This is a genomic window from Dyadobacter endophyticus (genome assembly GCF_014641595.1).
GTDB lineage: Bacteria > Bacteroidota > Bacteroidia > Cytophagales > Spirosomataceae > Dyadobacter > Dyadobacter endophyticus.
In genome coordinates, this window is sequence record NZ_BMIA01000003.1 from 749,730 (window position 1) to 865,072 (window position 115,343).

Annotated in this window: 103 protein-coding genes (1 of these 103 only partly in view); 55 read left to right on the plus strand and 48 right to left on the minus strand. The window is 49.4% G+C overall.

What is annotated here, in order from left to right; translation table 11 throughout:
• The 7 genes from IEY24_RS22870 to porN all read left to right on the plus strand — a co-directional run.
• Positions 1-945: the 3' portion of a DUF4271 domain-containing protein gene (locus IEY24_RS22870; protein WP_188936386.1), read on the plus strand. Its footprint begins 237 nt before the window's first position; 945 of the gene's 1,182 nt are visible here — the last part of the coding sequence; its start codon lies beyond the left edge, outside the window; its stop codon occupies positions 943-945.
• A gap of 41 nt (positions 946-986) precedes the next feature.
• The gene (locus IEY24_RS22875) at positions 987-1,769 is read left to right on the plus strand and encodes a uroporphyrinogen-III synthase (RefSeq protein WP_188936388.1); all 783 of its coding nucleotides are present in this window, start codon (positions 987-989) and stop codon (positions 1,767-1,769) included.
• 138 nt (positions 1,770-1,907) lie between these two features.
• Positions 1,908-2,885 (plus strand): PorP/SprF family type IX secretion system membrane protein, encoded by a 978-nt coding sequence (locus tag IEY24_RS22880; RefSeq protein ID WP_188936395.1) that lies wholly within the window; start codon positions 1,908-1,910, stop codon positions 2,883-2,885.
• A 355-nt stretch (positions 2,886-3,240) separates the two neighbouring features.
• Positions 3,241-4,314 (plus strand): T9SS ring complex lipoprotein PorK/GldK, encoded by a 1,074-nt coding sequence (gene porK / locus IEY24_RS22885; RefSeq protein WP_090374870.1) that lies wholly within the window; start codon positions 3,241-3,243, stop codon positions 4,312-4,314.
• Between the two features lie 119 nt (positions 4,315-4,433).
• Positions 4,434-5,249, plus strand: a complete 816-nt coding sequence (gene porL / locus IEY24_RS22890; protein WP_188936397.1) for a type IX secretion system motor protein PorL/GldL — start codon at positions 4,434-4,436, stop codon at positions 5,247-5,249.
• A gap of 95 nt (positions 5,250-5,344) precedes the next feature.
• A complete protein-coding gene (porM, locus tag IEY24_RS22895; protein WP_188936399.1) occupies positions 5,345-6,937 on the plus strand; it encodes a type IX secretion system motor protein PorM/GldM in 1,593 nt (530 codons plus the stop codon).
• Positions 6,938-6,975: 38 nt separating this feature from the next.
• A complete protein-coding gene (porN, locus tag IEY24_RS22900; RefSeq protein WP_188936401.1) occupies positions 6,976-8,043 on the plus strand; it encodes a type IX secretion system ring subunit PorN/GldN in 1,068 nt (355 codons plus the stop codon).
• Positions 8,044-8,252: 209 nt separating this feature from the next.
• Here the strand turns inward: porN and IEY24_RS22905 are convergent, their stop codons facing one another.
• Together IEY24_RS22905 and IEY24_RS22910 are read right to left on the minus strand one after the other, a co-directional pair.
• On the minus strand, positions 8,253-8,870 hold the full coding sequence (locus IEY24_RS22905) for a hypothetical protein (protein WP_188936404.1): 618 nt from the start codon (positions 8,868-8,870) through the stop codon (positions 8,253-8,255).
• 114 nt (positions 8,871-8,984) lie between these two features.
• Positions 8,985-9,653, minus strand: coding sequence for a DUF4230 domain-containing protein (locus IEY24_RS22910; protein ID WP_188936406.1), 669 nt, complete (start codon positions 9,651-9,653; stop codon positions 8,985-8,987).
• A gap of 44 nt (positions 9,654-9,697) precedes the next feature.
• Between IEY24_RS22910 and miaA the strand changes: the two genes are divergently transcribed.
• The gene (gene miaA / locus IEY24_RS22915) at positions 9,698-10,618 is read left to right on the plus strand and encodes a tRNA (adenosine(37)-N6)-dimethylallyltransferase MiaA (protein ID WP_188936408.1); all 921 of its coding nucleotides are present in this window, start codon (positions 9,698-9,700) and stop codon (positions 10,616-10,618) included.
• A gap of 43 nt (positions 10,619-10,661) precedes the next feature.
• Here miaA and IEY24_RS22920 read toward each other — a convergent pair whose 3' ends face one another.
• The 4 genes from IEY24_RS22920 to IEY24_RS22935 form a co-directional block, all read right to left on the minus strand.
• The gene (locus IEY24_RS22920; RefSeq protein ID WP_188936410.1) at positions 10,662-10,961 is read right to left on the minus strand and encodes a rhodanese-like domain-containing protein; all 300 of its coding nucleotides are present in this window, start codon (positions 10,959-10,961) and stop codon (positions 10,662-10,664) included.
• A gap of 26 nt (positions 10,962-10,987) precedes the next feature.
• The gene (locus tag IEY24_RS22925; RefSeq protein WP_188936412.1) at positions 10,988-12,850 is read right to left on the minus strand and encodes a T9SS type A sorting domain-containing protein; all 1,863 of its coding nucleotides are present in this window, start codon (positions 12,848-12,850) and stop codon (positions 10,988-10,990) included.
• A complete protein-coding gene (locus IEY24_RS22930) occupies positions 12,828-13,622 on the minus strand; it encodes a PASTA domain-containing protein (RefSeq protein WP_188936414.1) in 795 nt (264 codons plus the stop codon). The genes IEY24_RS22925 and IEY24_RS22930 overlap by 23 nt, the downstream gene beginning before the upstream one ends.
• Positions 13,623-13,693: 71 nt before the next feature.
• Complete coding sequence (locus IEY24_RS22935; protein WP_188936416.1) at positions 13,694-14,287, minus strand: riboflavin synthase; 594 nt, start codon at positions 14,285-14,287, stop codon at positions 13,694-13,696.
• Between the two features lie 177 nt (positions 14,288-14,464).
• On the opposite strand from IEY24_RS22935, the gene hisB reads away from it, so the two are divergent.
• The 4 genes from hisB (at position 14,465) to IEY24_RS22955 (ending at position 18,616) form a co-directional block, all read left to right on the plus strand.
• Positions 14,465-15,589, plus strand: a complete 1,125-nt coding sequence (hisB, locus tag IEY24_RS22940) for a bifunctional histidinol-phosphatase/imidazoleglycerol-phosphate dehydratase HisB (RefSeq protein WP_188936418.1) — start codon at positions 14,465-14,467, stop codon at positions 15,587-15,589.
• A 333-nt stretch (positions 15,590-15,922) separates the two neighbouring features.
• A complete protein-coding gene (locus tag IEY24_RS22945) occupies positions 15,923-16,222 on the plus strand; it encodes a hypothetical protein (RefSeq protein WP_188936420.1) in 300 nt (99 codons plus the stop codon).
• 113 nt (positions 16,223-16,335) lie between these two features.
• Positions 16,336-16,983 carry a carbonate dehydratase gene (gene can, locus IEY24_RS22950; RefSeq protein WP_188936422.1) on the plus strand — a complete coding sequence of 216 codons (648 nt, stop codon included), beginning with the start codon at positions 16,336-16,338 and terminating at the stop codon, positions 16,981-16,983.
• Positions 16,984-17,038: 55 nt separating this feature from the next.
• On the plus strand, positions 17,039-18,616 hold the full coding sequence (locus IEY24_RS22955; RefSeq protein WP_188936424.1) for a SulP family inorganic anion transporter: 1,578 nt from the start codon (positions 17,039-17,041) through the stop codon (positions 18,614-18,616).
• Between the two features lie 82 nt (positions 18,617-18,698).
• Here IEY24_RS22955 and IEY24_RS22960 read toward each other — a convergent pair whose 3' ends face one another.
• From IEY24_RS22960 to IEY24_RS22995, 8 genes are all read right to left on the minus strand, one after another.
• Complete coding sequence (locus IEY24_RS22960; protein ID WP_188936426.1) at positions 18,699-19,163, minus strand: Spy/CpxP family protein refolding chaperone; 465 nt, start codon at positions 19,161-19,163, stop codon at positions 18,699-18,701.
• Positions 19,164-19,181: 18 nt separating this feature from the next.
• The gene (locus IEY24_RS22965) at positions 19,182-19,622 is read right to left on the minus strand and encodes a hypothetical protein (RefSeq protein WP_188936428.1); all 441 of its coding nucleotides are present in this window, start codon (positions 19,620-19,622) and stop codon (positions 19,182-19,184) included.
• A gap of 54 nt (positions 19,623-19,676) precedes the next feature.
• Entirely contained in the window at positions 19,677-20,219 is a 543-nt protein-coding gene (locus IEY24_RS22970) for an RNA polymerase sigma factor (RefSeq protein WP_188936430.1), read from the minus strand.
• Between the two features lie 179 nt (positions 20,220-20,398).
• On the minus strand, positions 20,399-21,352 hold the full coding sequence (locus tag IEY24_RS22975) for a transketolase family protein (protein WP_188936432.1): 954 nt from the start codon (positions 21,350-21,352) through the stop codon (positions 20,399-20,401).
• Between the two features lie 54 nt (positions 21,353-21,406).
• A complete protein-coding gene (locus IEY24_RS22980) occupies positions 21,407-22,264 on the minus strand; it encodes a transketolase (protein WP_188936434.1) in 858 nt (285 codons plus the stop codon).
• Between the two features lie 104 nt (positions 22,265-22,368).
• On the minus strand, positions 22,369-22,827 hold the full coding sequence (gene bcp / locus IEY24_RS22985; RefSeq protein WP_188936436.1) for a thioredoxin-dependent thiol peroxidase: 459 nt from the start codon (positions 22,825-22,827) through the stop codon (positions 22,369-22,371).
• A 3-nt stretch (positions 22,828-22,830) separates the two neighbouring features.
• Positions 22,831-24,789 (minus strand): M23 family metallopeptidase, encoded by a 1,959-nt coding sequence (locus IEY24_RS22990; protein WP_229222910.1) that lies wholly within the window; start codon positions 24,787-24,789, stop codon positions 22,831-22,833.
• 54 nt (positions 24,790-24,843) lie between these two features.
• Complete coding sequence (locus IEY24_RS22995) at positions 24,844-25,455, minus strand: fumarylacetoacetate hydrolase family protein (RefSeq protein WP_188936440.1); 612 nt, start codon at positions 25,453-25,455, stop codon at positions 24,844-24,846.
• Positions 25,456-25,694: 239 nt separating this feature from the next.
• On the opposite strand from IEY24_RS22995, the gene IEY24_RS23000 reads away from it, so the two are divergent.
• The 3 genes from IEY24_RS23000 (at position 25,695) to IEY24_RS23010 (ending at position 29,331) form a co-directional block, all read left to right on the plus strand.
• The gene (locus IEY24_RS23000) at positions 25,695-26,342 is read left to right on the plus strand and encodes a C40 family peptidase (protein WP_188936442.1); all 648 of its coding nucleotides are present in this window, start codon (positions 25,695-25,697) and stop codon (positions 26,340-26,342) included.
• Positions 26,343-26,461: 119 nt separating this feature from the next.
• Complete coding sequence (locus IEY24_RS23005) at positions 26,462-27,682, plus strand: hypothetical protein (protein ID WP_188936444.1); 1,221 nt, start codon at positions 26,462-26,464, stop codon at positions 27,680-27,682.
• On the plus strand, positions 27,679-29,331 hold the full coding sequence (locus tag IEY24_RS23010; protein WP_188936446.1) for a DUF8832 domain-containing protein: 1,653 nt from the start codon (positions 27,679-27,681) through the stop codon (positions 29,329-29,331). The genes IEY24_RS23005 and IEY24_RS23010 overlap by 4 nt, the downstream gene beginning before the upstream one ends.
• A gap of 4 nt (positions 29,332-29,335) precedes the next feature.
• Here IEY24_RS23010 and IEY24_RS23015 read toward each other — a convergent pair whose 3' ends face one another.
• Positions 29,336-29,992, minus strand: coding sequence for an HAD family hydrolase (locus IEY24_RS23015; RefSeq protein ID WP_188936448.1), 657 nt, complete (start codon positions 29,990-29,992; stop codon positions 29,336-29,338).
• A 246-nt stretch (positions 29,993-30,238) separates the two neighbouring features.
• On the opposite strand from IEY24_RS23015, the gene IEY24_RS23020 reads away from it, so the two are divergent.
• Entirely contained in the window at positions 30,239-30,691 is a 453-nt protein-coding gene (locus tag IEY24_RS23020; RefSeq protein ID WP_188936450.1) for an RNA polymerase sigma factor, read from the plus strand.
• Between the two features lie 12 nt (positions 30,692-30,703).
• Positions 30,704-31,165, plus strand: coding sequence for a hypothetical protein (locus IEY24_RS23025; RefSeq protein WP_229222912.1), 462 nt, complete (start codon positions 30,704-30,706; stop codon positions 31,163-31,165).
• Between the two features lie 73 nt (positions 31,166-31,238).
• On the opposite strand, the gene IEY24_RS23030 is transcribed toward IEY24_RS23025, so the two are convergent.
• Complete coding sequence (locus tag IEY24_RS23030) at positions 31,239-31,709, minus strand: Dps family protein (protein WP_188936452.1); 471 nt, start codon at positions 31,707-31,709, stop codon at positions 31,239-31,241.
• A gap of 204 nt (positions 31,710-31,913) precedes the next feature.
• Here IEY24_RS23030 and IEY24_RS23035 point away from each other — a divergent pair, with 204 nt between their 5' ends.
• Genes IEY24_RS23035 through IEY24_RS23045 form a run of 3 tightly spaced genes read left to right on the plus strand, consistent with a single transcriptional unit; the run spans position 31,914 to position 34,036 of the window.
• Complete coding sequence (locus IEY24_RS23035; RefSeq protein WP_188936454.1) at positions 31,914-32,303, plus strand: hypothetical protein; 390 nt, start codon at positions 31,914-31,916, stop codon at positions 32,301-32,303.
• A gap of 60 nt (positions 32,304-32,363) precedes the next feature.
• Positions 32,364-32,861, plus strand: a complete 498-nt coding sequence (gene ispF / locus IEY24_RS23040; protein WP_188936455.1) for a 2-C-methyl-D-erythritol 2,4-cyclodiphosphate synthase — start codon at positions 32,364-32,366, stop codon at positions 32,859-32,861.
• Between the two features lie 35 nt (positions 32,862-32,896).
• Positions 32,897-34,036, plus strand: coding sequence for an amidohydrolase family protein (locus IEY24_RS23045; RefSeq protein WP_188936457.1), 1,140 nt, complete (start codon positions 32,897-32,899; stop codon positions 34,034-34,036).
• 6 nt (positions 34,037-34,042) lie between these two features.
• Here the strand turns inward: IEY24_RS23045 and IEY24_RS23050 are convergent, their stop codons facing one another.
• The gene (locus IEY24_RS23050) at positions 34,043-35,161 is read right to left on the minus strand and encodes a tetratricopeptide repeat protein (protein WP_188936459.1); all 1,119 of its coding nucleotides are present in this window, start codon (positions 35,159-35,161) and stop codon (positions 34,043-34,045) included.
• Positions 35,162-35,299: 138 nt separating this feature from the next.
• On the opposite strand from IEY24_RS23050, the gene IEY24_RS23055 reads away from it, so the two are divergent.
• The gene (locus IEY24_RS23055; RefSeq protein ID WP_188936462.1) at positions 35,300-36,541 is read left to right on the plus strand and encodes a M16 family metallopeptidase; all 1,242 of its coding nucleotides are present in this window, start codon (positions 35,300-35,302) and stop codon (positions 36,539-36,541) included.
• A gap of 68 nt (positions 36,542-36,609) precedes the next feature.
• On the opposite strand, the gene IEY24_RS23060 is transcribed toward IEY24_RS23055, so the two are convergent.
• Positions 36,610-37,902 carry a M16 family metallopeptidase gene (locus IEY24_RS23060; protein ID WP_188936464.1) on the minus strand — a complete coding sequence of 431 codons (1,293 nt, stop codon included), beginning with the start codon at positions 37,900-37,902 and terminating at the stop codon, positions 36,610-36,612.
• 90 nt (positions 37,903-37,992) lie between these two features.
• Here IEY24_RS23060 and IEY24_RS23065 point away from each other — a divergent pair, with 90 nt between their 5' ends.
• Positions 37,993-39,111: a glycosyltransferase family 4 protein gene (locus IEY24_RS23065; protein ID WP_188936466.1), complete on the plus strand. Its 1,119-nt coding sequence runs from the start codon at positions 37,993-37,995 to the stop codon at positions 39,109-39,111.
• Here IEY24_RS23065 and IEY24_RS23070 read toward each other — a convergent pair whose 3' ends face one another.
• Together IEY24_RS23070 and IEY24_RS23075 are read right to left on the minus strand one after the other, a co-directional pair.
• Positions 39,112-40,518: a tetratricopeptide repeat protein gene (locus IEY24_RS23070; protein ID WP_188936468.1), complete on the minus strand. Its 1,407-nt coding sequence runs from the start codon at positions 40,516-40,518 to the stop codon at positions 39,112-39,114.
• A gap of 76 nt (positions 40,519-40,594) precedes the next feature.
• On the minus strand, positions 40,595-41,593 hold the full coding sequence (locus tag IEY24_RS23075; RefSeq protein WP_188936470.1) for an NAD-dependent epimerase/dehydratase family protein: 999 nt from the start codon (positions 41,591-41,593) through the stop codon (positions 40,595-40,597).
• A gap of 146 nt (positions 41,594-41,739) precedes the next feature.
• Between IEY24_RS23075 and metG the strand changes: the two genes are divergently transcribed.
• Positions 41,740-43,815: a methionine--tRNA ligase gene (gene metG, locus IEY24_RS23080; protein ID WP_188936479.1), complete on the plus strand. Its 2,076-nt coding sequence runs from the start codon at positions 41,740-41,742 to the stop codon at positions 43,813-43,815.
• Positions 43,816-43,863: 48 nt separating this feature from the next.
• Here the strand turns inward: metG and IEY24_RS23085 are convergent, their stop codons facing one another.
• The 3 genes from IEY24_RS23085 to IEY24_RS23095 all read right to left on the minus strand — a co-directional run bounded on the left by IEY24_RS23085 (position 43,864) and on the right by IEY24_RS23095 (position 45,388).
• On the minus strand, positions 43,864-44,193 hold the full coding sequence (locus tag IEY24_RS23085) for a hypothetical protein (RefSeq protein ID WP_188936481.1): 330 nt from the start codon (positions 44,191-44,193) through the stop codon (positions 43,864-43,866).
• A gap of 252 nt (positions 44,194-44,445) precedes the next feature.
• Positions 44,446-44,868 (minus strand): Hsp20/alpha crystallin family protein, encoded by a 423-nt coding sequence (locus IEY24_RS23090; protein WP_188936483.1) that lies wholly within the window; start codon positions 44,866-44,868, stop codon positions 44,446-44,448.
• 244 nt (positions 44,869-45,112) lie between these two features.
• Positions 45,113-45,388, minus strand: coding sequence for an Rdx family protein (locus tag IEY24_RS23095; protein ID WP_188936490.1), 276 nt, complete (start codon positions 45,386-45,388; stop codon positions 45,113-45,115).
• 406 nt (positions 45,389-45,794) lie between these two features.
• On the opposite strand from IEY24_RS23095, the gene IEY24_RS23100 reads away from it, so the two are divergent.
• From IEY24_RS23100 to IEY24_RS23120, 5 genes are all read left to right on the plus strand, one after another.
• Positions 45,795-46,196 carry a hypothetical protein gene (locus IEY24_RS23100; RefSeq protein WP_188936492.1) on the plus strand — a complete coding sequence of 134 codons (402 nt, stop codon included), beginning with the start codon at positions 45,795-45,797 and terminating at the stop codon, positions 46,194-46,196.
• Between the two features lie 28 nt (positions 46,197-46,224).
• On the plus strand, positions 46,225-46,923 hold the full coding sequence (locus tag IEY24_RS23105; protein ID WP_188936495.1) for a hypothetical protein: 699 nt from the start codon (positions 46,225-46,227) through the stop codon (positions 46,921-46,923).
• Positions 46,910-47,773 carry a sensor histidine kinase gene (locus IEY24_RS23110; RefSeq protein ID WP_229222914.1) on the plus strand — a complete coding sequence of 288 codons (864 nt, stop codon included), beginning with the start codon at positions 46,910-46,912 and terminating at the stop codon, positions 47,771-47,773. The genes IEY24_RS23105 and IEY24_RS23110 overlap by 14 nt, the downstream gene beginning before the upstream one ends.
• Positions 47,774-47,777: 4 nt before the next feature.
• Positions 47,778-48,437: a response regulator transcription factor gene (locus tag IEY24_RS23115; protein ID WP_188936497.1), complete on the plus strand. Its 660-nt coding sequence runs from the start codon at positions 47,778-47,780 to the stop codon at positions 48,435-48,437.
• A gap of 71 nt (positions 48,438-48,508) precedes the next feature.
• Positions 48,509-49,189 (plus strand): type 1 glutamine amidotransferase domain-containing protein, encoded by a 681-nt coding sequence (locus IEY24_RS23120; RefSeq protein WP_188936499.1) that lies wholly within the window; start codon positions 48,509-48,511, stop codon positions 49,187-49,189.
• Between the two features lie 2 nt (positions 49,190-49,191).
• Here the strand turns inward: IEY24_RS23120 and rfbC are convergent, their stop codons facing one another.
• Positions 49,192-49,737, minus strand: a complete 546-nt coding sequence (rfbC, locus tag IEY24_RS23125) for a dTDP-4-dehydrorhamnose 3,5-epimerase (RefSeq protein WP_188936502.1) — start codon at positions 49,735-49,737, stop codon at positions 49,192-49,194.
• Positions 49,738-49,835: 98 nt separating this feature from the next.
• Here rfbC and pyrF point away from each other — a divergent pair, with 98 nt between their 5' ends.
• The 6 genes from pyrF (at position 49,836) to IEY24_RS23155 (ending at position 57,629) form a co-directional block, all read left to right on the plus strand.
• Positions 49,836-50,663 (plus strand): orotidine-5'-phosphate decarboxylase, encoded by an 828-nt coding sequence (gene pyrF / locus IEY24_RS23130; RefSeq protein ID WP_188936504.1) that lies wholly within the window; start codon positions 49,836-49,838, stop codon positions 50,661-50,663.
• Between the two features lie 36 nt (positions 50,664-50,699).
• Positions 50,700-51,929: a diaminopimelate decarboxylase gene (gene lysA, locus IEY24_RS23135; protein WP_188936506.1), complete on the plus strand. Its 1,230-nt coding sequence runs from the start codon at positions 50,700-50,702 to the stop codon at positions 51,927-51,929.
• Between the two features lie 123 nt (positions 51,930-52,052).
• On the plus strand, positions 52,053-52,517 hold the full coding sequence (locus IEY24_RS23140) for a YciI family protein (protein ID WP_188936508.1): 465 nt from the start codon (positions 52,053-52,055) through the stop codon (positions 52,515-52,517).
• 124 nt (positions 52,518-52,641) lie between these two features.
• Positions 52,642-55,245: an ATP-dependent chaperone ClpB gene (gene clpB, locus IEY24_RS23145; protein ID WP_188936515.1), complete on the plus strand. Its 2,604-nt coding sequence runs from the start codon at positions 52,642-52,644 to the stop codon at positions 55,243-55,245.
• Positions 55,246-55,458: 213 nt separating this feature from the next.
• Positions 55,459-56,010, plus strand: coding sequence for a type 1 glutamine amidotransferase domain-containing protein (locus IEY24_RS23150; RefSeq protein WP_188936518.1), 552 nt, complete (start codon positions 55,459-55,461; stop codon positions 56,008-56,010).
• A 113-nt stretch (positions 56,011-56,123) separates the two neighbouring features.
• Positions 56,124-57,629 carry an ATP-binding cassette domain-containing protein gene (locus IEY24_RS23155; protein ID WP_188936525.1) on the plus strand — a complete coding sequence of 502 codons (1,506 nt, stop codon included), beginning with the start codon at positions 56,124-56,126 and terminating at the stop codon, positions 57,627-57,629.
• Positions 57,630-57,732: 103 nt separating this feature from the next.
• Here the strand turns inward: IEY24_RS23155 and porQ are convergent, their stop codons facing one another.
• Positions 57,733-58,785: a type IX secretion system protein PorQ gene (porQ, locus tag IEY24_RS23160; protein ID WP_229222916.1), complete on the minus strand. Its 1,053-nt coding sequence runs from the start codon at positions 58,783-58,785 to the stop codon at positions 57,733-57,735.
• A gap of 85 nt (positions 58,786-58,870) precedes the next feature.
• On the opposite strand from porQ, the gene IEY24_RS23165 reads away from it, so the two are divergent.
• The 5 genes from IEY24_RS23165 to rbp all read left to right on the plus strand — a co-directional run bounded on the left by IEY24_RS23165 (position 58,871) and on the right by rbp (position 67,236).
• Positions 58,871-60,430 (plus strand): acyl-CoA carboxylase subunit beta, encoded by a 1,560-nt coding sequence (locus IEY24_RS23165; protein ID WP_188936531.1) that lies wholly within the window; start codon positions 58,871-58,873, stop codon positions 60,428-60,430.
• Between the two features lie 165 nt (positions 60,431-60,595).
• On the plus strand, positions 60,596-61,873 hold the full coding sequence (locus IEY24_RS23170; protein WP_188936535.1) for a Gfo/Idh/MocA family oxidoreductase: 1,278 nt from the start codon (positions 60,596-60,598) through the stop codon (positions 61,871-61,873).
• A gap of 50 nt (positions 61,874-61,923) precedes the next feature.
• The gene (locus IEY24_RS23175) at positions 61,924-65,361 is read left to right on the plus strand and encodes a 3-keto-alpha-glucoside-1,2-lyase-like domain-containing protein (protein ID WP_188936536.1); all 3,438 of its coding nucleotides are present in this window, start codon (positions 61,924-61,926) and stop codon (positions 65,359-65,361) included.
• 321 nt (positions 65,362-65,682) lie between these two features.
• Complete coding sequence (locus tag IEY24_RS23180) at positions 65,683-66,516, plus strand: SMP-30/gluconolactonase/LRE family protein (RefSeq protein ID WP_188936538.1); 834 nt, start codon at positions 65,683-65,685, stop codon at positions 66,514-66,516.
• 42 nt (positions 66,517-66,558) lie between these two features.
• Positions 66,559-67,236 (plus strand): RNA-binding regulator, encoded by a 678-nt coding sequence (rbp, locus tag IEY24_RS23185; RefSeq protein ID WP_188936540.1) that lies wholly within the window; start codon positions 66,559-66,561, stop codon positions 67,234-67,236.
• Between the two features lie 45 nt (positions 67,237-67,281).
• Here the strand turns inward: rbp and IEY24_RS23190 are convergent, their stop codons facing one another.
• The 7 genes from IEY24_RS23190 to IEY24_RS23220 form a co-directional block, all read right to left on the minus strand.
• Positions 67,282-67,650, minus strand: a complete 369-nt coding sequence (locus IEY24_RS23190) for a DMT family protein (RefSeq protein WP_188936542.1) — start codon at positions 67,648-67,650, stop codon at positions 67,282-67,284.
• Complete coding sequence (locus IEY24_RS23195) at positions 67,647-68,837, minus strand: MFS transporter (protein ID WP_188936545.1); 1,191 nt, start codon at positions 68,835-68,837, stop codon at positions 67,647-67,649. Before IEY24_RS23195 ends, IEY24_RS23190 begins: the two co-directional genes overlap by 4 nt.
• Positions 68,838-68,889: 52 nt before the next feature.
• The gene (gene mutS / locus IEY24_RS23200) at positions 68,890-71,484 is read right to left on the minus strand and encodes a DNA mismatch repair protein MutS (RefSeq protein ID WP_188936547.1); all 2,595 of its coding nucleotides are present in this window, start codon (positions 71,482-71,484) and stop codon (positions 68,890-68,892) included.
• 89 nt (positions 71,485-71,573) lie between these two features.
• The gene (locus IEY24_RS23205) at positions 71,574-72,179 is read right to left on the minus strand and encodes a pseudouridine synthase (RefSeq protein ID WP_188936550.1); all 606 of its coding nucleotides are present in this window, start codon (positions 72,177-72,179) and stop codon (positions 71,574-71,576) included.
• A gap of 213 nt (positions 72,180-72,392) precedes the next feature.
• Positions 72,393-73,157, minus strand: coding sequence for an exodeoxyribonuclease III (locus tag IEY24_RS23210; RefSeq protein ID WP_188936559.1), 765 nt, complete (start codon positions 73,155-73,157; stop codon positions 72,393-72,395).
• 23 nt (positions 73,158-73,180) lie between these two features.
• Positions 73,181-75,004 (minus strand): hypothetical protein, encoded by a 1,824-nt coding sequence (locus IEY24_RS23215; RefSeq protein ID WP_229222918.1) that lies wholly within the window; start codon positions 75,002-75,004, stop codon positions 73,181-73,183.
• A 39-nt stretch (positions 75,005-75,043) separates the two neighbouring features.
• Positions 75,044-75,676: a hypothetical protein gene (locus IEY24_RS23220; protein ID WP_188936562.1), complete on the minus strand. Its 633-nt coding sequence runs from the start codon at positions 75,674-75,676 to the stop codon at positions 75,044-75,046.
• A gap of 147 nt (positions 75,677-75,823) precedes the next feature.
• Between IEY24_RS23220 and IEY24_RS23225 the strand changes: the two genes are divergently transcribed.
• On the plus strand, positions 75,824-76,369 hold the full coding sequence (locus IEY24_RS23225) for a DUF4494 domain-containing protein (RefSeq protein ID WP_188936565.1): 546 nt from the start codon (positions 75,824-75,826) through the stop codon (positions 76,367-76,369).
• 65 nt (positions 76,370-76,434) lie between these two features.
• Here the strand turns inward: IEY24_RS23225 and IEY24_RS23230 are convergent, their stop codons facing one another.
• Positions 76,435-77,178 (minus strand): hypothetical protein, encoded by a 744-nt coding sequence (locus IEY24_RS23230; protein WP_188936567.1) that lies wholly within the window; start codon positions 77,176-77,178, stop codon positions 76,435-76,437.
• 61 nt (positions 77,179-77,239) lie between these two features.
• Positions 77,240-78,631: an OmpA family protein gene (locus IEY24_RS23235; RefSeq protein WP_188936569.1), complete on the minus strand. Its 1,392-nt coding sequence runs from the start codon at positions 78,629-78,631 to the stop codon at positions 77,240-77,242.
• Between the two features lie 146 nt (positions 78,632-78,777).
• Between IEY24_RS23235 and IEY24_RS23240 the strand changes: the two genes are divergently transcribed.
• Positions 78,778-79,590 (plus strand): UDP-2,3-diacylglucosamine diphosphatase, encoded by an 813-nt coding sequence (locus IEY24_RS23240; RefSeq protein ID WP_188936571.1) that lies wholly within the window; start codon positions 78,778-78,780, stop codon positions 79,588-79,590.
• On the opposite strand, the gene IEY24_RS23245 is transcribed toward IEY24_RS23240, so the two are convergent.
• From IEY24_RS23245 to IEY24_RS23260, 4 genes are all read right to left on the minus strand, one after another.
• Entirely contained in the window at positions 79,587-80,342 is a 756-nt protein-coding gene (locus tag IEY24_RS23245; protein ID WP_188936574.1) for a carboxypeptidase-like regulatory domain-containing protein, read from the minus strand. The genes IEY24_RS23240 and IEY24_RS23245 overlap by 4 nt on opposite strands.
• Positions 80,343-80,510: 168 nt before the next feature.
• A complete protein-coding gene (locus IEY24_RS23250; protein WP_188936576.1) occupies positions 80,511-81,344 on the minus strand; it encodes a phosphatidate cytidylyltransferase in 834 nt (277 codons plus the stop codon).
• Positions 81,316-81,537: a putative signal transducing protein gene (locus tag IEY24_RS23255; RefSeq protein WP_188936578.1), complete on the minus strand. Its 222-nt coding sequence runs from the start codon at positions 81,535-81,537 to the stop codon at positions 81,316-81,318. The genes IEY24_RS23250 and IEY24_RS23255 overlap by 29 nt, the downstream gene beginning before the upstream one ends.
• A gap of 24 nt (positions 81,538-81,561) precedes the next feature.
• Positions 81,562-82,527 (minus strand): CPBP family intramembrane glutamic endopeptidase, encoded by a 966-nt coding sequence (locus tag IEY24_RS23260; RefSeq protein WP_188936580.1) that lies wholly within the window; start codon positions 82,525-82,527, stop codon positions 81,562-81,564.
• A gap of 57 nt (positions 82,528-82,584) precedes the next feature.
• Between IEY24_RS23260 and dusB the strand changes: the two genes are divergently transcribed.
• The 4 genes from dusB to frr all read left to right on the plus strand — a co-directional run bounded on the left by dusB (position 82,585) and on the right by frr (position 85,464).
• A complete protein-coding gene (gene dusB, locus IEY24_RS23265; protein ID WP_188936582.1) occupies positions 82,585-83,574 on the plus strand; it encodes a tRNA dihydrouridine synthase DusB in 990 nt (329 codons plus the stop codon).
• Positions 83,568-84,095, plus strand: a complete 528-nt coding sequence (locus IEY24_RS23270; RefSeq protein ID WP_188936584.1) for an acyl-CoA carboxylase biotin carboxyl carrier protein subunit — start codon at positions 83,568-83,570, stop codon at positions 84,093-84,095. Before dusB ends, IEY24_RS23270 begins: the two co-directional genes overlap by 7 nt.
• 62 nt (positions 84,096-84,157) lie before the next feature.
• Positions 84,158-84,877, plus strand: coding sequence for a UMP kinase (pyrH, locus tag IEY24_RS23275; RefSeq protein ID WP_188936586.1), 720 nt, complete (start codon positions 84,158-84,160; stop codon positions 84,875-84,877).
• A gap of 26 nt (positions 84,878-84,903) precedes the next feature.
• On the plus strand, positions 84,904-85,464 hold the full coding sequence (gene frr / locus IEY24_RS23280; protein ID WP_188936588.1) for a ribosome recycling factor: 561 nt from the start codon (positions 84,904-84,906) through the stop codon (positions 85,462-85,464).
• A gap of 97 nt (positions 85,465-85,561) precedes the next feature.
• On the opposite strand, the gene IEY24_RS23285 is transcribed toward frr, so the two are convergent.
• Both IEY24_RS23285 and IEY24_RS23290 read right to left on the minus strand, forming a co-directional pair.
• A complete protein-coding gene (locus IEY24_RS23285) occupies positions 85,562-86,554 on the minus strand; it encodes a UDP-glucuronic acid decarboxylase family protein (protein ID WP_188936590.1) in 993 nt (330 codons plus the stop codon).
• Between the two features lie 36 nt (positions 86,555-86,590).
• Entirely contained in the window at positions 86,591-87,907 is a 1,317-nt protein-coding gene (locus tag IEY24_RS23290) for a UDP-glucose dehydrogenase family protein (protein ID WP_188936593.1), read from the minus strand.
• Positions 87,908-88,118: 211 nt separating this feature from the next.
• Between IEY24_RS23290 and IEY24_RS23295 the strand changes: the two genes are divergently transcribed.
• The 4 genes from IEY24_RS23295 to IEY24_RS23310 all read left to right on the plus strand — a co-directional run bounded on the left by IEY24_RS23295 (position 88,119) and on the right by IEY24_RS23310 (position 93,635).
• Positions 88,119-89,285, plus strand: a complete 1,167-nt coding sequence (locus IEY24_RS23295; protein WP_188936601.1) for an acyl-CoA dehydrogenase family protein — start codon at positions 88,119-88,121, stop codon at positions 89,283-89,285.
• A 160-nt stretch (positions 89,286-89,445) separates the two neighbouring features.
• Positions 89,446-92,160, plus strand: a complete 2,715-nt coding sequence (locus tag IEY24_RS23300) for a glycoside hydrolase family 9 protein (RefSeq protein WP_188936602.1) — start codon at positions 89,446-89,448, stop codon at positions 92,158-92,160.
• A gap of 121 nt (positions 92,161-92,281) precedes the next feature.
• Positions 92,282-93,196 carry an SPFH domain-containing protein gene (locus IEY24_RS23305; RefSeq protein ID WP_188936603.1) on the plus strand — a complete coding sequence of 305 codons (915 nt, stop codon included), beginning with the start codon at positions 92,282-92,284 and terminating at the stop codon, positions 93,194-93,196.
• A gap of 4 nt (positions 93,197-93,200) precedes the next feature.
• Positions 93,201-93,635, plus strand: coding sequence for an NfeD family protein (locus IEY24_RS23310; protein ID WP_188936604.1), 435 nt, complete (start codon positions 93,201-93,203; stop codon positions 93,633-93,635).
• Between the two features lie 73 nt (positions 93,636-93,708).
• On the opposite strand, the gene pafA (IEY24_RS23315) is transcribed toward IEY24_RS23310, so the two are convergent.
• The 3 genes from pafA (IEY24_RS23315) to IEY24_RS23325 form a co-directional block, all read right to left on the minus strand.
• Positions 93,709-95,349, minus strand: coding sequence for an alkaline phosphatase PafA (gene pafA, locus IEY24_RS23315; protein ID WP_188937351.1), 1,641 nt, complete (start codon positions 95,347-95,349; stop codon positions 93,709-93,711).
• Between the two features lie 105 nt (positions 95,350-95,454).
• The gene (gene pafA, locus IEY24_RS23320) at positions 95,455-97,128 is read right to left on the minus strand and encodes an alkaline phosphatase PafA (protein ID WP_188936606.1); all 1,674 of its coding nucleotides are present in this window, start codon (positions 97,126-97,128) and stop codon (positions 95,455-95,457) included.
• A 128-nt stretch (positions 97,129-97,256) separates the two neighbouring features.
• Positions 97,257-100,067, minus strand: coding sequence for a M16 family metallopeptidase (locus tag IEY24_RS23325; protein ID WP_188936608.1), 2,811 nt, complete (start codon positions 100,065-100,067; stop codon positions 97,257-97,259).
• Positions 100,068-100,245: 178 nt separating this feature from the next.
• Between IEY24_RS23325 and IEY24_RS23330 the strand changes: the two genes are divergently transcribed.
• Both IEY24_RS23330 and IEY24_RS23335 read left to right on the plus strand, forming a co-directional pair.
• On the plus strand, positions 100,246-100,641 hold the full coding sequence (locus tag IEY24_RS23330; RefSeq protein ID WP_188936611.1) for a hypothetical protein: 396 nt from the start codon (positions 100,246-100,248) through the stop codon (positions 100,639-100,641).
• Positions 100,642-100,668: 27 nt separating this feature from the next.
• On the plus strand, positions 100,669-101,196 hold the full coding sequence (locus IEY24_RS23335; protein WP_188936613.1) for an acyl-CoA thioesterase: 528 nt from the start codon (positions 100,669-100,671) through the stop codon (positions 101,194-101,196).
• Here IEY24_RS23335 and IEY24_RS23340 read toward each other — a convergent pair.
• Positions 101,186-105,784, minus strand: a complete 4,599-nt coding sequence (locus IEY24_RS23340) for a translocation/assembly module TamB domain-containing protein (protein WP_188936620.1) — start codon at positions 105,782-105,784, stop codon at positions 101,186-101,188. The two genes, IEY24_RS23335 and IEY24_RS23340, sit on opposite strands and share 11 nt — an antisense overlap.
• Before the next feature lie 69 nt (positions 105,785-105,853).
• Between IEY24_RS23340 and tsaD the strand changes: the two genes are divergently transcribed.
• Genes tsaD through IEY24_RS23360 form a run of 4 tightly spaced genes read left to right on the plus strand, consistent with a single transcriptional unit; the run spans position 105,854 to position 110,663 of the window.
• Complete coding sequence (gene tsaD, locus IEY24_RS23345) at positions 105,854-106,852, plus strand: tRNA (adenosine(37)-N6)-threonylcarbamoyltransferase complex transferase subunit TsaD (RefSeq protein WP_188936622.1); 999 nt, start codon at positions 105,854-105,856, stop codon at positions 106,850-106,852.
• 27 nt (positions 106,853-106,879) lie between these two features.
• The gene (locus tag IEY24_RS23350; protein ID WP_188936624.1) at positions 106,880-108,511 is read left to right on the plus strand and encodes a T9SS type A sorting domain-containing protein; all 1,632 of its coding nucleotides are present in this window, start codon (positions 106,880-106,882) and stop codon (positions 108,509-108,511) included.
• Positions 108,508-109,857 carry an IPT/TIG domain-containing protein gene (locus IEY24_RS23355; protein ID WP_188936626.1) on the plus strand — a complete coding sequence of 450 codons (1,350 nt, stop codon included), beginning with the start codon at positions 108,508-108,510 and terminating at the stop codon, positions 109,855-109,857. The genes IEY24_RS23350 and IEY24_RS23355 overlap by 4 nt, the downstream gene beginning before the upstream one ends.
• Before the next feature lie 8 nt (positions 109,858-109,865).
• Complete coding sequence (locus IEY24_RS23360) at positions 109,866-110,663, plus strand: MOSC domain-containing protein (RefSeq protein WP_229222920.1); 798 nt, start codon at positions 109,866-109,868, stop codon at positions 110,661-110,663.
• A gap of 49 nt (positions 110,664-110,712) precedes the next feature.
• Here IEY24_RS23360 and lpxA read toward each other — a convergent pair whose 3' ends face one another.
• The 4 genes from lpxA to IEY24_RS23380 all read right to left on the minus strand — a co-directional run bounded on the left by lpxA (position 110,713) and on the right by IEY24_RS23380 (position 115,320).
• On the minus strand, positions 110,713-111,525 hold the full coding sequence (lpxA, locus tag IEY24_RS23365) for an acyl-ACP--UDP-N-acetylglucosamine O-acyltransferase (RefSeq protein WP_188936631.1): 813 nt from the start codon (positions 111,523-111,525) through the stop codon (positions 110,713-110,715).
• Positions 111,522-112,913: a bifunctional UDP-3-O-[3-hydroxymyristoyl] N-acetylglucosamine deacetylase/3-hydroxyacyl-ACP dehydratase gene (locus tag IEY24_RS23370; RefSeq protein ID WP_090148197.1), complete on the minus strand. Its 1,392-nt coding sequence runs from the start codon at positions 112,911-112,913 to the stop codon at positions 111,522-111,524. The genes lpxA and IEY24_RS23370 overlap by 4 nt, the downstream gene beginning before the upstream one ends.
• Positions 112,914-112,961: 48 nt before the next feature.
• Positions 112,962-114,002, minus strand: coding sequence for a UDP-3-O-(3-hydroxymyristoyl)glucosamine N-acyltransferase (gene lpxD / locus IEY24_RS23375; protein WP_188936633.1), 1,041 nt, complete (start codon positions 114,000-114,002; stop codon positions 112,962-112,964).
• Between the two features lie 82 nt (positions 114,003-114,084).
• The gene (locus IEY24_RS23380; protein WP_229223015.1) at positions 114,085-115,320 is read right to left on the minus strand and encodes an HD domain-containing protein; all 1,236 of its coding nucleotides are present in this window, start codon (positions 115,318-115,320) and stop codon (positions 114,085-114,087) included.
• Positions 115,321-115,343 lie beyond the last annotated feature (23 nt).

Consider the following 115,343-nt stretch of genomic DNA (forward strand, 5'->3'; position numbering starts at 1 on the left):
AGGTATTCCCTGCTTGTCCATTCCGAAAGCGAGAGCTATCTTTTTCTCGAAGGCGCATTGCAAAACCGCATCGCGGCGGGCAAATGGCAAGAACTTAACCTCGATAGTCTGCACCGTCTGTACCGTAAAGACGAACTTCTTCTGACTATTTATGGCAGCCCCGGCATTGCCGACAAGACGGTATTTATCTGCAACAAGAAAAAGCTTACCGACTCCGAAACGATCTCACCGGCGCGGTCCGGGTTCATTAATATCAAGCCGGTTACCTTTACGCCTTTCGGAACATTTGCGGGTATCGCATTGATCATTATTCTGATCTTGAATGCATGGATTTTCAATCTGAATCCGCTTTCTTTTATCCGTTTGATAAATCCTATTGAATTTTTCAACAACGACCCGCGCGACCAGCTATCGAAGATCAATAAGCCTTACAGCAACACCGTAATCTTCTTTGTCGCGATCAGTTCGATGATGATGGGCTTTACGGTGATTTATCTGTCTGCAAACAGGCTTAACCTCTTCTCCGTCAGTACAATTTTATCCGAAAAGGCAAACACGCTACAAATCCTGGGAGACTTTTGCATCCTTTCCCTGATCTTCTTCCTGCTCGTATACGCCAAGTACATATTCATGGTTCTGGCGGGCAATATGCTCAATCTGGACAAGCAAGTCGACATTATTTTCCTCAAAATTGTACAGTCGTCGTACCTCTTTTACGCACTGGTGTTTCTCGTCATTTTCGGCTTGTACTCCAACCACATCAACTGGCTGGAAGCAAGCAGGCCGTACGTGCTTCTGCCGTTCCTTTTTTTCTACATCGCCCGGTTTGTGGGATTATATGTTGTAGCCAAGCCGACCGGCTCGTTGATTAATCTCTATTTATTTTCTTACCTTTGTGTCATCGAAATAATCCCGCTCATCGTGAGTATGAAATTTGCTTTATAGTCAGGAAACATGAATTGGGAATAAACTAATGAGGATTATACATGAGTGATACCATCAATTTTGATCAGGACCGGCTTAAAAAAGTAACCAGTCTTTTGGTAAGTCAATCCCGACCAGCAGACGAGAATTCACCTTACTACGAATTAGCCAGAAAGTACAATATCAAGGTTGATTTCCGGCCCTTCATACAGGTCGACGGAGTTTCCTACAAAGACTTTCGCAAGCAAAAAGTCAACATCCTGGACCATACGGCCGTTATTTTCACAAGCCGTAACGCGATTGACCATTTTTTCCGTATTTGTAACGAAGGTCGGGTCGAAGTACCCGCTACGATGAAATATTTCTGTATCTCGGAGCAAACGGCTAATTATCTTCAGAAATACATTGTGATCCGCAAGAGAAAGATCTTTACAGGCACCAAAACCGCTGCCGAGCTGATCGAACTCATGCGCAAGCACAAGAAAGAGAAATTCCTGTACCCATGCTCCGATGTCAGAAAGAACGACATTCCCGAGTTCGCGGATACCGAAGAATTCCATTTCACGGAAGCAACTATGTATCAGACAGGTTCTGCTGATTTGTCGGACCTGGAAGATGTGTACTACGATATCATCGCTTTTTTCAGTCCGTCGGGGATCAAATCGCTTTTTGACAACTTCCCGGACTTCAAACAGAACAACACCCGCATTGCCGCTTTTGGCCCCACGACTGCAAAAGCAGTAGAAGACGCCGGGCTCTTCCTGGACATTCAGGCTCCACTGCCGAATGCACCTTCGATGACAGGCGCACTCGACCTGTATATCAGCAAAGCGAACAACGTATAAACAGCATTACAAAGCCGCGAAAAGCCCCGGAAAAAATCCGGGGCTTTTTCATGTTTATATCAATTTTTTTAAGCAATATGCGTTATCAATCTAAATCCGAAAGCATATCAGCGTGATCCTTAAATCTATTCCTGCGGCATGATTTTGACTTTTACTACCCGAAGTACCAGATATATCCGGCCCTTTGCATTATTGCTTTTCTTACCGCTCTGCGCCATTGCCCAGAAAGACGCGCAATTCAGTTTGTTTTCGCTGAACCAGCTTTACCTGAACCCGGCAGCGGCAGGCTCCGATGGCCTGACTAAGTTTCAGCTCACGCACAGGACTCAATACGCAGGTTATCAAGGCACTAACATCGACGATGCAGGCGGAGCACTTTCAACGCAGCTTTTTTCATTCAGCATGCCGGTCAAGAATTTCGGCATCGGTTTCTACGCGCTGAACGACAAGAGCGGCCCCAGGACAGATCAGGACTTCAAACTTTCGGCTGCCTATCATATTCCGCTCGGCGGAGGGAAGCTCGGGGTGGGTGTCAGCGCAGGGTTGTTCCGTCAGGCGATCGATTATGGCAAACTAAGGGCCCGCGACCCGGACGATCCTTTGATACAGACTGGTACAATCTCTGAAATCAACCCGGATTTTTCAGTTGGAGCGCGTTATGAAAATGAGACATTCTATGCAGGTCTGTCACTTAACCACTTCCTGAAACCCAAATACCAGCTCGGCTCCGAAACCGGCACGAATCCGCTGCCGCGTACACTTTATTTTAATGCGGGCGTAAACCTCGAACTTGGCTACCTGCTGGATATTCAACCGATTGTGCTCGTCAAATCGGATATCAATACGGTGTCAGTAGAGGGCGGTGCCACACTCACTTATAACAAACGTTACTGGATTGGCGGTACCTACCGGCAACAGGATACCTACTTCATCATCATGGGCGGCATTTATCTGCTGGCAGATCAGTCTTTGCGGCTCTCGGGCGCGTATGACATGGTCGTAGGCGGCAATAAATCCAAGTCGCCTTCTTCCTTCGAGGTAATGCTTTCGTATGCCCTGCCTTCACCGAAATTTGGCAAAAAGGCCCCTATCCGCACGCCCCGGTTTCGCTTTTAGCAAATTCGCTTAAACGCTGTTGGATATAGTAATATTTTATCATCAAATTATTAAAAATCCAAGATTTGGATGTCAAATCGACATTTTTTGCAAACCTCTTGGTAAGTCGTGTGAATCAGTTTGCGAAACTTTGATTTATATTTGTAAAATGTTCGGCTTCCATACCAATTGCATTTTTCTTACGTTAAGTCGATAAACACCTGATTTAGTAATCGATCCGTGAAGATTTCAGTACTGAAATCAAGCAGCACTCAATCTGACAGGCGTTCACATTTTGTTTTATTTCAAGTATACTAGATATCATTCGTTGACGTTTTTAGGCTAGCATTTTATTATCAAAATTTACAAAACCACTATGAATGTGAAAGTGTTCTATCGGGATGGAGTCAAAAGCCTGCTTCTGGTAGCCGCATTGATGCTCTTGCAAAGCTGCGGTTTTCTTAAGAGCAAGTTTGGCAAGGGAGGAAAAGAAGAAAGCGGTATTCAAAACGGTGAAATCACTGCTACTGCCCGTAAAGGATTCAAGCAGACCACGCCCGCCGGGATGGTCGTGATCCCCTCAGGTTCTTTTGTAATGGGCCAGGCAGACGAAGACATCGCTTCCTCCATGAACAACATGAACCGTCGGGTGACTATCAGTTCATTTTTTATGGATGACACTGAGATCACCAACAACGAATATCGTCAGTTCGTGAACGCGCTGCTGGTTGACTCCGTATCTGTACTGGGCGAAGAAGAAATCATGGCCAAGTACTATCCTGATACAACCGTTTGGAAAAAAGACTTTGCTTACTCCAACGGAGATCCATTCGTAGAATATTATTACCAGCACCCAGGCTTCGACACCTATCCGGTGGTAGGAGTTAGCTGGATCGCCGCCACATACTTTTCCGCATGGCGCACCAACCTGCTCCATGACTTCCAGAACAAAGAAGGACAGTTCAACTCAACAGGCTTCCGCCTCCCGACCGAAGCTGAATGGGAGTGGGCTGCCAGAGGCGGACGAGCGGTTGCCAAATACCCCTGGGGTAACCCTTACACCATGAATGCGAAAGGTTGCTTCCTGGCAAACTTCAAACCGCAACGTGGTAACTACGACGCGGACGGTTATCCGTACACCGGCCCGGCCAATGCCTACAATCCGAACGATTTCGGGCTTTACAATATGGCAGGAAACGTGGCTGAATGGACGTCAGATGCTTACACCGACAATGCTACCGCGATTGTATGGGATATGAACCCGAAATACAGCGATCCTAACGAACCCCGCAAAGTGGTAAAAGGCGGTTCATGGAAAGACATTGCTTATTACCTGCAAACCGGTACACGTACCTACGAGTTTGAAACAGAAACCCGTGCATTCATCGGCTTCCGTTGCGTAATGGATAATGTAAACGACCGCGGAGGAGCTCGTGCCCGTCGTCGCTAGTCAAGACTTTCACATTCAGAGAAGCAGCGTTTTTACACTGCTTCTTTTTTACGATCTGACCGAATCAATCCAACACTTTACTTACTATAATTTTTTCACTGTAACCGATTTCAATTCACATGGCTAAGAGTAGCGGACCTAATTTTTTTTGGGATAAACTTGTACCAACAATATACAGTGCGGGTGCTGCCGTCGTAATTTTAGGAGCTTTGGCAAAAATTCAACACTGGGATTTTGGTGGCCCTCTTTTGACAGCAGGGTTGGGAACCGAGGTTCTGATATTTTTGCTTTACGCATTGCAAACTTTGACCCAGTCGACAGATAGAGATCCGGATTGGACCAGAGTTTACCCTGAACTTGCCGATGATTACAGCGGACCGGCCATCTCAAGAAGCTCAGCCCCTAGCAGCAATATCACTGCCAAACTGGATAACATGCTCGACAATGCTAAAATCTCTCCTGAGATTTTCGATAGTCTTGGCAAAGGTTTCAGAAATCTGTCTGAAACAGTAGGCAAAATCACCGACCTTACCGACGCGACCGTTGCTACAAACGACTACGCAAGAAATGTCAAGAGCGCTTCAACGGCGATCAATGACATGAATAAGTCTTACGGAATTGCCATCAACGCAATGTCTTCGATGGCTGATGCGACGAAAGATGCGCAATCCTACCGCGACCAGTTCCAGCAAATCACCAAAAACATGGGTGCATTGAACGCTGTGTACGAACTAGAATTGCAAGACACGACCAAACACCTGAAGGCTATGAACGCTTTCTACGGTAACCTGACGGCAGCTATGGAAAACATGGCTGATGCCACGAAGGAATCACAAGTATTTAAGAGCGAAATGGCGAGATTGACCAATAACATCTCATCATTGAACGGCATTTACGGAAACATGCTGACCGCGATGCGTGGTGGCAATGCGTAACAGCGCTCGGACGATGACTCTGTGATCCCGTTTAGGGTACAGAGTCATTGTTGTTAGTTAAATAATTCGATCACTGAAACTGATTACACAACAATATGGCAGGTGGAAAAGAAACACCCCGTCAAAAGATGATTGGAATGATGTATCTGGTACTTACGGCGATGCTCGCATTGCAGGTAAGTTCGGCTATCATCGAAAAATTCATCCTACTGAACAATTCCCTGGAATTATCCTCCGGAGCAGCTAACAAAATCAATCAGGAAACGGTACTTAAAATCAAGGCCGCGGTTGAAAAATCGGGTAACCGTTCAGCTGACGTCGCAGTGATCAAGCAAGCTGATGAAGTCCGTAAGCTTTCATCGGATATGACCAACCAACTGAATGCCCTGAAACAGGAGATCATTACAAGGGCTGGTGGAGGCTTTAACGAAGAAGGCGGCATCAAAAACCCGCAAGAAGAAGCCAAAGTGGCGGAACTGATGATTGGTGTAAGAAAAAATGGTAAAGCCTACCAATTGAAGCAAACCCTGAACTCTTACTCGACATCGCTTAACAACTATTCTCCCAACAAATTCCCGGGACTCGCATTGGACGGTCGCGAAGACCCTGTTGCAAAAGGGAATAAAGATCAGCGTAACAAAGACTTTGCAGAGCTGAATTTCGAATCTACACCTGTTGCAGCTGCATTGGCGGTACTGAGCCAGAAACAAACCGACATCCGTCGAATGGAAGGTGAAGTATTGAATTACCTTGCCAGCAAAGTTGGTGCTGCGGATATCAAATTCGACCGCGTATTGGCCATGGTAAGTGCCGATGCAAAAACGGTAGTAGCAGGTACTAAATTCAAAGGACAGATGTTCATTGCAGCTTCTGCTTCTGGTATCACGCCTCGCATGAGCCTGAACGGATCACCTGTTAAAGTTGAGAACGGTGTAGGTATCATCGAATTCACTGCACAAGGCGGTGGCTATAATGCGGAAGGTCTTGCTAAAAGAGAGCTTCGCGGACAGATCACCATCCCTACCCCATCCGGCAAAGACACCACTTATACCATGACCCAGGAATACTTTGTGGTGAAGCCTTCCTACCAGATCGAAACAGGAACATTGCCTCCATTGTATTTGGGATGCGCCAACAAACTGAGCATCCAGAGCCCCGCGCTCGGTCCGCTTTGGGCGCCTAGCTTTTCGACTGACGGTGGTGAGATCATTCAAAGTGGCCAAAAAGGAAAATTCACGATCGTACCTAGCAAAGCAAGCTTGAATATCACGGTAAGCAATGCAGGTAGTGTATTGGGTTCTGAACCTTTCCGCGTAAACCGTGTACCAAAACCCTCTCTGGAAGTACGTGTAAATGGTGCTGTATTTGACGAACGTCGTGGAGCCCCTGCTTCTGGTGCAAGAAGCATCCAGATAGTTGCAGTTCCCGATGAAAGTTTCAAGAACTTCTCTCCTGAGGACGCGAAGTTCCGTGTATCACAGGTTGAGATTTCCCTGGCCCGGGGCGCAAGAAGAATTAACGGTGTGACGCTAAACGGCGGAGGTGGTTCTATTTCCTCCCTCGCTTCGCAAGCGCAGCCTGGCGACCGCTATGTAATTTCAATTCTGAAAGTGGAACGTCAGAACTTTAAGGGCGCTGTAAGCGAGGTAGAAATGGGTAACCAAACTCGCAGTGTGACGCTATACTAATCCAGCACTTTTAGTCGTTGATTGGACAATACAACTTTATGTATGATATGAGAAGAATGAACGGAAAAACGATTGCATGGTCTTTGCTGTCGCTGTCTCTTGCAAGTACTGCCGCATTTGCGCAGGAGAAAGAGGATTCGACTGCGAATCAGTTCTCGTCACGCCCGATCGCTGACGGTGACGTGATGATGAAAAGAACGCTCTGGAGACGGGTCGATTTGAAAGAAAAGCAGAACATTTCCATGTTCTCTAAAAACAATGAGATCACACGTTACTTGTTGGATGCGGCGAAAGCAGGTTTGATCGATGCTTATACAAATGATTCCTGCGCGACCAAAATCGGTGGTGACGATCTTCACAAACGCATCCTGATACCTAACCAGACGGCGGGTCTTTCCGAAGAGGAAATTGCAGCAGGTTTCGGAGAACCTGCCAAAGCAGATGGTTGGGATTCAAAAAAAGCCAAAACAGATCCTAGCAAACAAGCGGCTACGCCTGACGACGGCTGGGGCAATGCCAAAAAGGATACTAAAAAAGAAGCTGAACCGGTAGACGACGGCTGGGGTCCTCCTAAGAAAAAATCTTCGAAAAAAGGCGCTAAAACCGAGGTTGCCAAAGAAGAACCAAAGGTTGAAGCACCAAAACCTGACAGCACTTCTTTCGAAACGCAGCAGGTGGCTGCATCAGAAGAAGAATATTTCCCTGATCAGTTGAGCATACTCGAAGTAAAAGAAGACTGGGTTTTCGATAAGAAACGTTCACGCCTGTATAACGATATCCAGACAATCACGATCGTCCTTCCTGCTGACCAGACTGCCACAGGACTCGAATTGCCCGTAGCTTCCTTCCGCTGGAAAGATGTTGAAAGACTCTTCAGAAGCGATCCTAAGAAATATATCTGGTATAACACCCACAATACCGCCCAAAACAAGAACCTCGCGGATGCATTCGATCTTCGCTTGTTCTACGGACGGATCACCAAGTTCTCCAATGCCAACGATAAGGCTTTCCTCGACATCTACAACGGCGAAAAAGAGGCTCTTATCAAATCCCTGAACTACGAACAGGAACTGATGGAACTGGAACACGGTCTTTGGGAATACTAAGACAAACTCCTATCAAAAATGCGAAAGAGCTTCCGGTTGGAAGCTCTTTTTGTTTACGGGTACATTACCTCGGGTCGGTGCAGTGCTATAAATGCATTCGAATCGCTCATTGTTGCTCCTCGTATCCGGCAAGAAAAAAGGTCATTAGAGTGGACGTTCCCAATCTAATGACCCTATTCATTCAATTTCTTGCTAACCTGCTGAATTTGCTATTTTCTTTTCAAGCTCAATTTCAATTTGCCCGCTGTTTTTACTTGTGTGTCTGTCAGGCCCAGGGCGGCAATTGTTTTGTTGTAGTCTTTGAGAATTTCAGCGCTCAGACGGCCACCGCTTACTATTTCACCAGGAACAATTATTATACGAATATCCTGGAAAGTTCTCTTAGGAGCAGTGGTCTGATTCTCGCTCCAATCTGTGGGTAAGAGCTCGACAAAGAATGTCTTGTCCTGAACAGCATGAACAAATGTGAATGAGCTCACTTTCCCACCGCCGAAGCTGATAACACCCGGCATAGGCCAATAAACGTTTGATGCTTTCAGGTAAACCAACACCACAGAAGAGCTGAAAGCACTGTCTTCTGCTGGGGTAAGGTTCTCCCTACCTGTAATAAAACCCCCGGTGCTGTCTGTATCGACCGCTCCGGTTGAAAGAATTATTGCCGAGCTGCTGGCTCCGTCTTCTCCTTTATCTCCTTTGGGGCCCGCCGCCCCGGCCGGTCCCTGAGCTCCGGCGGCACCAGCCGGACCAACGGCTCCGTCGTCGCCTTTGCAACTTACCATAGCAATCATCAACACCACAGAGGCAAATAGTAATAATTTTTTGAACATAACTCTTAAAGTTTAGAAAGTGATTAATTAGAAACTACACAGGTCAATACGCTGATAAATCCGGTTCTGATGAGGATAGAGGCGTTTAACGCATAAATTATACAAAAAAAACTACTATTCCTTTCGGGTGTCCAAAGAATCGATTTGTGCTTCCAGTGTACGGTAATGAGTCATCTCGCGAAGCATCGCCACATTACCATCCGGCAGCTTCATCTCTACCGACCAATTCATGGAGGCGGCCAGCTGGAAGATCATTAGTTGTACCTGGTTGCCCGCTATGCGCGGCAAATCGCTTTCCATGGCTTTGTCGTTCATCGTTTGCTTGGCCTCATTCAGAATAGCGGTATAATCGTCGCTCTGGAAACGGTTCAGCCAGCCTTGCTCGATGTCGTAAAACTTGTAGTCGGTGTCGATCGACAGGATTTCAGGAGCGGGAAAGAAATCAATAACGAGTTTACGTTCGCCATCGGGACGATGGAATTTCATTTTACCAAAATCATAGCCTACCAACACTTTGGCTTTGGCGATAATCAGGGCTTTTTTCTTATCATTGATCAGGTTCCAGATATTCTTGTCATTCTGGTAATTGTAGATTTCGGTAAAATAGCCTTCGGCCATTACCACTTTAAATACTTTTTCGATCCGCTCGATCAGGACGGTAGCCTCCTGCGTAGACACATATTTCTTCGACCTCCTGTTCTGCAACCAGGTATTCAACGCAGCGCCGGCCAGGCCCCCGGCAATAAGGGTAATGATCAAAAAAAATAGTGTAGTGGAATCCATATCTCTATTTTTGTACTGATTAAAATTCAAATAAAAACGGCACAATGCCAAATAGCCCAAAGAAATATCTGGTGACCGTGGCTGGTCCTACGGCGGTCGGAAAAACTGCATTGTCAATTAAACTTGCCCGGGACCTTGGTACCGAAATCATATCCGCTGATTCCCGCCAGTTCTTCCGTGAACTGAGCATCGGCACCGCCAAGCCAACACCGGACGAACTAGCGCAAGCGACGCATCATTTCATAGATTCCCATTCAATTTCGGAGGTATACAGCGCCGGCGACTTCGAACGCGACGCATTAACGCTGCTTGGGCAGCTTTTTCAGGAGCGTGATATTGTAGTCATGACGGGCGGTTCCGGCTTTTACGTCAAAGCCGTCCTCGATGGCCTCGACGACCTGCCCGCCCCTCTCCCCGGCTTGCGCGAGACGCTTATGCAGAAACTGAACGACAACGGACTTTCGCCGCTCCAAGAAGAAATACGCCTGGTCGACCCGGAATTCGCGGCTTCATTCGAGATAGCAAACCCTCAGCGCGTAGTTCGCGCGCTGGAAGTGTTTCACACCTCCGGTAAGCCCATCAGCCAGTTTAAAACAAATAACGCCCGCAGCAGGCCGTTTCAGCCCATTAATGTCGCCCTGGATCGCGATCGTGCGGAGCTCTATCAACGAATAGATCAGCGAATGGATATGATGCTGCAAGAAGGGTTGGTAGAAGAGGCAAAAAGCGTAATCGCGTACAGAGAGCACCACGCGCTTAAAACAGTAGGATACCGCGAAGTTTACAGCTATCTCGACGGTGAGTATAATGAGAAGGAAATGGTGCGGCTTTTAAAACAAAACTCGCGCCGGTATGCCAAGCGGCAGCTTACCTGGTTCAGGCATCAGGGGAATTTCGAATGGTTCCACCCCGACGAATATGACCGAATACTCCAATATGTGCGGTCGCAGGCAGGTTTATTTTAAAAGCATTTGACGGAGCGCAGACTCCGTCAAATGCCGAGGGGTATCAGTCTTCGAGCTCGCGGTAGGCCAGAATACCTCCCAGTACGTTGCGCACGTTCGAAAAGCCCTGAGATTCCAGGTAGCGGGCAGCTTTACCACTGCGGGCACCCGAGCGGCAATGAATGATGATCTCTTCATCCTTGATCGCTTCCAACTCATCCAGGTGATCAGGAAGTTCGCCCAGCGGGATCAAAATCGCGCCGAGGTTATCCTCTTCATATTCGTGTTCTTCGCGAACATCGTAAAAGTGCAGGTCTTCGCCCTTTTCAAGACGTTCTTTCAATTCTTCAACGGTAATATCCATATTTCAAAAATTTGTGACGACTCAGTCTATTTAGAGATTAACATTTTTTGTACAAAAGAACGTTTCCCGTCCGTTGCCTTAAAGATATAAATACCCTGATTTAAATGTTCAACCGTAGCGGATTGCTGATTGCGTACGGGTTCCAGGGCGTGCACCAGGTTGCCGCCGGTACTGTAAACTTCGATCTTTTTAAGCGATCTATTGTTCCAGCGGACTTCACCTCTGGCCGGGTTCGGGTAAAAAATAGCATTCACGGCATCCGCCGGCTCATTGCCTGTAATTATGCCCTGTGCTTTTTTGCCCAGGTAAGGACGGATCATGATCGAACCTTTTAATGAAGTCTCCTTCGCCCATTCGGTCCCGAGATTGTAATACACCGCGCTACTGCCCAAAAACGAATTGCGGTCGAAGCCTACGGTTACGGGCTGGTCGTTGATCTGTAACCAACCTACGTAGAAAGTATCGGCCACCGCTACGGGAACCGCGAATGCATAATCGATAAAACCGTCGCGTGCAGCCGGGTACCGCACCGCGACAGAGCGCTGGGCGATAACCTGGTCGGGCTTGCCGCCTTTGCTGTTATAAATCTGGATCGTAAAGCCTTGTCCGGAAATGTCTTTGTTGAAAGAAACCATCGACATCCGCAGCCCTCCGATGGTGTCGGCCTTGGCCAATACATACCGTACGGCTACGCGGCCGAGCTTCTGGTTCACTTGCACACCATATTCCGCACTGCCATCGTCGTAGGCAAAGTAGTCTGTCAATGCAACTCTCGCCGTAATGGTGTCGTTCGTTTTGAGGTTCGCCCCAGGGATGGTATCCGTCGTAGCCACGAAAAACTTGCTGATCAAATGCAGACTGTCGAGCTGAGCGGCTGCATTAACAGGCGCAATTTTAGCCCTCAAAGGCTGAGATTTCAATGCCTGGACAACAATAGAACGTTGCACAACGCGCGCGAACTCGGTCCCGCGTTGCGCGTCCGTGAGCGTGTAGGTGCTCGTAAGGACATTGAAGTTGTTGAAATGGTTAACGATATCGGTCTTCACGGAGTCGGCAGTGGCTGCTGCCGGGCTCACGCGGTATTGCCGCAAGGGCATTGCCGTGTATTTTTTCAGAATATTGGAAACCGGTTTCCGCATCGCGACATCGAACAGATAGGGCTGCTTGACCGATCTTTTTGTATTTAAATACACATAGTCCAAATGCCAGGTATCATAGGGGCCGGAGCTCCGGCCATAAGACCTGAACCGGAACTGGAATGCGTCGTGCAGGTAACTGGGGTCTTTGATGGCAACAAATTGCTGGTGAAACAGGGTATCTACCTTATATCCCTGCTGCGTCCAGACGGGCACCCATTCCTGTGTTTTACTAAAAAATTCCAGCTGTAAATAGTCGCTGGAATCAGGCAGCTCGCCAAGGCCTTTCGCAGCCCAGTAAAAACTGAGGTAGACGGAATCGGCAGCTGCCTTGCCGTTCAGATTGATCGGTTGAGACGTAAGTGTATCTGTGTAGCCTTGTGTTAGCGGGTTCACCAGGTTGTAGGGAAAACCATTGGCATTCAGTCCATCGAACGTTGCCACATTAACCGACGGATGGGAGTTGGTAAGTGTATTATTAATATAAACTCCGCTTCCCGGCAGCCAGTATCTCATATTAGGTGAAAGGGTTTTGGTAGTAGAAAAATCATCGAAAAAGGGGAGGTTCAATGAGGCCTGGGTGCGGAGATTTTCTACGCCCGCCTCCTCGCTTCCCTCGCCGTACCTTGCCTGATCGATCGGTACGATGCGTAACTGAGCAAGCGCGACCTGGCTTTGCACCATGGCCAGCACACAAACCCAAATAAAAATCCTGTGTGTGAAGAACTTTTTACTGCTCCGGTTGATTCTCATTATCCGTCGTTTCAGGCGCCTGCGGGGTCACCCACAAGTCGATTACGTCCCCTATTCTTACCTTATTTCCCGCATCGGGGTTCTGCCGTACGATCGAGCCCGGCGCCTGGCCTTCCTCGGCCGGCACTTCCATTACCTGCCCTACCTTCAACCCTGCTCCCACAATCGCTATTTTCGCTTCATCGAGAGGCATCCCGATCACCGACGGCGTTTCAAACTGTGCTGTACCGAGCCCTTCCCCCAATTCCAGGTCGATTTTCGTTCCCTTAGCGACGGGCTGGCCCGGCAGGATCTCCTTCCCATTATATAATTGCCTCAAAACTGCATTCTGCGCCATATCCGGAACATAGGAAATATTCCCTTCTTCCAGGCCCACACTTTTCAGCAACATCTGCGCACTGCGGTGCGTCATATCCGTGAGCTTCGGCATTTTGATCAAAGGCGCAGTGCGCGAAACCACTGTTACGTAGATTTTCCGGCCTTCCTTCACTTTCGAACCTGGCAATGGATATTGCGAGATAATGGTCAATGCGGGTACATTGGTCACAAAAGTACAATCGACCTCGTAGCGCAGGTCCCGGTCGCCAAGGAAATCTTCAAGGTCCTCCACACTCTTCTTTTTCAGGTCGGGCACGGTAATGGCCTCACCATGATTGGTTGTAAAAGGCAGATATACGAAGAAAAACCCCAGGAAAAGGACCAAAAGCAGCGAGACAATGATTCCGATGTGTATGAAAAGATCAGTTCTGGACTGTGTACTTATTTTGGCCATGAATGTATTTAGATGCGCTTTGGGATTTAAAACGGGTAAAAATAAACGTAATATTCCAAGATGCCAATATGCTAAACCGCATACGAACCGAGAATTCTCTTAATGTATTTGCCCAGAATATCGAATTCCAGGTTTACCGTGTCTCCCGCATTTAACGAATGAAAATTGGTAAAGTTATAGGTATAGGGGATAATAGCCACTCTGAACGTGTTTTCACCCGAGTTAAAAACCGTGAGACTCACACCATTAATGCAGATAGAACCCTTTTCAACAGTAATATTGCCGGTCGAAGCATCGTATTCAAAATCAAAAAGCCAGCTCCCGTCGCGCTCCTGCACCTGCGTACACCTGGCGGTCTGGTCCACATGGCCCTGCACGATATGCCCGTCGAAACGTCCGTTCGCGGGCATACAGCGTTCGAGATTTACTTTGCTACCCGACACAAGGTCGCCCAGGTTCGTTTTTAAAAGCGTTTCTTCGATAGCTGTTACCTGATATTGATCTCCTTCGACGGCAACTACTGTTAAACAAACGCCATTATGGCTGATGCTCTGATCTATTTTAAACTCGCTGGCAAGTGCTGACTGAAAGGTGAAGGTCTTATTGGTACCTTCCGTTTCGACTTTCAACACTTCCGCGGTCGTTTCGACGATTCCTGTAAACATTCCGATGTTGATTTAAAATGCAAAGTTACAATTTCTCAACCGCTCTCCCACCCGGTAAAATTCCCGCGATGGCATTATTCATGTCCAACTGCTTTTCAATTAGGCATTCTTTGCGAACTTTGCGGGAAATAAGCGCTGCGGAATTCCTGGTAAGGTGCTTGTAATCCAAATCTGTTAATGAAAAAAGTCCTATTTATTGATCGCGATGGAACGATCATCGTTGAGCCACCCACCGATTTTCAGGTAGATTCACTGGAAAAGCTCGAATTCCTGCCCAAAGCCATTTCCGCGTTGCGTAAAATCGCGGATGAAACCGATTATGAACTGGTCATGGTAACCAACCAGGACGGACTCGGCACCGATTCTTTCCCGGAAGACACTTTCTGGCCTGCTCAGAATAAGATGGTCAAGACGCTTGAAGGCGAAGACATCCGTTTCGCGGACGTCCATATCGACCGCAGCTTTCCCGAAGACAACCTTCCTACCCGCAAACCGGGCATCGGAATGCTTACTTCTTATTTTTCCAATGAATATGATCTGGCCAACAGCTACGTCATCGGCGACCGCCTTACCGACGTCCAACTGGCTGTAAATCTAGGTGCTAAGGCGATTCTTTTCCGCTCCGAATTGCCGGAGGAAGGCGTTAGCGATGAGATGAACCAAACTACCGCTTTGGTAACCAGCGACTGGGACGCGGTTTACGAGCATTTAAAACTCCCTTCACGCAAAGCATCTGTTGAAAGAAATACCAAGGAAACACAGATTAAAGTCGACCTGAATCTCGATGGCAGCGGCCGCTCCGACATTCACACCGGCCTCGGCTTCTTCGACCATATGCTCGACCAGCTCGCCCGCCATTCCGGCGCCGATTTGTCGATCCACGTCGAAGGTGACCTCCACATCGATGAGCATCACACTATTGAGGACACTGCCCTTGCATTGGGTGAAGCCTACCGCCAGGCGATCGGCGACAAACGGGGAATCAGTCGCTACGGCTTCCTGCTGCCAATGGACGAAGCTTTGGCACAAGTAGCGATCGATTTCTCCGGCCGTCCGTGGATCGTGTGGGACGCCGAGTTCAAAAGAGAGAAGATCGGAGAAATGCCGACTGAGATGTTTTTTCACTTTTTCAAGTCATTCTCAGACACTTCACTTTCAAACCTGAACATCAAAGTGGAAGGCGACAACGAGCACCACAAGATCGAATCGATTTTCAAAGCGTTTGCCAAGGCGATTAAAATGGCTGTTAAACGCGATCTTAAAGCGCTGGATTTCATGCCATCGACGAAAGGAGTACTTTAATTTTTTGTAAATAGCGAGCCGAAATCGCATTTTTTAGCTATTTTTGCCCATCTTACGTTGCATTATAATCGAGTACAACTATGACAATGACCGTTATTATGATTGCCTTTTATATCGTTCTGTTGAGCAGCGCGTTCCTTGTGGGGCGTTGGTTGGAGAACAATGAAAAGCAATGGAAAACGAATAAGTAAGGGTTGTTTATACGACCCTTTTTTATTTGTTTCGCTTAAAAGCTCAACAGAAAAATCGTTTTAAGGTCACACTAAAAAGTGACCTGCCGAACGTTTTAGACGCGTTGAGTGTTACCTTGGTTCTTGAAAAACTGTTTTTCCCGTGTTCAGATCACTTTGTCTCATACTACTTACGGCCTTCCTCATCTGTAAAGCCACAGATGTTGCCAGCTTGCTGCTGGCCAAGGAAAAGGCATCTGTGGTTTGTGATTCAGAAACCTGTGACAATGAAGAAAAAACAGAGGTCGAAAAACTGAATGACGACCAGCTACTGATTTCACATAGCGTACAATTTGACCGCTCCGTTGCACTAATACCGGTCAAAAGCTCATTCTTCTACACCGCGAATTTCGATAACGAAATTTACCGCAATCTGCTTTCTCCGCCTCCGGAGCTCATCTGATTTCTTTGATCCAAACTCGTTTGAGTTCGTTACCGTCGTAACACGATGCGGTATTTCCGTGTCATTACGCACGTTTTCTCCTATTATTTATTCCATATTCTAATCAAGAAATCATGATCAGGGCTTATAAGCAGTTATTCGAAAACAACAAAAAATGGGCAGAAGAAACGACGAAGGAAAATCCGGAGTTCTTCTCAAACCTCGCGAAAGGACAATCTCCTAAATTCCTCTGGATCGGCTGCTCAGATAGCCGCGTGCCGGCCAACCAACTTACCGGCACCCAGCCCGGCGATATCTTCGTACATCGCAATATCGCCAACATGGTGATCCACACGGATATCAGCATGCTCAGCGTGCTCGACTACTCTGTGAACGTGCTTGGAGTAGAGCATATTCTGGTGTGCGGACATTACGGCTGCGGCGGGGTGATTACCGCAATGGGCAATAAGCAGGTAGGCCTGATCGATAACTGGTTGCGCCACATCAAAGACGTGTACCGTTTGCATGCGAAGGAACTGAACGAAATTGAAGATCCCAAAACGAGAGCCGACCGCTTCGTCGAAATCAACGTTCAGGAGCAGGTACGCGACCTTGCCAAAACGACCATCGTACAAACTGCGTGGGCTAACGGCAAGCCGCTGCAACTCCACGGTGTCGTTTACGATATTGGCAACGGTATACTAAAGGACATGGACGTGACGATCGACGCCACCAACTTTGCCGACGACGTATACCGTCTTGACATACCGCAATTAGTATAATCAGCGGTTCTGCATTCCGAGTAGTCCAATTTATGATCCTTACTGACTCAATCGTATGTCATTGAATAATAAAAATTTGTTCGCCAATCTTAAATACGATTTACCTTCCGGGCTTGTCGTATCCCTGGTAGCGCTGCCGTTATGCCTCGGTATTGCGCTAGCCTCGACCGGCCGCTCCGATCTTCTTTTTTCGGGTGTTATTGCCGGAATCGTAGGCGGAATCGTAGTAGGCTCACTGAGCGGCTCCTCCCTGGGTGTGGCAGGTCCGGCAGCGGGTCTGGTTGTGATTGTACTCAATGCGCTCGATACACTGGGCAGCTTCGAGGCTTTTTTGCTCGCCGTTGTGTTTGCAGGTGCCATACAAATGATCGCCGGCTTGCTCAAAGCGGGTATTATCGGCTATTACTTCCCTTCATCGGTGATCAAGGGAATGCTGGCAGCCATTGGTATTACACTTATTTTAAAGGAAATACCACATGCATTCGGTTACGATGCCGACTTTATGGGTGATGAGGCGTTTGCACAAAGAGATGGCCGCAATACATTCTCCGAGGTATATTACTCACTCCGCTACAATAGCACCGGCGCGATCATCATCTCGTTGGTTTCGCTTGCCATGCTCATCTTGTTCGATAAGCCGTTCATGAAAAAAATACAGCTGTTCCGGTATATTCCGGGCGCTTTGTTCGTCGTATTGACCGGCGTTATCCTGAACCTTGTATTCGGTGCCGTGGCACCGCAATGGGTTTTGACAGGCGAACACATGGTACAGCTTCCGGTTGCTTCGAGCGCCTCCGAGTTTTTTAGTTTCTTTAAAACACCGGATTTCTCTGCAATCAGCAAGCCCGAGGTTTACACAGTGGCCTTAACATTAGCCATCGTGGCCAGCCTTGAAACATTGCTTTCGGTAGAAGCCACCGACCGCCTCGATCCGTTCAAGCGCAGCACGCCCACCAACCGCGAGTTGATGGCTCAGGGCGCAGGCAACATGATTTCCGGCCTGATCGGCGGGTTGCCTATTACCCAAGTAATCGTCCGCAGCTCCGCGAATATCGATTCGGGCGGCCGTACAAGAATGAGTACCATCATTCACGGTACCATTCTGCTTATTTCAGCGGTGTTTATTGCTCAATATCTCAACTACATCCCGCTTGCATCGCTGGCAGCGATCCTGTTGATGGTGGGCTACAAGCTGTCCAAATTCGAGTTGTACAAAGGAATGTACAAGCTCGGCCTGGAACAGTTTATACCGTTCGTTGTAACCATTATCGCCATCCTCAGCACCGACTTGCTGAAAGGGATTGGTATCGGTATGGTCGTCGCGATCTATTTTATTCTGAGAAAGAACTACAAGCATTCCTACCATTATATCAAGGAAGAGCACCGCGACGGCGAGGTGATCACGCTGCAACTTTCCGAAGAAGTAACCTTCCTGAACAAAGGCAGCATCAGCGCCACGCTGGATAACCTGCCCGACGGCGCTACCGTGGTGATCGACGGCTCCAAATCGATGAACATCGATTACGACGTGCTCGAAATCATCCAGGATTTCAAAAAACACCAGGCGCCGCTACGCAATATCACTGTGGAAACACGGGGTGTAGGCGAAGTGGAAGCAGTGGGAGCTCATTAGCATTAACCATTTATAAAACGAAGGCCCGCCTCCTGACGGAAGCGGGCCTTTTCGTTTGTAATAAGTCGATAAGCAGGCTAACTCAATTTTTTTGCTTTAACCGCTGGATCAGCATATCGTTGAATGTACGTTCGGCCTTGTACAATTCGATTACCTGGCTCGCAGTGATTACCTTTAAAAACTTGCTCTGATATTCTTTTTCCAGATCGAGTTCCTTCTGGCGAAGTTCCTGAACCTCTTTCAGGTTACTCAGTACCGCTTCATCGTTCTGGCCCTCCGCTTTTTTGTCGTTGATGATCTTGCGCTGCGCCCGGTGAATTTCTCGCCTTTGCTGAGAATATTCATTGTACATCGGCCAAAAACCGGTGGACTGCTCGGGCGTGAGGTTGAGGCGGTTGGTAATGATAGCCACCTTAGCATCCTGAATTTTCTTTATTTCTTCCTCGGAACGGCGTTGGGCCTGCGCTGTCGTTGATACTGCGCCGATGAATAGGAGTAAAAGAGCAAAAGTGTTCCGATACCGTTTGAATTCAAATTGTAAGTTCATTTCGATTGTTCGTTAGGGTCAAATCTTCTCCGGGGCAACCATAACCTCCTCCAACTGCTGGCGAAGAACATCGTCTTCCAGGCCATCCAGGTAATTCAGCACCGTCGAATCCGATTCGAATGCTTTCTGAACCACCTTGTGTTCGCTTAAATCATAATAGCTAATGTCCTGATCTTCCAGGTAAGTGATGATAGAGGCATTACTGATGCCGCTCAGTGGCTCCTGCCCCAGCGATCCCTGGCGCTCCGGTACGGTTACCCACACGAGCACGAGAATCAGTGCAGATGCTGCGGCCAAGCCAACAGAACGTTGCCACGACCAGCTTACGAGGGGTTTGCGCACGGGCTCCGCGGGGATCCGGGACTGGATCATTTGCGGCAGCTTGTCAAAATAACCTTCCGGCACGGAAAAGGGCGTCTCCCTCTTCAGATCATCCAGCCGTATACGTTTTTTGTCCATGATTATTTATATTTCCTGTCTTGTGAAGGTTTGACCAATGAGAATGCAAATAGTTTAATCCGTGTCGTTCAAAAAATCCTCAATTTTTTTCGAAGCCCAATGATATGAAGCTTTTAAGGCCCCTACCGACGTTCCGGTGATCTCCGAAATCTCTTCATAGGGTAAATCTTCAAAATATTTGAGGTTAAATACCAGCCTTTGCTTTTCTGGTAATTTTAATATTGCTTTCTGCAATTTGAGCTGAATAGCGTCACCGCTTACTTCCGGATCCGCTTCCAGCTTTTCACTGAGTTCGTTCTCGACGTCGTAGATCGGGATGAAATACTTCCGTCGCTTTTTGTTGAGAAAATTAATGGCTTCGTTGCTCGCAATGCGGTAAAGCCAGGTATAAAGCTTGGCATCGCCGCGGAAATTCTCCAGAGCCGTCCACGCTTTTATAAATACATCCTGGGTAATGTCATTGGCATCATCATGATCGACCACCATCTTCCTTACCAGCCAATAAACTTTTTGCTGGTACTTCCGTACCAACTGATTGAAAGCGTTCCTCCGCGTTTCGGGATTTTGAAAAAGAGATAATAATTCTTCGTCGGACATTTAATCAGTGTTAACCTGATCTTTTTTATAGCAACCTGCTTGACCAATAATTGTACCTGAGCCCAAAGGCAACGCCGGTCAATAATAGTTTATTTTTTGATTCAGGACAAATAAAAAGAGCCCTGCCTTTCAGGCCGGGCTCTTTTTCCGTCGACCTAAGTCGACGGAGAGCGATGATGTTACTTGCGTGCGATCGCGCGTTTTGCGGCTTCTACGATATGTTTTGCATCCAGGCCGTATTTTTCCAGCAACTGCGCTGGCGTGCCGCTTTCTCCGAAGCTGTCGTTCACCGCTACATATTCCTGCGGAACGAGCTTGTTTTTAACGATAACTTGCGCAACGCTGTCACCCAAACCACCGATGCGGTTGTGCTCTTCGGCAGTTACCACGCAGCCGGTTTTTTCAATCGATTTCAGGATCGCTTCTTCGTCCAGGGGCTTGATTGTGTGGATATTGATGATCTCGGCATTGATACCCTCGGCTTCAAGGATCTCCCCAGCCTGGATCGCTTCCCATACCATGTGACCGGTAGCGAAGATACTTACGTCGGTACCTTCGTTGACCATCCAAGCTTTTCCAATCTCAAATTTCTGATCGGCATCTGTAAAAATCGGGATTACCGGACGACCGAAACGCAGGTAAACCGGCCCGTCGTACTCAGCAATCGCGATGGTAGCCGCTTTCGTCTGGTTGTAATCGCAAGGGTTGATCACCGTCATGCCCGGAAGCATTTTCATCATCCCGATATCTTCGAGAATCTGGTGGGTTGCACCGTCTTCTCCCAAAGTAAGACCTGCGTGTGAAGCACAGATTTTTACGTTTTTATTGGAATATGCTACGCTCTGACGGATCTGGTCATAAACGCGGCCTGTCGCGAAGTTCGCGAAAGTAGTAGCAAATGGAATTTTACCTCCGATAGTCAAACCAGCTGAAAGGCCGATCATATTTGCCTCGGAAATACCGCATTGAATAAAACGCTCAGGGTTTTCTTTGATAAACGGTTCGAGTTTCAAAGAACCAACGAGGTCGGCACAAAGCGCCACGACGTTGGGATTTTGCTGCCCCAGCACGTGCATTCCGGCACCGAAGCCCGAACGCGTATCTTTCTTCTCAGTGAAGGTGTATTTTTTCATTTTGAATATTGTCTGTTTATGAAACCGCGTGCATTGCTGCCGCTGATCCGGATATTAATAATCTCCCAAAGTTTCGTCAAGCTGAGCCAGTGCCGCCGCCAATTGCTCGTCGTTAGGCGCAACACCGTGCCATTTGTGGCTGCCCATCATGAAGTCGACGCCGTAGCCCATGCCTGTGTGGAGCAATACCATGATCGGTCTGCCATGTCCCAGACGGCCTTTGGCTTCGTACAGGCCTTTCAGCACTGCCGCCATGTCGTTTCCTTCTTCGATAGAGATTACTTCCCATCCGAATGCCTCATATTTGGCACCCAAATCGCGGTTGTTCATTACCTTCACGGTAGGGCCATCGATTTGCTGACCGTTCAGGTCGATAAACGCTATCAGGTTGTCTACCTGGTGGTGTGGCGCGAAAGTAGCAGCCTCCCAAACCTGGCCTTCCTGCTGCTCGCCATCGCCCATCAGTACGTATACTATTCCTTTGTCGTTGTTCAGTTTCTTAGCTGTTGCCGCCCCCAATGCTACCGACAATCCCTGGCCCAGTGAGCCCGACGCGATACGGATACCTTCGAGGTGTTCGTGCGTGGTAGGGTGTCCTTGCAGGCGTGAATTCAGCTTGCGGAATGTAGCCAGCTCCGATACAGGGAAATATCCCTTGCGTGCCAATACGCTGTACCAAACCGGGGAAATGTGACCGTTCGAAAGGAAGAAAAGGTCTTCGTCCTTACCGTCCATATCGAATACGACTTTGCCGTCCTGCTCTTTAAGCTTCATACGCTCAAAGTACAATGCTACCAACAAGTCGGTGCATCCCAGCGACCCGCCAGGGTGCCCCGACTGACAACCATGTACCATTCGTACGATGTCCCTGCGAACCTGGGATGCTACTTTTTCTAATTGTTCAATTTCCATTTTTATTTATTTTCTATTGGACTGTCCTTAATCGGCTTACCCGAAGCGGGACCATTTAGGCGGCGTAAATGTCCTGCTATTCGGAATGTTAAAATGACTGATTATTATTCAGTTTTTCCAAGAATTTGATCAGTGTGTTTCGACGATTCCACTTTGGAAATAATCTCCTCAATGATCCCTTTTTTGTTGATGACGAAAGTTGTACGGAGTAAACCCATGTAGGTTCGTCCAAACGTTGTTTTTTCTCCCCAAACTCCGTAAGCCTCAATCATTTTATGCTCCGTGTCAGCCAGGAGTGGGAAGGGGAGGCCATGCTTTTTGATAAATCTCTGATGCGATTTTTCACTATCCGGGCTTACCCCGAACACCTTATAACCCTTTTTCAGGAGCGCTCCGTAGTTGTCGCGGATGTTGCAGGCCTGATTGGTGCAGGTAGGTGTGTTATCTTTGGGATAAAAGTACAAAACAACTTTCTCTCCCTTCAAATCCGACAGCTTTACTTGGTTTCCATCCTGATCTTTTACTGAAAATGCGGGTGCGGGGTCACCGACTTGTAGGCCCATAATTTATCTTTTGCGTTTTCTGGTTTTCTTAGGTTTAACAACCAGATCTACCAATTCGGTTTGCAAGATAGTACTATTTCCCGCCCTATCCGTCACTTCCAACACCAGTTCTCCTTCAAATGGCTGAGTATCATCCAGTTTTTCCGACCAGATATAGCCCTTTTTGAAATCATAATTCAACAAAACCCACTGACCGTTCACCAATGCCTTGAAATTCGCAATCCCCGACATGCCGTCGCCTACGTACCCGCGTATGCGATGCTTGCTATGCTCGACGAGCCGTACCCTTGGAGGTACCGTATCGCTCTGAACGACAAACGTGCCGAGCTCGCGCGTATCGAAACGGATCATGTCGCCGTCCCATTTCCCGCCCAGAAAGCGGTAATCGCCGTTCAGGTAGCGATACATGAAAGTCCGGGACTTATCCTCCGGCAGCTTTTCGGGCGTGAGAGCGACGTGGATGTAGTCGTTCAATGCAGTACCCCGGTTATTAATGGTTAATGCATTAAAATTCCGCTGCCCCATCAGGAACAGCGTGTCGAACAAGCTGGTATTCTCAAAATCCACAGACCATTTGGCCTCTTTGAATGACGAGACAATGCCCGGCATCACCTGACTCCGCAGAAAGGTCTTCACCGTGGTAGTGCCAATTTTCACGGAATCCGGCATTTCTTTCCTCAAATCAGTCAAAAAAACCGCTGATTCGCCTGCGTACAGGTTAGGCGCTTTCCTCTCTTCTTTTCCTTTAATATAAAATGTCGCCGACGGTTCCTGGCTGCGGTAGTATTTCGCTTTAACTACCAATGTATTCTCCCGGATTTCGGTTTGCACATATTCCGGGTTCACCTCGGTATTGAACACCGGCAGCGGGGGGTTTTGCGGCTCGCCCTTAATATTAAATATCAGCTCCGAGAAGTTTTCATAGGAATCCGAGATGCGCACTTTTACCTCGTGGCTCAGAGTATCTGCGATATTCAACTTCCCGTTGATCGCATTGGTTTTATATAAATTAAACTGATTCCCGTCGGGAACGTAGCATTTCAGGAAACGCTGGCCGGTCGCCTGCTCCGTTTCGTAGTCGATGAGGTTGTTATAATCGCGGGTCGAGGCATTGGGGAATACTTCAATATTGTAAGAAAACACTTCCTGCCCGTCCATTTTAATTTCGATGCATTGTAACCCGTAGCGAAAACCGGTGCCGGTCATCTGGTCGAACGCGATAAGATCCAGGCCGACAATGCCCGTGGCCGAAACCTGTTCGGGCAAACGCCAGGTGCCGTCTTTCAGTTTGACAGGCGCGTAAACCCTTCGATCAAACTGCCCGTTGACGCGCCCATTAATATCCATGGGACGAATGGCCAGGTTCACGAATTTCGGCGGTGTAACATCTTTGATTTCGTTAAACCCGAAATACAACGGATTGAGATAATTATCCTTCGAATCGCGAACCTCAAAGTGTAAGTGCGGCCCCGCTGAACCGCCCGTATTCCCGGAAAGTGCGATTACCTCCCCTTTCTTGAATACAAACTGGCCTGCTTCCGGGAAGAGGTCTATTTCAAATGTCTGCTTTTTATATTGTTCCTGCCGGACCCACGTCGCCAGCGGATCACTGAATTTCAGCAAATGTCCGTAAACCGTCGTTTGTCCATTCGGATGGCGCAAATAGATTACGTTACCATAGCCGGTGCGCTGCACAGCTACTTTATAAATATAACCTTCTGCTGCCGCGTAAACGGGCAAGCCCTCACGCTGCTGCGTACGAATGTCGAGCCCGGCATGAAAGTGATTGCTGCGCAAATCACCCAGGCCGCCTGCCAGTGAGTTGGGCAACCCCGGACGGATCGGAAACTGGTAATAACCCTTTGGATACGATTGCTTTTGGGCCAAAGAATCCTTTGCAACACCTGCTAAACCCAATACAAACAACCCTGAACGGACAAATGCCCGAAAATAATGACGCATGAAAAAGTGCATGAATAGTCGGTAGCCCCGACCGGATGATATGAAGAGTACGGTTTACTTAACGAACAGTTCGAGCATCTTCTTGCCTTCAATCGAGGCGGTCAGCTTGTCGCCGACCTTCACCGGACCAACGCCTTTGGGAGTGCCGGTGAAAATCAAGTCTCCTTTTTTGAGCATGAAGAACTTAGAAACAAAGGAAATCAGGTAATTGATGCGGTAGATCATCATCGACGAATTGCCGTTCTGCCGCGTCTCATCATTCACATCGAGGCTAAAATTGACGTTCTGAATGTCCGCAAAATCCGAAACCGGAACAAATTCCGAAACAGGTGCCGAGCCGTTGAATGCCTTCGCGAGCTCCCAGGGAAGCCCTTTGGCCTTCAGCTCGGATTGCAGATCGCGGGCAGTGAAGTCGATCCCGATCCCGATTTCACTGTAATATTTTTGAGCGAACTTCTCTTCGATGTTTTTCCCCACTTTATCGATCTTTACCACAAGCTCTACTTCATAATGAACATCTTTTGAGAAATCGGGATAATAAAAGTCATCTCCGAGGCGGATCTGTGCGGTTTCAGGTTTCAGAAATATGACCGGGGAATCGGGTGTCTGGTTGTTCAGTTCGGCGATATGCTCTGCGTAATTCCGGCCTACACAAATAATTTTCATCAGGGGTAAATGCTAATTTAAAAGGAATGAACATCAGGGACAAAGCTACTTACAAAGCCGGGGCCTCACAATATTTGTCACAATTTTTCAGCCCGAATGCAGTTAAAATAGAAATGCGACGGTTAGTGCCGACGTCTCGTCGGTGCACGCTAAGATCCGGCGTTCCGTCGGCGAAAACGCTCACAAAAAAAAATTAAGCTATTTTTGAACTCAGTAATCAGGCCATATTCCGCTTACGCATGAAGAAGTACCTTTCCCAATCCCTTTCTTGCACCATTTTTACAATCCTGATCACTACATTATTATTCTCCTGCGACGTATTCCGCACAACACCCGAACGCCATAGTTCATCACGCAGTACAGCCTCACGGGGACGCACTTCTCCGTCCCGCAGGCCGCCTGCCCGCAAACCGGTGGCAAAAGCTCCTGCCAGAAAACCTGCGCCCACGCGAAGCACCACCCCTGCCTACTCCCGCCCCGGCTCTGTCAATACAGCGAACATCCCGGAGGTCGTGCAAATCGCGCGTACCTACACCGGCACACCCTACCGCTCGGGCGGCAACGACAAAGACGGTATCGACTGCTCCGGCCTGATCTGCCAGGTATATTCCGAAATGGGCGTTAAAGTGCCCCGCATTTCGTGGCAGCAATCCGAATTCGGACAGGAAGTGGGCAGCGTAGCCGAAATTAAACCCGGTGACTGGCTCTTTTTCGTACCTGAGGCTGGCAAGGAAGGTTACGTATCCCACGCAGGCATTGTCACCGACGTCCGCGGAAGGGACGAGATCATATTTATCCACGCCTCCACCTCGCGCGGCGTACGTGAGGACAACCTGTTTTCGACCTATTTTAAAGGGCGTTTCGTAAAAGCCATGCGGCCATTTTGAGTCCGGCCGGCCGTTCACTAACCCTGCCTGCGTAAAATTGAATACAACCATAGGGGTAGCATGGAATATGATTGTCCTTTTCGAAATTTGCAGTCATAACTCAGTTTCCTCTCCGCAACATGCAAAACCCCATTGCCCCTCCGCCTCAGTACGGCGACCGGACTTTAACCATGCAGGCCAGTCCGGGTATTCCCGTCTACATTTACGCCACCGTTTTTGCTTCATTTTGCGTAATCACCGGACTCATCTGGGACATTTGCTGGCACATGAGCATTGGCCGCGACGGGTTGCTATCGCCGCCGCACCTCGTTATTTACCTGGGCGCCGTAGTGGCAGGACTGTTTTCGGGTTATGAGATCTTGAGAAAAACATTTTGGGGAAGTGATATTGAAAAAGCGGCCAGCGTCAAAATCTGGGGCTTTTTTTACAGTTCGCTCGGGTCGCTGTTCTGCGTTTGGGGAGCGCTGTCCATGCTTACCTCCGCTCCTTTCGACGATTGGTGGCACAATACCTATGGTCTCGACGTAACGATCCTCTCCCCTCCGCATACTGTGCTCATTCTGGGCATTATCGGCATCCAGTTCGGCGCGATGATCAGTGTCATTGCAGTGAAGAACCAGATGAAATTGCTCGGCAGTTTTGGCCAGGGAAAGACGAAGGCATTAGACAAAACACTTTTCTGGCTATTTGCATTATCCGCCGGCTTTCTGCTAACCATCTGGTTCACGTTAATATCCGAGGAATTGGGTAGAATGCGCACGCACAAGTCGAGCTACTACATATTTGCCGGGGCTGCATTTCCATTGCTGCTGATAGCCGTTGGCAAGGCCGTTTCGCACAAATGGGCCATTACAGCCGTCGCCGGCGTTTACACTGCATTAATGCTCGGCACACTATGGATCATTCCACTTTTCCCTGCCGAGCCCAAACTTGGGCCGATCCTGAACCATATTACCCACTATCAGGGCTTTCATTTCCCATTGCTGCTGCTCGCCCCGGCCGTTGTGATCGATATCCTTCGGTACCGCTTCGCGCATTGGAATGATTGGAAACTCACTTTGCTGCTTGGCATCGCATTCCTGGTCGTATTTTTTGTGGTTCAATGGTTTTTCGGCGGATTTCTGATGGAATCGCCCTATGCGCGTAACTGGTTTTTCGGGAGCCATTACTGGTATTTCGGGAATGATCCGAACTGGGAGTACCGCTACAAATTCGGCCGCTGGATGGTCGAGGAAACGCCGGCACTGCTCAAAGGGTTGGGCATTGCACTGGTATTAACATTAATCTCAACCCGCATCGGATTGGCGTGGGGCAACTGGATGCACAAGATTCAACGATGAAAAAATATCTGTACCTCATTCTCTTATTGCTGCAAAGCGTAGCCTCGTATGCCCACGTGGGCAGCGCGGGTGTGCAAATGCAGGCGCAGGCCGGCTCGTACAAGGTGCTTGTAAGCATTACACCGCCGGATGTTATTCCGGGAACCGCGCAGGTTTCGGTTTTTATTGAATACGGCGAGGCTCGGAAAGTGTCGGTCCGGCCGATTTACTTTTACTCGGGCGACAAAGGCGCGCCTACTTCCGATCCGCTGGCGCCTGTTGCGGGCCAGAAGGGCCAGTTCCAGGGAGCGGTTTGGCTCATGGAACCAGGTTCGTCGAGCGCACAGATCAGCATTGAGGGTATCCAGGGAGATGCATCGTTGATCATCCCCATCGTTGCCGTTTCAACCGCGGAACGCGATATGCCCAAAGGACTTGGTATCAGCCTCAGTATTCTCGGATTACTGCTTTTCCTGCTCATGATCACGACCATCGGTGCCAGTGTGAGCGACGGCCTTTTAAAGCCCGGCCAAAGCCTTACTCCGGCCCAGAAACGGAAGCGATGGATCAATATGGGCATCGCCACGGCCGTATGTTCATTGATTTTGTATGGCGGAAGCAGCTGGTGGGATAGCTGGGCCGCCGAGTACAAACAGTGGTTGTACAAGCCGTTGAAAGCCAAAACCGCGATCATCGAAGCAGATTCCCAACGGGTTTTTCAACTAAAAATCGACACCACCAGCTGGGACCACCGGATGAAAAGAAGTATGCTGAGCACATTGATCCCGGATCATGGAAAGATCATGCATACATTCCTCGTGCGCACGCCTACACTCGATGCATTCGCGCACGTCCATCCCGACCGCAAAGACAGCCTGACATTTGAAGCTGTATTGCCTGATCTGCCGGCCGGAAAATACCTGGTTTACTCCGACATTGTACAGTACTCCGGTTTTGCCGAAACGATCGTCGATACGCTGGTGATCAATACCAAACCGTCAAAACGCGTAAGTAAGGCACTGTCAGAAGACGATACCTATATTATTACAGATCCGCTAGATACGCCCGGCAAGGTGCCGATGGGCGAAAATGTTGTCATTTGTGGAAAACCCGGAACCAAAACTGTGTTCAAAGACGGCTCCTATGCTATATGGGAGGGCAAGCCGGATAAGGCGCTCGAAGCCGGAAAACCTTATCAGCTTAATTTTGAAATATTCAACCCGGACAACAGTCCCTGCTTCCCGGAACCCTACCTGGGAATGCTTGGGCATGCGGTGATCGTACGCTCCGACGGTTCGGTTTATATTCACCTGCACCCGAGCGGCTCCTATTCGATGGCCGCCGGCCAATCGTTTGAAAACCGAATTTCGGATACTGCCCACGTAGCCAAATGGCCCCAAGCCAACGTTTTCCGCGATAGCATCGACCAGCACCTGGCCAATTTAAAAGCCATGCCGACCATAGACCGCGAAATATTCCTGATGAAGGAAATGGGCATGTATAACGTCACCGAAGGCGGCATGACCGGCATGGATCACGCTACCCGCATTTCGTTCCCCTACGCATTTCCGAAAGGCGGCCAGTACCGGATATTCCTTCAAATCAAAAGAAACGAAAAAGTGTTGACCGGTGCCTTCGATGTGAAAGTTACCGATCCTGTCACATTGTAGCGTTTCAGAAGAGCGCAGCGATCTTTTCGTAAGAGAGGTCGCTGTAATCGTTTATATACAGGTTGCAGGGCGGCAATTCCTCCCGCGTGTGCGAGCTTAGCACGCCTACCACACGCATACCTGCATTGAGTGCTGCCGAAACACCCGAGAATGAATCTTCAAATACAACACACTGGTCCGGACTAACTCCCAGGTTCCTGGCGGAGGTAAGGTATACTTCCGGATCGGGCTTGTGCTTTTTCACATCTTCGCTCGCCAAAACAGAGCCTAGCATCTCTTGAATAGGCACTTTACTCAGAATGAGGTCCAGGTTGGCCCGTGGTGCAGACGTAGCGACTCCGAGTACCGCCCCATTCGCTTTCAAATCGTGCATAAACCCGACAATGCCTGTGATAGGCTCGACATAAGGCTCATACAATTCACGGAAAAGCCCTTCTTTTTCCTCTTCCATTTTCAACAACTCCTCTCCTTCAACCACGCGCTGCAAAAAGTGGCTTAAAATGTAGCTGTTACTTTTTCCGTACATGTGCTGGGCAAATTCCTCTTCGGTAGGAGAAAGGTTTCGTTTCGAAAAAAACTCGCGGAATGCACGGGAGTGGTAGGGGTTTGTATGGACAATCACCCCGTCCATATCAAAAATGACTGCTAATTTCTCTTTCATCCCGCAAAGTTAACATCGGATAATCTTCCTGAAAATGAAATGCAGAACTAAAAATGAATACAATCATTGAAATAGTTTGATAACTTAAATTCAAACTTTTTATAACCAGGTGACATTTTTACTAACCATTCTATTAAATTTACCTGCAATGGCTCACACTACTTCTTCAAAACATCCTTAAATTCAACGTTATAATAAAGGCCTCCCGAATTACCCGATCCAATTTCCGATCAATTAATTGCGTATATGAATGAATTAGAACGAGCAGGCAATGGAGTCGATAGTCGTGCACTTTCGAAGCCAAAAACGCTCACTTCCCTTGAAGTGTATGATCAATTCGGGGCCATGGCGTATGGCATTATACTACAAATCCTGCCTCAGGTGCATTTGGCACAAGAAGTACTGGTAAGTGTATTTTCATCCCCGCAATTACAGTCCTGCAATAGTTATCCCTTTACTTTTGCCGCATGCGTGATCAAGCTGGCGCGGGCCAAAGCAGTGGAGGCGAAGCGCAAACTGACCGCTCTTGCACCCGCGGGAGCCGAGTATGCACACGGCGACGCCTCTCCGCAAATCATTTTTGACCTCGCATTCCGCCAGGGGTTCACACCCGATGAGGTGGCAGGCAAGTTGAACATATCGAAGGCCGAAGTGCTTCGTTCTTTTCACGAGTTTTTCAAATCATATCGCAACGCATAAATATTACACACATTGAGCAAACAGGAATTTATCGAGAGCGGTATTCTCGAATCACATTTAATGGGACTCGCCAACGAAGAAGAACAGCAGCTCGTTGCGGAAATGATGCTGTCGGACCGTAAAATGTCCGAATATGTAAATGAACTTGAAGTAGATATCAAAAGCTACTTTGCGGAAGGGTCGGTGCCGCCGCCCGACGCTGTGAGGGAAATCATACTGCTGAGAAGCATCCGTGAGAAAAAGGGCCGGAGCAGCTACGATGTGGGAGAAACCGTCGATGCGAAGCAGTTCCTCGATGTAGAGGTGAACGACACGCACATAAAAGTGCACAAGTTTTGGCGCCCCGCATTTATTGCCGTTTTCATTCTTTCCAAAATATTCCTGATCGCCGGTTTGTATTTCTATTTCAAATCGGTAGCACAGCAGGAGGAGATCGAAAAGATCAAAACTGAAATGCAAGTGAACAATAAATAAAAAATATTAACCTGTACACACGAAAGCCGGCGGACATTGCGGTCCGACCGGCTTTTTCCATTCTCTGGCCATCCTATTTCAGGAATGCGCGAAGCATCCAGGCCATTTTCTCATGCTCTCTCAATAAGCCTGTTACGTAGTCGCTCGATCCGAGGTCTTTGTAGGTATCCGCGAACTCGGTTACCAACGGGCGAAGGAGGCGAATGATCGTCTCATGGTCGTCGAGCAAATTTTGCAGTTGGGTCTTCGGTTCGGTCGTGTATTCCGGTTCGAGCAAGTCGGTCAGTTTCAGAATATCCACCAGGCGGGCTTCCGAGTAGTGGCCGATGGCGCGGATACGCTCTGCGATGTCGTCCAGGATCACCTGCAATTGCTCGTATTGCCCTTCAAAAAGCTTGTGCAATTCGAAGAAATTCATCCCGCCGATATTCCAGTGGTAGTTACGGGTTTTGGTGTAAAGTACAAACTCATTGGCGAGCAACTTGTTCAACTGGTAGGCGACGGCCTGAGTATGCTCGTCCGATATTCCGATGTTGGTTTTCATGCGTCTTTATATTAGGTATAGTTGATTGTGTTGATTCATATACGTAACCAAAGCTAATCGGTAAAAAGTTGCTCTGCATGTCAAAGATTGCGTTTTTAATGACTTTTTTAACCACAGGAAAATTGCTGCACGATATATCGTTACCAAAGCCCTGTTCTTCCGTATAGGTAGGAAAGAATTGTTATATTTGTTAACCTGTCTTTTATGAAAGACAGCGAAAGAATCAGTAATCTGGAAGAGATGCTCGCCGAAATTCTCATGCGCCTCGACCGCGTCGACGCCGAACTTGTACAACTGGGTAAGGGACAATCTCAAACGATTGGCCGGATGGACACGTTGGAAGAAAACATGCGAGACCTGGCCAAACACATGTTTCGGCTTAATGACCGGCAAACACTGGTTGAGGAGACCATGCGCGACATTTCAGCGACAAACAGAATTATCTTCGAAAGAATGGCCACCAAAGATGATCTGAGATCGATGGCCACCAAAGATGACCTGGCTAAACTTTTCGAATTCATGATGGATCGCTTCGATAAAACAGATGCCCGATTCGATGATATCCGTAAGCGCCTGGATGATCTTGGAAGGTAGAGAGACGGCGACAGGCCAGATAGCCTAAAACCATAGTTATTTATTAGTTTTCAGTATATTATGTTCCCATTCCGCGTAGGCCAGGGCTACGATGTTCATCAATTGGTAGAAGGCCGGCCGTTCTGGCTCGGCGGTATTTTGATCCCCCACACACATGGTGCCAAAGGGCATTCCGACGCCGACGTGGTTTGCCACGTAATGTGCGACGCGCTCCTCGGTGCAGCCAATCTCCGCAATATTGGTTACCATTTTTCCGACAAGGACCCGCAATGGAAGGGTGTCGACAGTAAAATTTTGCTGGCCAAAGTCCTGGAAATGATCCGGGAAAAAGGATATGAGGTCGGAAATGTAGATGTGACGATTGTTTTGCAAAATCCGAAGCTCAATCCGCATATTCCGGCCATGAAAAGCTGCCTGGCCGAGGTTACCCGCATTTCAGAAGAAGATATTTCGATCAAGGCAACCACCTCCGAGCATCTGGGTTTTGTAGGAAGGGAAGAGGGCATTGCCGCGCACTGTGTTGCATTGATCTATAAACCCGGAGCATTTCCGGGGTAATGCTTAGCCAACGATCCTGTTTAAAATAGATTTGCATGAAAAAAGTACTACTGTTCCTCTCTGTCGGCATGGGCATCACCTTCTCCGCCTGTGCACAGCAACAATCTGCGCCGCTTGCCGAGCAGCCGCTCGGTTTTGAAGAATACGACCCCATTTCCACGCTCAAAGTGGAAGAACACCCGCTGAAAAAAGCAAAATTCCCGTTTATCGACGTGCATAATCACCAGTATCAGATGCCCTCGCAAGATCTGAAAGCGCTGGTGAAGGAGATGGACGCGCTGAATATGGGCATAATGGTCAACCTCAGCGGCCGCGGCTGGTCGCAGGAATGGGCGGAGGGAACGGCTACATTGAAAGGCTCGCTGGAAAACGTGGCCAAAAATGAGCCGAAGCGCATTGCGGTATTTACGAACCTGCAATTCAAAGGCTTCGGCGAAAAAGATTGGTCGGCGAAGGCAGTAAAACAATTGGAGGAAGATGTAAAAATGGGCGCCAGAGGTTTAAAAATTTACAAAAGCCTTGGTTTTGCGGGTATTAAGGACGACAAAGGCAACCGCGTGCCGGTGAGTGACCCGAGGTTGCAGCCGGTTTGGCAGAAATGCGGCGAGCTGGGTATTCCGGTGCTGATCCACACTGCGGACGTGCCCTCTTTCTGGGACCCGATGGACCGCTATAACGAGCGCTGGCTGGAATTGAAAACCCACCCGGGCCGCAAGCGAGGCCTCAACGATCCCATCCCATTCGACTCGCTGATCGCCGAGCAGCACCACATTTTCAAGATGAACCCGAAAACGACGTTCATCAATGCACATATGGGTTGGTATCCCAACAACCTCAAAAAGCTCGACAGCCTGATGATCGCTTTCCCGAATATGTATGTGGAAATAGGTGCCGTAATAGCCGAGCTGGGCCGTCAGCCAAGGGCAGCGAAGAAGTTTTTTGATAAATACCAGGATCGCGTCCTTTTTGGAAAGGACAGCTGGGTACCCGCCGAGTATGCTACTTATTTCCGCGTGCTGGAAACCGAGGATGAATATTTCCCCTACCACAAAAAATACCACGCATTCTGGCGCATGTACGGCATGGGGCTGTCCGACGATGTATTGAAAAAGCTCTACTACAAAAATGCCCTGAGAATTATCCCAGGGCTAGACAAAAGCCTTTTTCCTAACTAGCAAGTCTCATTTGAATGCCTTGGCTTCGCGGATGACCGAGCGATATTCCGCTTTGCCAAGGCATTTTTTATAATACTCCCTGGCTTTGGCCTTGTTACCCGCCCGCGCGGAGATGCGCGCAAGGCCTGCGTATGCAAATGCGTGATACTCTTTCGTGTATTGATCGTCGTGCGGTGTTTTGAGTGCAGCCAGGTACTCTTTTTGAGCAGCAGCGTCATTTTTTCGATCCTTTTCTTCTAAAATTCCCTGAAACGTCCGCCAGGCTGCGGGGTAAAAACCCGTATTTTGCCTGCGTAGAAGCTGCACACCTTCATGCGCCTCCTCGTATTTCCCCGAAAGCAATTGTGCTTCCAAATGTTTCATGAGATAAATAGGGTTTCGCGGATACAAATCCACAAGCTTTTCCATGTAAAAGGCCGCCCTTTCCGGCTTGGCTTCGTATTTCAGATAAATATGTGAAATATAAAAGCAAGATTCCGCTTTGGTAATTGTACCCACCTTTGTGGCAGTATCGATCTGCTTTAAACCCAACGCTTTATCCCCGTTCTTGAAGAAAACCAGCAGTGGCTTCACGATCGGATGCTCTTCCGGGTATACTTCCACATAATAATTATACATTCCCGAAGTGAAGTAGAACTCCGGGTTTTTATTCAGTAATTTAAATCCCTCAACGAAAGCATTATACGCCTTTTTACCCTCCCCTGCCGCTGCCATCATTTCCCCGCGGTAATTGTATATCATCGCCATATAACCTCTCGCGACCATCGTGTAAAAGACCGCCTCCGGATCGAGGCTGTTCTTGCCGTAGCGTTTGTTGATCGCTTCCAGGCATTGGTCGAGTTTCTGGATGTACTCCTTCGATTTGGCGGGGTTATCCTTGATAGGCAGGTATTTCCAGTACAGGATGAACGAATCGAGGATGTAGGAAACCGGGTGATTGGGATACTTTTTCTCGACCTGGTCTATGATCTGGACCGCCTCATCGAACTCGTAATTATATATTTTATCGAGACTGTTCTGGATGTTTTTTAATGAAACGGGGTCATTAAGTATTTGTGCGTGGGTCTGGATCGAACATAAGGCAAGGAAAACCCATAGGCACAGGGAACGAAGTGTAATTTGCATGGCTTTCAACTCAAATTGGTTTGGTGGTATCCCAGCTGAACAGTAGCTTTGTTTATAACCCATAATTGAATGCGCGGGTTTCGGCCTCCGGTTTTATTTTGGCCAAATTATACCTATTCAACTTCCTTTTTTGACCATATGATTCGCTATAAGCAGTTTACACTGGGTAATGGCCTTCGGGTATTTGTCCACGAAGACTTTTCGACACCCATGGCTGCGGTTAATATCCTGTATAATGTAGGCTCCCGGGATGAAGACGAAGAACGCACCGGCTTTGCGCATTTGTTCGAACATTTGATGTTCGGCGGCTCCAAAAACATCCCCAGCTACGATATACCCGTACAGAATGTGGGCGGCGAAAACAATGCATTCACCTCCCCGGATATCACCAATTACTACATTACATTACCGGCAGATAATGTAGAAACGGCATTCTGGCTGGAATCGGACCGGATGCTGAGCCTGTCGTTCGACCCCAATGTGCTCGAAGTGCAGCGCAAGGTGGTGATCGAAGAATTCAAGCAACGGTACCTCAACCAGCCCTATGGTGATATGTGGCTGAAATTACGGCCATTAGCCTACAAAACACACCCTTACCGCTGGGCAACGATCGGTAAGGACATTGGTCATATCGAACGTGCTACGATGGACGATGTGCAGGATTTCTTCTTCCGCTTCTACCGCCCCAACAATGCAGTGATGGTGGTGGCAGGTGCGGTAACATTTGAAAAAGTGCGCGAACTGGCCGAAAAGTGGTTTGGAAGTATCCCCTCCGGGCCGGCTTATGTCCGCAACCTTCCCGCCGAACCGGTACAAACCGAAGCAAGGCACCTCGAAATTTCAGCCGCGGTCCCGCTCAACTCGCTGATCAAGGTTTTCCATATGCCCGGCCGGTATGAGCCCGGCTTTTATGCAGGGGATTTGCTGGGCGATGTGCTGGGAAGAGGTAAATCATCACGCTTATATCAGAAACTGCTGAAAGAACGCGCACTGTTCAACAGCATCGGTGCCAGCATCATTTCTTCCCTCGACCCCGGCCTGCTGATGATCAAAGGGAATCTGAATCCTGGCATCACATTAGAGGATGCCAATACCGCCGTGGATGAAGTTTTACAAGAGATCGTTGAAAATGGTGCTTCGGAAGAAGAAGTAACGAAGGTTAAGAACCAATCGGAAGCATCGATTGCATTTTCGGAAGTGGAGCTGCTCAACCGGGCGATGAACCTGGCATTTGCGGCGAATGCAGGCAATGTTGATTGGGCCAACAGCGATGCGGAAATCATCAGGGCGTTGACCACTAACGATATTAATAATGCGGCAAAAACCATTCTGAGGCCAGAAAATTCGTCAACGCTATATTATCGGGCGGAGACGAAATAGCTTCAAGCATTATGAAAAAAGCGCTCCCATGCCAGGCGAGCGCTTTTTTCATTAAATAACTTTGAAACTTAATCCTCTGGCAGGAAGGTCAGATAGCTGAAATTTTGCTCATCGAACAGCTCCATCGCGATTTCCTGCAATTGAGAGGCTGTGATCTGCTCTATTTCTCCAAAAATTTCCGGTAAGGAATCGACTTTCCCCGTATCCAGAATGCTTTTAGCCATCATGAGCATAAAACTCATATTGCTTTCTTCCGACATGGCCAGCTGGCCCATCAGCTGCACTTTCGTCTGATGCAGCTGCAGCGTCGTAAGTGGCACCTCCCTGATCCGCCTTAATTCTTTGTTGATCAGCGAAATACTTTTATTTAATTGTTTTTTCTCGGTACCAAAGAATATGCCCGTGAATCCTGTATCAAGGTAAGGCGTGTAATTCGCTTCGATGGAATATACAAAACCATACTTCTCGCGCAGCGATAGGTTGAACCGCGAGTTCATCCCCGGTCCGCCCAGCAGGTTCACCAGCATAAAAAACGGCAAACGACGCTCATCCAGCAATGAGTAAGCCGGCTGGCCCATTGCACATTGCGCCTGCTGGATCGGGCGCTCACGTTCCAGGCGAACAGGTGTGTAAATCACCGGTGCATTCCGTTTCCTGTCAGTAGTGCGATGAGGCACGCCGCCCAGGTACTTCTCTGCAATGCGAATCACCCTCGAAAACGGCAAACGGCTCACCGACGATACGACAATCCGCTCGGTATCGATATTATGGTTGATAAATTCGTACAAATGGTCCCGACCGAATGAATTGACCGTTTCGGCTGTCCCGAGAATATTATTTCCTAATGCATGGTCAGGGAAAATCAACTGGTCGAAATCGTCCTGAATGGCGTCCTCCGGCGAATCGACATACATTGACATCTCTTCGAGAATCACATTTCGCTCCCGCTCGATCTGCTTGTCGGGAAATACGGAATGGAAAGTGATATCGGCCAGCAAATCCATTGCCTTCTCGAAATGATCATCGAGTACGGAGGCATGGAAGCAGATTTTCTCCTTGGTTGTATAGGCATTCAGCTCGCCACCCACATTTTCGAGCCGGTTAATGACGTGGTAGGAGCTTCTTTTTTCGGTTCCCTTGAAAGCCATATGCTCCCAGAAGTGGGCCAGGCCTTGCTGATGCGGCAATTCATCGCGGCTGCCGATATCGAGCATAATGCCGCAATGCGCTATTTGCGTGTAAGGAACCTGCTTATGTGCAATGCGGATCCCGTTGGCCAGCGTGTGTATCTGATATTCTTCGGCTGTTGAAAGGGAGGATGCTTTGGGGTTACCCCGTTTGCGGACATTGTTTCTCTTCATTCCTTTTTAACACAAAATAGCCACCAATAATTTTCGGTGGTATCCGCAAAAATACGGACTTTTGCCCGGAAAGCCTTGCAGTTACACATTATGCGCATCGGATTCGACGCCAAAAGAGCGTTTGCCAATAAAACAGGTCTGGGAAATTACAGCCGCTTCGTTCTCGACGCATTAATGGTGCATGAACCGGCCCACGAGTACCTTGCCTACACCCCTAAAAATAACCGGCATCTGTTCGACGGATTTCCATCCGAGTCAATTCATTATCCGAAAGGCTTCATTGATCAGAAGCTTTCCGCCTATTGGCGCTACACACGAATTACGGATCAACTGCGCGAGGAAAATATCGACGTTTACCACGGCCTCAGCAACGAAATCCCGCAAGGCTTGCAACAGGCTGGTATACGCTCGGTGGTAACTATCCACGACCTGATTTTCGAACGGCTACCATATCTTTTCAAACCCATCGACCGTGCCATTTACCGCCACAAATTCAAATCCGCCTGCAAACGAGCAGGCGCCGTAGTGGCGGTGAGCGATCAGACACGCCGGGATTTGATCGAGTTGTATAGTGTGGACGAATCTAAAATTGAGGTAATTTATCAGGATTGTAACCCGGTATTCCAAAAGCAGCTTGCCACGGAAGAAAGGAGTCGCATTTGCACTGAATATGGCATCGAAGGACCATTTGTTCTTTGTGTAGGCACTTTGGAGGAACGCAAAAACCAGCACCGGCTTGTCGAAGCATTTGCCCAATTAAAAAACCATGATTTCAAACTGGTACTGGTTGGAAAACCAACCGCCTATTTGCAGAAAATCACGGAAACCATTCAGCGCTTGAAACTGGAAGATAGGGTGCTTTTGCTGCATAATGTGTCGACACCGCATTTGCCCGCATTGTACCAGGCAGCGGAGGTGTTCGCCTACATTTCCATTTATGAAGGTTTTGGTATCCCAATTGTGGAAGCGTTGCACAGTGGCACGCCCGTATTAGCTGCAAAGGGATCTTGTCTGGAAGAAGCCGGCGGACCCGGCGGGCTTTATGCGGATCCCTATCAAACAGAAAACATCAGCGAACAGCTACAAAAACTGGTCACTGATGTTCATCTTCGGAATACTTTATCAGACGCGGGCAGGAAGCATGTCAAACAATTTGCGGGCGAGCAAATTGCCGCTCAGCTTATCCGGCTCTACGAAAGCTTGCGTTAACTATTTTTCCCGGTATTGTTCGATAATGCGATACAATGCTTTTTGTTTTTCCAGATCAGGGAAGAAATCAAAAAGCTGCTCGTGTCCTTCATAATCCAGTGTCAGCCCTATTTCAAGGTTCACCAATGCTTCGCGATATTGTCCTGCGTGGATTTGATAAACTGTCATGCGGTAATACAGATCCGCTTCTTCGGACATTTCATCGATCGCCGCTTGCAGCAGGTCGCAAGCACGGGCATAATTCCCCTGCTCGAACAGCACATACGACCATTTCAACCAGATATCCGGGTTGGAAGGTTCTATTTCCGCTGCTTTTTCAAATGCTTCGAATGCCGAAACGACATTACCCACTTTGAATTCGGTTTCTGCCAAAGCCAGCCAATAATCCGGGTTCAATTCTGTGATCTGGATCGCCTTTCTCAGAAACCCAACGGCTTCATACCAGCGACCGAGTTCGCTGAAACAGATTCCGAGGCCGTACCAGCCGTCGTCCCACTGGCTATCCAGCTTTACAGTTTGGCGGTAGTATTTAATGGCTGTTTCAAATTCACCCAATTTCTCGTAACAAGTACCCAGGCAGCAGCATGTTTCGGGCTGATCTCCTTCGAGCTCGATCGCCCGGAGATATTGCACTTTGGCATCTTCATACTTTTCCAGGTTCATGTAGGAGTTTCCCAACTGGAAAAAAGCAGATGCAAAATCGTCCTTGATCAGCGTCGCGTACTCGTACGCGTGCACTGCGTCCTCGTGGCGTTCCAGCTTGCTGAATGCAATACCGAGATTATACCAGGCATGGTGCGAGAACGGGTCACGATCGACCAGATCATTGTAATATTCCAAATGGCTTTCCAGCTGCCCTACCAGATCGAGGCAGTGGGCCAGTTCGTAAAGCGCATTCTCGTTGTTCAGATTATTGCGGAGCGACCGTTTGTAGTACCTGATCGCATCCTCGTATTTACCCCAGTTCTGGTAAGTCTGCCCGATCTGGAAATAGATTTCATCGCGGTCCTCCACCCTGCCCAGCAGGTTTTCGAGGATTTCAATCGCCTCTTCGTATTCTCCCATCATATTGGCTACCGCCACTTGCATGAAAGAAATTTCGATGTCGCCGGGATGAAACAGTGAGGCACGCTCCAATATTTCGAGGGCCAATTCGTGCTCGCCGCGGTTGGCGTGCAGCTGCACCATGCTGAGTAGCAGGTCGAGCGAATAGGGGTAGTCCGAAAGGCCCATCTCACAAGCTTTAAAAGCTTTTTCCCAATCCCCTTTTTCAATGTAATGTACTGTAACCTTTTCGTAAGTATCCAAATCGAAAAAGACCGGCTCGCTGGTTTTCAGCATTCTTTCGAACCTGAGTAGTGTCTCCTTCATATAATCCTTCCTTTCACCGAAATTTTTCTCCATCATACGAACCGCTAGGTTAGAATCGAGGGCAAACGTACCACTATTAATGAAAGAAAGTTATAAAATAATTCCCCGGATTTCAAATCCTCCTGATCAAACTTTCACTAATGCGGGACACCGTTTCCTCAATAGACTGAAATTGAAAATCTAATGCTTGCCTGACTTTGGCATTGTCGTAAGTAATTTTCCTGGCCGCAGATTGTGCCGTTTCCCTGGTAATCAAAGGCTTTGTGCCCAATAACCAGGTCCGTACTGCCTCTACCCGCCAGATCACCCCCGCCAATCCCGGACCGACCTTGAAGGAGGGTCTTTTACGGTTCATTTTGTCCGCTATCATATCGAACAAATTATGATAGGAAATGCTCCCCGCATTGAGCAGGAATCGCTCGCCGGCAATGGCAGCGCCCGCCAAACGGTATACGATCTCTGCTACATCCTTCACATCCACGACGTTCGCGATGCCTTCGGTATAAAAGGGCTTTTCTCTGTATATGTACCTGAAAATCTGCGTACTGCTCTTCTCCCAGTCACCCTCGCCCAGAATGAGCGTCGGGTTCACAATCACTGCATTGAGCCCTTCTGCAATGCCGCGCCATACTTCCAGCTCGGCCATGTGCTTCGTTTTGGCATATTCCGAGTTTTCGGGAGAATCTTCCCAACGTTGCTCCTCATTCAGTACTACGGCCTGTCCGCCGCCTTGTTTACGCTTATCGGGGCGGCCGATAGCAGCGATGCTGCTAACATGCACGAGCTTTTGTGTTTTGTATTTCAAACAAACATTTACCACGTTGGCAGTACCTTCCGCATTCACTTTGTACATCATTTTCCGGTCGCGCGGCACGAACGACACCACGGCTGCGGTGTGTACCACATAATCAACCTGTTCGATTACTTTTTCGAGCAAAAGCAGGTCGAGGATATCGCCTTCCACCCAGGTCAACTTCGGGTGCTCGTCCGCAAGCAGGCGCTTGTCCGCTCCCGGACGCACAAGGGCAAACACTTCATGATTTTCCGACAGGAATTTTTTGGCCACAGCACTGCCTACCAACCCCGTCGCTCCGGTAATGAGAACTTTCATTTGAACAAAACAAATTGTTTGGGCCAAAGTTCGCAGTAAAAAAGTAGTTTGTCACACCATTGCAAGCCTTTTTACTAATTTTGCGCTCCGGCCACACCGGGGAGCACAGCGATGCTCCGATGATTGAACCAAATCCCTGATTACAAATGCCGATTTCAAATCCTGAAAGATATACCGTCACAGCAGCGCTGATCTACGCCAACGGCCCGATCCACATCGGCCATTTGGCTGGATGCTACGTACCGGCTGATATATACGTTCGCTATCTCCGGTCGTCCGGCAAGGAAGTGGCGTTCATCAGCGGCACCGACGAGCACGGCGTACCTATTACCATTCGCGCGAAAAAAGAAGGCCTCACACCGCAACAGGTGGTGGACAAATATTACGAGCAAATTGATACATCCTTCAAATCGCTGGGTATTTCCTTCGACGTCTATTCACGCACCAGCAAGCCTATTCATCACGAAACTTCCCGCGAGATTTTCAGGGATTTGTATGACAAAAAGGTATTCATAGAAGAAACAACCGAGCAATACTATGACGAAACTGCCCAGCAATTTCTTGCCGACCGGTACATTGTAGGGACCTGCCCGGTTTGTGCAAACCCCAACGCATACGGAGACCAATGCGAACGCTGCGGCTCTACACTGAGCCCGCTGGAATTGAAAGACCCGCGCTCGACGCTCTCAGGCGCGAAACCTGTGTTGAAGGCAACCAAAAACTGGTATCTGCCGCTCGACAAAATGCAGCCGGACATCGAAGCGTACGTCAACGGCCATTCCGAATGGAAGACGAACGTGTTCGGGCAATGCCAGTCGTGGCTGAAAGACGGCCTCAAACCCCGCGCCATGACGCGCGACCTCGACTGGGGCATTAAAGTACCCGTCGAAGACACTGATGGCAAAGTACTATATGTGTGGTTTGAAGCGCCGATCGGCTACATTTCGGCGACCAAGGACTGGCTTATCCAAAAAAACGGCTCGGATGAGGGCTGGAAAAAATGGTGGCAGCCCGTGAAAGACATATCCGAAGGCCAAACAAAGCTGGTACACTTCATTGGAAAAGACAATATCGTTTTCCATTGCATCATTTTCCCGGCAATGCTGATGGCCGAGGGCAACTACATTCTCGCCGATAATGTACCTGCCAATGAGTTCATGAACCTCGAAGGCGACAAAATTTCGACCTCACGCAACTGGGCGGTATGGCTGCACGAATACCTCGAAGAACTGCCCGACAAGCAGGATGTGCTTCGCTACGTACTCACGGCGAACGCCCCCGAAACCAAAGACAGCGAATTTACCTGGAAAGACTTCCAGACCCGCAATAACAGTGAATTGGTTGGCATTTACGGCAACTTCATCAACCGTGCGGTGGTGCTGACGCAAAAATTCTGCGAAGGGAAAGTACCACAACGCGGCGAATTGCAGGAAATCGATCGCAACGCGCTCGACGAGCTGGCCAAGTTCCCCGGAAAAATAGCCGATTCTATGGAAAACTACCGCTTCCGCGAGGCGCTGGCGCTCATTATGGATCTGGCAAGAACAGGGAATAAATACCTGGCAGACACCCAACCATGGCATGTGATCAAAACCGATCCTGAGCGTGTGAGCACTATTTTGAATATCGCCTTACAAATCTCGGCGTCCCTTTCCATTGTTTCTGAGCCCGTATTGCCATTTACAACGGCTAAAATCCAGGAACAACTCGGTCTTTCGGGCAAAACCTGGCAAGACGCAGGCAATGCCGACCTGCTTACACCTGGCCAGCCCGTGTTGGAAGGAAAACTGCTTTTTGAAAAAATAGAAGACAGCGTGATCGAAAAGCAGGTTCAGAAACTGCATGATGCCAAGCGCCTGAATGAGCTGGAAGGCAAAACTGTGCTTCCTGTCAAACCTGAAATCCAATATGACGACTTCTCGAAAATGGATATCCGCATTGCGACCATCCTTGAAGCTGAAAATGTACCAAAAAGCAAGAAGCTGTTGAAGTTGCTGATCGATATCGGCTCAGAGCAGCGCACTGTGCTGAGTGGTATTTCAGAGCATTTCAAAGCGGAAGAAGTAATCGGCAAAAAGGTGCTGTACCTCGCAAACCTGGCGCCGAGAAAGATGATGGGAATGGAGAGCCACGGAATGATCCTGATGGCCGAAGACCGGGATGGCAGCCTGGCTTTCGTTCAGCCAGGGAAGGATGTCTGGAACGGCGGAACCGTCAACTAATGTACCGGCCCTGCAAGCGTTATCAAACCTTTGCAGGGCCCCTTTCTTTTATTGAAACTCCTTACGCACCGAATCGTAGATCGAATGGACCCGCTCCACCAATAACTGACACTCGTTATCGGTGAGATGATCAATTGTGTTGCTTACCGCATTCGAAACGACCCTGCCCTCTTCATTGACTTTGGCACCTTTCTGCTTGATCACGCTAAGGATACTCTCCCACTCGCCGATCAGCCCTTCCGAAAAATACCTGGGTTCAATAATATTAAAGTAGGCCGACTGAGATTTCAGTTTCTGCCTGAGTTTGGACTGGTCTACTTTGAGCTCTTCAACCAGCTTGGTCAATTCAATGAAAGCGAAAATATTAGACTTCTTCATAAACGTTGAGAATGAGGAGCACTGTGGGATTATAATGCAAGATACAGATATGAAATTCCTTTTTTAAAAAAGTGTAGAATCTTTACTCAATCTTAATGCAATCTATTAGAACCGTACAAACTACGCACGGATTAATACCAAACTCACATTCTATTACTTCCTCCAATTACTCAAAAACCGACCTAAAACACTCCCTGGGCAATAAAAAACCCGGCTGGTTGCCGGGTTTTCCCTTTTATTAATCCTTAAATTCTACCAACGTTCGATATCTACCTTGCGGTGATAGTCCCCCTGCTCATCCCCAAAAGGGAGAAACAGTACCAACTGACGATGGTCGTCGTCATATCTTGCCGATATATTATCTATATCCACTCCGTCCGGGATGACGAAAGTATTAATGAAACGGATTGTCTTCCACTGCTCTTCGTCGGACAAATTTTCCTGTGAAAATATAGGCAGTAAGTGGAAAAGCTTTAAGTTATTTGAGTTTCTCTTACCTTTCACAACTTCCAATTGCAGATCCTCAACCTCGATGCCTGGAATTTTCACAACTACCTCGAAACCGTCCGACCCTTTGTCAAGCTTGATAGAGGGCTCGCTCATTCCACCGTTTACCGTGTTGATAAAATCTATGTTCATCAACATCTCCCGTGGTATTTTTAGTTTGCTTTCCATAGCTATCGCGTTTTAGGTTCACAAGTTTTATGTATTAACGAAAAACTGCGTGCCAAAGATCGCTTTCCATCCAAAAACTGCACTGGTTTATGCTGTCGGGAAGCGCTTATGTGCTAAAAATCAGCAATTAGACTAAAACGGGGTATTTTCCTTACCACGTTGAAAAGCCGAAATTTAATAGTGCCAAAATTACAGTCAAACCTACTCCAGTGCGTCAAAATGGCACAAATCGCTACCTAACTTCTCATCGGTCACTATGCCCCAGATTACGGTCCGGTACGATAATATCCCTTACCCGCTGCTTGATTTCCTTCGGTTCGGGAAAATGGCCTTCGCGCTTCCTATCCCACAGCAACTCATCTCCTAATGTTATGAGGTATCGTCCGGCTACCTCCGATGGTTTCAACTGGACGGCATGGAGGTCATCCGTAAAAGTGGTAAGCAGTTCCTGCGCCATCCAGGCCGCCCGGAGCAGCCAGCCACATTTGGGGCAATACTCGATTTCTATGGTTGGTTTCATATGGGTACTCGCTTTAAATGCCAAAAATCGGCAATGCAGATAAAGAATCAAAAAAGCCGCGAAGGACATTCCCTCGCGGCTTTCGAATATAACCTAACCCTTTAATCTTGATGAGAAAGCTTTTGAAAAGACTTCCCTAACGCTTTACAAATGTACAGGTCTCTACACAAGCATTTTAGCGTGAAAAACCCTGATTTTTGGCACGGGTAGAGCTACAAGTGCTGCATCGTAAAATTGCCCGCAAACTATGCGTAAAATTACGTGATTTTTAACTCACTGGAACAAATTCTGCTGATTAACAATTAGTTACCTACAACCGTTAAATCAATTGCAAATGGTTGGCTTGTCCTTCGCTGGCTGCCTTTTTACATTTACATTGCTTAATTGTTACATTTTAACTAAAACTATGGACAGCAAGAGATTTACAGGTCAGGAAGGGCGGCTGATTTCAGCGTCGGAGGCCCAGGAACTTACTATTCCACATCAAAAGAAAGAGCGTTACTTCACCGAGAAAGGCGAAAACTACGTAAAGGCGGAGTTTTTCGGCATTCACACTTTTAACGAACTGATGAAGTTGCACGGCGACAACTGTGTGGGATTCAGAGTCTATTACGGTTTGAGAGACGAGGAAGAAGATGACGATAGCAAGGCAAAAAAATCAAAGAAACCGACGCCAAGGCTCGTGTTGGTACCTGTTGACGCCGATGGCAAGGACATTATCAGAACTGCTCAATTGGGCGGACTGAAAGATATGCCGGCAAGCGGCGAAGCTATGACAGGCGGACCGCTTTGCCCACGCCAATGTTAAAGACGAAAGATCGTTAATCGATTAATGTATGTTCGATAGCTACTTTGCTTATATTGTCAATAATCCTATTTCTTCTATTGCAGTATTTGTCACAGTTTTACCACTAACACTCACTATTGTAAGAAGAGCATTTTTGGACCAGTCATTAAGACTGCTTTTCTGCTACCTGGTGGCGAAGTTTATAATCGACCTTGCGATGCTTCATTTTGCGGCGAACAGGACGAACAATATCATATTTTATAACCTGAGCATCCCGCTTTTCTACGCACTACTTGGCGGGATGTTTTATTTCAAATTTGCAGAGAGGCCACAGAAGCGATTTTTGATAGCGTCCATGATAGGACTTTTCTTTTTTTGTGCCTGGGATTTGGTCAACTCAAACGAAGATCTTCATAACATGCGGGAACACAGGGTTGTGCTATATTCCAAAACCGTTGAAGGCGTTCTAATGATCTTATTGATCCTGCTTTATTTTTATGAAATTATCAAATCCCTTCAAATACCCAATTTACTGACATTCCCGTTTTTTTGGATCTGTTCGGGACTGTTGCTTTATTATTCGAGTCTGATATTCATTGCACCGGTCATCCATTATGCATACACCTGGAACAATACGATGGATCTTGGGATCACAGAAGTCATCCCGAGTATTTTCGAAATTATCTGCGCCCTGCTTTTCAGCATAGGCATTTATCATTACCCACCAAAGAATTATGCAAAACAGTGAGGAACTAAAATGGGCACTTTTAATAGCTTCGCTGGCTATGCTTGCCATGGCGTTCTGCATGATTGCCTTTGTAATGTATTACCAAAAGCGAAGGTTCGAGGAAGAGAAGAGGATCAGCGACATCGAGAAAAACTACAACCGCCTGCTCCTGGATACCGCGCTCAATTCAGAGGAAACAGAACGGCGACGGATTGCCCAGGATCTGCATGATGATATTGGCACAATGCTGTCACTTACTAAGTTAAGTCTCAACCAATTGAGTAAATTAGTAGGAAATTCGGGAGACGAGAAGGAAGAGAGCATTATGAAAAAATCGCAGTCGCTCGTGGAGGAAACGATCCTGCATGTGCGACGCATTACGCGTGACCTCGTGCCGACTACCCTGGAACGGTTCGGGCTGATGGAGGCGATCGAAGAATTTATACATAAACTGGAAGAAGACAATAACCTGGTCATAGCCTTCCAATCGAATACCGAAGAATTTCCGCGTCAGGGCCAGAAACTGGAACTGACGCTTTACCGCATTATGCAGGAGCTCGTCAACAACGCGATCAAGCATGCGAGTTGCACAAAAATCGATATTGCGCTGGAAATCGACGAAGAAATGATAGGTTTGCGGGTAACCGACAATGGGGTCGGTTTCGACCCTGAAAAAATAAAAGAAAGCAACCTGGCTGGGCTAGGTTTGCTTGGAATTGAAAGCCGGTTGGCCATTGTAAATGGAACGGTCCAGTACGAACAGCCGGCCAAGGGCGGTTCCAGTGCCATCGCGAGGATTCCGGTGAACCCGGCATCCGGTAATAAACCTGAACCATTACATCCATTCCGCCGGGAACGAGTGAATATTTAATGCTATGAGCACCCTTAAACTAGGAATCGCCGACGACCACGAACTATTCAGAAAGGGGTTTATCTCCATGCTGAGCGGCATTCCCGACTTCGAATTTATACTGGAAGCCGGCAACGGCCAGGAACTGCTGGACCGCCTGCCGGCCAACACGCCCGACATCGTTTTCATGGACCTGCAAATGCCGGTCATGGACGGCATTCAAGCCACAGAAGCCGCATTCGAACGCTTTCCGAACATCAAGATCATCGTCGTCTCAATGTATAATGAGGACAGGTTTGTGATCCACATGCTTGAAAAGGGCGTACAGGGCTATCTGTTAAAAGATACCAGTCCCGACGAGGTCGAGAAAGCAATCAGAAGAGTTCACGAAGAAGGTTTCTACTACAACGACTTCGTTTCTAAGGCCATGCACCGCAAAATGGTGAACCGGCAGGTCAACAAGCATCCGTTTTTCCCGAACGCGTGTAATGTAGCGCTCTCGTCGCGCGAGAAAGAAGTGCTGCAATTAATTTGCGACGGACTTTCAACCACCGAAATCGGCGACAAGCTATTCATCAGCGTACGAACGGTCGAAGGGCACCGGTTGCGGGTTCTTGAAAAAACAGGTACCAAAAGCACTGCGGCGGCTGTTGCATTCGCTTACAAAAATCAGCTGCTGAATTAAGCACAATGCTTTCTTAATGGAAACTTCCGGGGTTTATGTTATATTTCCCGGAGTCATTTCCATGTACAGCTATGAAAGTCCTGATCGTTTGCACCAACCATGAAACATACCCGGCCAAAACCTCCAAAACAGGTCTCTGGCTGAATGAGTTGACGCACTTTTATGATGTGTTGGCCAAAAGACGCATTATCATGGATTTCGTGAGTCCGCTTGGCGGCGCCATACCGGTAGACGAACGGAGCCTCGACCTCAAAGACGAATGTAACGCCCGGTATTGGGAGGAGACTTCATTCCGGGAAAAGCTGCAAAACTCGTTCAAACCATCGGACGTTGTTCCGAACGATTACCGGCTGATCTATTTCGCAGGCGGCCATGGCGCAATGTGGGACTTCCCGGAAAATACCGAACTACAAAATCTGGCAAAAGCCATTTATGAAAAAAACGGTATGGTCACTGCCATAGCCCACGGCGTTTGCGCATTGCTCAATATCAGGCTTTCGGACGGCACGTCATTGATCCGGGACAAATACGTAACCGGTTATTCGAATGTCGAAGAAGCACTGGTAAGCTTTGTTAGTGAAGTCCCCTTTTACCTCGAAGATAAATTGAAAGAACGCGGTGCGCATTATACCAAAGCCATGATCCCTTTTGTGGAATTCATAGAGATGGACGAAAGGCTTATCACCGGACAGAATTCGCATTCAGCCCGGAAAGTAGCTACCAAAGCCATGGAAGAGCTTTTTGAAAAGTAAGTTTATTTAGTCAATTCCCCGAAAAGTGCGCGAAAAGTAGGCAGGATCAGGTCTTTTTCCGAAACGATCGGGTCGGTAATCCCCCAGTCGATATTCAAATCCGGATCGTTCCACAGAATGCCCGATTCAGATGCTTTATTATATAGATTGGTGCATTTATAGCTAAAAATCGAGTCTTCCAAAGCCACAAACCCGTGCGCAAAACCCTCCGGAATGTAGGCGATGTTGTTTTGCTCTCCGCTTAATTCGAAGACTTCGTGCTTTCCGAAAGTCGGCGAATCGGGGCGGATATCTACCGCCACGTCCAGCACTCTGCCCGAGATCACGCGGACCAGCTTGCCTTGCGCGAAAGGCGCATTCTGGAAATGCAGACCTCTGACCACCCCCTTTTTTGAAAACGACTGATTGTCCTGAACAAAGTTCACAGGCAGGCCGAGTTTGGAAAATATCTCCTCATTATACGATTCAAAGAACATCCCGCGGTCGTCACCGAAGACCCTGGGTAAAATTTCAACTAGATCGGCAATGGAAGTTTTTCGAATCTGCATATAGTCGTGATGTGTTGGTTGGAGCAAAGTTTAATGTTGCCGCAAATTTATGAATCTATTGGAAGAGGTTGTAATTTCGTCGCAATATTTACAAAATCATGACTTATCAAGAGCTCTTCCAGCAAATTTCGACTAAAAGGTCCTATTTGTGTGTGGGTTTGGACACCGATATCCAGAAAATCCCGGCGCATTTGTTGAAAACCGACGATCCGATTTTTGAATTTAATAAGCAGATCATCGACGCCACAGCCGATTACTGTGTTTCCTACAAACCGAATATCGCCTTTTACGAAGCCTTAGGGCCAAAAGGCTGGGAAAGCCTTCAAAAGACTGTCGAATACATTCCCAAAAGCCATTTCACGATTGCGGATGCCAAACGCGGTGATATCGGAAATACCTCCGGCTTGTACGCCCGGGCATTCTTCGATCCGGCCTCGTCCGGCCTCGACTTCGATTCCATCACCGTTGCGCCGTATATGGGCAGCGATTCGGTGACGCCATTCCTCGCATTCGAAGGTAAATGGGTGATATTGCTGGCATTGACCTCCAACCCGGGCAGCGCGGATTTCCAGCGGCTCGATGTGGAAGGCGCCACATTATATGAAAATGTATTGCGTACCTCGCAAACGTGGGCGGGGTCGGAGCGTATGATGTATGTCGTAGGCGCCACGCAGGCATCCGATTTCGAGAAGATACGCACCATTATCCCGGATCACTTCCTGCTCGTGCCCGGCGTAGGCGCCCAGGGCGGTAATCTCGAAGAGGTTTCAAAGTTTGGTATGAACAAAAGCTGCGGACTGCTCGTAAATGCGTCGCGGAGCATTATCTACGCCGGCAACGGCACCGATTTCGCTGAAAAAGCCAAACAGGAGGCCTTCGCACTCCAAAAGGAAATGGCTGTTTACCTCGACAAATACTGTAGTTAATCATTCCGGCGCCGATGCGCAATCCCCTATTTCCCAATGCAACTCTCGGACCATTATCCATATTCCATTCAGGGCATCGACCCTACTCAGTTAATCAATCAATACGGAAGTCCGTTGTACGTGTACGACGGTGCGACCATTCGCCGGAAGGCCGCGGAGCTTCAACACGCTTTTGCGGGCGTGAATATGAAGATCAAATATGCCTGCAAAGCCAATACCAACCTGGCTGTGTTGAAGCTGATGCGGGAAATCGGCGTAGAGCTGGATGTGGTATCTCCAGGAGAATTTGAAATGGGCAAACTGGCAGGTTATGATGCCAGCCAGATCACATTTACACCTAGCGGCGTGGATTTTGAAGAAGTACGCCAAGCCGTCGAAGCAGGAGCTATTGTGAATGTCGACAGCCTTCCGTTGCTCGAATGGTTTGGCCAGACATATGGCAATAGCAAGCCCTGCATGATCCGCATCAAGCCCAATGTGGCTGCCGGCGGGCATACCAAGATCATGACTGCGCATGCAGATTCCAAATTCGGAATTTCGGTATTGCTTTTGGATCAGATCCTGGAAGTGATCAAAAAATATGATATTAAAATAATCGGCTTGCACCAGCACACCGGCTCCGATATTAAGGACGCCGAGCCTTTCTTGAAAGTGGCCGATATCCTTTTCGAAACCGCAAAGCATTTCCCAGATCTGCAAGTAGTCGATTTGGGCGGCGGGTTCAAGGTTTCCTACCTGCCGGGCGATGCCATTACGGATATGGATTTGCTAGGTAAAAAAATTTCCAAGCGCTTTCAGACTTTTTGCCAGGAATATGGCCGCGAGTTGCAGCTCTGGTTCGAACCGGGCAAGTTTCTGGTAAGCGAATCGGGTTTTCTTTTTGTTACAACCAATGTGGTGAAAGAAGATCCGGCGCGTAATTTCGTACACGTGGATTCGGGCCTTAACCACCTCATCCGCCCGATGATGTACGGCTCTTACCACCATATCCTCAATATTTCTAACCCGAAAGGTGAGCCAAAGCATTATAATGTGGTGGGATACATTTGTGAAACCGACACATTTGCCACCGACCGCGAACTTCCGGAGGTACGCAAGGGCGATATACTCGCGTTCCTGAATGCGGGTGCGTATGGGTTGACGATGAGCTCGAACTACAATGCCCGTTTCCGTCCGGCTGAAGTGCTGATCGACAACGGTCAGGCAAAACTTGTAAGGCGCCGCGAGACGATGGAGGATCTGCTCAAAACGCAAATGGATATCTGATATTAGTTGGAAAACTAAACGCAAGAAGCTGCACAGGATCGCCCGTGCAGCTTCTTGCGTTTTATGCATTCTTTTAAGTCAAAAATCAATACTTTTAACCATTAACCTCTAAATCGACTGACTATGAAATCCCTGTACATCACACTCGTGCTTTTCGCCTCAGTCATCGTCCCAAATCTCGGATATTCTCAATCCAACAATGCCGTTTACGATTCGACGCTCGCCAAAAAGCTCGGCGCGGATGAGTATGGCATGAAAAAATATGTAATGGTTTTCCTCAAAACCGGAAGCGCGACGAACGTCCCCAAAAGCAAGTCGGACAGTGCCTTTGCCGGTCATATGCAGAATATCAACCGTCTGGCGGAATCAGGAAAGTTGGTCGTAGCTGGTCCATTCTTTAAAAACGATAAATACCGTGGCATTTTCATCCTCAACGCCGATTCGATCGAGGAGGGTAAAAAGCTGGTAGAAAGCGATCCGGCTGTGCAGGCTAAGTTGCTGGACATGGAATTGCTGATGTGGTACGGATCGGCGGCCCTGGCCGAAACGCTCGAAATCCACAAGAAGATCGAGAAGAAAAGCCATTGATTTCTTGCCATTTTGTCCGAAACAATCCACTCATGTCACTCTTTTGAGACAAAATTTCCGATTTGACAGCTCGGCACACCCTTTTTCACGTTCAGTTGTATCCATTAACAAAGCGATCAACGCCATGAACTTTAACCAATATACTATTAAGGCGCAGGAGGTGATCCAGCACGCGGCCCAGATGGCGCAGGGCAACCAGCAGCAGGCTATCGAAACGGGACATGTGTTGAAATCCATTTTGGAGGAAGACCCCAATACGTCGTTATTTTTACTGAACAAGCTCAATATCAGCGCAGAGATACTTAACAACCGCCTGCAAAAGATATTGGACGGCTACCCGCATGTGAGCGGAGGCCAGCCCTACCTGGGCAACGACATGGCCGCCGCCAGTGGCAAAGCACAGAACTATCTGAAAGAATTCGGGGACGAATTTATCAGTATCGAGCTGCTGATACTGGGTATACTGAGCGGAAAAGACGCCACAGCCAACCTGATGAAGGAGCTGGGATTCAAGGAAAAAGAACTGATCAATGCTATCAAAGAACTTAGAGGAAAGAATAACCCTGTGAAAGATCAAAACGCAGAAGCCAAATACCGCTCCCTGGAACGGTACAGCAAAAATTTGAATGAGCTGGCCAAAGCCGGTAAAATCGACCCGGTAATCGGCCGCGACGAAGAAATCAGGCGGGTGTTGCAGATTCTCAGCCGCCGTACGAAAAACAACCCCATCCTGCTCGGCGAACCGGGGGTGGGTAAAACCGCCATTGTCGAGGGGCTCGCGCAGCGAATTGTACAAGGCGACGTCCCCGAGAACCTGAAATCGAAAACCATTGTGTCGCTTGATATGGGGCTCTTGATCGCCGGTGCGAAATACAAAGGTGAATTTGAAGAAAGGCTGAAAGCGGTTATTAAAGAGGTAACCGACTCAGAAGGCGAGATCGTCCTGTTTATCGACGAAATACACACGCTGATCGGCGCGGGCGGCGGTGGCGAAAGTGCTATGGACGCTGCTAACCTGCTGAAACCGGCCCTCGCCCGGGGTGAACTGCACGCGATCGGCGCCACCACGCTGAAAGAATATCAGAAATACATGGAGAAAGACAAAGCTTTGGAACGTCGTTTCCAGGCTGTGATGGTGGATGAACCTACTATTCCCGACGCGATCAGTATCCTCAGGGGGATTAAAGAAAAATATGAATTACACCACGGTGTCCGCATTCAGGACGACGCGGTAATTGCGGCAGTGGAGCTTTCGAACCGATACATTAGCGACCGCTTTCTGCCCGACAAAGCCATTGACCTGATGGACGAGGCCGCTTCCAAGCTCCGTCTGGAAATGGACAGCGTACCCGAGGAGCTCGACGAACTGAACCGCAGGATCATGCAGCTCGAAATCGAACGGGAGGCGATCCGTCGCGAGAATAATAAAGACAAGGAAACTGTCCTGAACAAGGAAATTGCCGACCTCAGCGAGCAACGCAATGCACTCAAAGCGCAATGGGAAAATGAAAAAGGCAAGGTCAACGAAGTTCGTGCATTAAAAGAGCAAAGCGAACAGTTACGCCTCGAAGCAGAGCAAGCAGAACGTGCGGGAGACTTCGGCAAGGTGGCGGAGATCCGTTACGGCCGCATTCCCGAGGTTCAGACCAAATTGGAAGAACTTCAAAAATCCGAGAATGCGGAAAGCCTCATGCAGGAAGAGATCACGCCGGAAGATATTGCGGAAGTGGTAGCGAAATGGACGGGCATACCTGTCAGCAAAATGCTGCAAAGCGACCGTGAAAAACTGCTGCAACTGGAAGAGCATTTGCACCAGCGGGTAGCAGGCCAGAACGAGGCGATCGAAGTCGTTTCCGACGCCGTACGCCGCAGCCGTGCAGGTTTGCAGGATGCGAAAAGGCCCATCGGCAGCTTTCTCTTCCTTGGCCCGACCGGCGTGGGCAAAACCGAACTGGCGAAAACTTTGGCGGAATACCTCTTCAATGACGAGAATGCCATGGTACGGATCGATATGAGCGAGTACCAGGAGCGCCACGCGGTAAGCCGCCTCGTGGGTGCCCCTCCGGGATATGTAGGTTACGACGAAGGTGGCCAGCTCACAGAAGCCGTGCGGCGCAAGCCTTACAGCGTGATCCTGCTCGACGAGATAGAAAAAGCGCATCCGGATGTCTGGAATATCCTCTTGCAAGTGCTCGACGAAGGCAGGTTGACCGATAATAAAGGCCGTGTTGCGAATTTCAAGAACACGATCATTATTATGACGTCCAACATCGGCAGCCACATCATTCAGGAGAAGTTTGCGGAAGATGAAGGCTGGAACCACACACTGGTCATGGAGGAAGCCAAACAGGCCGTGCTCGATCTGCTGAAAGCATCGGTAAGGCCCGAGTTCCTGAACCGGATCGACGAGATCGTGCTGTTCGAACCATTGACCCTGAAAAACATCCGCAAAATTGTGGATATCCAGTTCAAAGGCATTCAGAATGTGCTGAAAGAACAGGGAATCACGCTGGATGCGACCGACGAGGCGCTTACCAAGCTCGGTGAAGACGGTTTCGATCCGGCATTTGGTGCGCGTCCGCTGAAACGGGTACTTCAAAGAAGAATCCTGAATGAATTGTCGAAAGGCATTCTGAGCGGACAAGTTGCGAAAGATTCGGTGATCATGATGGAGCTCGATGCAAAAGGTGAGCTGGTCTTCGAAAACGTCGGGAGCGTAGAAATATAATCAGGGAATAATGCTAATACAGAGGGCGGCAGCGATGCCGCTCTTTTTGTTTTCCCCAAATCGTGAATTGCCGCATGCCCCATTCCCACGTTGTGGAAGCTATGCATCGCCCGTTCACTGCGTGCTCGACCCAAACATAAGCCAACTTTTTGGCATAGTTTTTGTGCAATTAATTGTTCTTATAATCTAATCTTCTAATCTACACCTAAATCCATGGAACAATTGCTTAATATAATCAAAGTCGCTATACTGGTTGCCGATGGATTTGAGCAAGTGGAGATGACCTGTCCCAGAAAAGTCCTAAACCAGCATGGAGCGACCACCCACGTTATTTCGCCCAACAAAGACATTGTGAAAGGATGGAGCCATGTCGATTGGGGCGAAAACCACCGCGTGGACGTACCGCTCGAAATGGCACGTGCCGAATATTACGACGCGCTCCTGCTTCCGGGCGGGGTTATGGGACTCGATGCATTGCGGATCAATCAAAAGGCAGTTGACTTCGTCCGCTCATTCTTTTTTGCAGGGAAACCGGTAGCGGCAATCTGCCACGGCCCTCAAATCCTGATCGACGCAGACGTGGTACTGGGCCGCACGCTTACTTCGTATGCAGCCATCCGCCACGACCTCGAAAACGCAGGCGCAATATGGGTGGATCAGGAAGTTGTGACCAACAACGGCCTCATTACAAGCCGGAAAACCGACGATCTTTCTGCTTTCGTTGAGGCGATGATCAGGGAATTCAATATGGAATTGCATCATTGACCGCACCGGCCACTGATTCAAACGCTTAGCAAGGGCATCCGGCAACGGATGCTCTTTTTTTTCTTTTTAAGGCTAAAATTTTGGTATTTGCCCCTTCATTACCTGGTTTTCGCATGACACTCATTTCACTTCAAAACGTATCCGTCCGCAAATACGAATCAACGGTCCTTTCTGAAATCAACTGGAATATTGAACAAGGGAAAAACTGGGCGATAGTGGGCCCGAACGGCTCCGGAAAATCGGTGCTGTTGGAAGTAATAGCCGGGAAATGGCCAGTTCTATCCGGCAAAATCGCATACGACTGGACGCCCCCCGTCCGCGAAAACATCGAACTCGTATCGAACGATTACTCGTTCAACCGTATCGTGAGCGCAGGTGCCGAATATTACCAGCAACGCTTCCACGCATATGAGTCCGAGCGCGCGCCCAGCGTGCGGGCGATCCTGACCGACCAGCTGAGGCCCGTAGGCACGGTGGATGATAAATCCGTGAAACTGGCCCCCTCGAAGGTCAGTGAGGAAGAACTGGCACGTGTGAGCGGGTTGCTATCCATTAGCCATCTGCTCGACCACCCGTTTGTGACACTTTCCAATGGTGAAACAAGGCGAATGCTTTTGGCAAAATCATTGTTGAAAAAGCCCAAGGTGCTCATGCTCGACAATGCATTCAGCGGCCTCGACGTGCATTCACGCGAGGTGCTCCGCAATGCACTAACTGAATTGACCAAACACGGGGTAACCATCATGATGGCTACCACTGCTACCGAAATCCCGCCCTGCATTACCGATGTACTGGAACTCGAAGCTGGTAAAATAGCGGCGAAAAAGCCGGTGGCCCGGTTCAAAACTGCCGGAGCCCATGCCGCCCACTTTCCACAGCCCGATCCGCAGAAGCTGGCGCATTTCGGTCATCCAGACTTCACTGACTTTCAATATGCACTAGATTTGAGGAATATCCGTGTCAAATATGGAGAAGATCAAATTCTTGATGGTGTAAACTGGAAAATCGCGAAGGGTGAGAAATGGGCATTATCCGGCGCTAATGGTTCCGGCAAATCAACTTTGCTGAGCGTTATCACCGCCGACAACCCGCAGCGGTTTGCGAATGATTATGATCTGTTTGACCAAAAACGGGGTGGCGCAGGCGCTTCCATTTGGGATATTAAGCAGAAAATCGGCCACGTTTCGCCCGAACTACATTTGTATTTCCCAAGAAATACGACAGTTTTCAAAACCATTGCATCCGGTTTTTTCGACGCTACCGGCGTGTTCTTTAAAAAACTCACCGAAACCCAGATCGAGCGCGTGCACGAAGTGGCCGAACTGCTTCACGTGCATGAACTGATCGAAAAAGATTTTTCACAACTCTCGAAAGGTCAGCAAAGAATGGTACTGCTGGCCCGGGCATTGGTAAAAAACCCGCCATTGCTCATCCTCGACGAGCCTTGCCAGGGTCTGGATAGCGAGGCGATCGACTATTTCAAATCCGTGGTAAATGCGATTTGCGATACCGATCAACGGACATTAATTTATGTTTCGCATTATCCTAATGAAATCCCGAGCTGTGTAACGCGGTATTTAAAACTCGAAAACGGGAAAGTGGCGAACGGTCAGGTATAGTCAGGTGTTGTCAAGTGTAGTCAAGTATTGTTTTAATTGACTAATGACTATTCCTGACCAAACATGACCATTCTTGACCTAACGACGACCAGTCCGCAGTGCGTCATTTCACAAACCCATTTTTCAAATTCATGACAATTGAAATGGAGCTGCTGCCAAAACCCGGCACATATTGGGCACGGCCGTAACCGATTTCAAACCTTTTAATACGTAACCAGGCGCCGAATGAGAAGCCTGCCAGCGCGCCGCGATTGACCAAACGGAGCTCCTGCCTTCTCAAATGGTCGTAGCCGAGGAGGATGCGGAAATTGGGATGCGCCAGTATTTCTGCTCCGAGTGAAAGGTGCCTGCCCAGTTTTTCGGCAATACCAACCTTTTTAGGAAGTTTGTTTCCATTAATATCATAGGTATAGAACAGGTTCGGATCATTGTAAACCATATCAAACCGATTTAAGTGATGCGCCGTTAGCGACACCCTGATTGGCATATATTCAGGCTTAAAAGTTACTCCGACCCTGATGTCCAACGGCAGCACCGGCTCGTTTCCGCCATTGTAATTCTGCTTTAAAAAGCCGAAGTTCTTGGCGACGAAACCGATCGTCAGGTCTTCCCGCGGGTGCCGGAATGTAGCGCCCCAGTCGAATGCCATTCCCCAGGTCTGGTAACTTTCGATAGACGCTCCTACGAATTTGGCTGTTGCACCTAATGTGAATGCGCCTAGTGTATGTCCATAGCCGGCAGATAACCCATAATCAGCCGCGCGAAACTCCCCTACCACGTTACCTATGTCGTCGGTTTCCTGCATCGTTCCGTAGTTCAGGTATTGCAGCCCTACCGCCCAGATGCCGCCGGTTTTGCGGAACCGGTTGGCATAACCCATATTCACAAATTTCGTATCGGCCAGGTAAGGCATCAGATTCAGCGATACATTATTAATTTTGGCGGAGTCGACCAATGCAGGATTTTGGAGAAATAATGTGGGATCGTTGCCTTGCGCGGTAATATGGTTGGAACCCAGCGCGGTACTGCGCGCCTGGGCGGGTAATTGCAGAAAATCGAGGCGGGTACGGCCGCCTGTAACCTGGGCAAATGAAGCATTCCACGACGAACAGAGCCATGTGATCAGAAAAAGCAAACTGCAGCCTGGCGACCTCATAAACATCCAATAATTTCCCGAATCATTAAAATGACGCTATATTTATAACCGTTCACCAACAAATGTAACCATATCCCCGCATTACATGGAATCCCGATCAGCCGCCGTTTCAAAAAAAGAACTTTTAGACCAAAAAAATGCTGAGGCGGAGCTGGGCGGCGGTGAAAACAGGATTCAGGCACAACACGCCAAGGGTAAGCTCACGGCCCGAGAACGCATTTCCATTCTGGTCGACAAAGGTTCTTTCGAAGAAATAGGCCGGTTCGTGATGCACCGCAGCAAGGATTTCGGGCTGGATAAGGAGCATTACCTCGGCGACGGCGTAGTCACCGGCTATGGCAAAGTGAACGGCCGGCTCGTATATGTTTTCGCCCAGGATTTCACGGTTTTCGGCGGGTCGCTTTCGGAAACCCATGCCGAGAAAATTTGCAAACTGATGGACCTGGCCATGAAAAACGGCGCGCCGCTTATCGGCTTGAACGACTCGGGTGGCGCCCGCATTCAGGAAGGTGTGCTTTCGCTCGCAGGCTACGCGGATATTTTTTATAAAAACACATTGGCTTCCGGCGTAATACCGCAAATCTCTGCCGTAATGGGTCCGTGCGCAGGTGGTGCCGTGTATTCGCCCGCAATTACCGACTTCGTTTTAATGGTCGAGAATACCAGCTACATGTTTGTAACCGGCCCGAACGTCGTTAAAACCGTCACACACGAAGAAGTAACTTCCGAAGAGCTCGGCGGCGCCATGACGCACGCAACGAAATCGGGCGTGACGCATTTTGTTTCGGCCAACGAAGTCGAATGCCTGCTGTCCATCAAAAAATTGCTGAGCTACATGCCGCAGAACTGCGAAGACGATGCGCCGCGTTACCCCTACACCCCCGGCGACGAACTCCGCCCTGCATTAAATACACTCATTCCCGAGAATGCGAACCAGCCTTACGACATGCGGGAGGTGATTACAGAACTTTCTGATCCCGACAGTTTCTTCGAAGTACACGAGCATTTCGCCGAAAATATCGTCGTAGGCTTCTCGCGTATTGCCGGTCGGAGCATCGGCATTGTGGCGAACCAGCCCGCCGTGCTTGCAGGGGTCCTCGACATCCATGCCAGCCAGAAAGCGGCCCGTTTCGTACGGTTCTGCGACTGTTTCAATATTCCGTTACTGGTTTTGGAAGATGTGCCCGGATTTCTCCCCGGCACCGACCAGGAGTGGAATGCGATCATTACCAACGGCGCGAAACTGCTTTATGCATTCTGTGAGGCCACTGTTCCGCGCATCACGGTAATCACGCGCAAGGCATACGGGGGCGCGTATGATGTGATGAATTCCAAACACATTGGCGCGGATATGAACTTCGCGTGGCCTTCCGCTGAAATCGCGGTGATGGGCGCAAGCGGCGCGGCTGAAATCATTTTCAAGCGAGAGATTGCGCAGGCTGAAAATCCGGCAGAAAAGTTGCAGGAGAAAATCGACGATTACACCCAGAAGTTTACCAATCCCTACCGTGCCGCACACCGGGGTTATATCGATGAAGTGATCTACCCCGACCAGACCCGCGCGAAGCTGATCCGCGCCTTCGAAATGCTCGAAAACAAGGTTGACGTGCTACCAAAAAAGAAGCACGGAAACATTCCGCTGTAACGAGCACGCAGCGCGTATTGCCTGTTTTTCTCTACTTTCTTACCGTTTTCACAGTCTTACTTCATTAATATCAGGTAATGCCGGGCAATACTTTGGCACATTCTGAATATTGTCCTAATTTCACAAGTACTTAACCATCATTTTTTCCTAAAAGAACCTTAACGAATGAAAGAAGAGAAAGGAACTTCGGCGTCCTCCCGGAGGAGCTTTATCAAAGGCTCACTGGCGACGCTGGCAACGTTTTCGATCGTTCCCCGCCATGTGCTGGGGAAAGGTTACCTCGCCCCGAGCGACACGCTCACCAAAGCCATCGTCGGCACCGGCTCCATGGGCCGAGGCCATATCCCTTACGCAGGCACCAAAGTGGTTGCATTGTGTGATGTGGATAAAAGGCACCTCGACATTGCGGTTAATATGGTCGATAAGGGCGTCAAAACCTTTTCCGACTACCGCGAGCTGATCCAACTCCCCGAGGTGGACATTGTTCATGTGGCCACTCCACCACATTGGCACGGCATTATCGCCGCCGACGCTGCCCGCGCCGGCAAGGATGTGTGGTGCGAAAAACCCATGACCCGTACAATCGGTGAAGGAAAACGCCTCGTCGAGGCCGTTCAACAACATGGAAGGGTATTCCGGCTTAATACCTGGTTCCGTTTTGAAAGCAATTTCTACGGAATGAATACCACTGTCAAACCTATTAAGAAACTCGTTCAAAGCGGCTTGCTCGGCTGGCCATTGAAAGTGACCGTGAGCAAGCATACCGGTTTCGACTGGAAATTTTATTGGGTAGGTAAAACAAACAATGCACCTCAACCGGTACCGGCCGAGCTCGACTATGATATGTGGCTCGGACCTGCGCCTTACAAACCATACAGCGAACACCGCGTGCATCAGACCTTCCGCGGATACTGGGATTACGACGGCGGCGGCCTCGGCGATATGGGCCAGCATTATATCGACCCTATTCAATATTTCCTTGGGAAGGACGATACCAGTCCGGTGAGCGTGGAAGTGGATGCGCCTCAGCAGCATACCGAAGCCGTGGGTACGTGGCGCCGCATTACTTATACCTATGCCGATGGCTGCCAGATCGTGCTCGACGGTGAGGCTAAGGACGATAAAGTGGCGTACATCGAAGGCCCGAAAGGCAAGTTGTACCAGAATTTCAAATCAGATATCCCCGATCTGGAAAAGAAACTCGCCGCATTCCCCGATCCGGAGCCGCAGGTTACCGACTTCGTGGACGCTGTTAAAAACCGCAAAAAATTCGCATTGAACGAAGAAAACGGTCACCGCTCCTGCACGATCGTGAACATGGGCCTCATCGCACTACGCCTCGGCCGTTCGCTGAAATTCGACCCGGACAAGCAGGAATTTATCGACGACGAAGGTGCAAACCGGCTCATTAACCAGCCCATGCGCGCTCCCTGGACCATTTAAGAACTTAACAGCTAAGCTGCAAGCTGCGGCTCACAGCACCGGCATATCCGATGAAAAAAAGACTATACCCTATTTTAGCCCTTTGCCTGGCAACCTCCCAGCTGATGGCCCAAACCGACAATTCGCTAGACGCCAAAGTCAAGGCGGTTTTGTCGAAACTCCCGTCCCAGAATGAAACGGCATTAAAGAAAAACATGGAAGAACTCGCGCAGCTCGGCAAACCGGGCCTCGTGCAGATCGCCTCCATGCTGACGCCGCCGGGCAAAGGGGACAACACCAAAATCCAGTTCGCATTGGGCGGATTTACCTATTATGCCTCACAAGCTGGCAAAGAGGCATTGCGGAAAGACGCTGCCGAAGCCTATGGCGAAGCATTGTCCAAAGTAAATGACCCCGACAGCAAGAATTTCCTTATTTACCAGCTTCAAACCGTTGGCAAGGATGAATCGGTAGAGGTTTTGAAGGGTTATCTCAAAGACGAGCGACTTGCTCAGCCTGCCGCACGGACATTGTCGCGTATTGGCACACCGGCGGCCGGCGCTGCATTGCTGCAAGCATTGGGTAATGCCAGTGGAAGCGCGCAACTAGCCATTACCGAGGCATTGGGTGATGTTCATTATAAAGAAGCTGCACCCGCTATCGAAAAAAACGCAGCCAGTTCCGAGTTGAACCTGCGTAAGGTAAGTTTGTACGCGCTTTCAGAAATCGCTGCTCCTTCGTCGGAAGGCATTCTGGCGGGAGCTGCGCAGAAAGCATCTTACGGTTACGACGAAGCCGATGCTACCGCCGTTTACCTGAAATACCTGGCGCGCCTGGCTGCGAACGGCAACAATGCCCCGGCCGAAAAAGCTGCGCTGGCCTTAATCAAAGCTACGCCCGACGCAAAACAATCCGCCACGCGCTCTTCTGCGCTGACGATTTACTCGAATATCAAAAAGAGAGAATCCGTACCTGTGCTGGTAAGCGCCCTGCAAAGTACCGACGCGCAATACCGTGCTGCGGCATTGAAACTGGGACAGAAATACCTGATGGCCGACGGCACAACACCCTGGCTGAATGCATATAAAAAGGCCAACCCGACGGTACAAGCCGAGATCATCACCATGCTGGGCCGTGCGGAATCGAAAGATGCGCTGCCGGTAGTTTTGAAAGCGCTGACTTCGAAGGATAGCAAAGTAAAAACTGCTGCTATCTGGGCAGCTGGGAGAATCGGACAGGAGAGCAGTGTCGCCAAACTGATCCCGGTTTTAAAGACGGCTAATGCGGATGAAATCGCAGGAGTTAAAAGCAGCTTGCTGACAATCAAAGGTGCTTCGCTGGTAGACCAGGTGGCAACAGCCATCCCTACGCTTCCTGCTCCCGCACAAGCCGCGTTGATCGACGTGCTTGCGGCGCGTGAAGCGAGTTCAAAATTACCGGTTGTTTCGGCACAATTGAAGAATACGAACCCGGAAGTACGGAAGGCGGCTTTCAGCGCATTGAAATCGTTGGCAACCGGCAATGATCTGCCCCAATTGTATTCGCTATTAAACAGCGTTAACACAGCCGAAGAAGTAACGGCAACACAAATGGCGATCAACGCGGCCATTAAAGAAAGCGGCGATACCAACAGCCAGACAGAAGCGGTTTTGAGGCAAATACAGGCTTCTCCTGCCGATAAACAAGGCAACTATCTTGCGGTGCTGGCGGGTATTGGCGGCAAGAAAGCATTGGCATCGGTAGTTGAAGCTTCCACCAAAGGGGACGCAGCTAAAAAGAAATCGGCTATCGCGGCACTTTCCGCGTGGACTGATGCAAGTGCGGCGAAGGAGTTGCTTGCCATCGCAAGGAGCACCAATGATACCGACGATTTCAATTCGGCTTTGACAGGTTACGTGGCTGCAACGGCCAAATCGGGCAAGACAGCAGCCAATAAAGTGATTATGCTGCGCGAAGCGTTGGCTATCGCCAAAACGGATGTGCAGAAAGAAGCCATTCTGAAAGAATTGGGAAGAAACCGTACTTTCAATTCCCTGCTGTTGGCTGGCCAATACATGGATAATGCGGGTACGCAGCAGGCCGCAGCACAGGCGGTAATGAACATTGCATTGGCTAACAAAAATCTGTACAGCGCTGAAATCCGCGAGCTTTTGACCAAAGCAGCTCCCATTCTGAAAGGCCAGGACGCCGATTACCAGAGAGAATCAATCCGCAAACATCTGGCGGAATTGCCTGCCGGGGAAGGCTTCGTTGCCCTGTTCAATGGCAAAGATCTTTCGGGATGGAAAGGTTTGGTGCAAAACCCGATCGCCCGGCGCAAAATGAGCGCCGACTCACTGGCTTTCAAACAGAAAAAAGCAGATGAAGCGGCATTCAAGGATTGGTTTGCCAAAGATGGCGAGCTGGTCTTCTCTGGTCATGGAGATAACCTTTGCACCGTGAAGCAATACGGCGATTTTGAAATGTACGTCGACTGGAAAATCCAGAAGGACGGCGACGCGGGCATTTACCTCCGCGGTACTCCGCAGGTACAGATCTGGGATACCTCACGCGTGAGCGTAGGTGCGCAGGTGGGCTCGGGAGGACTTTATAACAACCAGAAGAATCCAAGCAAACCTTCGAAAGTGGCCGATAATGCGATTGGTGAATGGAATACCTTCCATATTACCATGATCGGCGACCGCGTGTCGGTGGATTTGAATGGCGAAAATGTAGTGGATAATGTGGTGCTGGAAAACTACTGGGACCGTAACCTGCCTATTTTCGCCAAAGAACAGCTTGAATTGCAGGCGCACGGTAACGAAATCCATTACCGCGACATTTACGTCCGCGAAATCCCGCGTCCGGAATTTACACTACCCGAAGCGGAGCAGAAAGACGATTTCAAAGTGCTGTTCGATGGTACCAATATGTTTGAATGGGTGGGCAACAAAACCGACTATTTCATCCAGAATGGCGAGCTCGTCGTTGACCCCAAAAAAGGCGGAAAAGGCAACCTCTACACCAAAGACGAGTATAGCGACTTCGATTTCCGTTTCGAGTTCCAGCTTACGCCGGGTGCCAACAATGGTTTGGGTATCCGCACGCCCATGGAAGGCGATGCTGCTTACGTAGGAACCGAAATCCAGATCCTCGACAATGAGGCGGAGATTTACAAAGATTTGCATGAATATCAGTACCACGGCTCGGCCTATGGCATTATTCCTGCCAAAAGAGGCTATTTGAAACCACTTGGCGAATGGAACTATGAAGAAGTCCGGGTACAAGGCTCGAAAATTAAGGTGACCCTGAACGGAACGGTAATCCTCGACGGCGACCTCGCCGAAGCCAGCAAGAACGGCACCGTCGACCACAAAGAACACCCGGGACTGAAAAGGACCAGTGGTCACCTCGGATTCCTCGGACATGGCTCCGAACTCAAATTCAGGAACATCCGCATTAAGGATCTCACCAAAGTGGTGCCGGAACCTGTCGAGACAGGAAAGAAAAAAAGCAAGAAGAAAAAATGATTTGAGAAATGCCCTGCTATTTGCGGGGCATTTTTACTTTCGTAGTGATTGGCGACGAATTCAATTATCTGCTCAACCCGCTATTCGTAGAGCCCGGGCGTATTCCATTCAATCGGATCGCGATTTCATTTACGATGTCAGATTAATTTATAGAAAAAAATTAAAAAATGTCCCCTTGGATCACTTTGGGCAATTTTATTTAGCTTTGATATAATAATCAGAAAATCAAGATCAAGAAAAGTAAATAAGCCCAATTTAGCCCTTGATATGAAAATGAATTGCTGTTCGTAACCGACAGATCTATTTTCAAAATCAAACTCTATGAAAACCAAACATTTCCTGCTCTCAACGCTCCTGGCCTCATTCTCAGCCCTATCAACTCAGGCCCAACATTCGCTTACCCAGCTGTGGTCTTCAGAAGCCACGCTGCCGGTTCCCGAGTCGGTGCTGTACAGTGCGTCGGGCAAAGCGATTTATGTGGCACAGATTGACGGCAAGGCCGGTGAAAAGGATGGCAAAGGCGGGATCGCGAAAGTAGGCCTGGATGGCAAGATTATCGCGCAGGACTGGGTAACCGGCCTGAACGCACCGAAGGGAATGGGTATCAAAGGAGGCAAATTGTTTGTTGCGGACGTTACCGAGGTGGTGGAAATCGATATTAAATCGGGCAAGATCGACAAGAAACACGAGATCGAAGGCGCCAAATTCCTGAACGACCTTACCATCGATTCCAAAGGCACTATTTACGTCTCGGACTCGGATACCAAGAAAGTACACGCAATCAAGGACGGTAAGGTTTCGACCTATTTTGAAGATCTGACCCGCCCGAACGGTTTGCTGGCAGTAGGCAGTGACCTATTGATCGCCGATAGCGGCACTTTGAAAAAATTGACTCCTTCCAAACAAATTACAGTTGTAGCCGAGGGAATGGACAAAAGTACCGATGGTATTGAGCAGGTGAAACCGGGGGAATACATCGTTTCGTGCTGGGCTGGTGTGATTTATTACGTTAAATCCGATGGAACAACCGAGAAACTGCTCGACACGAGCGCTGAAAAAACAAACTCTGCGGACATCGGTTACGACCCCGCTAAGAAGATCGTCTACGTCCCGACGTTCATGAAAAACAATGTCGTGGCATATCAATTAAAGTAAATATATTTATTACATCTAAATCAATAAAAAACAAGGCGTTTCATGGACATTTTTGTTGGGAGTCTTTCTTTTAAGTTAAAGGAAAGCGAGCTGCGTGAAGCTTTCGAGAAGTACGGCAAAGTTAGCTCGGCGAAAATTATCATTGACAAGATCACGCGTCAAAGCAAAGGTTTCGGGTTTATAGAAATGCCCGATGAAGTGGAGGCCAGAGCCGCCATCAATGCATTGAATGGGGCAGACATGTATGGCAGACCACTGGTTGTGAATGAATCCCAAAAGAGAGAACCCAGAGGCGACAGCGGAGCTCCCCGCCCAGATACGCGCAGCCGGGAAGGCTTCAACCGGCCACGACCGGCGGGAAACGACGCACCAGGTAGCAGCAGAACACCGTATTCGTCAGACAGGAGTATAGGAAGGGATTCAGCCCGGCCACTGTCGCTTGACGATGACGACCAGGACGACGACGACGCTCCAAGCACCCCGACCAGGCCCGCGGAACGCAGCTTTGGCGACCGGAGCTTTTCAGGTGGAGCCGGACCCAACTTCCGCCAGCCCGACAAGCCCCGCGACAAAGGACATCACGACCGCGGACATGACCACAACCGTCACCAGGGAGGAGGTAGGCCCAAAACAGAGGACCGCTACTCCACTAAAAAAGGCGGAGGCGGTTCTAAGGATTATGGCCGACGGTTCGGCAGCAGCGACGACGATTGGGATTGATAACATAAAAAGAGAGCCTGCAAGCGAAACTTGCAGGCTCTCTTTTTATTTCCTGAATATGAAGTAAACCGCCAGGACCAGAAAGACGAACCCGACGAAGTGGTTCCACCGGAAAGTCTCCGTTTTAAAAAAGACCAGTGTGAAAATCGTGAAAATCACCAACGTGATCACCTCCTGGATCACTTTCAGCTCGACCAGAGAAAATGGCCCGCCGTTCTCTTTAAAGCCTATCCTGTTGGCGGGTACCTGAAAGCAATATTCAAAAAGGGCTATTCCCCAACTAATGAGGATAATGGAGAACAACCCCAATTTGCTGAACCACCCCAACTCCTTGAACTTCAAATGTCCGTACCATGCCATCGTCATGAAGGCGTTGGACAATATCAGCAAGCCGATGGTCAGGAACGATTTCATGCAGCTGCCTTGACTTTGTTATCCCGGAAGAACAATACGAAAAGCACGAGCACTACCGCCGCAATACCCGCAGGTATCATCCAGATCGACGTCCAGTTCTTCACATTGTCGACCGTGTACATATCAGCCACCACACCGGAAATCCATGAACCGATACCCATACCGATACCGTAGGTAGCGATCGAGATCAGGCCTTGCGCAGAGGAGCGGTATTGTTCGCCAGCTTTGCTATCGGTATAAATCTGCCCTGTTACAAAAAAGAAGTCGTAGCAAACACCGTGCAGCACGATTGCGAGATAAAGCAGCCATTCGCTGGAAGCATCGCCGTAGCCGAAACCAATGAAACGGATGATCCACGCGATCAGACCTACTACCAGCATCCATTTCACACCGAAACGTGCGAATGCAAGGGGAATCAGCAACATGAATACTACTTCCGAAGCCTGGCCCAAAGACATTTTATTCTCTACGTTGGTCATACCCGAATCGGTTAGCGAGGGGTTAGCCATGGCGTAATAGAACGAAAGCGGGATACAGATCAGCAGGGAAGAAATGAAGAAGATTGCGAAAGAACGGTCTTTGAACAATTTAAATGCGTCCAAACCAAGAATATCCGAGAAAGAAGTATGTGAGCTTGGCTTTGGAGGGGTATTAGGCAAAAAGAACGAGTAAACGCCCAAAAATGCTGCCGTGAACATTGAAATTTTGAAGATCAGCGCAGTACCGCCGATTTCGTAGTAACCGATGATATTGGTCACAGCGATCCATGCTACTGTTCCCATTACGCGGATTGCGGGGAAGTCCTTTTCGGAGTTGGTAACCTGTTGCATCGCAATAGATGTCGTAAGCGACATGGCAGGTGCAAAAGTGATACAATAGGCCAATATCACCCAGAAAAACGTGTCGGGGTCTTTCACTTCCGACAGCACATACAGAATGGCGGCTCCCGCGAGGCTTAGTATCCCCAATACCTTTTGAGCTGCGAAGTACCGGTCGGCGATCATTCCTACGAAAAACGGTGCGATGATCATCGCGATAGAAAAGGCCGCGTAGGCATTTCCTACCTGGGTGCCGGTCGCACCCAATTCTGTAAACATATACTTGCTCATTTGCCCATACCACGAGCCCCATACAAAATAGAGGAGGAACATCATGGCCATCAACTGAAAGCGGGTCGAGTTTTTCATAAACTAGGTTAGCGGTTATAGGATATTGATTGGTATTACATTAAAGATAGATTTATTTCTTGACGAGCTTCTGAAACTCGTTCAGTTTCAGCAATGCTTCAATGGGTGATAATGTATTAACGTCCACCAGCAGGAGCTTTTCTTTCAATTCTTCCAGCCGCGGATCAGCGGGCTCGAAAATGCTTAACTGGAAGTTGTTTTTAGGGATTTCCTTCACGCGTTTCTTGTGCTCGTGCGAGACGTGGTCTTTTTCGAGGTGGTGCATGATCTCGCTCGCACGCAGCACGATCGGCTGCGGCATACCGGCGATCTGAGCCACGTGGATACCGAAGCTGTGCGCGCTACCGCCCGGCTTGAGCTTCCGCAGGAAAACCACCTTATTATCCACCTCCTTTACGGCCACATTGAAGTTTTTGATGCGCGGGAAATCCTCGGCGAGCTGGTTCAATTCGTGATAGTGCGTCGCGAAAAGCGTTTTGGGCCTGCAATTGGATTGGCTATGAAGGTATTCGGTAATAGCCCACGCAATGGAAACGCCGTCGTATGTACTCGTTCCACGACCGATTTCATCCATTAACACCAGGCTCTTGCTGCTGAGGTTGTTAAGAATGCTGGCCGTCTCGGTCATTTCGACCATGAATGTACTTTCCCCTTTGCTAAGGTTATCGCTCGCTCCTACTCTTGTGAAAACCTTGTCGACCAGCCCTATCGCGGCCGATTTGGCGGGAACGAAACTACCCATTTGCGCCATGAGCACGATGAGTGCCGTCTGGCGGAGCAATGCGGATTTACCGGCCATGTTCGGACCGGTGATGATGATGATCTGCTGGCTGGCATCGTCGAGATAAACGTCATTAGGTATGTAACTTTCGCCGACGGGCAGTTGCTGTTCGATCACCGGATGGCGACCTTCCTTGATATCCAACTCGTTACCATCGCTGATAACCGGCTTTACATATTTATTTTTTCTGGCTACCAATGCGAAGGAACTCAGCACGTCGAGCGCCGAGATCACCTGTGCATTCTGCTGAATCGCGCCTACATATTCGGAAGCCGTTTGAACAATTCCATTGAATATCCTGAACTCGATCGCCGAAATGCGGTCTTCCGCATTCAGGATTTTTTCCTCGTACTCTTTGAGTTCGGGGGTAATATACCTTTCCGCATTCACCAGCGTCTGCTTCCGGATCCAATCGGCAGGGACCTTGCTCTGGTGTGCGTGGGTAACTTCGAGGTAGTAGCCAAAAACCTTGTTATAGGCAATTTTAAGCGAACCGATGCCTGTCCGCTCAATCTCGCGGTTTTGAAGTTTGATGAGATAATCCTTGCCTTCGTACGAAATCGCGTGGAGTTCATCTAATTCACTGTCGACCCCGCTTTGGATCATCCGGCCCTGATTGGAAAGTACCGGTGCGTCGTCGCGGAGCTGATGTTCAATTTTTTCAACTAATGCCTGGCAGGCGTCGAGTCGGGCAGCGAATTTGTCGAGAATGGTGCCTGAGAGCAGTTTCTTTACCGGTTCAACCTGTTTCAGTGATTTTTTAAGTTGAACCAATTCCCGCGGATTGATGCGGCGAACAGCTACTTTGGAAATCAGGCGTTCCAGGTCACCGATCTGTTTGAAATATCCTACGAGCGACTCGTGCAGGTCTTCGTGTGCGAGCAAATGCGCAACCGCTTCGAGACGTTCATCGATGGGCGCCTTATCTTTCAGCGGCAGCACCATCCATTTCCGTAACTGCCTCGCGCCCATTGGCGTAACCGTATAATCCAGAATATCGATCAGCGGTACTCCACCCTCCTGTTGGGCATATACGAGTTCGAGATTGCGTACGGTGAAACGATCGAGCCACACATATTTTTCCTCTTCCAGGCGTGTAATGCGGCTGATGTGCGCCACTTCCTTATGCTCGGTTTCACGCAGGTAGTGCAGGATTACGCCCGCGGCAATGATCCCCAGCGGCAGCGCTTCAATGCCGTAGCCCTTTAAAGTTGTAGTCTGAAAATGCCCCGTGAGCTGCTCGTAGCCATAATCATAGCCAAAACACCAGTCTTCCAGGTGAAACGTATGGTATTTGCCTCCGAAGAGTTCGTTGAATTCCTGCTTATGCTTTTTGCAATACAACACCTCGGCCGGGCCGAAGCCTTGCAGCATTTTGTCAATATAGGCCGCATTGCCCTGTGAGGCCATGAACTCGCCCGTCGAAATATCCAGGAAAGCGAGCCCGTAAAGACCGTCGGAACCGATGTGGATGGCCGCCAGGTAGTTATTTTTGCGGATATCGAGCACATTGTCGTTGAACGACACGCCGGGTGTTACCAGTTCGGTCACACCACGCTTAACGATGCCCTTTGCCGTTGCGGGATCTTCGAGCTGGTCGCAAATCGCCACGCGCTCGCCGGCACGGACGAGCTTGGGCAGGTAATTGTCCAGTGAATGGTGTGGAAAACCCGCCAGCTCTTCATGCGCCCCACCATTGTTACGGCGTGTGAGTACAATGCCCAGTATCTTCGAAGCCCTTACCGCATCCTCCCCGAAAGTCTCATAAAAATCACCAACCCTGAAGAGCAGGAGTGCTCCCGGGTATTTGGCTTTGATCTGATTGTATTGTTTATTAAGCGGAGTTTCTTTGTGTGCCTTTGCCAATTATCAGCCTAATTTTAAGAACAAGGATTTGTACAAAATTAAGCCTTCTCTCCGGTTTGGCAAGTCAGGGCAAATGATTTATACCCTCGTCAAAAACTCCTTTCGTAAAAAAGTCTGGCCTCTTTTGGCGTAACTTCCCATACGTCCCCCGGTTTAGGAAAATTTGCTTCCATATCCGCTAATGAAATTTTTCCGATAGACCACCGCACCAGCCGGAGCGTGGGAAAACCGACTGCCGCCGTCATCCGCCGGACCTGCCGGTTCTTGCCTTCATGCAATGTAAGCGCCAGCCAGGAAGTGGGGATATTCTTCCGGAAACGGATCGGCGGATCGCGTTCAGGAAGCTGCGGCTCTTCGATCATCGAGGCTTCCGCGGGCAATGTCTTATATTGTTTCCCATTGACTGAAATCGTCACGCCATTCACAAGCTGCCGGCAGGCCTCTTCGGTAACCTCGCCTTCCACTTGCACATAATACGTGCGCGTATGCCTGTTGCGTGGTTCAAGAAGTTTCGTTTTGAGGAAATTATCGTTGGTCAAAAGCAAAAGCCCCTCGCTGTCCGCATCGAGGCGGCCTACGGGATACATATCTTTTGCAAATGTAAAATCGATATCAGCCAACGTCTGATGATCACCCTCGCGGGTGAACTGCGAAAGCATTCCGAATGGCTTGTAAATGAGGAAGTACTGGAACAAAATGAGTTAATGTTAGAGGTAGCGAACTGCTATTTGATCAGTTTACCGAGGTCCAGTAAAAAGCCAGGCAGCACATTTTCACCCGAAAGTACTGCATTAATCCCTACTATTTCAATTGACCCGTCGGCTCGGTAAATGTAAGCTTTCATCTATTTATTCAGGTAAAAATAAACAGACAATTCAGCTAGTAAAAACCGTATTCACACCAATGCCCTACTCAATTTCCAACCACACCGGACAATGATCCGAATGGACGGCGTCGTTGTACTGGCGGGCAGCGGTAATGCGATCTTTGAGCGGCTCGGCCACGGAAATGTAATCGATACGCCAGCCTTTGTTATTGCCGCGGGCGCCGGCGCGGTAGGTCCACCAGGAATATTGGCGTAGTGTTGGGTTCATGAAGCGGAATGCGTCGGTGTAGCCGCTGGCAAACCATTCCGTCATCCAGGCGCGCTCTTCGGGCAGGAAGCCTGATGATTTCTGATTCCGTACCGGATCGTGGATGTCGATTTCGGTATGTGCGATATTATAGTCACCGCAAATGATGAGGTTCGGACGTTCTTTTCTCAATTCATTTACCCAAATATAAAAATCGGCCAGAAACCGCATTTTAACGCCCTGCCTTACGTCTCCACTGGTGCCTGATGGGAAATAGCAGTTCAGCACTGTAATGTCGCCGAAATCGGCTCGAATTACGCGGCCTTCCGAGTCGTAGGCCGGAATCCCGCAGCCTGAAACAACCTTCTCGGGTTTGATTTTGGAAAATATAGCTACGCCGCTGTAACCCTTCTTTTCAGCCGCATGCCAGCCCACGAGTTCGTAACCCAGCGCCTGAAAGCCCGACAGATCAACTACGTCGGGCGTGGCTTTCACTTCCTGAAAACAAAGGATATCGGCCGTTGTCGTTTCGAGCCAGGTGAGCAATCCGTTTTTCAATGCGGCGCGGATTCCATTCAGATTGTAGGTAAGTATTTGCATAAATGAGGGTAGCCTTTGGGGCCTTAGTAAAACAGCACTTGCTTTCCGGTGTATAAAGATTCCCACTGGCCCGATTCACCGCGTGACATGATCCACGCCCGGTATTTTCCTTCGGGAAGCTTTGGTTTATAAACCGCGTACTGGTAACTATTACTGTAATATGAGGCTTTTTGTAAAAAATCAGAAACCGTGTTGGGTACCGGAACCGCCGGGAGCACAATGCTATGCCGGGCTGATTGCAGCACCATGTAAAAAGTACCTTTTTGTTTCGATGCCGGTGTAACGTAAAATTTAAAATACTTCATATAGCGGTTGTAATCCCCATTTCTGTATTGCGATTGCGCATCAAAATCTCCCGTAAAAATACCTTTCACAGCTGTCTTGCGGATTAATTCCTCCTGCGCAGGCATGTCATAAAACTGGTAGAAGTCAGTAATGCCCTGTGATTCCAGGCCGACGATCAGGTCGCGCATGCGTGTAGGATGGTTCCAGAACGGGATGTCGGTAAACAGCTCCCCTACCGTGATAAATGTCTTATAGTTTTTCCAGAAATAGCTATCGATCACCAGTTCGTCGTGCAGCTTTCTAATCGATCCTATGGACGTAAAATAGCTGACGAAGTTCAATCCCAGAAAGAACACCATAGCAACCACCACAGCAAGGTTTTTCCAATGTTTAAAATTCTTCAAAACCACAATCAGACACACATAGCAAATCGCCGCGAGCACCACGCCGAATATCATATACCGCCTTGAAAACGCCGTGCCGCCGTACATAACATAGTTATTGATCGGCCTGCTGATGACGAACATCGCTCCGGTTCCCATGATGAACATCATAGCTCCAAGGAGAAACCAGTCGGTCCGGTCGGGCTTGCGGGCAAGCAATACCCGGATCGCCCAAACGGCAAACACCAGTGCAATGCCGGCACCAAACGCCACACATGCGATAATGTCCTGGTGAAACACCGGCACTAGCGGATGGCGAACATCCAGGAACAGCGCATTACCCCAGAATGCCAACACGAAGATCACATTGAAAACGGGGTGGTTCCAGACCTTTTCGCCAGGTGAACTGATAAACTGGTAATCGAAAAAGAAATAGAACAGCAGTACGGCAATACTCCCCGCAACCCACCATAGCAAGTTTTTAAAACGCCTCTGAAAAGCCAGCAGCACCATTCCAACGATCCATGCAAGCAACCCGCTACCGCTCGTAAAAGTGGTGAGCAACGCGGCAATCAGCCCGATCCAAAAGCCTTTTTCATCCTCCCTAGCCAGTCCATAGGCGGTAAGCATGGCAAAAAAAATCAGCGGTGTGTTTTGCAGCGCCGCTATTCCCCAATAGGCGTTTTCAAAATAAACGAGATTGAACAGCATGTAGGGAACCGGGATAAACCAATACCACGAAACCTGTGCTCTTTTCAGGCTCAGGAAAAGTAAATAGCTGATCCCAAGCATAAAAAGATCGCCTATAATGATTTGCGTTTTGATATTGACCGTGCCTGTGAGCACAAACATGATCAGCATAACAATGCGCTCAAAACCAAACCGGTGTTGGTTCACCTGCTCGAAAAGCGCTTTCAGCATTTCTACAAAGCTCCCCGAGTTGCGCAGCTTCTGGACTGTTTCCAGCAGGTTGAAGTCGTCAGTGTAGGGAATGTTCACCAGGTGCGCGTCGAGCAGGATAAAAAAATAGACGACCGGTACCGCAACCAGGCAGATTCCCATCCACGGACGCCAGCGTTTTATTGGATCAACCCAAAACGTAGCTCCAAAGAGCAGCAGCAAGGCTATGACGACGCTGTAATACCCAAACAAATGAGGATCTTCTAGAAATAGCTTCAAAACAGGTGATATTTGGGGATTTACTGAGCCAACCGGGAATTATCGCGTTCCGGTGATCATCTTACTCGTTATTTCTTTTTCAAAGGTAATATAGCCCGGATAATTGATCTGTTTCCCGGCGATATCCAGGGTTGGCCGCACCTTAACGACGAATTTCGCCGGTTTAGCGTCCGACTTACCTGTCAATGCAAGGATCATATTGATGAACTGGTCGCGCGTCTGGTCGTTTGAAATGAGCTGATACGCATTCGTTTGCAGGCTCACGGGTACGCGAGTGGGCGTGGTACCAGGCAATACTTCGATCAGCTGGCTCAAATAGCCGTTAAATATCTCGCTCTCGGTAAGCAATACTTTGTATTCCAATTGATTAATCGCCGCGCGCTTGCGGGTTGGGTTGGTGATATCGACATTCACCCGAAGATTCAGCGGGACATTCTTTCTTAACAACCCCATGGCAAGTCCCGGATATCTTGCCAGATCGAAATCGTTGAAACTTCTGATATTTCTGAATTCGCGGATATCGATTCCGGCGAGATAAACGCTGTCAACCGATGCGATATCGTATTTGCAGTCACCAAAAACCTTCGCTTCCGAAACCTGGCGGCTCACACCGCAACTTGTCATTATGGCCGCAACAAGTACGATTCCGGCCATCCAAATATGTTTTTTCATTCCAATGTATTTTACGCAAGTTAAACAGTAGGTATCAGAACGCATACCCCGGCCGGGGATTATTAGTTTCTGGCGTTATTTTTTTGCGTGCTTTCGAACCAGCATCTACATTTGCACACTCTAATTTTCACCCAATCAACACGAACAATGGCCAGCTGGTATTTAGGAAAAATTCGGTATCAAAAAGAAGATGAAGCAGGAAGGTTGAAAACGATCAATGAGACGTATCTGGTTGATGCCGTTTCATACACCGAGTCGGAAGCGAGGCTGTACAAGCAGATCGTCACCGACGCCAGCGATTTCAGCGTGACCGCCATCAGCAGAATGCGCCTGGCCGACCTTTTTGCCTATGAAGACGGCGAACAGTGGTTCAAAGCGAAAGTGATTTACTTCTCGGTCGACGAAAAAAGCGGCAAGGAGAAGAAAATCGTGAATTACATGCTGGTGAATTCCGAAGGCATTCAGCAAGCCCTCGACCGGATCAACGAAAGCATGCGCAACTTCCTGATCCCTTACGAGGTGACGGATATTAATCTCACACCGATCCTCGACGTGTTCCCATACTCGGCAGATGAAGACAAGGAACCGGAAATCCCGGCCAATATGCGTCCGTTAGCCGAAGTAATGGCCGAACGCGCGCAGGTTGAGGAGCCGGCGACAGCCGACGCTGCGACGACGGCAGAGAATTCATAACTATTGTCAGTCTGAGCGCACGGGGCCGCTGGGTGGCCCGGTCCGCTCAGGCCGACATTTCGCCATCAATCATTCACTTTCAACACCGAATACCCCTTTGCATTCGCCGTGTAGGGGTCTTTCCCGAAGCTTTTCAATTTCAACACCACATCCTTCGAGTTGATCTCCGATAGCAGCAAATCCGAAGGCAGCAGGTTCATATAATCAAACGAAACAGGCAGGCTTACGGCGCTTTCCACAAATTCGAGGCCATAAATTGGATATACGCTGAATGGCGTTTTGGTCAGCCAGATTTTCTCCTGACTGCCGGACGTGGCGTAAGTCAAGTCATACTCGGTGCTGGTCAGGCCAAACTCCTCTCTCTTGTTTTCCGTGGGAACAACATAGGTTTTGAAATCGTCCTGCTGTTGCTTTCTGGTATCCACGTCGGGTTTAAATTCCTTCACTACCTCGTTAATCCTCACCTTTTTGCCATCCTCGTCGCTACCACAAAAGATATATTTCCCGTCGGGGAAGCCGATCACAAAATCGAAACTCTTCCCACCTTGTCCAAAACTCGTTTCTTTTACAAAGCACATCGCACCGGTTACCGGATCCAGGTGTATTTTGAGCGTTCCGGAGGTTTTGTCGGCCTTGTTCTGATAATCGAAAACCAGGGCATGGCTGAAATAGTATTGCCCTTTGTCGGGCTTCCAGAGCAATGCGCGCTGCTTGTCGGCAGGGATCTTTTTAGTAGCCTGGGCAAATGCAAGAGGCAGTGCTGCCAACAGGCATACCGAAAGCATTAAAACAAATAGGTAACGTTTCATTTCGCAGGTTCTTTAAAATGGATGCAAGCTAGAAAGAGCCTGTTGAAAAACCATACCATCCCTACATTTTCACAAATTCGACACGCCGGTTCCCCGCTTTACCTTCCGCCGTAGTGTTGGGGGCGGCTGGCTCTACTTCGCCTTTACCATCGGTCTCCATCCGCGAACCATCAATTCCGAAATCACTGGACAACGCGGCTCTGACGGCCTCCGAACGCTTTTGGGACAAAACCAGATTTGCCGCATCGTCCCCGTCCGAATCGGTATGGCCGATGATCTTCACTCTTACACCGATATTTTCCGTCAGCACCACTGCAATTTCTTTCAGGGTACCATAAGATTCCGGCTTGATAGTCGCTGAATTGACATCGAAATGAATACCCGTGGTGGAGAATTTCCCTTCTGTGATGAGTTTGCTGCGTGTATCTGGCGCTCCAACGGCCAGCCTCAGATTGGAAACGAAATAACGATTCGCTTCTTCGTGGTAGCCCTGGTTGGAAAATGCGATGAAGTTATACTTGCGCGTCGCGTCGAAAGCGCGGGGCAAATCCCATACTTTGTAATCGTCAACATACACACGCAATCTTGTTTTCTGACGCCACACCGATACTTTCACCACATTATGGTCGGGCGTGTGAAATGCGGGAATGCTCTTTTCATTTTTCATCAGGGAAGATCCGTCCTCGCCAAATACGTTGAATGCAGCGAGTCCTTGGGTGCCGCCTGCATTATTGGGGTGCAGCGCTATTTCCAACCCGTTCTTTTTGCCGCCGTCAAATCCTTTCCAGTTCGTGAATTCTTTCGCTGGGGCCGCCACTTCCGCAATCACCGTTCTCAGATAACCGGAGTAGAAACTGAACTCGGTAGTGGTAGCGAGATTGAATTCCAATGTAAAGTTTTCCGGCAATGCCGTTATGAATTCCGGATGAAATACACCTTCCGGACCAAGCATAAGCCATTTCCCCTCGGTGCCTTCAATCGTCACTATTTCGCCGGATGAATTCGTGTTCCATTTGGCGGGAAAATCACCGACGGCATCCTGCGAGAAGTCTTCGATCGCCACAATCTTTTCTCCCGGTATAAAGTCAAATTTACTGTACGATTTCAGCGTTGACTTACCTGGTTTTGCGGCGGTATCAGCGGTAGCTGCGTCGTCGCTGCTGCCTGCCGGGTCGTTGTCAGCATTACCCTTCGTATTAACTGGCTGCTCGCCCGGTTTTGACTGCGTTTCAGCTGCTTTTTTATCTTTCTTTTTAAATAAATTCCCAATTCCCTCTTCTACCGAATCTAAACCCTTGTCTACCGCCTGATCAATCTTACGATTCGCCCGGTTCTCAGCCTGTCTTTCAACCACCCGGCCCGGATCGTTGATCCTTACTTGCGCAACAGAAACTGCCGGGGTTGCAGCCAGCGCCAGAACGACGCACGTAACCCAGTTTGCTATCTTCTTCATGTGCATATTTGAATGGGGTGAACACTATACTAAATTTACACATTTACCGGAACTAGCTGATATTAATTGAGTTATTGGCTGACTTCCACTCCCATGCACTCATTTGACACGAACGTTGTAAATTGCACCGCATTTGTCATACCTACATGAGTCTTTCATTCCAGCAAAAAAACATTATCCTTGCGCCGGGGCGCCGCATTTACTTCGCGTCGGACTTTCATCTCGGAGTACCCACCGCAACCGCCAGCCGGGAGCGTGAAAAACGCATAGTGAGCTGGTTAGAGTCGATCCGGCACGATGCACAGGTCATTTTCCTGGTGGGTGATATTTTTGATTTCTGGTTTGAATACAACCGCGCGGTACCCAAAGGCTTCGTGCGCTTACTGGGTAAGCTGGCCGAGCTGGCCGACGACGGAATCGAGTTGGTCATTTTTACGGGAAACCATGATATGTGGATGTCGGGCTACCTCACCGAAGAACTCGGCGCGCCCATTTACCGCAATCCGGTGAGTTTTAATATTACTTCACAAACAGGGCAAAAAAAGTTATTGGTAGGCCACGGCGACGGTTTGGGCCCGGGCGACCATACTTACAAGTTTTTGAAGAGAGTTTTCGAAAACCGATTTTTCCAATGGCTTTTCCGCGTCGTGCACCCGGATGTGGGCATGTGGATCGCCTCCGAATGGTCGAAACGCAGTCGGCTGGCGAATGTAAATAAGGGTGAAGAGCGGTTTTTAGGTGCGGATAATGAGTGGTTGTTCCAATATTGCCGCGAGGTCGAGACGTCTGAACATCACGATTACTACATTTTCGGGCACCGGCATTTGGTATTAGACATGCACGTCAACGCACAATCGAAGTACATTAACCTCGGCGAATGGGTTACCCAGCAGCATTACGCCGCATTTGATGGAAATGATTTGCAGTTAAAAAAGTTTGAGCCGGCCGGCCTGATTTAGTTGCTGCTTCTTTTCTTCGCAGCTTCTGTTTCGCTGGGGCTTGGTAAAATGAAATCCTGCTTGGTAATATTCTCGCGCGGGGTCGCATTCAGCTCCTTGCTCCAATCCTTCTGCTTCAAATCTCCATTTTTCACAGATTTGATAAATTTTGCCCATGCAAATGGGTTCAGGAAAGGAAAGCTTGTGGCAAAACCTTTGTTCGCTGCCGATTCGCGACCGAACATTAGCTGATCCATCGAGTACCGGTAGTTGGTCTGCGCATTGTTGGGCATTTGAGCGGCAAGCCGGTTGATATAATCCGGGTCGGTACTTTTTGCCAACGCATCACGCTCAGCCTGATCCGGCAATTTGAGCGCGAGGAAAGCCCTTTTAAATTCTTCTTCGGTTGAAAACGGATAAATGGTAACGCCGGAAAGGGTCACCACGTCCTCGCGCAAGGCAACAATCGCCGAATAGATATCGGAGTTATAACCTCTTGGAACAATGTGGTATTGCTTTTTATACCCGACATAACTGAACACGATGCTATCGCCCGGAAAAACAGGGATCTGAAACTCGCCATTAGCTTTTGCAAGTGTTCCCCGTCCCGCGTTCGCAATAAAAATGGTGGCGCCAGGTAAGCGCTCAGTGGTTTTACCTCCTACAACGACCCCTGAAAAGATAATCGCTTTCTGTTCACCCTGAGCAAATGCTTCCCGCCCACACAACATTCCCGCCAGCACGAGGAAAAATATTAAAAAACTCCGTTTCATTCCTTCCAGATTACGCCCCGGGAAAACACCCCGGAAACTTTGATTAGCACGATGATAAATTTCCCTTCAAATAGTGTCTGCCAAAAGCTTGTAAAAATTTCGTTCCTTATTTTACAAACGGCCTGAGTAACCGGTCATTGCCCTGCATTTCATACAAAGCGACTTTACTCAGGAAAATAACTTCAAAAACGTAACAATAAATGGCGCCGACAATAAAAGGCCGTCGAAACGATCGAGGAAGCCCCCATGGCCGGGAATACTGCTTCCCGAGTCCTTAATAGCGATGCTCCGCTTGAAAAGCGATTCAACCAGGTCACCGTAAGTACCCACTACCACGATAATCGCTCCGATGCAATACCATTTCCAGGGTTCGAAGGTACGGAAATAATACCCCAGGGCAAATGCGATAATGCCCGCAAAAACCGCACTGCCCATGGACCCTTCCCAGGACTTTTTGGGAGAAATACGCTCGAACAGCTTTCTCTTCCCAAATTTGGTCCCTGCAAAATACCCCCCGATATCCGACGCCCAGAGGAGCAGCAGGCTACCGAGCACGATTTCGTAATTGTAGGTCCCCCCGCGCAGCGCCATCACGATGATCAATGCGAACGGCAATGCCACGTAGATAATGCCCAGAAACGTAAAACCGATGTTTGTAAAGGGTTTCAGGTCGTTCTTTTTGTATAGTTTGATAAAAAAGATCATCGACAGCAACGGGCTGATGATGAAGTAATTTTCAAACTGTACGATGTCCTGCTCTATCAAATACGCAAGAAGTATCATGACTGTGCCACAGAACGTGCCATAATACGTGAGGGGCTGGTTGCCGTCGAGACCGAGTAGTTTGTAAAATTCAAGCTGTGTGAGCGAACTGATGGCGCAAAACAACAGCAGAAACGACCATTCGCTGTAAATAATGCAACCAATGATGACAAATACGCCCGCTAACCCGGTGATAGTCCTTTGCTGTAAGTTACTCAGGTTGTTTAAGCGCGTCTTCATTCATCAGTATTGTTTGGGCCTTTTCGAGATCGGCCGCGGGCACATGCACTTCAAAGTTTGCGAAAACCGGGTAGTTGCTGTCCTGTTTGTTCACAATCACCGCCGCAACCCCGTTCTGATCCAAAATTTCGCGGGCTATTTCTGCCCGGATCGCCTGTCCGCTCTGGTAGGCTTTCGCCCAGTTTTCTTCCATTATTTTTTAAAATGTTAAATTATCTTAAAAGTTGCGGGGAACACCTGTTCCTGCCCCTTGTCCGTTCTTTCTGATCGCGCCGAGTATGGCTGTCGAAACCAGCAGTGAAGCCAGAATAAGCACGAACGGCATCGATTTTGCCTCTTCGATATTGATCTCAATTATACCCACATTATGTAAGTACATCATTACCAGCACAAAGCCGTTATTGACGAAATGTGCAAGGATCGCCACCCACAAATTGCCGGTCCAATAATACAGATACCCGAACAATGCACCAAGCATCATCCGCGGCAAAAAACCATAAAACTGGAAATGGATAGCGCTGAAAATTGCAGCCGATACCCATATCGCAAGGTGAATATTGCGCGATTCCTGAAAAATCTTAGTCTGGATAACCCCACGAAAAAGCATCTCTTCGCCCAACGCAGGCAGGAGCGTAACCACGAACAACGCAATCAGCAGTTGACTGAAACTATTATAGCTCGTGAGAAACTCCGTCATCACCGAAAGCTGATCCTCCTTGTCGCGCATCCATTTTTCAAGCCCCGACAATGCATCGGGCAGGTCCATCGCAGCGTTCCATTCGATGAATTTGCTATTCGCCGGAATAAATGCCAATACCAACACAAAAGCCAGCACCCATATGTGCCATGCGGGTTTCCGGTTGGTACTCAGGTCACCGATCGTGCGCCGTTCGATATAAAACCAATAAATGAGTGTCGGTAGCAAATAGGAAAAGAAGTGGACGGTGCCTTGCATGATCATCAGCGCATTCCATCCATTTGGTATTTTTTCGGGTTGTGCAAAAAGCTGGGTGAGCAGTACCGTTACGCTCTCGGTGTCGGCACCGAGGTAAATGGCCAGCGCCATAACCGCCAGGACATTCCCCACGGCCATACCGATAAGCATGAAGCCGACCAACACCAACAAACTGCCCCATGTACCAGGTACGCGGGAAACAACCAGATTCGGGTTACTATTTTGCATAATTGGTGTAAATTTACAGTTTATTATCATATTACTGCGAAGTGGTGTTGAAGGATTATGGTTAAGATTGGAAATATAGAATTGAGCGATTTTCCGTTACTGCTCGCCCCAATGGAGGATGTGAGCGATCCGCCGTTCCGCGCGGTCTGCAAGGAAAACGGGGCGGATTTGATGTACACGGAGTTCGTTTCGTCGGAAGGGCTCATCCGGGATGCCGCTAAAAGTGTTCAAAAACTGGATATTTTCGAGTATGAAAGACCGGTCGGTATCCAGCTCTTTGGTAGTGATGTCGAAACGATGGGCTCGTGCGCGGAGATCGCGTCGCGCGTAAACCCCGACCTGATCGATATCAATTACGGCTGTCCGGTGAAGAATGTCGCGTGTCGCGGTGCGGGCGCTGCATTGTTGCAGGATATTCCGAAAATGGTTAAAATGACCGAGTCGGTGATTAAATCGACGCATCTGCCGGTGACCGTAAAAACGCGTTTGGGCTGGGATGAAAACACCCGGAATGTGGAAGATGTGGCTGAGCGTTTACAGGACATTGGTATTAAAGCACTGTCCATCCACGGCCGCACACGCGTGCAGATGTATAAAGGCTCCGCCGACTGGTCGCTCATCGCCAAAATCAAGGAAAACCCGCGCATTACCATTCCGATCTTCGGGAATGGCGATATCGATACGCCCGAGAAGGCTTTGGAATACAAAAACCGCTACGGCGTCGACGGCATTATGATCGGCCGGGCGACAATCGGTAATCCATGGATTTTTAACGAAATCAAGCATTATCTCAAAACCGGAGAAAAACTCCCGCCGCCTACCATGGAACAACGTGTGGACGTCTGCCGCAGGCACCTCGAATTCTCGATCCGCTGGAAAGGCCAGGTAGCAGGTGTTTTTGAAATGAGAAGGCACTATACCAATTATTTCAAAGGACTGGAACACTTCAAACCTTACAGAATGCGCCTCGTGGAAGCGCCTACATTTGACGAGCTGAGCAGCATCCTCAAAGAAATCTCAAACGATTACAGTGAAATGGTATGCTGAAAGTAAACGTGGGTAACAAGCCGCAAGGCGAACAGCCGGAACAGGGCAGTACATTTGAAATCGATCAGCGCAAGGACGGCTGGTTTATCAATGGCAACGCTTTCGATGGCGACATCGCGGCCCTCGGCAACAACCGTTTCCACGTCATCTGGAATAACAAATCCTACAATATCGAAATCGTCGACCGCAACCCGGCCGAAAAGTCGACGCATTTGCTCATCAACGGCCAGCATTACCACACGACGGCCAAGGACGATCTCGACCTTCTGCTCGAAAAAATGGGCATGCAGAACGGCGCGTCCCAGAAGATCAACAACGTGAAAGCGCCTATGCCGGGCCTGATCCAGTCCATTGCCGTGGCCGAAGGCGACAGCATTGCCAAAGGCGACAACCTCCTGGTATTGGTAGCGATGAAAATGGAAAATGTGATCAAATCGTCGGGCAGCGGCATTATTAAAACGCTGAAAGTGATGCCCGGACAGATTGTGGAAAAAAACCAGGTATTATTGGAGTTTCACTAAATTACTTGTGAATCTGAACTTCGTCCGCTTATTTTTACGGATCAAAACACCACATCACAACCATGCCGGAACCAAAATATAAACGTTTATTACTGAAACTCAGCGGAGAAGCACTCAACGGTGGCGATAAAGGTCAGGTTATTGACTTTAACATTCTCGATAATTATGCCAAGGAAATCAAAAGGATTACCGAGGTCGGCGTGCAGGTTGCAATCGTAATTGGTGGTGGAAACATATTTCGCGGTGCATCCGTGGAAAAATCAGGGATCGACCGCGTTCAGGGCGATCATATGGGCATGCTGGCCACCGTGATCAACGGGATGGCCATCCAGAGCTCACTCGAAAAACACGGAATGAACACGCGCCTGATGTCGGCAATAAAAATGGAACAGGTTTGCGAGCCATTGATCCGCCGCCGGGCAGTCCGTCACCTCGAAAAAGGACGCGTGGTGATCTTCGGGGCAGGAACCGGTAACCCCTATTTTACCACCGACACTACCGCTGGCCTCCGTGCCATCGAGTCGGAATCCGAAGTGGTCTTAAAAGGCACACGTGTCGACGGCGTTTACACTGCCGACCCCGAGAAAGATCCTACTGCTACCAAATACTCAAAAATTACATTTGACGAGGCATTATCCAAAAACCTCAAGATCATGGACCTTACCGCATTCACATTGTGCAAGGAAAACGATCTGCCGATCATTGTATTCGATATGAACAAGCCCGGCAACCTTTATGATCTGGTAATGGGCGGCCAGGTGGGAACACTGATCTCGAACTAATAGAAAATACAGCTTATTATATAACAATGGAAGAAATAGAATTATATCTGGACGTCGCCAAGGATACCATGGACGGTGCGATCAAACACCTTATCATTGAATTAGGTAAAATCCGCGCCGGAAAAGCATCCCCTCAAATGCTGGAAGGTCTTCAGATCGATTACTATGGTTCAATGACGCCGATCCAGAACGTGGCGACGATTAACACGCCCGACGCACGGACGCTGGCGATCAAACCCTTCGAGAAGAAGATCATCAATGACATCGAAAAGGCGATCCGCAACAGCAACCTCGGCTTTTCGCCTTCCAATGACGGCGATATGATCCGGATTTCTGTCCCTCCATTGAATGAAGAGCGCCGTCGCGAACTCGTGAAACGGGCTAAAAACGAAATCGAAACGGCGAAGATCAATGTCCGCAACATCCGTCAGGACGCAAACAACTCGCTGCGTAAACTGACGAAGGACGGCGTTGCCGAAGACCTTGTTAAATCGAGCGAAGACCGTGTTCAGAAACTGACTGACAGCTACGTTGCCAAGATCGAACAGATATTCTCCATCAAGGAAAAGGAGATCATGGAAGTATAGACTGATTCCCTACCTTAACCAACAAAAAACCCGCTTGATGCGGGTTTTTTGATTTATGGCCTCTCCGGCCGGGCTCTCCCCGGCTTTCAAGCCGGGGTTATATCTTCGCGCTGAATCCTTCGAAACCGCGGTGGTTTGACTCTTCGTACAAACGCTCTTTCGGCAGGCTGCGGAAATAGTCGTAAGTGATGCGCAAACCTTCTTCGCGGGACACTTTGGGTTCCCAGCCAAGAATTTCCTTCGCTTTCGAAATATCCGGCTGACGCTGTTTGGGGTCGTCTTGCGGAAGCGGCTTGTAAACCACTTTCTGATCCGTGCCCGTCAGCTTGATAATCTCTTCGGCAAACTGGCCGATCGTGATCTCTTTGGGGTTACCGATATTGACAGGCAACGAGTAGTCGCTCATCAGCAGGCGATAGATACCTTCCACCAAATCATCCACATAGCAGAATGCGCGCGTTTGCGTGCCATCACCGAACACGGTAATGTCCTCGCCACGCAATGCCTGGCCCATGAATGCAGGCAACACACGTCCGTCGTTGAGGCGCATTCTGGGTCCGTAGGTGTTGAAGATACGAACGATGCGGGTTTCGAGGCCGTGGTAACGGTGATAAGCCATCGTGATTGCCTCCTGGTAACGTTTTGCCTCGTCGTAGCAGCCGCGCGGTCCGATCGGGTTCACGTGGCCCCAGTAATCCTCAGTTTGGGGGTGTACCAGCGGATCGCCGTATACTTCCGAAGTAGAAGCGATAATGAAACGTGATTTTTTGGCACGGGCCAGTCCCAGCAGGTTATGCGTTCCCATTGCCCCTACTTTGAGCGTCTGGATCGGAATTTTCAGATAGTCGATCGGACTGGCGGGAGATGCGAAGTGCATAATGTAATCGAGTTCACCCGGCACGTGCACATATTTGGTCACGTCGTGATGGTAAAACTCGAAATTCGGGTTTGGCATCAGGTGCTCGATATTACGCATATCGCCGGTGATCAGGTTATCCATCCCGATCACATACATTCCCTCCTTTAAAAAACGCTCGCAGAGGTGCGAACCCAGGAAACCTGCTGCTCCCGTAATTAAAACACGTTTCATTAAGATGAGTAATTTAGAGTATTTACTATTTTATGATCAGGCCGGCACCACCTTCTCGCGACCAATGCTGTAATAGGTATAACCCATTTCACGCATCTGATCGAGTTCGTACAAGTTCCTTCCGTCAAAAATCACTTTGTTTTTCAGCAGTTTACCCATTTTCTCGAATTCCGGTGTGCGGAACTGGGGCCATTCGGTAAAGATCATCAATGCATCCGCATCGTCGAGCGCTGCGTAAGGCGTGTGGCAGAACGTAACCTGATCGCCCAAAACACCCTTCACGTTGTTCATCGCTTCGGGGTCATAAGCGGTCACCTTTGCACCCGCTGCCAACAATGCTTCGATGTTCTCCAACGCTGGTGCTTCGCGGATGTCGTCGGTATAAGGTTTGAATGCCAATCCCCAAACCGCGATCGTCTTACCTTTTAAACCGTCAGCAAAGAAATTATCCACCATCGGAAGCAATTTCTTCTTCTGGTCGTAATTCACATCCATTACCGATTTCAGGATGCGGAAGTCGTAATCGTAATCCAATGAAGTTTTAGCCAAAGCCTGAACGTCTTTTGGAAAACAGCTACCACCATATCCGATACCCGCAAACAGGAAGCGCTTGCCGATACGGCTGTCGGTCCCGATACCACGACGAATATCGTCGACATTGGCACCTACTTTCTCGCAAAGGTTTGCAATTTCGTTCATGAAGGTGATCTTCATCGCCAAGAACGAGTTGGCCGCATATTTGGTCATTTCCGCCGAGCGCTCATCCATGAAGATAACAGGGTTACCCTGACGTACCAGCGGAGCGTACAACTTCTCCATTACCCTTTTGGCTTTTTCCGAGGTTGTTCCTACTACCACGCGGTCGGGTTTCATGAAATCTTCCACGGCAACGCCTTCACGAAGGAATTCCGGATTGGATACCACGTCGAAGTCTACTTTCGCATTTTTAGCGATTGCTGCCCGTACTTTCTCAGCTGTTCCCACCGGAACTGTGCTTTTGTCGATGATCACCGCGTACTGATCTAGGATCGGTCCGAGATCGTCGGCAACTTTGAGAATATATTTAAGGTCGGCCGAGCCATCTTCACCCGGAGGCGTTGGCAATGCGAGGAATATCACCTGGGCATCCTTGATGCCTTCGGCCAGGTTGGTGGTGAAAACCAGACGTCCCTCGGCCACGTTCCGGTCGAAAAGAACGTCCAGACCTGGCTCGTAAATGGGTATTTCTCCTTTTTGAAGGCGTTCCACCTTTCTGACGTCGATATCGACGCAAGTCACCTGGTTGCCGGTCTCGGCAAAGCAGGTACCCGTCACCAAACCAACGTATCCTGTTCCTACTACTGCAATTTTCATAAACGGTTAATTATTATATAGCTGTTTTGGCACTTGTAAATAAAATCCGGGAATTGTACTTAACTAAGTCCAGTGCGTCAGGACGGTTGCAAAAGTAATTTTTTTAAATGAATGTTCACCGCTGCCATTTGGATTTGTTCGTTACTGGCTAGCGATTTTGTCGCATTCTCACTATCATTGGGTACTCACACAAATATAAGCATCAACATCTATGGACACACGAGCAAAAGACCTGACCAAGAACCCTTCCGACGAAATTTGTGACCTTATTAAACAAACCGTCAGGGATTTCGCAGCACTGCATATCAAGCCGCACATCCGCACCTGGGATGAGGAGCAGCATTTTCCGAAAGAACTTTTCAAAGCATTGGGAGAGCTCGGTCTCATGGGAATGCTCATTCCGGAAGATCTGGGCGGGGCCGGCCTCGGCTACCGCGAGTACGTCACGGCGATTGTCGAGCTGGCGAAAACAGATCCGTCGGTTGCATTATCCATGGCTGCACATAATTCACTATGTACCAATCACATATATATGTTCGGCAATGACGAACAGAAGCAAAAATATCTTCCCGGCCTCGCTACGGGCTCGCTCGTGGGCGCTTGGGGACTTACCGAACCCAACACCGGCTCCGATGCCGGCAATATGCAAACAGTGGCCGTGCGGGATGGTAACGACTGGGTAATTAACGGATCTAAAAATTTCATCACCAACGGCAAAAGCGCCGATGTGCTGGTAGTAATAACAAGAACCGGCGAACCCGGCGACAAACACGGCGCCACCGCATTTGTGCTCGACACCAAAACTCCGGGCTTCAGCCCGGGCCGCAAGGAAGACAAACTCGGAATGCGGGCTTCCGAAACCGTCGAACTGCTCTTTCAGGATTGCCGCATTCCCGACAGCCAGAGGCTTGGCGAAATTGGCGACGGATTTATCCAGTCACTTAAAGTGCTCGACGGCGGCCGCATTTCCATCGCCGCATTGGGCGTAGGTACAGCCTGGGGCGCCTACGAGGCCGCATTAGCCTATTCCAAAGAGCGTAAACAATTTGGCAAAGCGATCTGCGACTTTCAAGCTATTGCATTTAAGCTGGCCGACATGTACACCGACGTCCAGGCCTCTTCATTACTGACCTTCCACGCCGCCGCATTGAAAGACGCAGGAGAAAAAGTAACGCTGGCGAGCTCCGTGGCCAAATACCACTCGTCCGAAACGGCCGTGCGTGTGTCCAACGAAGCGGTGCAGATTTTCGGCGGTTATGGCTTTGTCAAAGATTACCCCGCCGAAAAATTCTATCGCGACAGTAAACTCTGCACCATTGGCGAAGGCACGAGCGAAATACAAAAAATAGTGATTTCCAAGGAGATACTGAGGAACTAAGTCCCCGTTCAGAAAATCTCGTTCATTTTCCTGCCAGCATCATTTTCACTATTCCAACCGGCTGATAAATAAGCATCGACGGTTGGGAGTTCCTATTCATTTTGCTGTTAAAACGGCACAGGTATCGCTGCTACCTCTTCCAAATCAAACATGAAATGTGATGGGAAGAGCGATTTTATTCATGATCATGCTGGTGGCCGGCAGCGCAAATGCCTGGCAAGCCGGCTCACTACCCGGAAGCCCGGGCATAACATCTGCACCGGTTTCCGACCGCGTTATTCTACTGACGATCAGCGAAAGATTCGATACCACAGGATGCCACAACACGAGCCGTTACTCGGCACATGCTACGAACGATCCTGACTATCAAACCACCGCCAATCCGGTTCTTATCGGCCTGCATAGTTTTGTCAAAGGTCTTTCATCTGCCGGCGAGCCCGATATTGTTTTTGAACTATACCTGATTTTTGGCAAACCATTCAAAAACGGTAAGGTCTATCGCCTGCAAGCCGATGCGATCCGTGATTCCGACGGCAACGAAACAGCAGTGGATATCACTTTTACATTCAGCGACACCGAAATCCGCGGCAATGTGAAGGCCAATCAGATCGGATACCTGCCGGAAGGGCCGAAGTTAGGGAAATTAGGAAGGTTTCTGGGTGACGCCTGGTTTATGCCTGTCGATACTATTTCACCGCCGCCATTCCAGGTGATCGGGACCGACCAGCAACCTGTTTTCAGCGGAACATGTCAATATCTCAAACCAGACTACGCATTCAGTGGCGAACGGGTATTTGAGATAGATTTTTCGTCATGGCAAACGCCCGGCCAATACTTCATTTACGTTCCCGGTTACGGCAGGTCGGAGGCCTTCACCATTTCCGCGGATTGCTACAATGAACTCTATTACAACACGACAAGGGCGTTGTATTACCAGCGTTCGGGGAAGCTCGAAGCGGCACAAGCCGGTGCATGGGCACGTGAAGGTTTACCGTCCCAAACGGCGCAAATCCATACCTCGCATGTCAATTCTCCATTACATTCATCTTCGGATTATCCGCCCGGAACTGACATTCCCATGCAATACGGATGGCTCGATGCAGGCGATTACGGGCGCTACGTGCCCACGGCAGCCAGCGCTTTGTTCGTCCTGTTCACAGCATTTGAACTCTATCCTGAAAAATTCCCCGACAAGCATTTGAACCTTCCCGAAAGCGGCAACGGCATTCCCGACTGGCTCGATGAAGCCAGATATGAAACCGATTGGCTTATGCAAATGCAGGCACCCGACGGCGGAGTGTACTTCCGGGTCACCCCGGCGACATGGTCGCAGGGCCTGCCCGGCGACGAGCATAACACATTGTATATTTCGGAAAAGACGACACAATCCACAGCGCTCTTCGCCGCGTCGATGGCTATGGCCGCCCGGAGTTTTAAGAAATACAATGCGACTTACGCGGCTTCCTGCCTCGAAAAAGCCCGCCAGGCATGGGCATTCCTGAAAGATCATCCCACTCCTACCCCGCCTGTTGATGTGCCTGGCATCAATGCAGGCCCGTACCCCGATCCGATCGATGCGGATAACCGGGCCTGGGCAGCCGCAGAGCTCTACAAAACAACCGGCGAAAACCTCTACAATACAGATTTCAACGAATGGTATTCCCAGATCCCACACCAGTTCCACGCGACCATGAGCTGGCAGCAGCATACTTTCAAAGCGGCCTGGGCCTATTCCACCACGTCTTTCCCAGTGAATACGGCATTCGTGGACGAATTCAAGGCCAGGCTGAATGGTGAAGTACTATTCAATTATTTCAACCGAACCATGAAAATCCACGCCTATCACGGCGCCTACCATCATTTCAAAGGCTATATCGGGTACGGTTCGTTCGGGATGGCACAGAGCTATGCATTCGATTACATCCTGTTTGCTTCCCTTCTCCAAAAACCCGAATTGCTGGATTATGCCAAAATTCAACTGGACATCCCGCTCGGCAACAATCCACTCTCGCAATGTTTCATTACCGGTGCCGGCAAGTATTCGCCTAAGTACCCGCTGCATTGGTCGACAGTACCCGGCAAGTTCGCGGAGCCGGTCCCCGGTGTGCCGGTATTCGGGCCGACGGCCTCGCTGTTGATGAACAGGCCATCCAGCTTCGCCATTCAGGACCCGCAGAACCGCTACCCGCTGGGTTATCGCAAAGAAGACCCTTACCCTGTGTTGCGGCGCTACACCGATGCGCGCCAGGCTGTGGAAATGGCAGAATTTACCGTGCAGGAAATGAGTGTTACTGCTGCGGCCTTTGCGTTTTTCAGCAGCATTATCAATAAAGCGTTACCGGTACGGCTGGAAAAATTTGAAATAGAAACCCGGGAATGCAATGTCAGGCTGTGGTGGAGCACTTCCGAAGAAACCGACGCCGACTACTTTTCCATCGAGCGGAGTACAGACGGTAGGAATTTCAGGGAGATAGGCAAGGTAAATGCAGCCGGAACTTCCAAAACAACCCGGCATTACACCTTTGACGACCTTTCACCCAACCTGGCCAATTACTATCGCCTCAGGATCTTCGATACCGACAGCACATTCGAGAATTCGTCCATCCGGTTTGCGCGTCTGCGTTGCAGGCAGGTGAAGTGGTATGTTGTTCCGGCGAGCCGTCATATTTACCGGATTATATTTCAGAATGAAGCAGATAGTCGGGGCCCGCATTATTCCGCCAGGGTCTATAACGGACTGGGAATCGCGGTCAGGGCAACTTCCTCTCCCAGGCTCACGTTCGAAACCACCGGATTGCCTTCGGGCGTGTACGTTGTACGACTGTACGGAAAGAGAGGTGAAGACCTCGGCAGTCAAAGGATTTTGATCCCATAGCCAGGGAACCATTTATCCGGCGGTTCGACCGACGGGCACCGTTACCTTACATTAGTCCGAGACCGGTAGGAATGACGGTGCCTTCGTGTTATTTTCGCCATAGACCTTAAAACGACTTGTTATGACCCCTTTCATTGTTCTGCTCGTCCTGGTGGTACTCACCATTCTGATGACCGTCAAGGTTGTCCCACAGCAAAGTGCTTATATTCTGGAACGTTTGGGGAAATTTTACGCCGTGCTTCAACCGGGCGTCAATTTCATCATCCCCTTTTTCGACCGGATCGCCTATAAGTACACGCTTAAAGAAGCCGCTGTGGATATTCCCGAGCAGATCTGTATCACCCGCGATAACGTGCAGGTGCGCATGGACGGGGTCATCTTTATTCAGGTAATCGATCCCAGAAAAGCAGCATACGGTATTTCGGACTACACTTTTGCTGTAATACAATTGGCTCAAACCACCATGCGGAGCGAGATCGGCAAGCTGGATCTGGACAAGACATTTGAAGAACGTATGACCATTAACCGTGCCGTAGTGGAATCCATCGACGAGGCGGCAACGGGCTGGGGCGTGAAAGTACTCCGCTACGAAATCAAGAACATTACCCCGCCCCAAAGCGTGTTGATAGCCATGGAAAAGCAAATGCAGGCCGAACGTGAACGGCGCGCGGTGATTCTGCAATCGGATGGTGAAAAACAGGCGGCAATCAATGTGGCCGAGGGGCAAAAGCAGAAGGTAGTACTGGAATCGGAAGGTATCCGTTTACGACAAATCAACGAGGCGGAAGGTGAGGCTTCTGCATTGAAATCGGTTGCAGAAGCTACTGCTGAGAGTATCCGGCTAGTGGCTCAGGCGATTCGCGAAGAAGGTGGCGCCGAGGCTGTGCAGTTGAAAGTAGCCGAAAACTATGTAGAGCAATTTGGTAAAATAGCCAAAGCCGGTAACACGCTGATCCTCCCCGCCAACCTGGCCGATATGGGCTCGCTCATAGCCACCGCATTAACCGTAGTCAAGTCATCAGAACAGAAGCACTAGTATCATGGATTTGACCTTACCACAGATTTGGCTCATCGTAGGACTGGTAATGCTTCTGGCAGAACTGATCAGCGTGATGCTCGTGTTCGTATTTTTCGCGGCAGGCGCATTAATAACCTCCCTATTTACCTCAATCGGACTGCTGCCAAGCACCGAAAGCCAGATATTGGCCTTTTCAGCGATTTCACTGGTTTCGTTGCTCGTACTCCGCAAACACGCGCGCAAACTCCTCGAACGCCGGTCCGCAGCAGAATACAGCGAGTTTACCGGCGAAACAGCCATGGTCATTCGCGACATTCCCGACAATGGCGAAGGCCGTATCTATTACCGCGGTGCCGAATGGAAAGCCATTTCAGAAACTCATCACAACATTCCTGCCGGCAGCAAAGTTGTGATCAAGAAAACGGACGGTATTGTCCTGATAGTGGAAGAATCCTGAATTGAAAACAGATCAAAAAAAGCCGTGAGCACGATCGGGTCGTACTCACGGCTTTTTAATTTACAACACAAAATTACTTTTTCAGCGCTTCCTCCACCGGAAGTCCGATGTTCCCGCTGCCTGGCAGGATGTGCAACAACGCAGAAATGGTAGGCGCGATGTCGCAAACCGAAGTTCTCCTTACGGTCTCCCCTTTATTAATTCCCCATCCGAACATGACAAATGGCACCTGGGTGTCGTAGTTGTAAGGCGTGCCGTGTGAAGTTCCCGTGGAAGTGCCATAGAACCAGCCCGGCTGAGAAATCACCTGCAAATCACCGCTGCGTTTTGCATTTACATTGTTTTTATACAATTCCAACTGATAGCTGTTAAGTGGCGCCTTGCCCATGTCGGTCAGGTCGATCACATCCGCGATACCCGGTACGGTCAAAGCCGCGTCACGTACCACGCTATACACGGCTGCGAGGGTAATGTTTTTCTTTCTTAAAAGGCTGTGGTCGAAATAGAGCTGGTTGTTGTCTGTCGCTACCACATACTTATCTTTCCCAAAAGCCGCATTCAGCGCATCGGTAACGGAGTTGGTCAGCAACTTGCGGTCGACAAGGCCAGCCGGCAGTTTATGCTCCTGCGCAAAACCGGGAACATCCACTACACCATGGTCCGCGGTGAGGAACACTGTATATTGACCTTTTCCTACCCAGCCATCCAGGAAGTTGAACAAATCCGCAAATTCACGGTCCAAACGCAGAAAATCGTCCTGCTGCTCAACCGAGTTCGGTCCAACCCGGTGCCCGATCTTGTCCGTCGAAGAAAAGCTGATCGCGAGAAAGTCGGTATCTTTTCCTTTTCCAAGTTGCTCACCTTTGATGGCTTCGATAGCCATTTCTTTCGTGAGGGTGTTGCCCCAGGGCGTGTCGGTCACAATCCCGAAAGCGTCGCCCGACATGCCCATAAGCTCATAAGGGAACACCGGCCTCTTAGCGCCCGGCAATTTGCCTTCCCAAGCCACGTCGTCGGGAGAACTTTGCGTGTAAGCATCCGCAGTTAGCAAAAGGTCCCAGCCTTTTTTGAGATATTCGGAAGGCATTTTCTTCGCATTATAATCCTTCGCCCATTGCGGCAGGTCGTCCATATAATAGGTACTGCTCACCCAGTTACCGGTTTTGGAATCAAACCAGTACGCTGCATTTGCCGCGTGACCGGCGGGAAGGATCGAACCACGGTCTTTAATGGCAACACCGATGGTTTTCGAGCGGAAGTTCGTCGCAATGCGGAGCTGATCGGTGACGGTGCTCACGAGCAGGTTTTTGGGAGACATTTTACCTACTGCCACATTGTTACTTCCGACGGTCTTTACAGTGCTGTCTTCCACACAATACACATCCTGCTTCACAATGGGGTCGTACCATTCATTGCCGACGATCCCGTTGATTGCAGGAATAGAGCCCGTGTAGGCCGACGCGTGCCCGGCAGCGGTAACTGTAAGCGCGTAGCTGTAATGATTGTTGCGGCAGTTAAAACCCTCATTCATCATTCTTTTGAAACCGCCTTCGGTATACTGGTCATAATACCGGTACAGGTAATCGTAACGCATTTGATCCACCACAATACCTACAACCAATTTTGGACGGGCAAGCGCAGTCGCCTTCGTGGCCGCGGTCTTTGGAGGGGTGACCTTCTTCGGGGTTTGCGCAGAAACGGCCGTAGTTGCCATTGCAGCCATTACCCAGCAAGCTAATTTTCTCACAATTAAGGGATTTAGGTAAAACAAAAAACTGCGGAACCCGGTATGGCCCCGCAGCGGATATCCTTTTTCAAATTACTTTTTCAATGCTTCCTGCACGGGATTGCCCACATTCCCGCTCGGCGGCAATATGTGCAGCAATGCCGAAATGGTTGGTGCAATATCGGCAATGGAAGTGCGACGAAGCGTTTCGCCTTTGTTGATACCCCAGCCGTACAACAGGAAAGGAACGTGCGTATCGTAATTGTAAGGTGTGCCGTGATCCGTACCGGTGCTCATAGTCGAGGCAAACCAGCCCGGCTGCAACAATACCTGCAAGTCGCCGCTGCGTTTGGCATTAATATTGTTCTTAAACAATTCCAACTGATAGGTGTTCAACGGTGCTTTGCCCATATCGCGCAGGTTGATCACATCGGCCACGCCGTCCACGGCTAGCAATGCATCACGCAAAGTCTGATACACATCCGTAACGGTGATCTTTTTCTCTTTCAGGATTGCCTTGTTGAGGTAAAGTTGGTAGTTTTCAAATGCAGAAACATATTCCGCCTCACCATATGCGTCGTTCAAGGTTTTCACAATGGTGCGGGTCAGGGTGGTCGCATTCATGAGTCCCGCGGGCAACTTATGCTCTTGCCAGAATGCAGGCACATCCATCGCACCGTGGTCCGCGGTGAGGAACACGGTATAATTACCTTTTCCGGCCCAGCTATCGAGGAAGTTGAAGAAATCGGCAAATTCTCTGTCCAATTTCAGGTAGTCGTCCTCTTGCTCCACCGAGTTCGGGCCAAACATGTGGCCAATGCGGTCGGGAGACGAGAAGCTCACCGCCAGGAAATCCGTTTCCGCACCTTTTCCAAGATTTTCTCCCTTAATCGCCGCGATGGCCATTTCTTTGGTGATGGTATTGCCCCATGGCGAGGTAGTCAACGGACCATACGCATCGCCCGCATTGCCCGTAAGATCGTGCGGAAATACTGGCTTGGCTGCGTTTGAAAGCTTGCCTTCCCAGGGCACGTCGTCAGGCGAGCTTTGAGTATATTGTTCAATGGGGAGGAGCGTATTCCAGCCTTTTCCCATGTATTCGGCAGGCTTTTTCTGACTGTTAAAGTCGGTAGCCCATTGTGGCAGGCTATTCATATAATACGTACTCGTCACGAAATTTCCGGTTTTGGAATCGAACCAGTAAGCGCCTGATGCTGCGTGACCTGCCGGGAGAATGGACGCGCGGTCTTTAATCGCGACTCCGACGGTCTTGGAACGAAAATTCGTGGCAATGCGGAGCTGGTCGGTTACGGTAGTTACCAGGAGGTTTTTCGGTGACATTTTACCCACCGTCACATTGCTACTCCCTACCGTTGCCACCGTGTTGTCGTCCGTACAATATACATTTTTGGCCTGCGCGGCGTCATACCAGTCGTTGCCCACGATACCGTTCATGGCAGGCATCGAGCCGGTATAAACCGCCGAATGGCCCGCCGCCGTTACAGTCAATGCGTAGTGATAATGGTTATTCCGGCAGTTGAAGCCTTCATTGATGAGTCTTTTCAGACCGCCCTCCTTGTATTTGTCGTAATACCGGTACAGGTAATCGTAACGCATTTGGTCAACAACCATACCGACCACCAATTTCGGCCTTTCCAGCCTGGTAACCGAAGGACTGGTTTTAGGTTTAGTTTGACTAAAAACCGGTTGACTGAGAACAAGCCCGGTGAACAAAACTCTGAGAAGCGGATGGTAGATCAATTTCATGTCGATGCTATTGACAGCAGTAAGGTTCCTGTAAGTACTCGACAAAGATAAAGATGTACTACGTTTAAAAGCAGAAAACCGGCGTGCTTTTCACGACCGGTTTTCTGAATCTTAATCTTATTCTAATCTTACTTTTTATCGCTTCCACCAAGCTGGGCCGGCGCTCCGGCTGCCGGGGCACCTTTTTTAGCTTTTTCAAAATCGCCCGCTTTGATGATCACGAGCTTGTTGTAATCAATATGCTTGTTGAATGCGGCCTTGATCTGATCCGGCGTCAGCGCGTCGATCTTTTTCTCGAAATCCGCATCCCATTGCATCGTGCGGTTCAAATAGAGGTTGCTGGTAAGCGTGTTCGTCAACGAGGCATCCTGTGAGCGAGCCACTTGCCGCGATTGCAGGTAACCCGATTTAGCAGCCTTCAATTCATCGGCTGTGAATCCTTCCTTCATTACTTTGTCGATCTCTTCCTTGAATGCGGCTTCCAGTTTTTCGGCATTCTGCGGGGCGTAAATGGCGTACGACATAAATGTTGCATTCTTATCCAGCGGACTAGCCGAGAACTGCGAACCTACGCCGTAGCTCAATCCCTCTTTTTGGCGGATGCGGGTAGCGAGGCGTGAGTTCAAAAACCCGCCTCCGAGCATGTAGTTACCCATAATCAACGCCGGATAATCAGGGTCGGTGTCCTGCAACGGCAAATTCAGCCCCGCAACAAACATCGCATTCGCCTTGTCGGGCGCTTCGATGGATTTGTTTTCCGACTTCACGACCTGATATGGCGATGCAATGCGTGTAAAGGGCTTAGCACTCTTCCAGCTTCCGAACTCATCGTTCAGGATTTTCTGGATCTCCTCTTTGTCGAAATCCCCTACAACTGTTGCAGATGCATTGTTAGCTCCATAAAAATCCTTGTGGAACTGACGGATCTGATCGATCGTGGTCGTTTTAATACCTTCCACATCTTCATCGAAAGTGCCTACATAACGTACGTCGCTCTTTGGGTAAGGTGAGACAATGCGGCGGTACTGGTTGAATGCGATCGCCTGCGGTTCGCTTCGTTGCGATTCGATGCCTGCGAGCTCCTCCTGTTTCAGTTTTTCAAACTCGTTTTCGTCCAGCGCGGGGGTTTTCAAAACCTCGGCTACCAGTTTCATCACCGCCGGCAGGTTTTCTTTTGTTGTTTCAATGCTGGCCCCGGCCTGGTTTGCAGCACCGAAGAAACTCACGCGCGCTTTCAGGCGGTCGAACTCGTCTTTCACTTGTTGGCGGGTCTTGGTTTTGGTACCCTTGTCGAGCATCGATCCCGTGAGGTCGGAGATGGTCGCCTTGTTTTGCAGGCTTTTCTCGTCACCGTAACGCAATGTAATGCGCGCGGCTACTACGTTTCCACGGGTCTTTTTGGGCAACAATGCGGTTTCAATGGTATTGGCTTTCTCGACCCGCGCGGTGCGGCTTTCCACATTCGCCGGTGACGGGTCAAAAGCTTCGCCTTCGGCTACTACCGCTTCGCCTTTGTAGTCTTTTACGAGATCGGCTACTTTCGGCGCTTCGGGGATTTCGGCCCTTACCGAATTAGCTTCCGGCGTAAATGTACCGAGCGTACGGTTGGATGGTTTGAGATAGTATTGCGCAACGCGGGCCACATCCTCCGGCGTTACCTTACGGATATTGTCACGGAACAGGAATGCAAGCCGCCAGTCGCCGGTCGCGATCGCTTCGCTGATGCTCAACCCTACCCTTTCGGAGTTACGGAATTCCAGGTCCCAGTTTTTGAGAATGGTCGTTTTGGCACGTTCGACGTCTTCTTTCGACGGTTTCACGATCGCCGCCGAGTCGAGCGTGGCTACAAATGCTTTTCTGGCTTCATCCAGCGACTTTTCCTTCAAAATTTCAGCCCCGAACAACACGAATCCCGGGTCGTACAGCTGGAAACTGTAACCGAATTGCGAAGATGCTTTCTTGGTATCGACCAGGTTTTTGTACAATCTGCCGTTCGGCTCGGTAGTCAGCACTTCGGTGAACACTTCCATGGCGGGGTAATCTGCGTGTGAGCCGGGCATGATGTGGTACATCGCCATGAGCATTTGCACGTCGCCGGTCCTTTTGAGTTCTACAAAACGCTCGCCGTCCTGCGTAGGCTCTACGGTGTAGGATTTAGGCAGGACGCGGGTGGGTTTTGGGATTTTCCCAAAATATTCGTTGATCAACGCCAGCGTTTTGGCTTCGTCGATCTTGCCTGCAACGGTCAGTACCGCATTGTCGGGCTGGTAGTATCTTTTGTAAAAGGCTTGCAGGTTTTCAATGGGTACACGTTCGATATCGGACCGGTTACCGATCGTCGATTTGCCATAGTTATGCCAGAGGTAGCCGCCCGAAATCACGCGCTGCATCAGCACACGTCCAGGGTCGTTTTCACCGGATTCGAATTCGTTGCGTACTACGCTGAATTCGCTGTCGAGGTCTTTTTTTGCGATGAACGAGTTCACCATCCGGTCCGATTCGAGGTCGAGCGCCCATTTGAGGTTTTCGTCTGAGGCCGAAAAGGTTTCGAAATAGTTGGTACGGTCATACCATGTTGTACCGTTGGGCCGTGCGCCGTGCTCAGTGAGCTCCTGCGGGATGTTGGTATGCTTTGGAGAGCCTTTGAATACAAGGTGTTCCAAAAGGTGGGCCATACCGGTTTCTCCATAACCTTCGTGACGGGATCCCACGAGGTAAGTGACGTTCACCGTAACGGTCGGCTTCGAAGGATCGGGAAACATCAGCACTTTCAGACCGTTTTCGAGATTATATTCCGTGATCCCTTCAACGGATGTCACCTTCGTAATCCCTTTCGGCAATTGCTGCGCTTCGGAAGGCATTGCCAGCATTGCAGCAAGCATCATTCCGACGAGCGAGCCCTGCCTGAACAAATTTGTTCTTCTAGATTTCATGACCATATTAAAATCAATTAGTTTAGATTTATAATCCTTGAAAATAATGCACAATATCACATTTAACAATGGATTGGTGACAAATGGCAAAATAATATACGTTGCAACATAATGTCGTGCCTGGTGTGTATGGGTTGCATGCAAGCCGCCAACAGTTTTTAAATATGTCCCCCATTGAAAGAGAATGATCAAGATTAAAAAAGCCCCCCTTTTGTTTTCCTTCCTGGCAGCCGTTGTGCTGTCCGCCTGTGCCGGCACCGGCATACCGATTTCATCCAATACCAAATATCCTATCGAGGTCCTGTACGACAACCAGCCGCTGGAACGCCCCTATTCCGAACTCGCGGTGGTGGAGATAGGCAGCGAGGATTCGCTGACGGCCGATCAGACGAAGGATAAAAGAATGATGTTCCGGGGCAATGATGCCAAAACCAAAGAGCTCCTTACCGCGCGCCTGGTGATGAAGGCCCAGAAGATCGGGGCCGATGCGATTATCAATGTCAAATACAAATATTATACAAGCGTGAATAAGGAAGGCTATATGCTGAGCGGGCTGGCCGTGCGCTACCGTGGAGAATAACACTTCTAACAAGATAAACTAAAAACCATGCTGTTTACTGCCAAACTGTCCGACATGCCCGTAGAGGCGGAATCGAGGGTGATCATCCGGTTCCAGGATTGCGACCCGCTGATGCATTTGAACAACTCCAAATATTTCGATTACTTTTTCAACGCGCGGGAAGACCAGGTTTCCAAATTGTATGGTTTCAGTTTTGAAGCGATGTTCCGCGAGCTGCGTACGAGCTGGGTCGTGTACCAGCACCAGATCGCGTACGTAAGGCCCGCGCGTATCAGCGAATGGGTGCGCATTACCTCGCGTGTGATATATTATAACGAGGACACGATGGTGACCGAATATTTCATGACCAACGACCTCCGTACCGAGCTCAAAACCGTACTCTGGACCACTTCGAAGCATATTAATGTCGCCACAGGCCAGCGCGTACCGCATCCGCAGGAAGTGATGGATTACCTGGGTGCCACCTGCGTACCGGGGCTTGATTTCCCAACCTTGCATTTCAACGACCGCATTCACGCGATCAAGCAGGAATTGGCGGCAGGCGCTAGCGCGTAGATTCTTTTTCTGAAATCAATTTCCTCGTCGTGTCCTGTCGCGTAGAGTCCGCTGGCAGGAAAGGGATCCGCACACCCGGTTTCGGAGCGCGGGTGAAGCGGTTGAAGCTATGGGTAAATTGCATGCTCACACCGCCGGTCGTGAAGGTGCCTGTATTGCTCAACAAGTTGTTCTGGATATTCCGGTTATAGGCTTTCACACGCACCGAGCCCTTTGCATTCAGCCAGTATTCCAATGTCCATTCACCAAGCAGACTCGCCGCGTCGTACTGCGAAGAGCCTGTCTGCGATTGTGTGCCGGAGGTAAAACGTCCGTCACGCGTTACACGGAAGCGATCGTTCAGAAAGCGGTACGAAAAGCGTAGTTGCAGGTTGTTCAAGGCATTCTGGTCGAGTGAGAGGCCCGACACCCCGACTTCGAGATTCTCATTAATACCCGAAGCCCAGCGGCTGATCTGGTTCGATACGAGCTCGCTGATACTGCTACCGAGGAAGTTCTGGCTGCCAACCGTTGCGAGGCTGCTTTCGGGTAGCAGCTGGTTCACTACTAGCAGACTACTCACCTGTCGGCTCAGCTCCTGTTCGTCGGATTTCAGCTTGTTCTGAAATGCTTCCAGCTGGCCCCGGTAAGTGCTCAAAGATGGGTTATCGAGGATTTTGAGATCATACCGGATGGTAGGCGACATCAGCCGCTCCGACAACCCGATGGTCACTTCCACCGGATACCTCCTCGACAATGCATCGCCGCTCCCCGTTCCCAGGTTACTGGTGTTCGGCAATACGCCCGCCAGTGACACCATCTGCGTGTACCCGGCTTTTACATCCAGCTGCGCGCCGTAGGGATCACCCGCCCATATGATCTTACTTCCCGGCTTGATATTGAACTTCTTGTTAATGACGTTTTGCAATGTAAAGTTGTACTCGCCCTTATCAATCTCATACGTACCCGCCATCGTAAAATCTCCCTGCGTATCGATGTTCAGGTTGAGACGTCCACTGCCGTTTCCACGCAGCACGTCGCCGGTTTGCCTGTCGAAAATAATCTCGCAGGTTGCATCGGGTGTGAGGTTGAAGTTGAAATCCATTTTGATCCCGCCGGCGATCTGGCTCCGGGCGGCGGAATCGGCCGGAGTGCCAGTGGTACTGTCGGCCGGCGCCATTTTACTAACAAACTGAATATAATCCTGCGTTACCACTTCGGTAGCTCCGTCCAGCGGAATGTGAATGCGGGTGCCTTTGTTACTCGTCACATTGGCTTCGATATTGAGGTTGTCGATCGGGCCATACACTGCCACCGGGCCGGTGACATAGGCCGTTCCATAGAATGTATCATTATCTTTTGCACTGGTATTTAATATCTTGAAGTTCCGGAGGTCGGCATTGAAACCGAGGGAAAAGTACTTGAAACCGTCATGAAAAACCCCGCCGCGCAACGTGGCCGTATTGCCATCGGAGTCGGTGACGAGGATATTGTTGCCCGTGATCTCGCTTTCCGTAAAATTGATTTTATCACTGAACGTAAATACCGATTGGAGGTAATCGAATTTCATCCGACCCTTGTCGACCGTCAGCGAACCTTCCAAAACCGGCGCGTCGACAACGCCCCTGATCGATACCACGCCTTGTGCCGTGCCGCTGATGTCGGACACGAGGCCTTCGGCGAAAGGTTCGAGCGCTTTGAAATCCGCCTGGTTGAAAATAGCTTTCAGGTTCAGCGTATTCGTTTCAAGTTTCGGGCGATATGAACCCACCAGGCTGAAAACACGCCTCGCATTCTTATTAAGCTGTGCGTCGACCTGCAACTCGCTGGTCGTCTGGTCCCAATCGCCGGTACCGAGCAGGTTTCCGAACTCGTACTGGGCATAGCCGAGGCCTTCAATGGCAAAGTTCGCATCGAGGATCACACTGTTATAAATGTCCTTCACCTTCGCCGAGCCGTCCATAATCCCCGAAAGTTTGGTATTGAAAACGGGGTTCAAACTGGCCAGTTTGAAGTTCTTGATATCCAGCAATAAGCTCTTTTCCGGGTCTTCGGAAGCAGTACCACTCAGGAAAATACGCTGCTTGCCGTTCACCAATCCGAGGTTCGACATCGTAAAGTCATTGCCGACAATCGAAATAAGGCTTTCCGAAGGCACATTCCATTCCTCGTCGAGCAGATTGAGTTTTGAATTTTTAAAACCAATATCGAGGCCCGCCGGCAAGAACCGTATCTCACCCGCGAGATTAGCCAGGTTGGTACTTTTGACCTGGTGAATGGCTCCGTTGAAATCGATATGGTCGACATCCCAGGTTCCTTCCAGCTCCATTTTTTCCGTAGGCACCATCTTGCTGATCTGCTGCTTGTCGGAAGTGACGAGAATGGATGCGAGTACTTCGGCGCTGTTCACGAATTTCGAGGTAGTAACATCCACCTCCGCTTTCATAAAGTGGTTTTTACCGTAGCTCACTGTATCCGATACCGCGTTCAAAGTCAGTATCGCCGTATTATCCATCTTAAAAATCCCCTCCACTTTGGCCCCACGGGAGACGTAAATATCCGGACTGAGAAATGCCAGGAAGCGCGATAGGTTGTGGGTTTCCACCGAATAGTCGATCTCGTACCTGCGCGACAGCATCTTTAAGGGCTTTCTGGCGTAGTACTCATTCCTGCTGGCCTCATTTTCAAAAAAATACAATTTATATTCTCCCAAAACCTGGCTCACATCGTTCCATGCCTGCGTCGGCAGGAAATTGCCTTCCACTTTGGCTGTCAGGAACTCGCTATTGAGCTGCAACCGGCGCTTGCCGAGCTCGTTTCTCGAAGAAAAAACGAGCGTATCCACCACCAGGTTTCGCTCCTTATTGGTCATAACCAGGTAAGTATTGAGTAATCTGGCATCTCCTACCAGTTCGTCGACCGTATTCCCGGTCACATTCACATTCAGCTGCGTGCGGAGTGTAATCGGGTCCTCGCTGAAACCGAGTTCTTTCAGATTGGCTTTTTCGATCACTCCCTTGACGTCGAACATGTTCTGCTGTTTGGAAAGGTCGAACTCGCCGTCGAGGCTCACCACCAGGTTGCTGTCGCGGGAGCTAACAAGGCCATTGAAATACTGGTTTTGTAAATTCCCTTTCAACCGGATGTTTTTATAGTCGTAATTGCGAAAACCAATACGGTGCACGATCGCATTCATATCGGCGGAAGCGAAAGAAAGTTCTAATCCTTTTCCGTACACCTTCCCTTCAAAATCGAGCTCCTGCCAGTTGTCCTCATCTTCCAATAAAGTTCCCAGCCCGAAAGACGCCGTTTTAACCTCGCCGGAATAAGTGGTAGTTTTGGCATCCGCGATGTGAAAAACGAGATCGCCGGACACTTCGCCGAGCTCCGACGAGGCCGACGCATTCACTGCAAAATCTTCGAGTGTTCCTTTGAATGTACCATCCAACAACGTGTAACCGAACTTTTGCAGATCGGGGTGCATGTCCCATTCGGGATAATACTGCACCAGGTCCACAGGATCGATTTTGGAGACCGACAGCCGGATATCCATCAGCACGCCCTCGATCTTAGGAAGTCCCTTGAAACCAATATCGCCGATGAGCCTGCTGTTTTTCCCAAAACGCAGATCCGTATTCGAGAGCACAAAGTCATCGACCTTACCGTTGAAATCACCGGATATCAGCCAGGTTTCATTCAAAGCATCGATATAACTTGAAAATAACCCCAAGTCCTGCGAATCCACCCGGCTCCCGATCAGGTGCCCTTTCATGCGGATCTTATGGTTAAAATCGCCCAGTTCGCCCGAACGGTTGTAGTAGAATATCACTTCGTCTTTCAGGTGCGAATTGCCGATGTGTGCGTCGAGCTCCTTCAACTCCATTTTTTTCTGGCAAAAAAGGAATTTCGTATCGAGATCATGCATTTCCAGGCCGGTCTGCTTATCGACCGTTTTCAGGTTTTTGGCACGAAATGCAATGGTATCCCCCTGAACGAGGAAATCGCTGAGCTCTCCGTAGAGGTGTTTGAGGCTGAAATGCGAGTAATCGAACACCCGTGCACCACGGTCGCGGGGCTGGCGGGGATCGTCATAACCGAAAGTACCGTCGATTACCTTCGCTTTTCCGATGATGAAAGGGGTGTTGTTCTCGGGCGCGTTGGGCGGCCGGGGTACGGCCGGCGCAGTGAGTTCATTAATGCGGGCGATGAACCCGTCGATATTGAGATCGCCCGATTTGGGAACGATAACTAAATGGACATTCGGCTGGAAAACATTGACCTCGTCGAGAAAAATCTCCGTGGCCGAATCACGGATGATGTTGTTGAGATTCAGGTTTACATCGAGCCGGCCGACGTCGATCATGTCTGCGCCTGAGGTATCTTTGACCGAAACCCCTTCGAGCGAAACCACGTCGAACCATTTGATATTGACCTTTCCTATGCTGATAGGATACCCGAGTTTGCCGGAAATATCAGCCGTAAGATACCCGACGGCCCAGGTTTGAACCGAAGGCAGCTGCAATGCCGTAGTAGCAATCCCAAGCGCCAGCAGCACGAAGATGACAACTACGATCAGACCATTACCAAGCGCCTTCAGGAATTTTAACATATACAGCTTCGCAGCAGGATACTGCTTATCTTATTGTTAATGCTTAATTTTGCGAATATTTTCCACAGTATGAATATCCTCGCAATTGAATCGTCGTGCGACGAAACCTCCGCAGCTGTTATAACAAACGGGAATATCCGCTCCAATGTTGTTGCTACGCAACTCATCCACACCCAGTACGGCGGCGTCGTTCCCGAGCTCGCCTCGCGGGCGCATCAGCAACATATTCTGCCTGTGGTGGACAAAGCATTGAATGACGCAAAAATAGCAAAAAAAGACCTGGATGCCATTGCTTTTACCAAGGGACCGGGTTTGCTGGGTGCTTTGCTGGTGGGCACCTCGTTCGCGAAATCGATGGCGCTCGGGCTGGACATTCCGCTGATCGAGATCAACCACATGCAGGCGCACGTGCTGGCGCACTTCATCGACGCCCCCAAACCGGCCTTCCCGTTCCTGTGCCTTACCGTGAGCGGCGGACACACGCAGATTGTGAAAGTGACCGGCCCGCTGGACATGGAAATCATCGGAGAAACCCGCGACGACGCCGTGGGTGAGGCTTTTGATAAAACTGCCAAGCTACTCGACCTGCCATATCCCGGAGGCCCGCTGATCGATAAATATGCCGCGCAGGGGAATCCCCAAGCCTATCCTTTCCCGCTTCCGGAAATACCCGGGCTGGACTTTTCATTCAGCGGCATCAAAACTTCGTTTCTGTATTTTCTCCAAAAGCAGGTCCGCCTGAACCCGGAGTTTATCAGGGAAAATATAGCCGACATTTGTGCCAGCATTCAGTTTACATTGATTGATATTCTCCTGAAAAAACTGAAAAAGGCATCCCGCGAAACCGGTATCAAAGAGATTGCGATCGCTGGTGGTGTTTCCGCTAACTCAGGTTTACGTAAATCGCTGCAGGAACTCGGCGACCAGCTCGGCTGGAATGTGTATATTCCTGCTTTCGAGTATTGTACCGACAATGCGGCGATGATCGCCATTGCAGCGCACTACAAGTTCGAAGCAGGCGAGTTCTGCGACCAGACGGTGAGCCCGCTTGCGAGAATGGAGTTTTAAAGCAATATGAAACCTTAACAGGATGGTATGAAACACTTTTGCCTGGGCATTCTATTTCTATCAATCCTGTCGGGCATAGCAAATCCCCTTTTTGCACAAACGGCCCGGGTGCTTCGCAACGACCTGACGATCAAACCATTCTTCCGCATCGAAGGCACCGACACCCAAACCAGGATCGCTTACGACGCTTCCGACAAGTCGTTTTACACCATTGCCTGGAATGGCGACCTGTTTCACATTACCACGAACGTGTCGGGAAGTCATACCATTGAAAGGTTGGCTTCGGCACAGGACCATGGTATTAATTACCTTCAAGGGCTCGCATTGCACGAAGGAAGCGTTCACCTGGTGGGTAATGTCGTTATCGCGCAGGGTGTTTCGGGGTACGGAAAGGCCGTTAAAGCGAAGCTAACCGGTAGCAAGCTCGGTTGGACCGAGGTATTCAAAACTTCGGAACACGCCTCTTCCAAAACACTCTTCGACCACGCGTTCAGTGCCATCTGCTTTTCGCCCGATGGCAAGGATATGTACATCGCCAGCGGCTCTCGCACCGATCATGGTGAAGTAAAGGACAATGAAGGCCGCTACCCCGGTCTCCGCGAAGTGGCATTGACCAGCTGCATTTTCAAAATACCTGCTAATACCGAAAACCTGCTGCTATCCAACGACTCGGTTGCGCTCGCACCTTACGTACATGTGCGCGGCGTGCGCAATGCATTCAGCCTCGCATTCGCGGCCAATGGCGATCTGTTTAGCGTTGAAAATTCCGGCGACCGCGACGACCCCGAGGAAATGAACTGGATCAGGCCCGGCGCGCATTATGGTTTTCCCTGGGAAATGGGCGGGAATGATACGCCTATGCAGTTTGCAGGATACAAGCCGGGCGACGACAGGCTCATCAACCGCAATTACACCGCCTACCAGATCGGCGCATTTCATGACGACAAACAATACCCCAAAAAGCCGCAGAACCTGACTTTCCGCAAACCAATCCTGAATGCCGGTCCGGATGCCGACATGTACCGCGACGCTGCTACCGGCAAGGTGCTGGACGCCAGCGAAAGCGGCACTACTATCAGCACATTCACCGCTCACAGGTCTCCGCTGGGTTTGGTTTTTGATATAAAATCAGGATTTGGAGGTGAATACAAAGGCAAAGGGTTTGTGTTGAACTTTCAGGAAGGCTCTGCTACTTACGGACCGATGCAAGATCCGGGCCAAGACCTGCTGATGCTCGATTTGAAGAAAAACGCAGCCGGCGACAACTATACATTGAATGCCCACCGCATTGCCGCCGACTTTTTCCAGCCTACCGATGCAGAAATCGTGGACAACAAATTATACGTGTTGGAAGGCCAGGGGCAGATTTGGGAGATCAGCTTTCCGAGGGAGGTGGTGACAGGCTTGGAGCCATCACGCAATGCTTTCAGCGTATACCCGAATCCGATCCGCGGCAAAATGCAGATCGAGGGGTCATTAACCCAACAGAATGTACAAATGACCGTTACCGACATGACCGGCCGCGCGCTGATCCTTGAAAAAAGGCAGGTGAACGGCAAAACAGAGCTGGATGTTTCCAAACTTCCGGCAGGCGCTTATGTGCTTCAACTTGAATCGCAGCAACAACAGGTTACCACCCGATTTATCATTAACCCGTGAAAGCATTCCTATTATTTACATTAATAACCGTTTCGGCGATCTGGCTATCGTGCGGCGACGCTCCGTCGCCAACGCCGCCCGTTACCGGCGGTAAGGAGGCCCCCGAATTGAGCGGCTTCTCTCCGCTTTCAGGCAAAAAGGGTACTGTTATTAAAATACAAGGCAAGCATTTCGGAAGCGATGCGTCAAAAGTATCGCTGCAAATCAATGGATTGAAAGCAACGATCAATGCGGTCACCGATACTGAAATTACCGCCGTCGTACCCGAGAAATGTGGTTTAGCGAAGCTGGTATTAACCGTGAACAGCAAAGAAGTCACTTCGGCGGCAGCATTCCGCTACCTCTATACCGTCACTACGAGCTACTTCTCGGGCAGCGGGAAGGGCGACGACGGCAAAGACGGCGGCTACACGGACGGTACGCCGCAACAATCGGAATTCAGGACGTTGTACAACATTGCAACCGACAGCAAGGGCGTCATGTTCGCCGCCGATCTTGGCAATTGCATGGTAAGGCGCATTGAAACCGATGGCAGCACTTCCACCCTGGCTGGCGCAGAGCAGGGAGGCTTTAAGGACGGCAAAGGCAACCAGGCATTGATGAAGTTCCCTATCGGCATCGAACTCGCTCCCGACGGGTCCATTTACGTAGCCGATCAGGAAAACCACGCCATCAGAAGGGTATTTTCCGACGGCACGCTGGTGACCGTAGCCGGCGAGCCCGACAAGCCCGGCACAGCGGATGGCGGCCTGGCGTCAGCCCAATTCAAAAGGCCCTATGGCGTAAAACTGGACAAAACAGGCGTGCTCTGGATTTGCGATACCGAGAATGGCCTGATCAGGAAATTGGCGGACAGCCAGGTTACCACTTTCGCCGGCAGTACGCCCGGTTATGCGGACGGCAAACTTAGGGAGGCGAAGTTTTATATGCCTTCTTATCTTAATTTCGACCAAAACGGAAACATTTTCGTCGCCGATAAACACAACCATTGCATTCGCAAAATCACCCAGGACGGCCTGGTAACCACCTTCTCCGGAACGCCCACCAAAAGCGGTTACCGCGACGGCGAAGCCGGCCAGGCGATGTTCAACCAGCCCTGCAATATCCAGATCGATAAACTCGGAAATCTTTATGTAAACGATTTATGGAACCATTGCATCCGCCTCGTATACCCCGACGGGTACGTTGCAACGCTCGCGGGCAAGGGCGGAACGGGAGGGTACAAGGAAGGCCCGGGAGAAAATGCACTTTTTAAACATCCGCAAGGGTGTACTTTGGACAAAGACGGAAATCTTTTTGTTACGGATTCAGCCAACCAACGTATACGCAAGCTGACTATCGAATAATCATGGCCATGATATTATCAGAAATCTGGGTCTACCCTGTCAAATCGCTTGGCGGGATCAGGCTCAGCAAAGCATTAACCGAAGAAAGAGGACTTCAATACGATCGCCGGTGGATGATCATCGATGAAGAAAACGTTTTTATCACCCAGCGGGCCTACCCAAAAATGGCGCTGATCGACGTCGCTTTACTTGAAGAGGGATTGAAAATATTCCTTCGCGCCGATCCGCATGACTTTGTGCTGGTACCCTACAAACCGGTCACCGCGTTGCCCGTCACCGTCAAAGTCTGGGATGATACCACCGAGGCAGTCACCGTTTCCGACGATGCCGACGCCTGGCTCAGCCGGCAGCTTGGCCTTGACCTTCGGCTGGTAGTGATGCCCGATTCGACCGAAAGAAAGGCTGATCCGCGTTACGCGCAGCATGACGAGAACGTAAGCTTTGCCGATGGCTTCCCCTATCTGGTCATTTCGCAGGCCTCGCTGGACGATCTGAATGGTCGCCTGGCGCAGCCGATCGAAATGCGGCGTTTCCGGCCTAATTTCGTCATCAGCGGCACCGAGCCGTTTGCCGAAGATCAATGGAAGCAGATCACGATCGGCAACCTGCGTTTTGAAGTAGTAAAACCATGCGCGCGTTGCGTGCTCACAACTATTGATCCGAAAACCTCGGAAAAAGGCGCAGAGCCGCTGAAAACCCTGGCAACCTATCGGCGGAACGGCAACAAGATTTTGTTTGGACAGAATGTAACTGTACAGGATTTTGGAGAACTGAAGGTGGGCGACCGGGTCACGGTCCTGGAATAGCAAAAAAGGTCCGCTAGCGGACCTTTTTTGCTATTTAACTAATGCTTTATCAAGACTGAGCTTCCGTCTCACTGGTGCCGGTTGTCTGGAAAGGACTTTTCATAATACCTCTTTCCGAGTTGCGGATAAAGTTAATGATCTCGTCGCGCTCGTTTGAAGGCGGCATTTCCAGTTCGATTTTTTGAAGTGCTTCGGCATTGTTGTAGCCCTTCATATAGATGTAACGGTAGATATTCTGGATATCGACAATTTTTTCGTTGCTATACCCTCTTCTCCGCAAACCAACCGAGTTGATACCTACGTAAGATATAGGCTCACGGGCAGCTTTTGTAAAAGGCGGAACGTCCTTCCGAACGAGCGACGCACCTGAAACGAATGCATGGATGCCGATCTTGACAAACTGGTGTACCGCGCTCAATGCACTTACAATAGCCCAGTCGCCCACATGAACGTGGCCTGCCATTTGCACATTGTTACCGATAATGCAGTTGCTTCCTACCCGGCAATCGTGCGCCACGTGCGCGTAAGCCATGATCAGGCAGTCGGAGCCTACTACGGTCTTCCAATGCTCTTCGGTACCACGGCTGATCGTTGCGTACTCCCGGATGGTCGTATTGTCGCCTACGACAGTCAGGGTGTATTCATTATTGTATTTCAAATCCTGAGGCGTGGCCGAAACGACGGCCCCCGGATAGATTTTACAGTTTTTACCAATCCGTGCTCCCGAATTGATTACAGCGTGTGATCCTATCCAAGATCCCTCCCCGATTTCAACATCGGCATGGATCATTGCAAAGGGTTCGATCTCTACATTCTGAGCAATCTTAGCGTCAGGATGGATATATGCTAATGATTGAGTCATTTTTTCTTTACCAGGCTTGCTATCATATCGGCTTCACACACCAGCTGTCCGGCTACGTATCCCCGGCCACTCATTTTGACAATCCCCCGTTTCATCGGAGACGTGAATTCACATTTAAAAATAACCGTATCACCGGGAAATACATTGCGTCGGAAGCGGCATGCGTCGATTCCGATCAGGTAAGGCCAGTAATTGTCCGGGTCGGGCACGCTGGAAAGCACGAGAATCCCACCGGTCTGCGCCATCGCTTCCAATTGCAGGACGCCAGGCATTACCGGGTTACCCGGAAAGTGTCCCAGAAAAAACTGCTCGTTGATCGTCACGTTTTTCACGCCCACCACGCTGTTTTCATCCAGCGCAATGATCTTATCGATCATTTGGAACGGATAACGGTGAGCCAGCAGCTGGCCTATCTGATTGATATCAAAGACCGGAGCCTTGTTTGGATCGTATTGCGGAATATCTCCTTTGCCGGATTTGATCAGCTTTTTGATCTTTTTAGCTAATGCCACATTCGCCGCGTGTCCCGGCCGCGCAGCAAGGATTTGTGCTTTAATAGGCCTTCCCACCAATGCAAGGTCTCCAATAAGATCGAGCAACTTATGGCGCGCCATTTCATTGGAATAATGCAGGTCTACATTATTAAGTATTCCCTTAGACTTGTCGACGCTTACTTTCGGCTTGTTCAAAAGCTGCGACAGATGATCTAATTCACCATCCTGCACCTCGCGATCCACGATCACGATCGCGTTCGTAAGGTCACCGCCTTTAATGAGATTTTGCTTGTAAAGTGCTTCCAGCTCGTGCAGGAACACGAATGTCCGGCAGGATGCGATGTCGTCTTTAAAAAGCGTGATATCGTTTAAAGAAGCGTGCTGACTGCTAATGACCGTTGAATTGTAATCAACCATCACCGTGAGGCGGTAGTCCGAAAGCGGTAGCGCCACCAGCTCGGTATCCTTGTCCTTATTCTTATAATGTACGTATTCCGGAACCTCGAAGTAGTTGCGGTAGGCATTCTGCTCTTCAATACCTGCATCAAGCAATGCATCGACGAACTTGATGGAGCTGCCGTCCATGATCGGTGGCTCAGGGCCGTCGAGTTGGATCAGCACGTTGTCGATCTGCAAACCTACAAGGGCGGCAAGTGTGTGTTCAACCGTATGAATCCTCGCGCCGTTCTGCTCGATGGTAGTACCGCGGGAAAGATCCACTACATTATCGACATCTGCATCAACAATCGGCTGGTCGGGTAAATCAACACGTTGAAACTTGTATCCGTGGTTCGCTGGTGCCGGCACGAATGTCATCGTCGCCACAACACCGGTATGTAAACCCACTCCAGTTACGGATACAGACTTAGAAATGGTTTGTTGTTTTTCGTTCATTATATCTATTTCCTTTTCTAAATAAGGTGCGATCGGGATTGACGGAGATTACTGAAAATCAGAGGTTTCTTGCTTACGTTCCAGATCCTTCAGCCGTTCTTCCATTTCAGGCAACCTTCGCACCAATGCCATGGACCGTAAATGTTCGTTCAGGTCCCTGGCCGGGGAGCCGGAAAGCGACAGGCCTTCCTTTTTAATGGATTTGCCCAAACCGCTTTGTGCCCCAATCTTGGTATTGTTTGCTACCGTAATATGGCCCACTATCCCAACCTGACCAGCAATAACGCATTGCTCGCCGATGGTAGTGGAACCAGACACTCCTGACTGGGCCGCAATTACGGTATTTTTTCCTATCTCTACATTATGTGCGATCTGAACCAGGTTATCTATTTTCGCTCCCTGACGGATAATGGTCGAACCCATCGTCGCACAGTCGATTGTCGCGTTGGAACCGATGCTGACGTTATCCTCGATGATCACATTTCCGAGCTGCGGTATCGTTTTATAGCTGCCATCGGCCTGCGGTGCGAAACCGAAACCGTCGCCGCCGATCACTGTGTTGGCAAAAATGGTGACGTTTTTTCCAATCACCGTGTTGTCGTAAATTTTTACTCCCGGGTGGATCACCGAGTAATCTCCCACTTCCACCCCATCGCCCAGCCAGGCTTGCGGATAGATCTTCACCTCTTTTCCGATCACACAATTTTTCCCGATATACGAAAACGCACCGCGGTAACAGTTCTCGCCCGTCTGGCTGTTATCACCGATGAAACTGGGTTGCTCCACCCCCGACTTACTACCGGCCAGGCGTTTCTGGTATTCTTCGAGCAGGATTGTGAAGGCGGTATAGGCATTCTCGACGTAGATCAACGTCGCGGAAATATCTTTTTTGGGAGTAAAATCTTTATTGACAATTACTGCCGAAGACTGTGTGGAGTAGATATAATGCTCATATTTGCTGTTGGCCAGAAAAGATATACAACCCGGCAGGCCCTCTTCAATTTTTGCAGCCGAATTAATTGTAATCTGATCATTCCCAACAACACTTCCATTCAGCATTTGAGCAATCTCGCTGACAGTAAATTTCATATTTTATCGGCTAATTTCGGGTAATAGTATTCGAGAACGTCGTAAAAAATTATTAAATGGGCTTTTCTTTTTAGGGTCGTAATTAACCACGCAAAGATACATTTTTACCCCAACATACATAGTACTTGCGTACAATCTTAGTGAGGGCTTCGATGGTCGGAATGTCGGACGCATCGGCAATATCCACCAAATTCCCTTTTTTCATTTTCACACGGATCGGGTCCTGCTCCTTTTCGTAGGCCCAATTGGTGGTTTCTCCCGTGACCAGAAAGTACTGCATGTCGCGTTCCGAGACGCCCGCAGCTACCAGTCGCTCCCGGAGCGGCGCCAGCAATTCTTCACCCGGCGGTTCGTTAAAAAAGCTGATTTTAAATAGATTTCGGTTCAAAAGCATCTCGCAAAGGGTCGACAAAACGGGGTCCCGATGCGTCTTCCAACCTTTCACAGATGCCCATACGTCGTTATCGTCCAATCCGTTGAATGCGGCCAGCAAATCGGGCTCGCTATCGAAATCCGCGAGTGTGAACCGATTGTACAGAAAACGGGCGAAATCGGGCGTGGCGAAGAGCTGCTCTCCCGCTGCGGCAAGCTCGCGGGCGCGGTGCATGATCTGCGTGAGCATCGCCTGTGCGCTCAGGAGCGTTTTATGCAGGTACACCTGCCAGTACATAAGCCGGCGTGCATGCAGGAAGTTTTCGATACTCAAAAGCCCTTTCTCCTCCACCACCAACTGATCGTGGCTGATATCCAGCATTTTAATCAACCGGTCGGCGCCGATCGAGCCTTCGATCACCCCTGTGTAGAAACTGTCACGGTTGAGGTAGTCCATCCGGTCCATATCCAGCTGGCTGGAAATCATCTGGTGGTAAAACTTGCGTGGATAGGTCCCTTCGAACATTTGAATGGCAATATCAAGCCGTCCGTTCAACTGGCGGTTGAGATCCTTCATCATCGTCAATGTAATGGACTCATGCGGAACGCCGGGTATTACTACGCTTTCGAGCACGTGGGAAAACGGCCCATGCCCCAGGTCATGCAAGAGAATCGCCGCCTGCGCGCCTTCCTGCTCCGGCTCCCAGATCATATGCCCCTTTTCCTGTAAAGTCCGTAACGCCTGACTCATCAGGTGCATCGCACCGAGCGCGTGGTGAAAACGTGTGTGAAGAGCGCCGGGATAGACGATATCGGCCAGGCCAAGCTGCCTGATACGCCTTAGCCGCTGAAAGTAAGGATGATCGACCAGATCGTAGAGTAGATCCGAGGCGATTGAAATAAATCCGTAGACCGGATCATTGATGATTTTCCTTTTATTCAAAATCAATTTTTTGGCAAAAGTAATAA

Coding starts and splice junctions, on each gene's coding strand:
- IEY24_RS22875 (WP_188936388.1), top strand. CDS start 987: ATGAGTGATACCATCAATTTTGATCAGGACCGGCTTAAAAAAGTAACC.
- IEY24_RS22880 (WP_188936395.1), top strand. CDS start 1,908: ATGATTTTGACTTTTACTACCCGAAGTACCAGATATATCCGGCCCTTT.
- porK (WP_090374870.1), top strand. CDS start 3,241: ATGAATGTGAAAGTGTTCTATCGGGATGGAGTCAAAAGCCTGCTTCTG.
- porL (WP_188936397.1), top strand. CDS start 4,434: ATGGCTAAGAGTAGCGGACCTAATTTTTTTTGGGATAAACTTGTACCA.
- porM (WP_188936399.1), top strand. CDS start 5,345: ATGGCAGGTGGAAAAGAAACACCCCGTCAAAAGATGATTGGAATGATG.
- porN (WP_188936401.1), top strand. CDS start 6,976: ATGTATGATATGAGAAGAATGAACGGAAAAACGATTGCATGGTCTTTG.
- IEY24_RS22905 (WP_188936404.1), bottom strand. CDS start 8,870: ATGTTCAAAAAATTATTACTATTTGCCTCTGTGGTGTTGATGATTGCT.
- IEY24_RS22910 (WP_188936406.1), bottom strand. CDS start 9,653: ATGGATTCCACTACACTATTTTTTTTGATCATTACCCTTATTGCCGGG.
- miaA (WP_188936408.1), top strand. CDS start 9,698: ATGCCAAATAGCCCAAAGAAATATCTGGTGACCGTGGCTGGTCCTACG.
- IEY24_RS22920 (WP_188936410.1), bottom strand. CDS start 10,961: ATGGATATTACCGTTGAAGAATTGAAAGAACGTCTTGAAAAGGGCGAA.
- IEY24_RS22925 (WP_188936412.1), bottom strand. CDS start 12,850: ATGAGAATCAACCGGAGCAGTAAAAAGTTCTTCACACACAGGATTTTT.
- IEY24_RS22930 (WP_188936414.1), bottom strand. CDS start 13,622: ATGGCCAAAATAAGTACACAGTCCAGAACTGATCTTTTCATACACATC.
- IEY24_RS22935 (WP_188936416.1), bottom strand. CDS start 14,287: ATGTTTACAGGAATCGTCGAAACGACCGCGGAAGTGTTGAAAGTCGAA.
- hisB (WP_188936418.1), top strand. CDS start 14,465: ATGAAAAAAGTCCTATTTATTGATCGCGATGGAACGATCATCGTTGAG.
- can (WP_188936422.1), top strand. CDS start 16,336: ATGATCAGGGCTTATAAGCAGTTATTCGAAAACAACAAAAAATGGGCA.
- IEY24_RS22955 (WP_188936424.1), top strand. CDS start 17,039: ATGTCATTGAATAATAAAAATTTGTTCGCCAATCTTAAATACGATTTA.
- IEY24_RS22960 (WP_188936426.1), bottom strand. CDS start 19,163: ATGAACTTACAATTTGAATTCAAACGGTATCGGAACACTTTTGCTCTT.
- IEY24_RS22965 (WP_188936428.1), bottom strand. CDS start 19,622: ATGGACAAAAAACGTATACGGCTGGATGATCTGAAGAGGGAGACGCCC.
- IEY24_RS22970 (WP_188936430.1), bottom strand. CDS start 20,219: ATGTCCGACGAAGAATTATTATCTCTTTTTCAAAATCCCGAAACGCGG.
- IEY24_RS22975 (WP_188936432.1), bottom strand. CDS start 21,352: ATGAAAAAATACACCTTCACTGAGAAGAAAGATACGCGTTCGGGCTTC.
- IEY24_RS22980 (WP_188936434.1), bottom strand. CDS start 22,264: ATGGAAATTGAACAATTAGAAAAAGTAGCATCCCAGGTTCGCAGGGAC.
- bcp (WP_188936436.1), bottom strand. CDS start 22,827: ATGGGCCTACAAGTCGGTGACCCCGCACCCGCATTTTCAGTAAAAGAT.
- IEY24_RS22990 (WP_229222910.1), bottom strand. CDS start 24,789: ATGCGTCATTATTTTCGGGCATTTGTCCGTTCAGGGTTGTTTGTATTG.
- IEY24_RS22995 (WP_188936440.1), bottom strand. CDS start 25,455: ATGAAAATTATTTGTGTAGGCCGGAATTACGCAGAGCATATCGCCGAA.
- IEY24_RS23000 (WP_188936442.1), top strand. CDS start 25,695: ATGAAGAAGTACCTTTCCCAATCCCTTTCTTGCACCATTTTTACAATC.
- IEY24_RS23005 (WP_188936444.1), top strand. CDS start 26,462: ATGCAAAACCCCATTGCCCCTCCGCCTCAGTACGGCGACCGGACTTTA.
- IEY24_RS23010 (WP_188936446.1), top strand. CDS start 27,679: ATGAAAAAATATCTGTACCTCATTCTCTTATTGCTGCAAAGCGTAGCC.
- IEY24_RS23015 (WP_188936448.1), bottom strand. CDS start 29,992: ATGAAAGAGAAATTAGCAGTCATTTTTGATATGGACGGGGTGATTGTC.
- IEY24_RS23020 (WP_188936450.1), top strand. CDS start 30,239: ATGAATGAATTAGAACGAGCAGGCAATGGAGTCGATAGTCGTGCACTT.
- IEY24_RS23030 (WP_188936452.1), bottom strand. CDS start 31,709: ATGAAAACCAACATCGGAATATCGGACGAGCATACTCAGGCCGTCGCC.
- IEY24_RS23035 (WP_188936454.1), top strand. CDS start 31,914: ATGAAAGACAGCGAAAGAATCAGTAATCTGGAAGAGATGCTCGCCGAA.
- ispF (WP_188936455.1), top strand. CDS start 32,364: ATGTTCCCATTCCGCGTAGGCCAGGGCTACGATGTTCATCAATTGGTA.
- IEY24_RS23045 (WP_188936457.1), top strand. CDS start 32,897: ATGAAAAAAGTACTACTGTTCCTCTCTGTCGGCATGGGCATCACCTTC.
- IEY24_RS23050 (WP_188936459.1), bottom strand. CDS start 35,161: ATGCAAATTACACTTCGTTCCCTGTGCCTATGGGTTTTCCTTGCCTTA.
- IEY24_RS23055 (WP_188936462.1), top strand. CDS start 35,300: ATGATTCGCTATAAGCAGTTTACACTGGGTAATGGCCTTCGGGTATTT.
- IEY24_RS23060 (WP_188936464.1), bottom strand. CDS start 37,902: ATGAAGAGAAACAATGTCCGCAAACGGGGTAACCCCAAAGCATCCTCC.
- IEY24_RS23065 (WP_188936466.1), top strand. CDS start 37,993: ATGCGCATCGGATTCGACGCCAAAAGAGCGTTTGCCAATAAAACAGGT.
- IEY24_RS23070 (WP_188936468.1), bottom strand. CDS start 40,518: ATGATGGAGAAAAATTTCGGTGAAAGGAAGGATTATATGAAGGAGACA.
- IEY24_RS23075 (WP_188936470.1), bottom strand. CDS start 41,593: ATGAAAGTTCTCATTACCGGAGCGACGGGGTTGGTAGGCAGTGCTGTG.
- metG (WP_188936479.1), top strand. CDS start 41,740: ATGCCGATTTCAAATCCTGAAAGATATACCGTCACAGCAGCGCTGATC.
- IEY24_RS23085 (WP_188936481.1), bottom strand. CDS start 44,193: ATGAAGAAGTCTAATATTTTCGCTTTCATTGAATTGACCAAGCTGGTT.
- IEY24_RS23090 (WP_188936483.1), bottom strand. CDS start 44,868: ATGGAAAGCAAACTAAAAATACCACGGGAGATGTTGATGAACATAGAT.
- IEY24_RS23095 (WP_188936490.1), bottom strand. CDS start 45,388: ATGAAACCAACCATAGAAATCGAGTATTGCCCCAAATGTGGCTGGCTG.
- IEY24_RS23100 (WP_188936492.1), top strand. CDS start 45,795: ATGGACAGCAAGAGATTTACAGGTCAGGAAGGGCGGCTGATTTCAGCG.
- IEY24_RS23105 (WP_188936495.1), top strand. CDS start 46,225: ATGTTCGATAGCTACTTTGCTTATATTGTCAATAATCCTATTTCTTCT.
- IEY24_RS23110 (WP_229222914.1), top strand. CDS start 46,910: ATGCAAAACAGTGAGGAACTAAAATGGGCACTTTTAATAGCTTCGCTG.
- IEY24_RS23115 (WP_188936497.1), top strand. CDS start 47,778: ATGAGCACCCTTAAACTAGGAATCGCCGACGACCACGAACTATTCAGA.
- IEY24_RS23120 (WP_188936499.1), top strand. CDS start 48,509: ATGAAAGTCCTGATCGTTTGCACCAACCATGAAACATACCCGGCCAAA.
- rfbC (WP_188936502.1), bottom strand. CDS start 49,737: ATGCAGATTCGAAAAACTTCCATTGCCGATCTAGTTGAAATTTTACCC.
- pyrF (WP_188936504.1), top strand. CDS start 49,836: ATGACTTATCAAGAGCTCTTCCAGCAAATTTCGACTAAAAGGTCCTAT.
- lysA (WP_188936506.1), top strand. CDS start 50,700: ATGCAACTCTCGGACCATTATCCATATTCCATTCAGGGCATCGACCCT.
- IEY24_RS23140 (WP_188936508.1), top strand. CDS start 52,053: ATGAAATCCCTGTACATCACACTCGTGCTTTTCGCCTCAGTCATCGTC.
- clpB (WP_188936515.1), top strand. CDS start 52,642: ATGAACTTTAACCAATATACTATTAAGGCGCAGGAGGTGATCCAGCAC.
- IEY24_RS23150 (WP_188936518.1), top strand. CDS start 55,459: ATGGAACAATTGCTTAATATAATCAAAGTCGCTATACTGGTTGCCGAT.
- IEY24_RS23155 (WP_188936525.1), top strand. CDS start 56,124: ATGACACTCATTTCACTTCAAAACGTATCCGTCCGCAAATACGAATCA.
- porQ (WP_229222916.1), bottom strand. CDS start 58,785: ATGAGGTCGCCAGGCTGCAGTTTGCTTTTTCTGATCACATGGCTCTGT.
- IEY24_RS23165 (WP_188936531.1), top strand. CDS start 58,871: ATGGAATCCCGATCAGCCGCCGTTTCAAAAAAAGAACTTTTAGACCAA.
- IEY24_RS23170 (WP_188936535.1), top strand. CDS start 60,596: ATGAAAGAAGAGAAAGGAACTTCGGCGTCCTCCCGGAGGAGCTTTATC.
- IEY24_RS23175 (WP_188936536.1), top strand. CDS start 61,924: ATGAAAAAAAGACTATACCCTATTTTAGCCCTTTGCCTGGCAACCTCC.
- IEY24_RS23180 (WP_188936538.1), top strand. CDS start 65,683: ATGAAAACCAAACATTTCCTGCTCTCAACGCTCCTGGCCTCATTCTCA.
- rbp (WP_188936540.1), top strand. CDS start 66,559: ATGGACATTTTTGTTGGGAGTCTTTCTTTTAAGTTAAAGGAAAGCGAG.
- IEY24_RS23190 (WP_188936542.1), bottom strand. CDS start 67,650: ATGAAATCGTTCCTGACCATCGGCTTGCTGATATTGTCCAACGCCTTC.
- IEY24_RS23195 (WP_188936545.1), bottom strand. CDS start 68,837: ATGAAAAACTCGACCCGCTTTCAGTTGATGGCCATGATGTTCCTCCTC.
- IEY24_RS23210 (WP_188936559.1), bottom strand. CDS start 73,157: ATGCAAATACTTACCTACAATCTGAATGGAATCCGCGCCGCATTGAAA.
- IEY24_RS23220 (WP_188936562.1), bottom strand. CDS start 75,676: ATGAAAAAACATATTTGGATGGCCGGAATCGTACTTGTTGCGGCCATA.
- IEY24_RS23225 (WP_188936565.1), top strand. CDS start 75,824: ATGGCCAGCTGGTATTTAGGAAAAATTCGGTATCAAAAAGAAGATGAA.
- IEY24_RS23230 (WP_188936567.1), bottom strand. CDS start 77,178: ATGAAACGTTACCTATTTGTTTTAATGCTTTCGGTATGCCTGTTGGCA.
- IEY24_RS23235 (WP_188936569.1), bottom strand. CDS start 78,631: ATGAAGAAGATAGCAAACTGGGTTACGTGCGTCGTTCTGGCGCTGGCT.
- IEY24_RS23240 (WP_188936571.1), top strand. CDS start 78,778: ATGAGTCTTTCATTCCAGCAAAAAAACATTATCCTTGCGCCGGGGCGC.
- IEY24_RS23245 (WP_188936574.1), bottom strand. CDS start 80,342: ATGAAACGGAGTTTTTTAATATTTTTCCTCGTGCTGGCGGGAATGTTG.
- IEY24_RS23250 (WP_188936576.1), bottom strand. CDS start 81,344: ATGAAGACGCGCTTAAACAACCTGAGTAACTTACAGCAAAGGACTATC.
- IEY24_RS23255 (WP_188936578.1), bottom strand. CDS start 81,537: ATGGAAGAAAACTGGGCGAAAGCCTACCAGAGCGGACAGGCGATCCGG.
- IEY24_RS23260 (WP_188936580.1), bottom strand. CDS start 82,527: ATGCAAAATAGTAACCCGAATCTGGTTGTTTCCCGCGTACCTGGTACA.
- dusB (WP_188936582.1), top strand. CDS start 82,585: ATGGTTAAGATTGGAAATATAGAATTGAGCGATTTTCCGTTACTGCTC.
- IEY24_RS23270 (WP_188936584.1), top strand. CDS start 83,568: ATGCTGAAAGTAAACGTGGGTAACAAGCCGCAAGGCGAACAGCCGGAA.
- pyrH (WP_188936586.1), top strand. CDS start 84,158: ATGCCGGAACCAAAATATAAACGTTTATTACTGAAACTCAGCGGAGAA.
- frr (WP_188936588.1), top strand. CDS start 84,904: ATGGAAGAAATAGAATTATATCTGGACGTCGCCAAGGATACCATGGAC.
- IEY24_RS23285 (WP_188936590.1), bottom strand. CDS start 86,554: ATGAAACGTGTTTTAATTACGGGAGCAGCAGGTTTCCTGGGTTCGCAC.
- IEY24_RS23290 (WP_188936593.1), bottom strand. CDS start 87,907: ATGAAAATTGCAGTAGTAGGAACAGGATACGTTGGTTTGGTGACGGGT.
- IEY24_RS23295 (WP_188936601.1), top strand. CDS start 88,119: ATGGACACACGAGCAAAAGACCTGACCAAGAACCCTTCCGACGAAATT.
- IEY24_RS23300 (WP_188936602.1), top strand. CDS start 89,446: ATGGGAAGAGCGATTTTATTCATGATCATGCTGGTGGCCGGCAGCGCA.
- IEY24_RS23305 (WP_188936603.1), top strand. CDS start 92,282: ATGACCCCTTTCATTGTTCTGCTCGTCCTGGTGGTACTCACCATTCTG.
- IEY24_RS23310 (WP_188936604.1), top strand. CDS start 93,201: ATGGATTTGACCTTACCACAGATTTGGCTCATCGTAGGACTGGTAATG.
- pafA (WP_188937351.1), bottom strand. CDS start 95,349: ATGGCAACTACGGCCGTTTCTGCGCAAACCCCGAAGAAGGTCACCCCT.
- pafA (WP_188936606.1), bottom strand. CDS start 97,128: ATGAAATTGATCTACCATCCGCTTCTCAGAGTTTTGTTCACCGGGCTT.
- IEY24_RS23325 (WP_188936608.1), bottom strand. CDS start 100,067: ATGGTCATGAAATCTAGAAGAACAAATTTGTTCAGGCAGGGCTCGCTC.
- IEY24_RS23330 (WP_188936611.1), top strand. CDS start 100,246: ATGATCAAGATTAAAAAAGCCCCCCTTTTGTTTTCCTTCCTGGCAGCC.
- IEY24_RS23335 (WP_188936613.1), top strand. CDS start 100,669: ATGCTGTTTACTGCCAAACTGTCCGACATGCCCGTAGAGGCGGAATCG.
- IEY24_RS23340 (WP_188936620.1), bottom strand. CDS start 105,784: ATGTTAAAATTCCTGAAGGCGCTTGGTAATGGTCTGATCGTAGTTGTC.
- tsaD (WP_188936622.1), top strand. CDS start 105,854: ATGAATATCCTCGCAATTGAATCGTCGTGCGACGAAACCTCCGCAGCT.
- IEY24_RS23350 (WP_188936624.1), top strand. CDS start 106,880: ATGAAACACTTTTGCCTGGGCATTCTATTTCTATCAATCCTGTCGGGC.
- IEY24_RS23360 (WP_229222920.1), top strand. CDS start 109,866: ATGATATTATCAGAAATCTGGGTCTACCCTGTCAAATCGCTTGGCGGG.
- lpxA (WP_188936631.1), bottom strand. CDS start 111,525: ATGACTCAATCATTAGCATATATCCATCCTGACGCTAAGATTGCTCAG.
- IEY24_RS23370 (WP_090148197.1), bottom strand. CDS start 112,913: ATGAACGAAAAACAACAAACCATTTCTAAGTCTGTATCCGTAACTGGA.
- lpxD (WP_188936633.1), bottom strand. CDS start 114,002: ATGAAATTTACTGTCAGCGAGATTGCTCAAATGCTGAATGGAAGTGTT.